We start from the raw sequence: 87629 nt of genomic DNA, 5'->3' as shown, positions 1-87629 counted from the left end.
CCTTTAAATTAATTAGGTGGTTTATGTCGCACTTCAAGTTTTACTCTGCCTTAGATAAATAGATTGAAAGCCTATCCACACAATATCACTTGTATGAAAAAATAATAAGATAAATGATAAATTTATAATAATAAAAACTAAATGTCTTGATAAAAAAGCTAAGACTTGGGAGGTACTAATAAATTTATTTATTAATTTTAAAAAACTTTGATAGTATGAAATTACTACCGCCCCTATTATAGAGCCCAATGCGCCAATTAATATTGTATAGGCTAAAGAATTTTCATCAAAAAAATTCATTTTAGATTCCGTAAAATAATTTCTGACCAACTATCTAAAGAGTTATAGTTAACTTTAAGAAATTCTATATTTTCAATTTTTAAGTTTGAAAATAATTTTTTTTCTTTTGTTGATATACTACCAATATCTTTAAGTAATACTTTATAAACTAAACCAAGATGCTGAGCACCGATTTCTGTACTATCATCATATAATAGTCCAAGTTGAGAGACCTTTATTAATTGGGTACTATCTATATTAACTTCTTCAAATAACTCCCTTAATACAAAGGGAAAATCAGAAGAAGTATCTAAACAATCAAATAATGTAAAGAATTCCTCATATAGAATATGCCCCCCAAAATTTATACATTTTTTATTATAATTAAGCCTTTTTTCAGGTTGATAATTCGTTTTATAAAAGGTAATTATATTATCTTTACAATCTCCTACAACAAAACATGAGACTAGCTGAACTATACTATGATCCTGCTCAGCTACTGATCTCTGCATTGGCTTTATTATTGTTTTAAAATTAGATTCACTAAAATCAATATATTTAAATTTATTTTTGATATTAAAATTTAAGATATTTTCGATTGGAAATACGGAAATTATTTCATCAAGAGGACTAATTTTTGTTGCGCTTGTTGGATAAACCTCGGAGTATCTTTCAGTTTTTAACCACTCTCTTAATCCGAACTTATTTGATGCAGTTTTGAAAACAAAGAATTTTCACCATTGAGTAAAATATTATCTATCAAATAATCATAGATTATTTCTTCTCCTAACATTAAAGATAAAGAGATTTCTGCACTCGTAATCGGTACATTTTTTGACTTTAGGATAGATAAAATTGCTACATCATTCATATTTTCTAGTGTATCAAAAAAGACTAATTTTAAATATATTTATTCAACTATCCAGATTATTTTTATAGCCTTTTAGATAAGTTAAGCTTTTCTATTTAAGTTTAATAAAATAAGGACTGATAAATCAGCCCTTATTTTCAACTACTTAATCAATTAAGACAACTGAGCAGCAGCAATTTTCTTGGTATCTACATTTTCAGCAGCATCTGTATATTCAGACATTTGATCGAAGTTCAAGTACTTGTAAATGTCAGCAGACATGCTGTCGATTTGAGAAGCGTATTGTTGATACTCTTCTGGAGTTGGTAATTTACCAAGAACCGCAGCAACAGATGCAAGCTCAGCAGAAGCCAAGTAAACGTTTGCACCTTGACCTAAACGGTTCGGGAAGTTACGTGTAGAAGTAGATACTACAGTTGTGTTCGGTGCTACACGTGCTTGGTTACCCATACATAATGAACAACCTGGCATTTCAGTACGCGCACCCGCTTTACCATAAATGTTGAAGAAACCTTCTTCCATTAACTGGTGTTCGTCCATACGCGTTGGAGGAGCCAACCATAGACGAGTAGATAAAGAACCGCCAGGAACTTTGTCTAATAACTTACCAGCTGCACGGAAGTGACCGATGTTAGTCATACAAGAACCAATGAATACTTCATCAATCTTGTCGCCTTGAACGTCAGAAAGCAGTTTCGCATCATCTGGATCGTTCGGGCAGCACAGGATAGGTTCGTTGATGTCAGCAAGGTCAATTTCATACACTTTAGTGTATTCAGCATCAGCATCAGCTTTTAGCAGTGATGGGTTCGCTAACCATTTTTCCATGTTCTCAACACGGCGCGCCATAGTACGAGCATCGCCATAACCTTGTGAAATCATCCACTTCAGCATCGTGATGTTAGAACGTAGGTATTCAGCAACTTTCTCTTCAGAAAGCGTGATCGCACAGCCTGCAGCAGAACGTTCAGCAGAAGCATCAGACAATTCGAATGCTTGCTCAACAGTCAGGTCAGTTTCCATTTCTGTTAAGTCGATCTCTAAGATACGACCAGAGAAGATGTTTTTCTTACCTTTCTTCTCTACAGTCAGGTCACCTTCTTTAATTGCGTAGTAAGGAATCGCGTGTACCAGGTCACGTAAAGTGATACCAGGCTGCATTTTACCTTTGAACTTCACAAGTACAGATTCAGGCATATCCAGTGGCATAACACCAGTCGCAGCAGCGAACGCTACAAGACCAGAACCCGCTGGGAAAGAAATACCAATTGGGAAACGAGTATGCGAGTCACCACCAGTACCTACTGTATCTGGAAGCAGCATACGGTTTAACCAAGAGTGGATAATACCGTCACCTGGACGTAAAGAAACACCACCACGGTTCATGATGAAGTCAGGAAGCGTGTGTTGCATTTGAACGTCAACTGGTTTTGGATACGCAGCTGTGTGACAGAAAGATTGCATTACTAAGTCTGCAGAGAAACCTAAGCACGCTAAATCTTTTAATTCGTCACGTGTCATTGGACCTGTTGTATCTTGAGAACCAACAGTAGTCATCTTAGGTTCGCAGTAAGTACCTGGACGAACGCCTTGACCTTCTGGAAGACCACATGCACGACCAACCATCTTCTGCGCTAAAGTGAAGCCTTTGCCAGAGTCAGCAGGTTGTACTGGAGTACGGAATAAAGAAGATGGCTCAAGACCTAAAGCTTCACGTGCTTTACCCGTTAAACCACGACCAATGATCAGGTTAATACGGCCACCAGCACGTACTTCGTCTAGAAGTACTGGAGTTTTCAGTTCAGATTCAGCAATTTGTTCGCCGTTTTTGAACGCAGTTACTTTTGCAGCAGCGTGATCGATTTTCAGAGTGATTTCATCACCCATGTTCATGTTAGAAACATCGATTTCAACTGGTAATGCACCCGCATCTTCCATGGTGTTAAAGAAGATTGGCGCAATTTTACCGCCTAAGCAGTAACCGCCATCTTTTTTGTTTGGAATGTGTGGCAGTTCGTCACCAAAGAACCAAAGCACAGAGTTGGTTGCAGATTTACGAGAAGAACCGGTACCAACAACGTCACCAACGTAAGCAACCTGGTTGCCTTTCGCGATCAGTTCTTTAATTTGGTTTAATGGACCAACTTCACCAGGAACTTCTGGGTTGATACCATCACGAACGTTTTTCAGCATTGCATTTGCGTGCAATGGAATGTCTGGACGGCTCCACGCGTCTTGTGCAGGTGACAAGTCGTCAGTATTCGTTTCGCCTGTTACTTTGAAAACAGTCAGTTTGATTTCTTCTGGAACGTCTGGACGGCTAGTGAACCATTCAGCTTCAGCCCATGATTGAAGTACTGCTTTCGCATTGTCATTGCCCGCTTTTGCTTTTTCAGCAACGTCGTGGAATGCATCAAATACAAGCAGGGTTTTCTTCAGGGCATCAGCCGCTAAACCACCAAGTTCAGCATTTTCCAGAAGCTCAACTAAAGGCGCTACGTTATAACCACCAAGCATAGTACCTAGTAAGTAAACCGCACGTTCTTTAGAAACTAATGGAGAAGTCGCTTCGCCTTTTGCAACAGCAGACAGGAAAGCAGCTTTTACATAAGCAGCTTGGTCTACACCCGCTGGAACACGGTTTTCAAGCAAATCAACCAAGAAAGCTTCTTCACCAGCTGGCGGGTTTTTTAATAATTCAACTAATGCAGCGGTTTGAGCATCATCAAGTGGCTTCGGTGGGACTCCGAGTGCGGCACGTTCTTCAACGTGTTGGCGGTAAGCTTCTAGCACGGTTTATTCCTCTTTTTTAAAAAATTATCTGTGAATTCCTACTTTATAGAGCTTCACAAATAATATGGACTCTCAAATTTTACTAAAATTCCAGTTAAAAGTTAATGCAAGTAAAGTGTTTCTTTGTGATGCTCATTATTTTGTAAATAAATGATGTGCATAATGATTATTTGATAGTCAAAAATCTGTTTTCTTGCATAAATTAAGCTCTAATTGAGCACTTTTAGCTGAATTTCACTTATAAAAAAGGCAACACGAATGTTGCCTGAGTTATAAGAAAAAAGATACTCCACCTTAGTGTACTGTGCTTGTGCTCAAATATTGGTTAAATGCATCACGACAGCCTTCAAATTTGAGTACACACTGGTCTTCGTAGGTGCCGTTATGATTGTTACTGGCAAAGGAAATATCGACCAGATAGAGTTTTTTATTTTGATCAAGAATACGTTTTAAACTGACTTTATCACCAACGCTCAGCACGTAGTTTCCACCACCAATGATCGCCATGCCCTGTTCATCTTCGAGCAACAGGTCTGCATGATGTAAGTATCCCACAACGTTCATAATGCTGCTCCTTTTTAATTATTTTGGAGATATTTTCATTATTCGATATTTAGATAAGTATTGCTATATTTTAGATTTAGAATTTGTCACAAATTGTACAAGCCGCTTAGGCTATTTTTATAAGAAATTAGTATTAGATAAATAACTTCTTCACGCTTGCATAAAATAATTTGAATATGGCAAAGCTATAAAAAAACCGTTCCTTAGAACGGTTTATAATCTGGCAATTCGTCATGCGGTGTTGCAATACATTTTTCAGTATATTCAGCACGGATTTTTTCACGCGATTCTTTCACATCTTTGGTGATTTCATCCAATGGCATTTTATAAACGTCATCAATAATGGTCATGACGAATGCTTTGGTAGTTTCATCTTCAACCTTGCTGGCATGTTCAACAGCTTTTTCTTTCTCAATGCCATTTTGACGGTCCAGCATGATACTGCGTGCAGCATTGCCCACACTACGACAATAACCTTGCCACTGCTCTTCAGGGGTGAGTGGTTTCTTTTCGGCACAGCCAGCCAAAGCCACCAAAACAGATAAAGCAAATAACTTTTTCATGAACTTCTCCTTACGCAGGGCAATATAAAAGATCACAGCGCATTTGTCATTTAATTTGCCAAGTCCGGCTGCAACAAAAAAGCCCTCTACAGGGCTTTGTTGTCAAAATGATTTAGCCGCAGCTGGACTGAACAATTTTTCCAGTTTTTGGATCTACGGTGACCGTAACACGGTCTTCACGGAAATCCATAGTTACTGCTTGTCCCGGTTGTATCATACGCACAATTTTAGCTTTGGTTTTGGCTTTGATTTGCGCTTCACTCAGACCAGACTGACCGATCAGATTATGTGCTGCTTCAGACAGGCAGATGTCCTGATTGCTACGATACAATGCCCACTCCTCCACCACTTTACCATCTGGCAGATGGCAATAGGCCACCTGACCATCCACTTCATTATGGATATCAAGCTTCCCACCTTGATCCACACAATAAGCACTGGCAGGATTCGGCATGCCAATACGCGGTGTTTCTTCTGGTTGCTGTGCTGCACATCCTGTTAATACGGCGATCAACATGCCCAGATACATGATTCTTTTCATTGGCGATCTTCTTCTAAAGGACCATTCCGACTTAATTTAACATAGTCATACTCAAGAAAGTTTATCTAAATGTATGTAAATCAATGCTGAAGCTACTATCAGCGATAAATTATGATGCTTTTATATTGCCCTGCTGCAATTAAGCCACAAGAATACTTAGTAATCTGGTTTGAGTGATATGCAGGTTTAAGCTAAAATTTGCTTGAATTTTAAACTTTTCTGCGGCTATGCAAGATCCCCAATTCTCGCTCAAGGAATATCTCTCTACCGTGCAGGAGGTGATTAAACTCACCTTCGATACACCGGTATGGGTCAAGGCAGAGATACGCAACCTGAATATCAAGGCAGGTCATTACTATCTGGAACTGGCAGAAAAAGATCCTGACAATGATCAGGTGATTGCCAGTTGCCGTGCCACCATCTGGAAATTTGCTGCACAGAAAATTGTGACCCCGTTTGAACGGGAAACTGGGATTGAGTTAAGTCGTGATTTAAATGTTCTGATTAAGGTCAAAGCCAGTTTTGATCCGCAATATGGCTTTTCCCTGAATATCGTTGAAATAGATTCCAGTTATACCCTCGGTGATATCGCCCGACGTTATCAGGAAATCGTACAACGACTCACGGCAGAAGGTTTGATTGAACGCAACCGGCAATTACCAACACCATTCGACCTAAACCGGATTCTGGTGATTGCTCCTGAAAATGCTGCTGGTTTAGGTGACTTTAAAAAGGATGCAGATGCACTAGCGGATGCACAGGTATGCGAGTTTGTTTATCACTCGGCGACTTTTCAGGGAAATACTGCACCACAAAGTATTCGCCAAAGCCTGGCACAAGGGCTGAAACAGTGGGCAGAAGATTACACAACGGCGCCTGATTTAATCGTGATTATCCGCGGTGGTGGTGCAGTCAATGATCTGGCCTACCTGAATGATTATGAACTGGCTGCCCTACTGTGTAAGCGTAGTGTGCCAATCTGGGTTGGTATTGGTCATGAAAAAGACAGGACCATTCTGGATGAAATTGCACATCGTTCCTATGATACCCCGAGTAAAGTCATCGCTGGGATTCGCAATCACATTGTGGAGCGTGTGCAGGATGTCATTACCAATCTGCAAATTATTCAGCGTAGTTCCCGGCAGCAGATTCAGGCCTATCAAAACCAGAATGATCAATTGATGACATTGATTCAAAGTATTGCCAATGCCAAAGTCTCGGATGCTTTCAAAGAAGTTACCCAATTGAAATCCAATATCGGCAATTTGGCTCGTCAGCAAACCCGAATTGCACAACAACAGATTGAAGCCTTGTTACGTGAAACGCTGATCCAGAATCCGAAAACAGTACTTTCCAAAGGCTATGCCATCGTCCGTCAACAAGGTCATGCTGTGCGTTCTGTCCATGAACTTGAAAGTGAGGTGCAGGTCGAAATGCAGGATGGAACTTTTGCAGCCAATATCACACAGGTAAATCCACATGAATAATGACAATACTTTAAGCTTTAAAGAAGGCTATGAAATTCTGAAACGAAATGCGGAATTATTGGATGCCCAGCAGGAACCGGATATTGATAATCTGATGAAGATTGTTGAGGAATCCATGGCAGCCTATAAAGCCTGTAAAACACGTGTCGATGCAGTACAGCAAGCATTAGATGACACTTTTAAGGAATAAAATTTAAGTTTTATCTCCTATTATGTTTATTTTTTAGAGCAAGTAATAAGGTTTAAAATATAACTTAGGCTATTTTTCGAATATAAAAAGCCTTCATGAAGAAGGCTTTTTTAGATGAGAACAGTCTATTTTTGCTCTCTTAGCGGATTTTCAGGCTCTGCATTGGGTTTTTTCTCAGGCTTAACATTCTTATAAGAAGCCTGATTGCCCTTGTCATCGTTGGATTCTTTATGTGGCGTAACATCTTTATCTGATTGCTCTGATAGATTGGTCATATGTGTTCCTTTACTCAATATGCTTAACCCATAGATATGACAGATTGGAACCCAACATCAAGGCTAGAAATGTTATACATCTTTATCATTTTAAAAAGACAAGAGTTGCTTCAACTCCACAATTAAAAAAAGCCCTCACTTGAAGGGCTTTTTTTCTTTTAGAAACGCCAATTATAGAACAAGTCGATGGCTCGTTCGAGAGACTGACTCGCTTCCAGATATAGACGCTGATTCATCTGATAACGCAAAGTCAGTTTATTCACTGGGGTAAAGACACCTACACCATAGCGAATATACAGGTCTGGCGTAATATAACCAGTGACTGATACCTGGGTATCATCGCCTGTACCCTGTGCATCCAATGCCAGGCCGCTCAAACCGAAAGTACGACCAATCTGATTGGTCAATGCCCGTGTACCACCTAGACCCAAACTGATCCCCGCAGCGGCAATGGTATTGTTAACATCAGACCTGAAACTTTCAGACTGGCTTAATGCTGAACTACCTTCATTGATCCGGCCAGTGATCAAGGCATTTAATGCTTCCTGTTCAGACAAGCCGGCATCGTTATACACCTGAATCGCAGGACTTGAGGCTGTACCGGTAACACGTACACCTACGACACTACCCTGAACAGATTTGTTGGCATCAACATCCAGGGTCGGATTAGACAATGGACCGTTAAAACGGGCAATGGCACGGTTCAGATCCAGACTTTGACCATACGCTTCGATTTTTACCCGCTGGGACACACCAATCGCACCATTGGCACGCATCGCTGTTTCCAGACCACGTTGAGACAGGTTGACCCGTCCAATCAATGGAATACGGCTATCAAAGCCCTGGAAGATCACCTGGTTACCCAGTGACACCGCAACATCAGCACGAATATCCCATGGACGTGCTGATTTTAGAATTGCCAGCTGATCCTGACCTTCCTGTACAATACGGACATCTGAAGAAATATTAACAACTGGTTTAGACGCTTCCGGCATAGAAATCAAAGCACGTGGAACTTCTATTGAACCATTCAGACTGAGTTTCTTGTTAAATGGATAAAGGTCCAAAGCCAAATCTGGCGTGACGACAGCTGTAATCAGTGGTGCCTGGCGTATCAGCAGATTTTCACCTTTGAGACGTAACTGAACACGTGGATCGTTTTTCCAGTCCACCAAACCAGTCAAGCGGCCTACACCACGACCACTGTTAAATGCACCATTAATTGTCGCAGAATCCTGACGTACAGATGAATACAGTTGCACATTGGTCAGATTCACTGGCAGGGAAATCATACTGATCGCCCCATCTTTTACGCGAATCTCACCGTTTAATAATGGCTGGGTTAGTGTACCGCCGATCTTACCCGCATAAGATAAGGTGCCTTCCAGCGTACGCACATCCTGAATAAATGGCTTGAATACTTTTAGCTGTACTTCGTTAAAAGCGACTTCACCACGCATCGGTTTACTGTCACGATATGGATCAATAATGACATTGGCATATCCCGTTCCGATATCCGGTGTTTTCACATCCAGACGAATTTGCAAGCCATCTGCAACACTTTTCGCGACCAATCCGACTTCATCATATTTCAGGGTCTGCCCTAGATATTGCGGATCTTCAGCAGCTAGCCCCACCACACCATTTCGGGTGACAAGTCGCGCATCAATCTTCGGTTTCGCACCTTGCGCCCATGTTGCACGCGCGTAGCCATTGACCTTACCGGTAATTGCCAGCCCTTCAGGCATGAACGCACTAAAATCATTAAGATCCAGGTTCTGGGTCTGGAATGAGACACTACCACGTGTCTTGTTGACACGTATTGGCCGGTCAAAGCACAACTGACTTTGCTGGCTCATCCAGCAATGCGCACCGACAAACAGATCTGACTGTGCTGTGTTATAGATTACAGAAGCATTCTGACGCTGTACCAGACGCGTACGCAGAGAATCGAAATCACCATTTTGGATCTGCCCCAGCCAATTGTTTTGTGCATTAAAACCACCGGCCAACTGTACATAAAACTTGGTCAGTTTGTTTTCTGCCTGAACTTTTAAGATATGCGCTGCACGTGTCCCAGCTAGAGATATTTCACCGCGGGTAATCTGACGATTACCACTACGCAGGTTATCCATGGTTGCGGTGAGCAGGGTTGGTGTGCTTTGTGAAGTCGGCAACTGGCCTTGTACCCGGATTTTCTGCACGCTAAACAGATTATTAAAGGCAAAATCATCGACTGCAAGGTTGGTTGAAGCACGCAAACGTGGCTGCGCCTGCATATTGATATAACCATATGCACGACCACGCAGTCCTGGATATAACTCATAGAGCGCTGGCGCATTCACCTTGAGTTGAAGATTCTGTGCATTACCGGTTGCCTGAATCTGGTTACTGGCATAAGACAGGAACAGATTATTGGCTTCAAACTGCTGTGGTACAAATCCGCTCTGTTTGTTATCAATAATCATCGACAGATTACCTCTACCACGTACCGGCTTGTTATTCAGTATTCCGGCAAGATTAAGACGTTCAATCTGAATACGTTTCAACGCATCTGACCATACGCCACGGGTTTTCACATTTCCCGATAGCTCACCTTTGACACTGGACGCAAAATATTGTGGCTTAAAGCGAACCAGTGAAGCATTGATATCCCAGCCAAAACCATTCGCCAGATTCACCAGACCACTGGCATTGATCTTGCCCGCAATACCATCATGCCTGAATTCATTGATTTTCAATAATTCAGGTGTACCGGATACCTTGAATTTGAGTAGACCTTTACTTGCAGCGAACTGGCTGGCATTTAAATTGCCATCATAATTTACTGCATAGCCCTTGAAGCCACCGCCCCGTTTTTCATCATGGAATAACAATGCTGCCGTACTGCTACCGGTCAGTCGCACTGTCTCATTTTGACCAGCAAGGCGTCCTGTCAGATCGATCGCTTTTAAGTTGATAATCTGCTGATTTGGCTTGGCATAACCACTCGCTGTAACGCGACCATTGAGGCGATCGACTGGTGATGCCGCTGCCAGTGCTTGCGTATTCAGATCCTTGGCATTTAGCACAGCGCTCCATTTTAACTGGCGTTTTTTATCCGGCAGCTCTACTACGGCGTTACCGGTGAGGCCACCACTTTGCGCAGCATAATTGAAGCTCGGCACTTTGAGAATGTTATTCTTCAGATTCAGTTTCGCCTGATACATACCTGTTGGCAGCATACCTTGCTCATGGGCAGCCACCTGCGTTGCCACAAAGATGTCCTGCTGACCTTCGGTTAGCGCCAGATTTACATCTCCGGATTCGCTCTTTAACCAGCCTACATAAGGCACTGCACGGTCGATATTCTTCCATGCCACATTCATCAGCATCGGCTGGGCTTTTTTATTTTTCGCTTCGTTCTGATCCAGCTTGATGTTCCAAGTTTCATAACGATCGAAATCAACCAGCGCTGTCAGGTGTAAACCTTTTTCCAATGTGCCTTTAGAAGCGATATTTCCATCCAGACTTGGTGGCAGAAAGTCCTGCACGACCTGTGGAATCACTTTATCTTTAGGATTAAGACGATTCACACGGCCAGACACATCCCAGGTCACTTGATCATGCCAGCCGACCATACCTGCCAGACTGACTGAACCTTTCATTAATTGTCCATTAAAATCAGTAATATTCAGCTGATTGACCAGATCGGTATGCATCATGGCATTGTACTGGCCTTCCGGAATATCCTTGCCGCTCAGGTCTGTATTGAGATTAATATTCAGTTTTTTGATATCACCATTAAATTCCGCCATACCATCTTTGGAGAATAGTTTCTGATCTTCTAATATTGGCCAGTGATACTGCTCAAATTTAAGTTTACCGAACATCGGCACATGTGAATTCATCGGATGAATCACGGCCCAGCCAGTCAGCAAGTCTGGCGTATAGGTAGCAACACCGGCTTCAATAGTCTCTAAGGTACCTCGGGCTGCTATACGAATATCACGAATATTCAGGCTATTGTTTAATGATGGAATATTCAGTACGCCGGTCGCATTCAGTGGATATTTACCATGGAAGTCCATATCACCCGTGGCATCATAAACATACAGATAGCCCATATTCATACGCGAATTTTCGAAGGTCAGCTTAGTTCCCGACCAGAGTCCCTCATTAATCACCACATCATAAAAATCAACTGAGGAACTATGTGTTTTAATCAGCAGGTGATCCAGATCCAGATGATCGACCCGCAACACAAATGGCAAACGAATATCATTATAAGAAAACGGCTTATCACTTGGCGGATTCTTGCTAATGACCTGCAGATTGCGCATATCTGCATTATTTAAATGAATTTCCCGTTTGAGAATTGCTCGCCAGCCTAGAATGACATCGGCACGGTCAATTTTGACATCAACCGATTTGAGCGTCACCAGCACATTGCGCACAATAATCCCGCGCCACAGATTACCGCCTTCATATTCATAATGAATAATCTGCTGACGTTGCAGTACCTGATCCAGTAAAAACTTGCTGCCACGATCCGTCGAGAACATGATCGCCAGTGCCGCGAGTAAAAATAGAATAGAAAACAGCACCGACAGTAAGATGCTTCTTAAAATACGGCGCTTTTTAGGTAAAGGCGTATTTTCCGGCTCTGCTTCTTGTGGTTGCTGGTTCTCGACCATGTTCTTCCCAAATATCTAAAATTTTTAATCAGTTTGTTTTATAGCTGTGAGCCAATAAAGAAATGCACGCGGATTGGATGGTTATCATCCGAAATGCCTGAGGCCACATCAATACGAATCGGACCAATTGGCGATGCCCAACGCACGCCAAGACCTACCCCATATTCAGTCGGATTACTAAAGTCCTTGTCATAGGCATTTCCAGCATCTGCAAATACTGCCCCACGCCAGCCTTCCCTGAATTGATAATTATATTCCAAGGAACCAATGGCCAGGGCCTGTCCACCTACTTTAAAGCCATCGATTTCTGGTGACAGACTCTTATAATCAAAACCACGAATACTTTGGTCACCGCCAGTGAAATATCTTAAGTTATACGGTACTTTGGTAAAATCTTCAGTAAAAATATAGCCTGCATCGGCACGACCGACAAACTGATGATCAGCATTTTCACCCAGTGAATAGATAAAGCGCCAGCCAGCATTGGCAATGACCATATCTGCATCGGATAACAGTGCCTCACTTCCCAGTTCAATCTTGTAGGTCTGTCTAAAGCCTTTGGTTGGGTTTACCCGACGGTCACTGGTGGTACGAGCGATTTCATAACCGAATAATAAAGACTCTTGGGTTTCTGCAGTACTGACCAGGAAAGCATCTGGAATATCATCGGCATTCACAGTACCGTCCTGAGTCAATTGATCCAGACGATAACGCACGCCATAAGTATGCTGCCAGCTTCCTCGTGGATTTTTAATATAACGATCGGCACCAATTACGGCAGATTCGATCAAGAGTCCATCGCCTTGTGCAACATCATCACGTTCTTCACGCTCATAACCACCGACAATACTGATGTAATCATTGAGCGGGTGTTTATACGGAATATTATAGCGGCCATCAATAGACTGACGGATTCCTGAAAGCTCGAGGTTGGCATCAAAAGAATGTCCACGTTTGTTAACGATGGCACGGCGGTACTGACCCCGTAGACGTGTCCCAGTATCGGTTCCATAACCTAGACCGACTTCAGCGCTGTTTTTCTTGTCAGCATTCAAAGTCACAATCACCGGAATCTCTTTCTCTTCACGTGCTTGGGCTTTTAAACGTTCCTGCTCATTGGCCTTGGTTTCCTGCGCAGTACGCATGGCGCGTACATCCAGGTTTTCTTCCTCACGGCTACCAGCAAACTGGCTTTCATCAACCACGTTTTGGGTAACTTCCTTGGAAGAAGCCTCGGCTTTTTTCTCCTGGGCCAAAACCCCTTCAGAGATTTTTTGCTGATCGACCAGCAACTGCAGATCAGGCGCCAGTTCAAGTTCCGCTTCGACTGGGTCCGGTTTCACCGCATCAACCAGGGTATAGTTAAAATATCGTGAGTTGGTCAGATTATTGGCTAGTGTGTTTACCCGCCAGAAACGGTAATCGGCACCATCTTCCCAAGGCACCAGACTTTGCAAGATATCTGGATCTAGCGGGAATTCCTCATCCGGATCACTCATCCGGAAGGTCACCGGTCCAAGTTTATAAGGATCGCCAGTTTCATAACGCAGATTTACTTCTGCCGTATTCTGTGGCTGTGCGACCTTGACATCATGCAGCCGCCAGTGCGCATCGAAGTAGCCGTTATTACTCGCTGCTTCGACAATTCGCTCCTTGGTTTTTTCATATTCACCATGATTAAACACATCACCCACTTCCTGATCTGGCAATACACTAATGACCTGGAACTGTGGTTGCTCAGCACCAGCACCGGTAAATTCCAGGTTCTGGCTTTGAATGATGACTGGCTCATTCGGAGTTACATGCACCCTGACGCGTGATTCAGAAATTTTTTCAAAACGGAATTCGGTATTATAGAAGCCAACTGCCTGAGCAGCCTGGTTAGACAGACTACGTAATTGTGGCAATGCAGATGGAAAATCGCTAAAGGATTCCTGAGTGAAACTCGACAGTTTATTTTCAATATTCTCTGCCAGGTTTTCATAGGCCTGTATACGTGCAGCCGAACTTAATCCATTGCTCGTTTGAGTACTGCTTTCACCATTACGTATAACCACGTCTGCATCAATCCGCGGCACACTAGCTGTCATGATCTGGCGTGGCGGACGGATTTTATAAAAAAGTCGTTTAAAAATATTCGGTTTCTTGTCATCTGCCGGCGTAAGTTGCTGTGGAGAAATTTCCGGCAAGGTATTGCCTATTTCATTTGCCTGCACAATGATCTGGCTGTCAGACTGAATACTTTGCATCAGCTGATCAACATTGACTGGCGCCTGATTGATTTCCACCAGTTCCTGCTGGCTGATATCGGCAACCACGGTTTCTGTCTGCTGGGTCTGGCGATAGCTTTGTGCTTCCTGCTTGGCTTGCTCAGCCACTCGGTAAATTTCATCCGCCATCGCCTGATCAATCGGTTGAACCGGTAATTCTTCTAAATCTTCAAACTCAATCGGCTTAAATACATCCAGCTGTGCGCCTTGCTGTTCCTGCTGTTGCAGCATTTCCAGGCTGTCTATTTCATTTTCTGGCTGCAAAGCCTGTTCAATTTTCCCGGCAGCTTCGTCTTCGGAATTAGCTACACCCTGTTGCACCGCCTGCTTAGACAGTTCATCAATCATTTCCGCCTGTGAAACTGCCACGGGTGTTTCCGTTTCTGGAGTTTGTGCCATGCCATGTTGGGCCAACATCATCAAGAAAATACTCATGCACAGGCAACTGCCTGTAGGTGCAGATATGAGTGGACTCATGCTCTGACTCAGTACCGTTTCTTTAAATTTTATTTTTGCAGGCATAGCAAACTCTAAACAAATACATTCTTTAATTGATTATTTGACCGAAAAATATAAGCTAAGAAACTTGAATCTATAGGATTTTGCCATTTCCGTGGTCAAAGGTATCTTACATGATTTTTCAAGATGTTCACGCATCACTGACATTTCTTAATAAATCTTAATGTAGCACGTCCAATATGAACAATAACGAACATTTGTTAGGCTCTCGTCGCTTTTTACCCATGTTTTTGACGCAATTCTTCGGGGCGTTAAATGATAATGTATTTAAACAGGCATTATTACTGGTCATTACGTATGGATGGATTCAGCAAAGTGCGGGCATTAGCACCTTAAATAATCTTGCTGCATTACTCTTTATTTTGCCTTATTTTATTTTTTCTGCGACTGCCGGACAAATTGCCGATAAATATGAACGTTCCCAATTGATTCGTTATTTAAAGATCTTGGAAATCGTGGTGATGATTCTCGGTACTATCGGTTTCCTGATGGGTAATCTATGGATTCTACTGTTTGCGCTGTTCTTAATGGGGACGCAATCGACTTTCTTTGGTCCGATTAAATATGCAATTTTGCCAGAAGTGCTGAAGAAAGAGGAATTGATGTCAGGTAATGCACTCTTTCAGTCTGGAACTTCCCTGGCGATCCTATTCGGTATGATTCTGGGGGGTGCGGTGATTGCAGCATCGGCTGGCAATTTACTCTGGATCAGCTTAACCGTAGTGGTTATTGCCATCCTCGGTTATTTATCAAGCCGCTTTATTTTAAAGCAAAGCATTCCTGCACCTGATATTCAAATTGACTGGAACTTTTTCCGTACCAGTTTTCAAACCCTGAAATATGCCAAAAGCCTGCCTTTGATCTTTCTGATTCTGCTTGGCAACTCCTGGTACTGGTTCTATGGCGCGACCTATTTAACCCAGATTCCACAACTGACCCTGCAGAACCTGCATGCTTCTGAAAATGTTGCAAGTTTACTGCTGACTTTCTTCTCGATCGGGATTGGCTTGGGATCTTATCTGTGCCGTAGATTAGGTGGGACTGAAGTCAACATTCGTATGGTGCCAATTGGTGCAGTTGGACTGACCGTCTTTGCTATTTATCTGGCTGTCAGCATGGCCTTTATACCTGAGCGTACTGGCGAACTGCTGGGTCTGGCAGATGTATTCCGTCAGGGCTGGAGCTATTACCATGTCATGTTTGCCGTGACCTTATTGGGTATCAGTGGTGGTTTTTATATTGTTCCACTGTACGCCATGATGCAGGCACATTCTCCCCGCTCACATCGTGCACGGGTGGTTGCAGCAAATAACATTCTGAATGCAGTTTTCATGGTATCTTCTGCTATATTTTCGATTATTATTTTAAGTGTCTTAAAGTTTGATCTTAAAATACTTTTCTGTATTACAGCGGTCTTAAGCGGCATATTTACCTTATGGTTATTACTGCGCCTTAAACCGATGATCAACTCTGCACAAGCATCATTGGAGGATTAATGCATGCGTCAATTTACAGGTGTCGATAAGCTCATTCATTCTTTTGACCAGGCATTACGTAGTCTTGTCCCAGGTACGACTTCTGCACAGCGCACTAATCCTGCTGAAAATACTGATAGCCAACTGGCGGTTTCTGATGCTCGTCATGTTGCGGGTCTGATGCGGGTGAATCACAGTGGTGAAGTCTGTGCACAGGCGCTTTATCATGGTCAGGCGATGACCGCCAAACTGCCAAATGTCCGTCGTGAAATGGAACAGGCAGCAATTGAGGAACAGGATCATCTGGCTTGGTGTGAAGATCGTTTAAAAGAATTAGAGAGTCATACCAGCTTGCTGAATCCGGTTTGGTACGGTCTTTCTTTTGGTATGGGTGCCATTGCCGGAATTGCTGGCGACAAATACAGCCTTGGCTTTGTTGCTGAAACAGAACGTCAGGTCAGCCTGCATTTGCAACACCATATCAGCCAGTTACCACCGCATGATGAGCGTTCACGCCGTATTCTGGAACAGATGAATGAAGATGAATTGCATCACCGTGATACAGCATTAGCAGCGGGTGGTGTAGATCTGCCTTTACCGGTCAAAATTGCCATGACCGGCATTTCTAAATTAATGACCAAGACCAGTTATTATATTTAACCATTTAGCTAGAAAAGCCCACATTGACGTGGGCTTTTCTATGAGTATTCAATCCACAAAATACTACAAAGGTTTCAGGCTCCTATACTTAATACTTCTTACTCATCTCGGAAAGCAGATCGAGTTGTATTTCCTGTATCTGGGCCAGTCTTTCCCACTGATGCTGAAGAAGATGATCCAGTTTTTCATGTAAATGCTGGATTTCAAGTTCAGCTTTGAGGTTGATTTGATAATCATTTTGGGAACGCAATCTGTCTTTGGCTTCTTGCCGATTTTGGCTCATCATAATGACCGGCGCCTGAATCGCTGCAATACAGGAAAGTATCAGATTTAAAAGAATAAAGGGATAAGGATCAACCGGTTTGGTTACGATAACCATCGTATTTATTCCGATCCAGAGGGTAATAAAAATAGTAAAACAGATCAGAAATGACCAGTTTCCACCAAAAGAAGCAATTTTATCAGCCAATCTTTCACCAAAAGTCCACTTTTGCTCCAGGGAGGCTTCTACATCTTTGGTAATCAGCTCATGATGGCGCATGCTCTTGATCACTTCATATTCAAGATTAGTGACTTCACCCTTTTCAGACTTTAACAATGCATGAACATACTGTATGCGATATTTGGTCAAGTCTGTCTGGCAAATATAATGGTCAGGTGACCAGTCTGGAATATCTTTAGCAATCTCTTCGGTAATGACTTTTCTCACCGTTCCCATCGGGGTAAGATTTTTTAAGGAATAATATTTTCCACATACCAAGCATGGATAAGTTGCATTTTTTTCTTTCATGATTATTCTCTTTATCGTGACGCCAGCTCAACAATAAATTTGCTCTAAATTATTATTTGTATTGGTAATTTTAGTAACAAATATAAAAAGTTAAGCTCTGTTATTCGTTTATAGGTCATATAGATAAGCGAGTTTCTAGCTCACCTCTTCATAGACCGTCACATTTTCTTAAAGAAGAGGGTTGATAATAGATGTTATAATTTTACTATCTTTAAATATCCTGTTTTTTCCGGGAGTGCTAATAAAATAGATAAGGTTGCTGGTCATTCCCATCCTTTTATGGCTAATTTAAAAGCTTAAATAAAAATATTCATTAAGGTCATGTTATGGAAACAGTTATAATTCTTGTCATATTAGCGATCATTACTGTACTACTGATTATTTTTTATAACAAGAAAAAATAATCGGCGCGCTTTTCTTTAACCAGTTTTAGTCAATTCTTGTTATTTAATATAAAAAATGCGTTGATTAGCCAAGCTTAAATTATAAACCTGCCCGTCTAGGTCTCATGTCATACTAATTGAATTTGATCCGTTCCGGTTTAATTTTCAGTTCATACATATAGCCAATATCACCATCGCACTTCTCTTCGGACAGTTGTTAACCCAGCATATATATCTGACAATTTTCTAATTTATGAAACCATTTATCTTTTGCTTTATAAGGGACTAATCTGATTGCAACTCCGTTTTAGACCGACAAAACATGTGCTACACATCAGCACAACTGCTAAAGGTTTAACCCTAGAAAAAACTTCGTTTAATATACCAGCATATGCTTCCACTCCTCTTTCTAAACCCTATTTTGCACAAGGTTTAGCATCAGGATTTATAGCACTGCGTTAAGTTTAACCTGTGGGTAATGTAGTTGATGGTCATATTCGAATGCCGGATGTGACCAGATCTCATGCATTGGAATTTTGACATCTAAAGCCAACGGTAACTTTTTTGGATTAAACTGCATTTGACTTAAATCACTGCCCCAGGCAATCAGATCGATATCCAAGCTGATCTGATGTGAGGGACGCACTCGTCCTGAATCCACTTCCATCTGTTTAAGCTGCTGAAGCATTTCTTCAACTGTCATTTCAACCTGTAATAGACATGCTGAATTCCAGTAATTCTCACCAATCCCGTCACGACACGGAATAATATAGATGGGAGAGAATTGAACTTCTCCCCAAGTAGAAATGCATTGTTGTGCAGCTTGAAAATGTTGCTGAGGATGACAATTACTCGCCAGTGCTAAGGCGAATATCGTTTCGGTGGCGTTCAAGACGTATCCCTACAGAATTGGCTTGCGCGATAATGGCAGGCTTACGAATAGTAATCTTAATCGATTCAATTGCTGTAAAGGTAGTAAAAAGTGCGTTTAGCACTAACTTTGCTGCATGTTCAATCAATTCTGGCTGTGCCTGCTGAATTACCTGTGCGGAAATTTCACAGATCTCGGCGTAATTTAGTGTATCTGCCAAGGCATCAGAATTGGATGCCTGTTCCAAATCTGTCTGAATAGCCAAGTCCAGCATTAAAGGCTGAATAATCTGACGTTCCCAGTCAAAACAGCCAATTACTGTTTCAACCTTCAAACCTTCAATGATAATTGCGTCCATATTTCTGCTCAGGAGTTTTAAAATCACTTCAATAATCTCCCTAAGTCCCTCTTTATGAAAGAGGGAATTCTACATCTCGAAGTATTTTTATGAGCGTGTAGCTCCTCCCTTTTTCAAAGGGAGGTTGGGAGGAATTCATCTTTTAGAATTAATGCTTCAACAATAAATTCGGGTCAATTGTCTGAATCATCTGTAAGCGCTGATCCGCATAGATATCGGTATATGGCGCAAGGATACGCATGAAACGGTCGAAATACAGCATTTGCTTGAACAGCAAGGCGAAGTCACGCGGGAAGCGAATGCCATGACGTTCACCAACGGCGACCATATCCATCATGACATCATTAAGGTCACTTGGATTGGAACTTAGCAATTCTTGTGGATCTGCCATAATTACACCACTAAATAAACGCTCAAGATCTGCGGCCAATACTTTCGTGTCAATGGCAACTGCAGTCATGCCCATTTTCAGCATGTTTTCTGCCATCAGATCATAATTGGTATTTTGCAGTGCATCCATAAAGGCCATACATGCTGTCCAGACTTCCGGATTCAGCTGACCGACAATACCAAAATCGATAAAACCAACACGGCCATCTTCGAGTAGCATCAGATTACCGGCATGCAAGTCTGCATGGAAACTTTCACACATCATCAGGCTGCCAAACCAAGTATTCATTGCAGTAATCAGCACCTGAGAAGGATCTTTAGCCACTTTCTTCACTACATCAAAATCGGTCAATGACACGCCATACAAACGCTGCATGGTCAGTACACGACGCGTGGAATACTGATGATAGACTTTTGGTGCTGTCGCTGCATGATTATTGGTGACATTCAGATAATTAACGAAGTCATCCAGATTTTTAGCTTCTTCAATAAAGTCAACTTCACGCACCATACGTGTTTTAATTTCTTCAACGATATCTGCCAAAGATGCAAATTTCACTTTTGGCACGGCTTTTTCAAGCAGCTTGGTTGCCCAATGTAGTACGTTCAGATCCGTATAAAGAATGGTTTCTACACCTGGCTTTTGTACCTTAATCACCACATCTTCGCCAGAAACCAGTTTGGCAGCATGTACTTGTGCAATAGATGCTGAAGCCAATGGCGTTTCCTCGATCGAGGCAAAGATTTCATCCAGATTACGGCCTTCAAACTCAGATGCCAGCACCTGCTGTACATAGCTAAATGGCAGGCTTGGGGTTTGATCTAGACAACCCTGAAATTCCTCGACAAATTCACGAGGAAATAAAGAGGGTGTAGAGGCAATAAACTGCCCTAATTTAATATATGTTGAACCTAAGGATTCAAAGGTTTCACGCATCAGTTTAGCATTACTTGGTTTTTCAGTCGCATACTTGATGCCTGCACGTGCAGCAATGACGGCGGTTTCACCGACACGTGCCACAGAACGCAAACCATCCAGGAAGATATTATTTTTCATAATGTCAGCGTAATTTCAAATTTTCTCGAGTGTAACAAATATTCAGGCTGATCTGTTCTATCTTGCCTGACAAATTAGACAATTCGTATCTTTCTCAAATTTGAGAATACGTTGCTGCATACTCTGACCATCCCATAACAGCAGTTTTTGTCGCAATGGCATTTTTCCAAGCCCCAGATAAAGCAAAGCATGATGTGCTTGCAGACTTGCCATGACATTCGGTGTTGTCGCCAGCACACCAGAATCCGCACAGCGCATGGCTGTATCAGTTTGATCTTCTTGCGGGAACAGGCAGTTATAGCAGGCAGAATCACCTTCCACCATAAACAGTTGGCCTTGTAGACCAATCGCAGAGGCGCTGATCAATGCTACATCAAACTGTCGGCAGGTTTGATTCACCAGATAACGGGTTTCAAATTGATCACATCCATCCAAAACCAAATCTTGGTGCTGAATCAGGACTTGTGCATTATCGATAGATATTGCCTGATTATAATATTCAATTTGCACATACGGATTAATCTGTTGCAAACGTTTCGCTAGCGTTTCTGCTTTATAAAAGCCAACATCTTGTGGGGTAAATGCGAGTTGACGCTGCAGATTACTGATCTCAATCGTGTCCGGATCAATCAGGGTAATTTTTCCCACACCTGCACGGGCAAGCAACTCCGCGAGTGCGCAGCCAATTCCCCCACAGCCAATAATACAAATATCGGAAAATTTTAGTTTTTCCTGTGCTTCGATGTCCCAGCCTTCTAACAGGATTTGACGTGCATACAAATGCATTTCCGCATCGGTGAGTTCGAATTCAGTGTTTAAAGCGTCTACCACTATACCGTCCGTGTTCTTTAAAAGATGAATCTATAATTTCAATCCATCTTGTTGATTTAAAATAATGAATAACATTTAATAAAGCATTCAACAAAAATAACTTAGATAAAATGAAATTTAATTTTTCATTAGATGCTGCCTTGATCATTACTGCTTTAACTGCACTACTTTATCTTGTAGCTCAGGTATTTCTTGCAGGTTATATCAGTATATTTGGCGCCGACATTACTGTACTAAATCTTACCGTTCAAGATAAATTGTATTATGGCTTTTTAAAGAGCCTTGTTCATACACTGTATTTTACTTTGGCTTTATTTGTACTTTTTATTGCTGTACCTTCCATCTTTAATAATTTTGGAGGCAATATATGGTTCCATAAAAAATTATAAAATTTAAGGGTCGCTATTCATACGGATACAAAGCATAGACCAGTGATCCATAACAGCTCTTTTAAATTAGAAAATGAAAGACAATTTAATCGTAAGCTTTTTGCCTCCTACTTTATTCTGGTCTTATTGTTAGGCTCAGTAAAATATTTATCTTATATCGAAACTGAAGCAAAGCAACGTGCTCAAAATGATTTAATGAATTACTCAGAAAAATTAAGAAAAGTTCAACTTAAATCTCAAGAAAATCAGGAAGCCTATAAAATTCTCTGTGGTCAAAATCTTTGTGCCGTTCTTATGGTCAATGGAAAACAAAAATCCCTGCACTATATTGACCCCAAAGATATTGCATTCTTCCTAAATTAGGTTTTATATAGGATCGACAGAATTCTTAATCCGGATCTCCTTTTCTGTTTATTTGCTTCAAAAATTCGGTTGATGCTTTCTTAAAGAATGAGTACTTAAACTAGCTAAAAGTCTCTTTTTGAAAAATATAAAATCAGGTATTTGTTTTGAAACACTCAAAAACGTCTACAATTTGTAATTACAATAAAATCTCAAAATTAACTCATTAATTTAACTTACAATAATGTTGCAGAACTTATCATTATTTTTATGCTTTGCTTGCTCCGATTCTCTTGTTAGCTTCTATCTAAAAAATTTATCGGATAATTTTTACTGTGCTGTAACTAAAACCTGTTTAATGGTAATTCGTGTAGTGCTCTTCTCAATTTAAGTATGTAAATGTACGAGTTCAGTGAGAGTTACAGCATCCTGCTATAAATATGATTAAGCTGCTTAACGTTATCCAAATTTAACCTTTAACAAGAATATGGAGCAGCATATGACAGAACAATATTCAGAACACAATGACCGTGAAAAATTATGGGAACTCATTAAAGATGTGCGTTTCACTATGATCAGCCATCAGGCTGAAACTCAAGAAATTCACTCCCAGCCAATGACCATGCTTAATTCAGAAAAAATGCATGAAAGTCAGAATCTGTATTTCATCATGAAAGACACTAATGATATTGTCCAAGCAATTAATGCAGGTCGTCAGCATCTTGGTTTATCCTTTGCCAAACCATCAGATGATATCTATGTCTCTATCAGTGCTCATGGCGAAATCAGTACCGACCGTATCTTGATTGAAGAATTATGGAACCCTTGGGCAGAAAACTGGTTTGAAGGCAAGGATGATCCGAGTGTACGTGTGCTTATTGCCAAAGCAGTCAGCGCAGAGTACTGGAATGTGAAGGACAATAAAGTTACTCATCTACTAAAAGTCTTAAAAGGCAATATTACTGGCAAGCCTGAAGAGCCAGATACTGATCATGCAAAAGTACAATTATAAAAATTAAAGCGAATTTATTTATCATTTAGCCTCTTATCTAAGAGGCTAAATTTTTGCATGTTGAAAGTATATTTTTAGTTTAGTAGAAGCTCATTTCGAAAAAAGTTGAATTCTTTTTAATCCATTACACTTATTTTAGGATCAGCATTAACCGGTAACTTAAGGAATCAATATAGCTTAGGCTATTTTGCTGCCATCCGGATTGCTCCATCTAAACGAATGACTTCACCATTCAGATAGGTATTTTCAAGAATATGCCCGACTAATTTTGCATACTCAGATGGCTTAGCTAAACGTGGAGGAAATGGTACCATCTGCCCAAGAGAATCCTGTACATTCTGCGGCAAACCTTTTAGCATCGGCGTTTCCATAATTCCCGGAGCAATCGTCATGACACGAATCGCATTTTTAGCGAGTTCACGTGCCAGTGGTAAAGTCATGGCAACTACTGCCCCTTTAGATGCGGAATAAGCAGCCTGTCCAATCTGTCCATCGAATGCAGCTACAGAGGCGGTATTGATGATCACACCACGTTCCTCTTCGCCCTGTTTTAATTCATATTTCGAAATTAGCTCAGCAGCATAGCGCAGCATATTAAAGGTGCCCGTGACATTGATATTCAGCACACGCTGGAACATTGCCAAGTCATGCAATCCATCACGACCAAGTACTTTAGCAGACGGCGCAATACCGGCGCAGTTTACCAATCCATTGAGTTGCCCATGCGTCTGTTCTAATGCCTTAAAAAATTCACTGACAGCTGTTTCATCAGTCACATCTAATTGCTGGAATTGCGCCTGTTCCCCAAGTTCTTGTGCGAGACTCTGCCCAAGTTCAAGATTCATATCGACCAGTACGACTTGAGCGCCCTTCTCCACCAGATAGCGTGATGTTTCGGCACCGAGTCCTGAAGCTCCGCCCGTCACTACAAAGACTTTATTTTGAATATCCATAGCTCATCCATGTCATTTTGAATTTTTACTAGACTAATCTTTGCCCAAATAGGAAGCAAATCAAACTATGACCACAGCAGTTTAATTATCAATTAAAAATATTTTATTAGACTTAAAAACGATTAATATCAGCTTTTTATATTTAAGTTTTTAATTTTACAGAACATCTGGTTTTCAAGCTTTATCACCAAATAAAATGAGACTCTACGGTCATCCCAATATCTTTGTATTTATCGTTAATTTAGATTATTTTTCACACAATTTGATGCATCTATTTAGTTGCTCATTCCTCTCCCTACTTAAGGTACTCTTATGTTAAACATGACTGATGTTCTTGGCCAAAACCTGGTTCAAAACTTCTCTAATGCTTTATTTCATTCTGCGGACCTTCTTTCTGAACAGCTCAATCAAGGGATTTTGAACGCATCTGATTCAGCTTTGAAAGATGCAGTGGTGACTTTCCTCAATCGTATCGATGTTCTTGACGCGGCGGCGGCACTTGAAATCTCTGCTGAACGTATTGAAAGCCTGAAGCAAGGGATTGCATTGAAAGATGAACAGTTCATTGCAGATACATTAAAAGTGGTAACCCTATGTCTGGCAATGGAAACCAATACACTAGATCAGGTCGAAGTTTCTGACTGTCTACAAGATTATCCAATGTAAAAATATAAATAAAAAAGCGACCTTAAGTGTCGCTTTTTTATAGAGGTTTATCCTGTGCAGAATCAATGCAATGAGATTTAAAAATATTTGCTTATCAAATCCAGCCATAATCTTGTAGAAATTTCAGCTAAGTCTAAAAAAGTCACCTTCATTACAATTAAATTAATTATAAACAATAACTTATTAAAATTTACACCTTTATATTTTATTTGTTGATTTGATTATCTGTTTTTCTTTTTTGTCTGTTTATTCATTTACCGCTATTTATGTCGAAAATTTCCTAAATAAATTAGAGCTCCTCATGAAAAAAACTTTAGCAACAACAAAATTAGGCTTAATTACTATTTCTATCTCTCTAGTGAGCGGGTTGACAGCAGCAGCAATTCCAAGCGAATTAAAACTGGATTACGCTTATTATGCACCTACCAGCTTGGTGGTTAAGGAGCAAAAACTACTGGAAAAAGCATTGCCTAAAACCAAAATTAAATGGGTATTTAGCCAAGGCAGTAATCGCTCGCTTGAATATCTGAACAGTGGTAGTACAGATTTTGCTTCAACCGCAGGTTTGGCGGCAGTACTTAGCCGTGCCAATGGTAGCCCAATCAAAACGGTTTATGTTCAAAGCCAGCCTGAATGGACTGCGTTGGTCGTTAACAAAGATTCCAATATCAAATCTCTCAAGGATTTAAAAGGCAAGAAAATTGCTGCCACCAAAGCCACCGATCCATTTCTGTTTACGCTACAGGCTTTAGATACCGTCGGCTTGGGTAAACGTGATGTTGAGCTAGTACACCTGCAACACCCAGATGGAAAAATAGCTTTAGAGCGTAAACAGGTCGATGCTTGGGCGGGTCTTGATCCGTTGATGGCTTCTGCGCAGGTGCAGTCGGGTGCGAAATTGCTGTATCGCAATGTCGGCTTTAACTCATATAGTGTACTCAGTATTAAAGAAAACTTCGCCAAGCAAAGTCCTGAAGCCGTTGATGCAGTCATTAAAGTCTATGAACAGGCGCGTAAATGGGCCAAAGCCAATCCGGATAAGCTGGCCGAACTGTTAGCCCGTGAAGCCAAACTACCAATTGAAGTGGCGAAATTACAGCTGAGCCGTACCAATCTGGATCAAAACATTCCAACAGCAAAACATATTGCTGCATTACAAAAAGCAGGTTCTATTCTGACTGAAGAAGATTTGGTACGTAAAGGCACCAATGTCAATCAGGTCGTAACTCAGCTCTTTGATAGCAAATATGCGCAAAAGGTTGTTAAGAAGTAATGTCTGCACCAAACACTATCTCCGAACAACTTGTGAAGGAAGATCAACCTAAATCTGTTGCCCTTCCCCGTGGTATTCGTCTGTTGAAAGGGATCACCATTCCGGTGATCCTGATCTTGTCATGTGAAATTCTGGTTCGCAATGGTGTAATTGAGCCTTATTTACTGCCTGCACCCAGCAGTTTATGGCAGTCTCTGACCGAACTGGCTGAAGGTGATCTATGGCAGCATCTCTGGGCAAGTAGCTGGCGTGTCTTTTTAGGCTTTGGCATTGGGATTGGCTTGGGCTTAGTTTTTGCGATCTTAGTCGGGTTAAATCGTCATGCCGAAGACTTCCTGGAACCAACATTTTCTGCAATCAAATCTATTCCGAGTTTGGCCTGGATTCCACTTTTGTTACTATGGTTAGGTATTGATGAAGGCTCCAAGATTACCTTGATTGCAATTGGTGCCTTCTTCCCTACTTATACCAATACCGTTGCCGCCATTCAGGGTGTGGATCGCAAGCTGATTGAAGTGGCCAGAGTCTACCGGCTGAAATATTGGCAACAGATTCATCAGATTGTGTTACCTGCGGCATCACCGGGAATTCTCACAGGTTTAAGAAACAGCTTAAGCTTGTCCTGGATGTTTATGATTGCAGCAGAACTGATTGCAGCGACTCAAGGGATTGGCTATTTACTCAGTGATGGCCGGGAGACCTCTCGACCGGATATTGTAATTATTGCCATTATTCTACTGGCAGTGTTGGGTAAGATTACTGACAGTATTATGAAGTTGTTTGAACATCGTCTGCTGCGCTGGCGCGATGTCATCAAAAAATCCTGAAACTAAAAAGCGACCTTAAGGGTCGCTTTTTTATTAAAAACAAGATTTGGAAAATCAATGAGGCCACTGAGCTAAGGTCACTCGGTCATTACCACCATAATCTTTAACAGTACGCACCTGTTTATAACCAGCCTGGGTAAATAGATGACGCACTGCATCCCCCTGATCATAACCATGCTCAAGTACTACCCAACCATTTACAGTCAGGTTTTTTTTGCCTTGAGCGATGATCTGTTCTAAATCAGCCAAACCTTTATTGTCTGCTACTAAAGCACGTTTTGGTTCAGTCGCCAGATCCTGCATATGTTCATCGGCTGCATCAATATACGGTGGATTGGAAACAATCACATCAAAGAACTGACGACCCAATGGCTTGAACCATGAACCCAATACGAACTGTACCTGCGACAAGTCATGCTGTTCAGCATTGAACTTGGCCACCTCTAGAGTCGGTTCATAAATATCAGTTGCAGTAACTGACCACGCTGGACGTTCCGAAGCCAAGGATAAGGCAATCGCACCAGTACCTGTCCCCAGATCTACCACACGAGCATCTTCAGGCAAGTCCAGCTTAAGTACAGTTTCAACCAATACTTCTGTATCGGGACGTGGCACCAATGTGTCTTTGGTGACTTTCAGATCCAGTGTCCAGAACGGTTGTGAACCAGTGACATAAGCCAAAGGCTCACCCGCAGCAATACGCGCCAGAGCATCAACATAAGCCTGTTCCTGTTCAAGCGTCAGTTCCTGATTCTTTTTCATCACCAGATCAAAAGAATCAATCTTGGTAATGTGTTCCAGCAACCAGGCATTTTCCTGACGTTCATAGCTCTCTGGTTCACCACGCAAAGCCAGCGCTTGTAAAATATTCATTATCCACCATTCTGCTGTGCGAGCATGGCAAGCTGATCCGCTTGATATTCACGGTGCAGACTATCGAGCAATTCAGTCAAATCACCTTCCATCACCGCATCCAGCTTATATAAAGTCAGGTTAATACGATGATCAGTCATACGACCCTGTGGATAGTTATAAGTCCGGATACGTTCTGAACGGTCACCCGAACCCACCAGGTCACGACGCATTTCAGAAGTTGCCGCATCTGCAGCTGCACGTTTGGCATTTTCCAGACGTGACACCAGAAGCGCCATCGCTTTAGCCTTGTTCTTATGCTGTGAACGCTCATCCTGACATTCCACCACAGTCCCCGTTGGAATGTGGGTAATACGTACCGCAGAGTCGGTTTTGTTAATGTGCTGACCACCGGCACCTGATGCACGATAGGTATCAATACGCAAATCCGAGGGGTTAATGTCAACTGAAGTATCCACATCAACCTCAGGAAGAATCGCGACTGTACATGCTGAAGTATGTACACGGCCCTGGGATTCTGTTGCTGGGACACGTTGTACACGGTGTGCGCCACTTTCGAATTTCAGACGACCATAGACGCCTTCACCATTGACCAGGCAGATCACTTCTTTATAACCGCCGTGTTCACCTTCGTTTTCGGACAGGATTTCGATACGCCAGCCCTGACTCTCTGCATATTTACTATACATACGGAACAAGTCACCCGAGAAGATCGCTGCTTCGTCACCACCGGTTCCGGCACGGATTTCTAGATAAGCCGAGTTCGCATCATTCGGATCTTTCGGAATCATCAAAATGTTCAGATCCGCTTCCAGCTGTTCGATCAGGGCTTTATTTTCCTTAATCTCTTCCTGAGCCATTTCTTTAAAGTCAGGATCGCTCAGCATGGCTTGAGCAGTCTCGATATCTTCTTCAGCCTGTTTATACTTGGTCCATACTTCAGTAATTTCGGTCAGATCATTGTGCTCGCGGGAAAGCTGGCGAAAGCGTTTATTATCTGAAATGACTTCGGCATCTGCCAATAAGGCAGTGAGTTCTTCGTGACGGTCGGAGAGCTGGTCTAATCGTAAACGTAACGATTCTTTCATTTTTTAAAGTATCTCAAACAAAGGCTATAGCTAAATAAAGGTCTTAGCACAGCGAAATCAAAAATTGCGCCTAGTTTAACGATTCTCAGGCATAAAGAACATCTTTATTCAGTACAAGCTTTCTGCGGCTAAAGCATCCAGATAAGCATCTCTCTTAAGATCCAAATTAAGGCTAATGCCTCTTTTTTAATCAATTTAATCCGCATTCTTTACTTATTTTACAAACTCGCAAATAAAGCATCTAAATATGGAGATCTTTCTTCACAATGTAATGACGATTTTTTGTTACATTTTCCGCCATCGAAACACAATATAATCCGATCACGGATATGGAGTTCCAGCATGAAACTGAGCGCAGTTTTATTAAGTACCGCTTTAGCCGCAGGGTCAATGATGACCGTTAATGCTCATGCCGACAGCACTGCTCGTGTTGCTGCTGCAAGTGCATTAGGTAGTGTGGCTGGTACAGCTTTGGGTAAAAACATGGGGGGCAACACAGGTGCAACAATTGGTGCAGCACTTGGCGGTGCTGGTGGTGCAGCTGTAGCAAGTAACAAGAAGAACCGTACTGAGTCTGCCATTGGTGGCGCTTTAGGTGGCGGTGCAGGTTATAGCGTAGGTAAAAGCATGGGTGGCTCTAACGGTGGTTACATCGGTTCTGCGTTAGGGGCAGCAGGTGGTGCAGCTTTAGGCAATAAAATTGCCAAAGACAAAACAGCAGACCGTCGAGCTGAAAAACGTGCGAAACATTGGAAAAAACGTTACCGTTAATTCAGTACTTATAGTCTCTCAATCGCATCTTACATTTGACGTAAAAAGCACCTTCGGGTGCTTTTTTAATTGCTTCTAAATGAGTCTAACTAATTGTAATACTTGAAAAATATTGTTTAGTAATTATGAATAAATTAAGGAGAGAAAAAACACATTTCGTCTACAGACTCTCCATGCTATTTCGCTCTTGCTAGATTAAATTTAACTCATAGACAAATACAGCCATATATATAAAAGGTGTACTCATGAACTACAAATCTCTAATGATCGCGGTTGTTGCTACCTCAGCTATGGGCATGGGTATGACAGCAGCGAATGCGGGTAATACAACGAATACTGCTCTTGCTTCTGCACTTGGTGGCGTAGTTGGTGCTGCAGTAGGTAATAGAGTTGGTGGCACAACTGGTGCAACAATCGGTTCTGCAATCGGTGGTGGTGCAGGTGCAGCCATTTCAGCGAATAAACGTGACCGCAACGGTGCCATTATCGGTGGCGCACTGGGTGGCGGTGCAGGTTATGCCGTAGGTAAAAATATGGGTGGTAACAATGGTGGCCTGATTGGTGCAGCATTGGGTTCTGCGGGTGGTTCTGCTCTTGGCAAGAAAGTAAGTGAAGACCGTCGTTATGATGACCGCTATGACCGCCGTTATAATTCCTCACGTAATTACCGTTATAACGACTATCGCTATAACAACCGTGGCCGTCGTTAAGCGTTCAATACAAAGCTTAATCTCTTTTACAACCTTCCCTCTTTTAAGCATCTTCGGATGCTTATTTTTTTGCCTATACATTTCGTTTACACTTATATCGTTTTTTTTCGATATACAAATCCGGTTGAACATCGTATGCTCTTAGTCATGTCAAATAAAGAGTAATATTATGCGTACGCTTAACGATACTCAGTTCTCCATTCTTGAACTGGTTCCTGTTCGTGACGATAAAACCATTCAATTCTCCCTGCAACATGCTCTGGAACTGGCACAAACTGCAGAAAAGCTGGGTTACCGCCGCATGTGGTTAGCTGAGCATCATAATATGGATGGTATTGCCAGTTCAGCAACCGCTGTCTTGCTTGGCTATTTACTGGCAAATACTAAAACCTTAACTTTAGGCTCAGGTGGCATCATGTTGCCGAATCATGCACCTTTAGTCGTAGCTGAGCAGTTTGGTACTTTAGCGACTTTATATCCTGAGCGCGTTGAACTTGGTCTGGGACGTGCACCCGGCACCGATCAGATGACCATGCGTGCTTTGCGTCGCGGTCGTCAGGAAACTGAAGATCAGTTCCCTCAAGATGTACTAGAAATTTTGCAGTACCTTAAAGATCCGATTCCGGGCCAACGCATTGTAGCTACTCCGGGTCAAAGTACTCATGTTCCGGTTTGGCTGCTTGGTTCTAGCCTGTTTAGTGCTCAGTTGGCAGCGAAACTTGGCCTGCCGTATTCCTTTGCTTCGCATTTTGCCCCACGTATGCTGGGCCAGGCTATTCAATTATATCGTGAAAACTTTGAACCGTCTGAATACCTGGATCGTCCTTATGTTTCTATGGGCGTACCGACCTGTGTCGCAGATACGGATGAAGAAGCTCAATATCTGGCAACCAGCGCCTATCAACGTGTACTTTCCCTGATTCGTGGTCAAAGCCTGAAACTGAAAGCACCTATTGATTCAATGGAAGGACTCTGGTCACCACCCGAAAAAATGTCCGTTGATAATTTCTTTGCCATGGCACAGGTCGGTTCCAAGGAAACAGTCAAGGCAGGACTGGAAGCACTTTTAGCTAAATATGATGTAGATGAGTTTATTTTTACTTGTGACATCTATGACACTGACAAACGTCTATATAACTTCGATTTGTTAATGCAGGTTAAGCAGGACTTATAAAATTTCCCTTTTATAAATATCTTTCAATAAACCGCTGCCAGTCAGCGGTTTCTTTTTAGGAGGTAATCCATTGCTTTATTAAATGCAATCTGCATTCAAATAAAAAAACTAACAATTATACGTTCAGGATAAAAACATCAATCATTATATTAACAAACCGACTGCAACCTTTGTTGCAGCAGGTTGGACACTTTAATTATTGGCGCTATTACTTACGGTATTAAACTGTATGAACACAACCTTTAAAAAGCTCAAGAAAAATTACATCAATATAATTCCGAAAATCCATAACTGAAGTGGATTTTAAAATGTCGAATTATTGATGACTCGAGATTCCATGAAAGTGACTTTACGCCCCTGCCGATATTGTCTATATCTATCACAACAGAATAAAAATTAAATAATTACAGGATATCAATATGGGCGTTAAGCAGGATACAGGTGCCGGTATTTTTCAAAACAACCCTGAGCACTTTAAAAGCTTTAATGGGACTAAAGTCGATTCTGCCGCCCTTAAAGATATGGATTTTCAGGATTTAAATGTGGCAGTAATTGGGCTTGACCAGTTTAGTGTGAGTCATCTTGACCGCATTTGCCAGCAAGCGGCATCTGTTAAAGTCTTTCAGATTGAACCGCAATTTGTGATGCCGAGTACCAGCCGCACGCTTCAACGCGTATTGAATCATCCGCTAATCAGCAAAAATAAAAATCTCATTAGTAACCGGATTAAAGGGTTATTGTCTTTACGCTTTTTAGAACAGCAGGTCAAAAATCCCTGGTTAAGACGCCAGCTCATGCCTAATCTGGCAGCCTCTAATCGTCATTACTTTAAGTCAGATAGCTTCTATATCGCCCTGCAACGTGAAAACTGCCAGCTTATTACTTGGCCAATTTTGAAAATTTCTGATCATGCAATTCATTGCATACATGGTGAAAATTATCCGGTTGATGTCATTATTCAAACCTTTAAATAAAAATCTATTTATTTTTTTTTGATATATATTCCATAAAAAATACTAAAAAAGAATAAAGCCCTAAATTTTATTGATCAATTTTTATACAATTTTAGCATCAAAATACGTCTATATTTTTTCTATGAGGTATTTCGTAGCGAAATAGTACTGATTGATATCAACTATCTTATCATCGTTAATTCCTATCATTAATTATTTTAATATATAAATTTTGATAACCAATGGAGTCAAAAACCAGCTTTGACTCCATGAACTAGGACCTTATCCAATACGACGTTTTAAACCAGTCATTTGCAGTACACGTGTCGAGATTTCTTCAATCGACATCTCGGACACATTCAGATATTTAATACCCTCTGAAATGTAAATTCCTTCAATCGCACGCAGTTCCATCTGGCACTGACTAAAGCTGGCATAACGGCTATTTGCCTTACGTTCAGTACGGATTGCCACAAGGCGATCAGCATCAATCATAAGGCCGAAAAGCTTGTTTTTATGCGGGCGCAGCACAGCTGGCAGACGGTTATCATCCAGATCTTCTTCAGTCAGTGGGTAGTTTGCAACACGAATTCCAAACTGTAGAGAAAGATAAATCGAAGTCGGTGTTTTACCAGAACGTGATACCCCAATCAGGATCAGATCGGCCTTGTCATAATGACGAGTACGCGCGCCATCATCATTATCCAGAGCAAAATGTACAGCATCAATACGCGCTTTATAGGAAGCAGAGTCGGTTACCGCATGAGTTTGTCCTACCAGCGTCGTTGGATCTGTACCTAGCTCTTCGGATAGTTTACTAATAAGCCCTTCAAATACATCAAGATTTACTGCATTAGCCGTATTAATAATATCACGCACATATGGGTCCACCAAAGTATCAAAAACCAGTGGTTTCTGTCCTTCCTCGTGGGCACGTGCATTGATCTCGGCTACGACATTGGTCGCAGCTTCTTCAGAGCTTATATAGGGAATGATATGTATATCAAAATCGACATGAGGGAACTGTGCCAAAAGTGAGTGTCCCAGCGTCTCTGCGGTGATCGCAGTACCATCAGAAATGAAGAAAACACTACGCTTTATCTGTTTACCTTCCGACATTAAAATTCTCCTCAAACATTTGTCTTCGTACTATATAATCTTTATAGTAAACCGATCTTACATGACTGTCGCTTAGTAAAATCATCCACCTAGGTGATTTGCTATACTCTCATGCCAAGATAATGATTAATACTGCAAAAGTGGAGTAACAACTTTGGAAGCGCGCGTAATTGGTCTGGAAAAATTAGGGAAACACGATGTTGAGCTTGTTGGTGGGAAAAACTCATCTTTGGGCGAAATGATCAGCCACCTAGCAAACGCTGGCGTATCTGTACCAGGTGGTTTTGCAACAACTGCTGGTGCATATCGTGAATTTCTCGAGCAAAGCGGCCTAAACGCTAAAATCAATGCAGAGCTTGCCAGCCTAAACGTTGATGACGTAAACGCTCTTGCTGAAACTGGCGCTAAAATTCGCCAATGGATTGTAGAGACTCCGCTTACTGCAGCATTAGAACAAGAAGTTCGTGCAGCATTTGACGCACTTTCTAACGGCAACCCTGACATCGCGGTTGCTGTTCGTTCATCTGCAACTGCAGAAGACTTACCAGACGCGTCTTTTGCTGGTCAGCAAGAAACTTTCTTGAACATCCGTGGCATCGACAATGTATTGATTGCGATCAAAGAAGTTTTCGCATCTTTATACAATGACCGCGCAATCTCTTACCGCGTACACCAAAACTTTGCCCATGACGTGGTTGCCCTTTCTGCTGGCGTACAACGTATGGTTCGCTCTGAAACTGGCGCAGCTGGTGTAATGTTCACACTGGATACTGAATCAGGCTTCCGTGATGCAGTATTCATCACCGCTTCTTACGGTTTGGGTGAAATGGTTGTACAGGGCGCAGTTAACCCTGACGAATTCTATATCTCTAAACCACTTCTAAATGCTGGTAAGCACGCGATCCTGCGTCGTAATCTTGGTTCTAAACACCAGAAAATGATTTATGGTGAAGAAGGCGCTGCTGGTAAATCAGTAGTTGTAGTAGATGTTGAAAAAGCTGAACGTCAACAGTTCGCTTTAAATGACCAGGAACTTCAAGAACTAGCTAAACAAGCACTGATCATTGAAAAACACTACGGTGCGCCAATGGACATCGAGTGGGCAAAAGACGGTGATGACGGCAAACTGTACATCGTTCAGGCGCGCCCTGAAACTGTAAAAAGCCGTGAGAACGTTGGTACGATGGAACGTTACCTGTTGAAACAGAAAGGTTCAGTAGTATGTGAAGGCCGTTCAATCGGTCAACGTATCGGTTCTGGTAAAGTTCGTATTGTTAGCTCTATTAAAGAAATGGACAAAGTACAAGACGGTGACGTACTTGTATCTGACATGACTGACCCGGACTGGGAACCGGTGATGAAACGTGCTGCTGCAATTGTGACCAACCGTGGTGGTCGTACTTGTCACGCTGCAATCATTGCACGTGAACTGGGTGTTCCAGCAATCGTTGGTTGTGGTAATGCAACTGAAGTACTGGTAGACGGTCAGGAAGTGACTGTATCTTGTGCTGAAGGTGATACTGGTTTCATCTACGAAGGCGCGCTTGATTTTGAAGTTCAAACGAACTCAATCGAATCTATGCCTGAACTTCCATTCAAAGTCATGATGAACGTAGGTAACCCGGATCGTGCATTTGACTTCGCACAAATTCCGAACGAAGGTATTGGTCTTGCTCGTCTTGAGTTCATCATTAACCGCATGATCGGTGTACATCCTAAAGCATTGCTGAACATTGACAGTCTGCCTCGTGAAACGCGTGCTGCTGTGATGGCGCGTACTGCGGGTTATGCATCTCCAATCGAATTCTATGTGGAAAAACTGGTTGAAGGTATTTCTACCCTTGCTGCTGCATTCGCTGACAAGCCAGTGATCGTACGTATGTCTGACTTCAAGTCAAACGAATATGCGAACCTGATCGGTGGCAAGTTGTATGAACCAGAAGAAGAAAACCCGATGCTGGGCTTCCGTGGTGCAAGCCGCTACGTTTCTGACAACTTCCGTGACTGCTTCGAACTTGAATGCCGTGCACTGAAAAAAGTTCGTGACGAAATGGGTTTGACCAACGTACAAATCATGATTCCTTTCGTACGTACTGTAAACGAAGCGAAACGTGTCATTGAGCTACTGGCATTAAATGGCCTGAAACGTGGTGAAAATGGTCTTAAAGTTATCATGATGTGTGAATTGCCAACTAACGCGCTGTTAGCTGATCAATTCCTTGAACACTTCGATGGCTTCTCTATCGGTTCTAACGACTTGACTCAGTTAACACTAGGTCTAGATCGTGACTCTGGTATCGTATCTCACCTGTTCGACGAACGTGATGCCGCTGTGAAAGTCCTTCTTTCTATGGCGATCCAGGCTTGCCGTAAAGCAGGTAAATATGTAGGTATCTGTGGTCAAGGCCCTTCAGATCACCCAGATCTTGCAAAATGGTTAATGGAACAAGGTATTGAATCTGTATCTTTAAATCCAGACTCAGTATTGGATACCTGGTTCTTCCTTGCTGATCAAGAAGCTAAATAAGCTGAAATTCAGTAAATAAAAAAGACCCTCAAATGAGGGTCTTTTTTATTTCAGTAATAAATTTTACATGAATTTAAGATATTAGATTTAACTAATCATCCCTTTGATATTTATCAGCAGAAAATTCTTCGTCATTACATTAAAATTACAGTTTTTAAACCATCAATCTTGGATACTTTATTTTTTGTAGATGGCTAAAAATTTGGATTTTTTTAGTTTCCTAAATCAAATTCGTTTTCTTTTGTGTTGTTTTGGTTGTACTTCACCTAAAAATGTCCGACATATGCGCATGTTTAGCTTAAGATTTTGTTTGTGTTATGGCTATAATTCAATAAAATCGAAGCTAAACCTTTTCAACGTACATTTTGAGATTCAGTCTTTATGCAGATTTACCTGGCACGAAATAATCAACAAGCTGGACCATATACGCTTGAACAGCTAAATCAGATGCTTGCAAGCCAGCAAGTATTATTGACTGATTTGGCCTGGCACCAAGGCATGACCGAATGGAAAGCTTTGGGTGAGCTCACGCAGGGTAAATTCGTTTATGAACCTGAAGGTTATATTCCACCTGCACCAGTTGCCGAGCCAGCAGCACCATTTGAGCAGCCTGCAGCACAAACCAATACTTATGCACGTCCTGCACCAAAAGCGAATACATCTGAACTGGCGAGTATTCCTGCACGTATTTTTGCCAAGTTCGTCGACCTGCTGCTCTGGATTCCAGCAACTTTCATTTTGACTGCCTTCTTCACAGCTGAAGAAAAACTGCGTTTTACCCAGCTAAATGAGCAGATCATGACGCAGGCTATGGGTGGCAATGCAGATCAGAACAGCGTGCTGGAATTGCAGTCTCAAATGCTGGATATGTTCTCTACTCAGGCTTGGACAGCAGCAGGTTTATATCTGCTGATCATGCTGGTTATCCAAGGTTACCTGATTGCAAAATCTGGTCAAAGCATTGGTAAAAAACTGACTAAAATTAAGATTGTAGATGCTGAAACTGGTACTCAAACCTCACTCATGCGTGCCTTTACTTTGCGCAGTATCGTGTTCATTTTGCCTACAATTTATTTTATTCCATTGTTCTCGCTTGTGGACTGGATTTTCGGTTTGGGCAAAAACCGTCAGACTTTGCACGATAAACTGGCGAAAACCAAGGTGATCAAGCAATAAAATTAAGTTCTCTTTAAAGGGATGCTCTGCATCCCTTTTTTCGCTCATAACTTTGAAATTAAAATAAAATTACTATAAATATTCGACAATCCCGAGCAGTAAAATCGGTTTTTATTACAGTCATTTAAAGCCTCTTTATATATAGCTTAGTTTGTTGTAATCAGGCATAATGCCCTACAACGTAGCGGTGTCTCATGATTAGGAAGATTTTTTGTTAACAAATGAATCTTTTTAATCATGCGACACTTTAATCGCTATCCCATATTAATTTAGGGAATGGGACTCTTCACCGAGGTTGTAAAATGAGACAAACGATTTTAGCTGTATTGTCTTTATCTGCGATGTCCGCACTTTTAACAGGGTGTGGTGGTGATTTAGTACTTCTGAACTCTAAAGGTCCAGTTGCAGCAGGCCAAAGTAGCCTGATGATGACTGCGATTTACTTAATGCTTCTGGTGGTTATTCCATCAGCAATCATGGCATTATGGTTCGGTTGGAAATATCGCGCATCGAATAAAGACGCAGACTATAAACCTACTTGGGCACACTCTACTGCAATTGAAATTGTAGTTTGGGGTATCCCAGTTATTATTATTGCTATTCTTGCCTGGTTAACTTGGTGGGGTTCCCACAAGTACGACCCGTACCGTCCGCTTGAGGCTGACAAGGCACCATTGACCGTTCAAGTTATTGCTGAACAGTTCAAATGGGTCTTCATCTACCCAGAGCAAGGCATTGCGACTGTTAACGAAATCCGCTTCCCTGAGAAAACTCCGGTTAGCCTTCGTATCACTTCTAACTTCACGATGAACTCATTCTTCATCCCTGCGTTAGGTGGTCAGATCTATGCAATGGCGGGTATGCAAACTCACCTGAACCTGTTGGCAGATGAAACTAGCCCAGCTGAAGGCTACCGCGGTTTCTCTTCTAACTATTCTGGTTATGGCTTCTCACAAATGCGCTTTCGCGCTCACTCTGTGACTGATGCTCAGTTTGCTGAATGGGTTTCTGCTGTTCAAGCAGGTAACGGTACTTCAGTAAATCCAGAAGCAGTTCAAAAAACTGTTCTAGACCAGGCTGAATTCGCATCTCTGCGTGACGGCAACCGTGGTAAACACCAGATTGAAGCGCTGATCGCAAAAGCAAATACTCCTGAAGAGAAGGCTGCTGCTGAAGCTATGAAGCCTTACCCAACTAAGCCACATCCAGTGACTTATTACTCTTCTGTAGAGCAAGGTTTGTTTGAATCTGTGATTAATCACTACATGAGCAACTACCATGGTGCTGACCACTCAGCTCCTGCTGCAGAGCACGGTGTTGCGCACGAAGAAGCTGCTGCTTCTGAAGCACATGTAGCTGATGCACATGCGACTGCTTCTCAAGGGGAATAAGACATGAACTTATTAGGTAAGTTAGGTCCAGATGCAATTCCTTACGATCCAATCGTATTGGTTACTGTTGCAATGATGATCTTAGGCGGTATCGCAGTTGTTGCTGGTATCACCTACTTCAAAAAATGGGGCTACCTGTGGAACGAATGGTTCACATCTGTAGACCATAAAAAAATCGGTATCATGTATATCTTCGTGTCGATTATCATGCTCGTGCGTGGTTTCGCCGATGCGATCATGATGCGTCTTCAGCAGTTCCTTGCAAAAGGTGGTGGTGAAGGTTACTTGCACCCAGAACACTATGACCAGATCTTTACCGCGCACGGCGTGATCATGATCTTCTTCGTAGCAATGGGTCTTGTAGTTGGCTTAATGAACGTAGCTGTACCGCTTCAAATCGGTGCACGTGACGTTGCCTTCCCATTATTGAACTCTCTAAGCTTCTGGCTATTTGCTGGTGCTGCGGGTCTGATGATGGTGTCTCTGGCTCTTGGTGAATTCGCTGCAACTGGTTGGATGGCATACCCTCCATTATCAGGCATTGAATATTCTCCAGGTGTCGGTGTTGACTACTATATCTGGGCACTTCAGGTTTCAGGTCTAGGTACGCTTCTTACTGGTGTTAACTTCTTTGTTACCATCATCAAAATGCGTGCGCCTGGCATGAAGATGATGGATATGCCGATTTTCACTTGGACTTCGCTTGTAACAGTTGTGTTAATCGTTGCAACCTTCCCAGTGTTAACTGCAACACTTGCAATGCTGTCTCTTGACCGTTACTTCGGTTTCCACTTCTTCACAAATGACATGGGTGGTAGCCCAATGTTGTACGTGAACTTGATTTGGACTTGGGGTCACCCAGAAGTTTATATCTTGGTATTACCAGCTTTTGGTATTTACTCAGAAGTGACTTCAGTGTTCTCACGCAAAGCATTGTTCGGCTACAAATCTATGGTGTACGCAACTGTAGCAATTGGTGTTCTTTCACTGGTTGTTTGGGTTCACCACTTCTTTACCATGGGTGCTGGTGCCAACGTTAACGCGTTCTTCGGTATCATGACCATGATTATTGCGATCCCGACTGGTGTAAAAATCTTCTCTTGGTTGTTCACCATGTACAAGGGCCGCATTACTTACACTACTCCAATGCTATGGACACTTGGCTTCCTTGTGACTTTCGGTATCGGTGGTTTAACAGGTGTATTGATGGCAGTTCCACCAGCGGACTTCCTGGTACATAACTCTTTATTCCTGATCGCTCACTTCCATAACGTAATTATTGGTGGTGTAGTATTCGCAATGTTCGCAGGTATCATTTACTACTGGCCAAAAATGTTTGGTTGGAAACTAAATGAAACTTGGGGTAAAGCAGCATTCTGGTTCTGGTTCTTCGGTTTCTACTTTGCATTCATGCCACTTTATATCCTTGGTTTCATGGGTATGACTCGTCGTCTGAATACATTTGACAACCCAGAATGGGACCCATATGTAAATATCGCGATGTTCGGTGCGATTCTTATTGCACTAGGTATTGCCTGCTTCATTATGCAGATCGTTGTTGGTTTCTTGCAACGCGAACAAAATATGGACTATACAGGCGATATCTGGGATGGTCGTACACTTGAGTGGGCTACTTCGTCTCCATCTCCATTCTATAACTTTGCTTACCTTCCAAAGATCAATGGTATTGATACTTTCTGGACTGACAAAGAGAATGGTGTTGCATACGCAAAACCAACCAAGTACGAAGACATCCATATGCCGACTAACCGTGCTGCTGGTTTCGTTATCGCCATGTTCATCACTGTTATGGGCTTCGCGTTAATCTGGCACATCTGGTGGTTAGTAGTTGTTACTTTCGTTGCATCTATCATCAGCTTCATCGTTTCTTCTTTCACCAAGAAAGTGGATTACTATGTTCCAGCTGCTGAAGTTGAGCGTATCGAAAGTGAACGCTATGCGATCCTTGAAAAACACTTGAAGAAGGACTAAGACCATGGCTGAAGTACTTCATCACGACAACCACGGACACGATGAGCATCATCATCACGATGATACTGACATCACTGTCTTTGGTTTCTGGACTTACTTGATGAGTGACCTTGTCCTTTTCGGTACACTCTTCATTGCATTCGCTGTTTTGAGTAGCCACATTCCTGTGGGCACTCCAAGCGCGAAAGATCTGTTTGGCGATTCTTTAGGTTTCGTTCTTACTGAAACCTTCGCCCTTCTGATCTCTTCTGTAACCTTTGGTTTTGCAGTTCTTGCTGCATACAAAAAAGACGTTGCAAAAGTACTGACTTGGTTAGCGATTACTTGGGTATTCGGTGCTATCTTCATCGGCATGGAACTATATGAGTTCAATCACTTAGTTCATGCGGGTCACGGTCCAAGCACAAGTGCGTTCTTATCTGCGTTCTTTACTTTGGTAGGTACGCACGGTATTCACGTAACTTCTGGTCTGGTCTGGATGATCGTGCTTATGATTCAAATCAAGAAATATGGTTTGACTCTTGCAAACACGCGTCGTCTAGCTTGCCTAAGCTTGTTCTGGCACTTCCTTGACATCGTATGGATCTGTGTATTCAGCGTAGTTTACTTGATGGGAGTTCTGTAATGAGTCATGATCATAACGCTGCTGGCGAATCACACGGTAACGTGAAGCAATACACTATCGGCTTCATTCTGTCTGTTATCCTTACTGTAATTCCATTCGGTATGGTTATGGCGGGCGGTTTTGGCCGTGGTATCTTGATTACTGTCATCGCGATCACTGCGGTTGCTCAGATTCTTGTACAGCTGATTTACTTCCTGCACATGAACTCTTCTTCAGAGCAACGCTGGAACGTAATTGCATTTGTGTATACCATCTTAACCATTGCTATTCTTTTAGTAGGTTCTGTATGGATCATGAACTACCTTCACTACAACATGATGATCTAAACTGGTTGTCATGCTGAAAAAGTATTTATTCCTGACTAAGCCAGGAATTCTCTTTGGTAACTTTGTTACCACTTTGGGCGGCTACTTTGTAGCCGCTCAAGGTTCTGTAGATTTCCTTCTCCTGCTCCTTACCCTTTTTGGTACTACATTCGTTGTAGCATCAGGATGTGTGGTCAATAATGTAATTGACCAAGACATCGACCAGAAAATGCAGCGCACACAAAATCGTGCTCTTGTTAAAAAAACCATTTCTGAACCTGTCGCACTTGTCTTTGCTTTTGTATTAGGTCTGGTCGGTTTTAGTGTTCTCTGGCTTTGGGTAAATGCATACGCTTTCCTATTCGCAGTTATTGGTTTTGTCGTATACGTTGGTTTTTACAGCTTATGGACAAAACGAACAACTATTCACCAGACACTGGTAGGCAGTATTTCTGGCGCAGCTCCGCCTGTGATTGGTTATACCGCTGTTGCAAATCAGTTTGACTTAGGTGCCCTGCTGATCTTCGTTGGGTATGCCTTCTGGCAAATGCCTCACTCGTGGGGAATTGCAGTTTACCGTTTTCAAGATTACAAAAATGCAGGTATTCCTATTCTACCTGTAGCACGTTCAATTCACCGCACCAAGGTCGAATCGCTGATTTATGTGATTCTGTTTGGTGTTGTCATGAATGGCCTGTTTTTCTTTGGCTATGCCAACTGGCTCTATATGGCGGTGTTGAACATCTTAACCCTGTACTGGATTTATTTAAGTATTCAGGGCTTTAAGGTTAAAGATGATGAGGCGTGGGCCAAGCAGTATTTTATGTATTCTGTGAAGCTGATTACTGTGATCAGTATTCTGTTCTGCTTTACATCGACTGCTCCAAAGATGCCTTATATCATTTTTTAAAAAGATAGAGTTTTACTCTATCTTTTTTTATTTGAGCCTGTTATTTCCCCGACTCTTTTTTAAATACTTCTGCTCTTATCTTTATAAACCCTGTCTTTCTGAAACCAACTGCAAAAATACACTTCAATCTTTCTAAAGTGCATTTAACGCATAAAATAAGAATTCTACTTGAATAAAAAGATACTCATTATGGCGAGATTAGAATTATCTCATTACCAACCATCATTGAATCACCAATTAATTAATCTCAGTCAATTTTCTCTTCTCTTTTCTGTGCTACTCATTCCAGCCCGTACAAAACTGCTGTTTAATTATGCAATTCTTGCCAATCTGGTTGTATTTCTCCCCAAAACCCACTAAACTTCACGCTTCACAAATATTGCGACACAACCTTGGTTGTGACTCCTTGCTTCAATTGACTTAAAAATTGGGGCTGTTTAAACCGTAAGGAGCTGACAATGCGTCACTACGAAATCGTACTATTGGTACATCCAGACCAAAGCGATCAAGTTGTGGGTATGGTAGAACGTTACCTAACTCACATCAAAGAAGCTGAAGGTCAAATCCACCGTCTTGAAGACTGGGGCCGTCGTCAATTGGCTTACCCAATCAACAAGATCCACAAAGCTCACTACATTCTTATGAATGTTGAGTGTGGTCAAACTACTCTTGATGAGCTTGAAGAATTATTCCGTTATAACGACGCAATCATTCGTAGCCTTATCATCCGTCGTGAAAACGCTATCACTGAAGAGTCACTATTGGCTAAGAGTGCTGAAGAAAAACGTGCGCGTAAAGCTCAACGTGAAGAAGCACAACACGCTCAAGACTCTGCTGAAGCATAAGGAGAACCTAACATGGCACGTTTTTACCGTCGTCGCAAGTTCTGCCGCTTTACAGCTGAGAACGTTACGTACATCGACTACAAAGATATCGACACTTTAAAACAGTACATCACTGAAAACGGCAAGATTGTTCCTAGCCGTATTACAGGTACTAAAGCTCGTTACCAACGTCAATTAGCGCTTGCTATCAAACAAGCTCGCTACTTGTCTTTGATCCCTTACACTGACAATCATAAGTGAGGTTGAGCTGTGGATATTATCTTATTACAACGCATTAAAAACCTTGGTAAACTTGGTGATAAAGTTTCAGTTAAAGCTGGTTACGGCCGTAACTTCTTGATCCCACAAGGTATGGCAGTTGCTGCTACTGAGTCAAACACTGCGGCTTTTGAAGCTCGTCGTGCTGAACTTGAGAAAGCTGAAGCTGATATTTTAGCTGCTGCTCAAGCACGTGCTGACCAATTGAACGAAGTAAATATCGTAATCACTGCGAAAGCTGGTGATGAAGGTAAACTGTTCGGTTCTATCGGTACTCGTGACATCGCTGACGCGTTGACAAATGCTGGTCTTACAGTTGACCGTGCAGAAGTACGTCTTCCAAATGGCGCACTTCGTAACACTGGTGAATTCAACATCGCAATCCAATTGCACCATGATGTTGTTGCAGAAGTTCTAGTTACTATCGTAGCTGAGTAATTTCTCACCAAGAAAAAGAGCATGCTTTGGCATGCTCTTTTTTTATCTAAAATAATTCGAAGATATGGCATATCTCACTTTCATTTTATTATTCGCGTAATTTTAAAAATACACTTCGCATTTTTTAACGGAACGCGTATTATTTCACTTCGTAGTTGATAGTTGCTATCCATCTCCGAGAATATTTAAACCATTGTATTAAAATTCAGGGCTTTATATGTCACAGGCGAATGCCAGCACTAAGCACAACAGCGCTAAACCAGAAATTGTTGCTGATACTCAGCTCAAGGAGTTTCGCACGCCTCCACACAATTTAGCGATTGAACAAGCTGTACTTGCTGCCTTAATGACGGTTGCCGAATCTTTTGAACAAGTCGGTGATGTGCTTACTGAGAACGATTTTTATGCAACCCGTCATAAATATATCTTCCGTGCGATTGATCAGCTGTCCAAGGACAACTCTCCTTACGATGCCGTACTGGTGCATGACTGGCTAATTAAACAGAATCTGCTGGATGCCATTGGTGGTGAAGAATACCTGATGCAGCTCATGGCTGACTCGCCATCAAGTTTCTACAACCTGGAAACTTACGCCAACAAGATCAAGGAATTCTCGACCTTACGTAGCATGATTAAAGTCAGTTCTGAAATCCTGCAAAATGCCTATGACACCAAAGGTCGTAGCGTCAGTGAAATTCTGGATCTGGCAGAAACCAATATTTTTTCGATTGCCGAGCAACATAATAATAATGCCAAGGCACAAGGGCCGAAGGCAATCAATACCGTCGTTGCAGATGTCTTTGATAAGTTGAATGAACTTTCACAAATGGAAGGTTCGATTACTGGTCTCACCACCGGCTTCGTCGAACTCGACAATAAAACCTCCGGCATGCAATCCGGTGACCTGATTATTGTTGCAGCCCGTCCATCGATGGGTAAAACCACGTTTGCCATGAATCTGGTAGAAAGTGTGCTGTTTAACAACAATCTGCCTGCCCTGGTTTACTCGATGGAGATGCCAGCCGACTCGATCGCGATGCGTTTGATTTCATCCTTTGGTCGTGTGCATCAGGGTCATTTACGTGCTGGTAAAATGGACAGTGATGAATGGTCTAAAGTCACCAGCACCATTGTGCATTTGCAGGAAAAGAACCTGTATATCGATGACTCCTCTGCTCTGCCACCAACGGAAGTTCGTGCACGTGCGCGTCGCATTGCCAAAATGCATGGCGGTAAGCTCGGCTGTATCATGGTCGATTACTTGCAGCTCATGAAAGTGCCTGGCATGGGTGATAACCGTGTCGGCGAGATTTCGGAAATTTCCCGTAGCTTAAAAGCGCTCGCTAAAGAAATGCAGTGTCCTGTCATTGCCTTATCGCAGTTGAACCGCTCTCTGGAAAACCGTCCAAACAAACGTCCAGTCATGTCTGACTTGCGTGAATCTGGTGCGATCGAGCAGGATGCCGATTTGATCATGTTTATTTACCGTGATGAAGTCTATAACAAGGAATCTAAAGAAGCCGGGACTGCCGAAATTATTATCGGTAAACAGCGTAATGGTCCAATTGGTACTGTGCGTCTAGCCTTCGAAGGTCAGTACACGCGCTTTAGTAACCTCTCTCCTGAGTTCTATGCGCAGTATGACGATGAAGAATAAACCTTGTGTTTGAAACTGATTAAAAAAAGAGACCCAAATGGTCTCTTTTTTTATTGCTTAAGCATACCTTGGAGGAAATTATATAAATGAGCATGTCCATTTGTGGCAGATAGGACTACAATATTTACAATTTTGAAATGACTGATTTTGTTTTATCAATACAGTTATTTCTCTCCCTCTTTTGTGTATTTCACACAACATCATTTTGTCATCCCGAAGGAGTATCTAGGGTGCGCCAAGCAACAGTTTATATTGACAGTACAGCACTGCAATATAATTTAAACCGTGTCAAACAACTTGCCCCAACCGCTAAAATCGTCAGCATGGTTAAAGCCAATGCTTACGGACATGGAGTTAAAGACTGCTTAGCAGCCTTAAAAGATAGCGATGCCTTCGGTGTCGCCTGCCTTCAGGAAGCACTGGAAATTCGTGAACTCGGCTATCAGCAACCGATTACGCTGATTGAAGGTGTTTTCTCTGCTGATGAAATTCAGATCGTGATCAATCAGAATATTGAAGTTGTGGTACATCATCAGGCACAGCTTGACTGGCTACTGGCTCATAAAGATGCTTATATCACTAAAGGCCTTAAAGTCTGGGTGAAACTGAACAGCGGCATGAACCGTCTGGGCTTTAAAATTGATGTGATTAAACAGGTGATCAATCAACTCAAAGCTGAAGGTTTTACTTGTGTACTTGCGATGCATTTTGCCAATGCAGATGCTGATCACCCATTGAATAAACAGCAAATCCAGCAGTTCCTTGAAGTAAAAAATGACTGTGCCCCACTCATGGGGTCATGCTGTAATTCGGCTGCGATTTATAAATATCCTGAACTGCATTTTGACTTTGTCCGTCCAGGTATCATGCTCTACGGCGCGACCCCATTTGCAGATAAAACGATTCATGATCTGGATTTAAAACCAGTGATGACTTTCACAGCTGAAGTCATTGCGCTAAATCATATTAAAGCGGGTGAACACGTCGGTTATGGTTCGACTTTCACCGCAGATCAGGACATGACATTGGCCATTGTTTCAATTGGCTATGGTGATGGTTATCCACGTGCCTTCCCGAAACAGAATTATGTTGCAATTAATGGACAACAGACTCGCGTGATTGGTCGTGTCGCAATGGATATGATTGCGATAGATGCAACTGATCTTAATCTGCAGCTTGGCACTGAAGTAGAACTGTGGGGTAAAACCCGCCTGGTCGATGATGTCGCTGAAGCAAATGGCACTATCGGCTATGAATTGCTGTGTCGTATGTCTGCACGTCCAGTCCGAAAACTAGTTTAAAATACCGTGCATTAAAAAGCCCAATATTAATTGGGCTTTTTAATTTAATTTTCTGTAGTTTCTTCTTGGTCTTGAGTTTGTAGCTGAGTTAATAGCGCGTCTACATGCACTTGTTCAAAACTATGTGGTGTAAAGTCATTAAAACCCATATTTGTACAAAAGTCCCGGATTTCATCGCGTCGTGAAATATACTTCATCGACCAGCCGGCAAAATTAATCTGCTCAAGCGGGCGCATTTCAAAACGTTTGATATTCTCATGCCGTGGATCTTTACTTAGCTTTTCAAATAATACATTCAGATGTTCCAATTTGCCTTCAAGACATTGAAAAAAATAGCCATCTGCAAAATATAACGCCCCAGTAATATCGTGACGATAATTAAAATCTCGTGCCTCGGCCAGAATATCCGTTAAGTCATCGAGCAAATTCGACTTATCAGAGGTACTCTGACTGGCATAACAAAAATGATGCATGCTAACCTCTGTAATTTAAATTTTCTTAAATTTAGCATGCCACTGTAACCTGATATCAAACAGATAGATAGTTTTATTGAAAATAATCTAAAGTTGGCTTAGGTAATTCCTGCAAACCTTTCTTTAAAGTATCCGACCACTGCTTACTGATTTTGGTGAAATATTCATCATCTTCCTGAATGCGTTTACCTACCGGAATTTCAAATGTGTCTTTATGATAAACCAGCACATCCAACGGCATCCCTACGGAAACATTGGAACGTAAAGTCGAAGCGAAGGAAATCAGTGAACATCGCAGTGCTTCATCTAGTGGCATATCATAGCTGAGTGCCCGATCCAGAATCGGCTTGCCATATTTACTTTCCCCGATCTGGAAATACGGCGTATCACTGGTTGCACAGATAAAGTTGCCTTGCGGATAAATATGATAGAGCTGCATATCTTGTCCGGCAATCTGACCTCCCACCAATAAGCTGCAATAATAGTTGCTTTGCTCCATGGTATCTGTAGTTACACTTTCAATCACATGCTTCAAGGTGCGACCGACCAGTTCCGCGACTTCAAACATGGTATGCAAACTGAGAATATTAGGTTCCTGATTCAGTTCCAGCTGATTTTTAATATGCCCGATCACCGCTTGTGTCGTAGCCAGATTTCCCGATGCCTGAATAACAATGACGCGCTCACCCGGAATACCAAAGGTATATAATTTGCGAAACACCGAGATATGATCCACACCTGCATTTGTGCGAGTGTCACTAATGAACACCATCCCCTGCTCCAAACGAAGCGCACAACAATAAGTCATTTTTTGTCCTTACTAACAACTTAGAACCTGGACGATGGAATGCATGGATTCCACTCCGCCCTTTTCTCTTACCCCACGTACTGGCGCGACGTCCCAATAGTCACGCCCAATGGCAACATAAATATGTGCACTAGGTACAAATAACTGATTACTTACATCAAAGCAATACCAAGCCTGGTCAATAAATACCTCTGCCCAGGCATGACTGGCCAGATGAGAAGTATTTTGAGCATACAGATAACCCGAAACATAACGTGCCGGTAAGCCCAGATATTTGCACATGGCAATGAAAATATGTGCATGATCCTGACAGACACCCTGTTTCGCCTCAAAAGCATCAATGGCGGATCCATGTACCGAGCTACTATTTGTTATATACGGTACATGCTCCAATACCGCCTGAGCCAAGGCGATCAGATTTAGACGTGTTGAAGCTGGCACATACTGTTTTACAAAGTCCTTCATTTCCTCATTACACTGAGTAGTTGAAGTCGGCTGCAAGAACAGGTTTGGATTGATCTGGTCATTCATTCCCTGATCATTATTCAAGGGATTTAAATCGACTATACCTTGCGCCATAATGGTTAAGTACTGATAAGGTGTGCGCTGAGTACTGGTAATCCACAAATTATGAAAGGCATCCCGGCTTAGCTCCCGACTGCCCAGCACGCTGACATCCCAGGAATGCACTTGCTGATGTACATTACTGGAAGGCATCATCTTAATGTACTGAATACTACTGGTGACAGTTTCGGTATAGCTATAATGCGTTTGGTGATTCACCATCAACTTCATACATTAATCTCAAACATATGATGAATATAATCACTGAATTGGTAAAAATTGATCAGGTCAGTATGGTCACGTAGCTGGTTCCAGTATTCATTCAGATCTGACCAGCCCATCTCCACCAAGGATTCAATCACATAATCAATTTTTGCAATTGTAGTGATGGTATCTTCACCTAGACGTAGCTCCTGATCAAGCTTTTCCAGACATTGACCCAGACTAAAAAACAGAAACACATCCGGAGCTTCACCTTCCAGAATATCCTGACAATCTGTCACGACATCACAGATATAACCGGCATTCTGATCAGCAGTACGAATCAGGCGGTTCAGTTCTGCATAAGCTTTGGCAGACAGTACACCACGTAGTTCCTGAATATTGTCACGCGCCACTTTAAACTGTTGATGGAATGAATAAGGTTGAGCCGGATCCAGCACCAGTTCATTTAGCGAACTGGCATCAAAGGCTGGCAGGCAGAATGCATGCGCATACGCGACTGCCGCATCATCTTCTAAAAATGGAAAATGGGTACATAAAAACTGCGTTCTTGATAAGTAGCGACCCAACCAAAAAATATGTTGCGCATTGGAATTAAGTAAAAGCATGACAAATTCCTTCTTTGCTATTTTTATGAATGGAGATTATCGACAATCCAGGTGTCCTTAATGCCACCGCCTTGGGAGGAATTTACGACCAGCGAACCTGCTTGCATTGCTACACGTGTCAGTCCACCCGGTACGATTTCAGTACGATAAGGTGAGCTGAGTACAAATGGACGCAAATCAATATGACGTTCTGCAATGCCATAATTGGTTAAGGTTGGGCTGACGGACAGATCCAGGGTTGGTTGGGCAATATATAAATGTGGCGCAGCCATGATTTTCTCTCTAAAGGTTTCAATCTGCTGTCTAGACGCCTGTGGACCGATCAGCATGCCATAGCCACCTGAACCTTGGGCTTCTTTCACAACCAGCTCATCAAGATGTGCCAATACATAACTGAGATCTTTAGCCTCACGGCATTGGTAAGTTGGAACATTCTTCAGAATGGGTTGTTCACCAAGGTAGAAATTGATCATCTTATCCACATAAGGATAGATCGACTTGTCATCTGCTACACCGGTTCCCGGTGCATTCGCAATAACAACGTTGTGCTGCAAATAGGCAGACATCAGGCCTGGTACGCCAAGGGCGCTATCAGGTTTAAAACAAAGCGGATCGAGATAGGCATCATCGACACGTCTATAAATAACATCTACTTGCTGACGACCACGTATAGTTTTTACATAAACTTTCGCGTTCTCTACATAAAGGTCACGTGATGTCACTAATGGCACATCCATTTCCCTTGCCAGGAAAGCATGTTCATAGTAAGCACTATTGAAACGACCCGGAGTCAGAACCACGATAAAGGGATTATCGACAGCTGAGTTTTCTGCCAGAATTTCTTTGAGTAAATGTGGGTATTGCTCTACACCAGCAATAGGTGTCTGTTCAAACAGGCCTGGCATCAGTTTTTCACTAATCTTGCGGCTTTCCAGCATATAAGACACACCTGAAGGGGTCCTTAGGTTATCTTCAAGTACATAGAATTCACCCTTTGAGTCACGGATAATATCAATGCCACTGATCTGACTATAAATGCTGCCTTTCAGACTATGCTGATACATGTGTGGCTGATAAGCCTCATGGCTCAGTACTTGCAGTTCAGGCACAATCCCTGCTTTCAGGATGTCCTGCTGATGATAGATATCATGCAAAAACAGGTTCAGCGCTTTAACACGTTGTTCACAACCGAGTGCCACCATATTCCATTGCTTGCGCGCAATCACGCGTGGAATAATATCAAAAGGGATAGTACGTTCGGTGCCTTCTTCATCTCCATAAACCGTAAAGGTAATTCCTTCATAAAGAAAATGTTCTTTTGCCAATTTATTCAGGGTGTTAAGCTCATCTAAAGTATGATTTGACAGCCACTCTTCGATTTTTTGCCCAGCCAGACCATTCATATTCTGGTCATCACGCATTTCATTAAAGAATTTAGATGCCATTTGCTGCAGCACTTGTAGAGGTTTGCCTGTGTGAGTTACTACCGTGTCCTTCGCTTCTGTAAAATTAGTGTTAATCGCCGTTGTTGTAAAATTTTCTATAGTCGTTGTGATATTTGTATCCTGGGTTTCTTTTAGCATACAAACCTCGTCGTATTGTAATCAAATTGTATATTTAACAAAGCAATATCCATGCCATGCGGTATTTTTGTACCTACCATTAATCCCTTTATTTCCGAGGGACTCAATGGCATTTTTGCACCAATGTGTATCTATTCTGCTATCCTCGATTACTTAAAATACTTGCGAAAAAAATAGAGATTTTTTATTGTGTTAATGATTTTTTCTCAATTTGCAGATCCTGATTTCAGCTTATGACCGCACAAGAAAAAGAAACTTCGAATAGCCTTTATCGCCAATGGCAAATTTTATCGCGCCTGACGACCGGGAAATGGATGGGCACTCGCGAATTGCAGGAAATCCTGGAACGTGAAGGTGTGGAAATTAGTTTGCGCACTATTCAGCGTGACCTGAATCAGATTGCGCAGCGTTTTCCCATTGAAAGCAGCAAAACTATTCCACAGGGCTGGCGTTGGCGTTCCGATGCACCGATTCAAAGTCTGCCGCACATGACCAGTTCACAAGCAGTGACGTTTATGATGGTTGAGGAACATCTCAAACATCTGTTACCACCCAGTCTGATTGAAGAAATGAATCCCTGGTTTGATCTCGCACGTCGCAGCCTGTCAACCCAGAACAATGTACGACAATGGATTAACCGGGTCCGTATCGTTCCTGCGACTCAGCCGCTGATTCCACCTGTTGTCGACCGTCAGGCACAACAGGCGGTTTATGAAGGTCTGTTACAGGACAAGCAGCTGGAATGTATCTATCAGGGTCGTGGGCAAAATAGTGAAGAAAAAACCTATATTCTTAATCCGCTGGCATTAGTACAGAAAGGTTCGATCATTTATCTGGTATGTACCCGTCATGACAAATCCGATATTCAGACCTTTGCCTTGCACCGCTTTAAGTCTGCGAATGTTTTAAATACGCGTGCCCTGCATCCGGTGAACTTTGATATTGATGAATATATTGAATCCGGTGCTTTGGGCTTCCGGGTCAACTTTGACCAGCCTACTGAAAATGTCATGCTGAAGCTGCACATGCCTGAAGCAGATGCACATTATTTTGAAGAAAGCCAGCTCAGCCGCGACCAACAGATTGAAAAACTTGATCATGGTATGGCTCTTATTAGTGCCACGGTTCCTTTTACTTCACAGCTGGTATGGTGGCTACGCAGCTTTGGTAACAAAATTCAAAAAATTGAACCTGAGCACGTTTTCCGAGCCGTATATCAACAAGACGAAGCATAAAAACTGACATAAAAAAGTCCCATTCCCGGGACTCATAATTTTTTATATTGTTTTTGTTATTGTTCTGGTTAATCGGCTGCTGATCCTGCATATATCTGTCTTGTTCCCCCAGATATATGCAGTAAGGAAGTTTCATAGTTAAGGGCATTACATACATGAGCACGCCAGCTCTGCAGTATTGAACCGGATTGATTTCTTCGTCATACCATCTCCCCCGCTATTGGATAAAATAACTTTAAACCAGCTTTTCCTGCATGTGAAATAAAAAGAAGCGATGCCTTTTGCAGATTTTTTTCATAGGATTTTTCCTGCTAAACATATTATTTTGGTTAATTTTTAATCTAAACCATCTTTCCAAGTTAAACCTATAAAATCGAATAACAATTTTGTTCTTGTATAAAACCGCCAAGCCTTGAAAATCTGAAGGTCTGATAAGAACAACAGGGAATCAAGATTTTATGGCAAATCCAGCTCAACTTGTCCGGCATAAACTGCTGAATACCTTCTTTTCACGCTATTCCATCTGGTTCCTTTGTATCTTTATTGCGTTGGTATTTACCGGCTTTCATATCGGCTATTCGCCCCGCTATATTTACTATTTCATGCCTCAAACGCTGGTCAATACGCTGTGGATTATTAGCGCTGTTCTGAGTGTGGTGGGGCTATATGATGTACTGCAACACCGGCATTCTATTCTCAGGAACTATCCGATTATGGGTCATTTCCGCTTCCTCTTTGAAGAGTTCCGTCCTGAAATTCGCCAGTACTTTATTGAAGCCGATCAGGATGCCCTGCCTTTTTCCCGTATGCAGCGCAGTCTAGTTTATCAACGTGCCAAAAATGAAAATTCTGACAAACCTTTTGGTTCGATTATCGATGTCTATAACCATGACTATAAGTTTGTCACGCATTCGATTATCCCTTGCCCACCCGCAGATCCAGCAACTTTCAGGATTACGATTGGCAATGAACAATGCAAGCAGCCTTATAGTGCTTCAATCATGAATATCTCCGCCATGAGTTTTGGCAGTATGAGTGCCAATGCCATCCGCGCGCTTAATCTGGGTGCCAAAATGGGCAATTTCTACCATGATACGGGTGAAGGCAGTATTAGCCCTTATCATCTGGAAAATGGCGGAGACCTAGTTTGGGAAATTGGTAGTGCTTACTTTGGTTGTCGTACACTGGACGGCCAGTTTGATCCGGTCAAATTTGCGGAGAAAGCCAAAATTCCACAAGTGAAAATGATTGAAATCAAGTTGTCTCAAGGTGCGAAACCAGGACATGGTGGGATTCTTCCAAAAGCCAAGATTTCTGAGGAAATTGCGGAGATTCGCGGAGTTAGCCGCGAACATGACTGTGTTTCACCAGCCAGTCATCCTGCGTTTGGCACACCAATTGAAATGATGGAATTCATTCAGCAATTACGTGAGCTATCTGGTGGCAAACCGGTTGGCTTTAAGCTATGTCTGGGGCAGCCCTGGCAATTTATGAGTATCGTCAAAGCGATGCTGCATACCAAAATCCTGCCGGACTTTATTGTGGTCGATGGTTCAGAAGGCGGTACAGGTGCAGCACCGATTGAGATGATTGATAATATTGGCGTTCCCCTGCGTGAAGGCTTATTGTTCGTTCATAACACATTAGTGGGTGCAGGATTACGCAAACAGATCAAAATTGGTGCAAGCGGCAAGATCATTAGTGCATTCGATATCGCCAGTACGATCGCCATTGGTGCAGACTGGGTCAACTCAGCGCGTGGTTTTATGTTTGCTATTGGCTGTATTCAAGCGCAAAGCTGTCATACTAACCAGTGTCCGGTTGGTGTCACTACTCAGGATAAGAGCCGCCAAAAGGCGCTACATGTGCCAAGCAAGGCAGAACGGGTTTATAATTATCATAAAAGCACCCTTAAAGCCCTCTCCGAAATGATCGCTTCTGCTGGTGTTTGTCATCCATCTGGTATTAAACCTCATCAACTGGCTCAACGCATCAACAGCCATGAGATTAAAAACTATGCACAATTGCACTTCTGGATGAAGGAAAATGAGCTCCTCCATTGTGAAAATCGTGATGAAGAAAACTTTTATTACCGTATGTGGAATATCGCAACTGCAGAAAAATTTTAAGTACTTCTAAATGAAAAAGGCGATTCTTTAGAATCGCCTTATCTACTATTCATCATCTGAACTTAATAATAAGTTCGACCACCCTGCGCATGCAGAAAGGCTGGAATCAGACCGGTCAGTGCCGCACGAATATCAGCGCGCTCATTAATCAACTGATGCGAACCTTCCTCTAACATCAACAAGGTTTGCAGGCGGAATTTACGCCGAATAAATTCGATATTATAACGCCAATCCACCGTCTGATCCTGCGCACCCTGTGCCAGCCATACCGGAATACGGCAAGCTGGCCGGTCTTCCATCTGCTGCATCCAGCGTGACATCGCGAGAATCCAGTCCATGCCCATCATACGGGGTTGTAATGGATCTTTTAAACGTACAAAGCGCAGGAATTCAGGGTTATGGTTATTACGTCTGAAATGGCGTGGTACTTCACGCTTAATCCGGCGAATAATCCCGAGACCTACAGAGTTATGCCACCATGCTGTTTTAGCTGGACGAATCAGTGGTGAAAGTAGCAGTACGCGATCTACAAAGGGATTTTCACGACGTTCTGCAAACTCCAGCAAGTGGTGCATCCAGATTGCACCACCAGTACTTTGTCCGATACCTAACCATGGTTTTGACAACTGCGTTGCATGACGTACATAACGGTGTACTGCATGCAATACCTGCTGATAATGGTCAAAGTTCTGAATATTGGCTGATGAACCATTACTCAAACCGTGCCCCGGCAAATCAAAGGTGAGTACACTAAACCCTTCTTCCAGTAGCTCTTTGACAATTGGCTGATAGATCCCGCTATGTTCTAGATAGCCATGCAATAGAAACACCGTTCCCTGAATTTTATCAAAACGGCTTTCGGTCAGATCCGGCTCAAAGACTTGCACATGCAATTTAAACAATGGCATTTGCACATAACCTTGCCAGTGTTTCGCATTGAGCAGGTCAAAACCATACAGTTTCCGGTAAGCCTGTAATTCCAGCGTAGACTGCATGTCCCGATTCAGATTTAATGGTTGCAACAGCTGTGGTGTAATATCCCGGTTGGGGACTGGTAATTCCAGCTGTTTGAGAATTGTCGGGTTTAAAAATGGGATATCTGACATTAAGGTACCTCCCGACAGTCACTTGATCCAAACCACACATCCCGAAGTGTTGCTAAGAGTTCATAGTTAGCCCGTCGGCTATGATCATAGTTTTTAATACTTGGACGCCATGTAGTAAGTGAATTTGGCATTGGCGCTTCCACCGGAATGGTCTGAATACCGTTAAGTGCGAACAGACGGCGTGTACGCGGCATATGATAGCGGTCCGTGATCAAGATCACCGTAGGGGCTCCACCCTTCTTCTGTAACAGCAATGAGCTGAAACGGGAATTCTCACAGGTATTCATACTACGGTCTTCAAGAAGTTTGGCATCTACGTCATAGGCCTGCAACCAGCGTTGCATATACGGTGCTTCTACACCACTCAAAACAATCGGCAGATCATACTGTTTTTCGGTTTCCAGGGTTTTTTCCAGGCGCAGACGAGTATAGTCATTGACGATAATATCTTTGCCATTTTCATGCAGGGTCAAACCGCCGCCCAAGACCACAATAGCATAAGGTTTGGACATCTCATCCTGCACTGGCTGAGTTTGGTCATGATTTAAAGTCGCGAGGTCTTCGGCAAATTCCACATTGGTCATTTGCGCAATATTTTGCTGATGCTGTTCAACATCATAGCTTTTCAAGAATTCTATAAACTGTCCCATCTGGGCAGCATTTTCATCACTGCTCAAGCTTAACAATTCAGTCAGATCATCTGGTTCTACTACATCAGCTGCTTCTGTTTCAGTCACCAGCAATGGTACCTGAACTTTCTGCTGTTCAGATTTTTCTGCCTCAGCTTCACGTTCATCTTCAAGTAACTGCTGTAAAGCTTTATAGCGTGCCTGAATCAGTGACAGGTTCTGTGACTGATTTTTGGAAATATCTTCTTCCATCACCTTGAGATAGGCCTGACGCGCAATCCATAGCTCAGAACCTGGCTCCAGTGTTTCATTAACACTTAAGGAAGCCTGTTTCTGGCTTTCAGCCGCGATCTGATTGACCTCGACCGGAACAAAATAGTTCAGTCCTTTGACCACCAGATGTGAATAAAACGGCGAATAAAGAAAGACTACGAACAGTGCGCACAGCACAAATAGTACTGAGACTACTTGAACTATTCGAACCATCCAGTGTGCTTTATCCATCTATTTATCCTTTAATCCTGATGTGAGCGGATCATGCCATTTTCAGCAAATAAAACTGGCTCCGGTTCAAGCAGAACCCCAAATTTTTCCTGAACATCCGCCTGTACGGCTTGGTAGGTTGCACGCACGTCCTTGAGCGAGGCATTGGCATAATTCACCAGCACCAGCGCCTGCTTATGGAACATACCGACTGACCCCAGCTGTTTACCTTTCCATCCGCTTTGGTCAATTAACCAGCCGGCTGCCATTTTAACTTGATTATTTGGCTGTGGATAATGAGGTAAATTCGGGAATTGTTGAGCAATTTGGTCAAAGAATTGTAAATCAACTACTGGATTTTTAAAGAAACTACCCACATTTGGATATTCTTTAGGATCAGGCAATTTGCTCTGACGAATCTGAATCACTTGGCGCTCCAGATTTTCTGGCGTCTGTTCCTCACCCACTGCTGTTTTCAGGTCACCATAATTGAGTTTAAGCTCCGGCTGTTTCAACAGACGGAAGATGACATGGGTAATAATGTAACGACCCGGATGATCTTTAAAGATACTATGACGGTAGGCGAAGTCACAATCTGCTGCTTTGATTGAGCTAAAACTGTGATTTTCACGATCATAGACTTCAACGCTTTCAATAAATTCCCCGACCTCTACCCCATAGGCACCAATATTTTGTACTGGCGAAGCACCAACAAGACCTGGAATTAAAGCCAGATTTTGCAGGCCATAAAAGTCTTGCTGTGTGGTCCATAATACAAAATCATGCCAACTCTGGCCTGCTCCAACACGAAGGCGTTGCACCTGATCATCCGCATCCAGCAGTTCAATGCCCTGAATGTCCATATGCAATACCAGTGCATGAATCTGTTCCGGTAAAAGCATATTGCTACCACCAGACAGAATCAGAACATTCAGCTGTTGCTGTTTGGCAAAATCCAGAGCCTGAATCAGATCATCATTTGATTGAATTTTGCAGTAATGTGATGCAATTGCATCCAGACTGAGAGTATTAAAAGGTTTAAGTTGAACCTGTGTTTGGATTTGCATGACTTAAACCTTAAGCTCTTTTTGTTGCATTTTAAAGACATCGATCCACGCAAGACTGCTGGATTCACACTGATTGAGTACACGTTCAAAACCCTCAGCACCGCCATAATAAGGATCGGGTACTGCCTGTTTTGGATAGTCAGAATCATATTCACTCATCAGGGCGACTTCAGCACGTAATTGGCCAAGTTGTTGTTGAGCACGTTTCTGAAGTGCAAGAATATCCCTAAGATTGTCTTCATCCATCGCGAGCATCAGATCAAAACCAAGGAAATCCTGTAGAGTCAGCTGACGGGCACGCAATGCAGACAGATCATAACCCCGCTTTAGGGCATGTTCCTGACTGCGCAGATCAGGCGCTTTACCCGGGTGATAATTACTGGTTCCCGCCGAATCAATCATGATATTGAGATTATGTACATCGCAATAATGTCTGAGGACCACCTCTGCCGTGGGAGAACGACAAATATTTCCCAGACAAACACATAACACCTTAAATGGCGTTCTGGATGACATAAACAACCTCAGCACTACTTTATTTTCAGGATTCTTATGTTAAGTTATTTGTATAGTGAATCCTATATCACAACGCCACAATAATATGAATTTGGATAAAAATTAAGGAAGCAGCCATGCAAAGATTTCAATTTCAGACTGTTCCCAACATCATTGCCGGACTTGGCACGATTCGTGAGCTGCACCAAATTCTACAGAAAGGCAAATATGTCCGCGTGCTACTGGTGACCGATCAAGGCATGATTACGCAGAATCTACATGAGGAAGTTTTATACATTATCAATGAAGCAGGTCTGGATTATGCTATCTATGCCGATGTGCAGGCAGATCCGCCAGAACATATCATAGCGGATGCCATTTCTTTCGCCCGTCAGGAACAGATCGATGTGGTGATTGGTTTTGGTGGTGGCAGTTCACTGGATGTGGCCAAGATTATTGCGGTCTTGAGCCATCCACAGCAAACCCAATGCCTGAATGAACTCTATGGTATCGATCAAATTGAAGGCCCACGTCTACCACTGATCCTGATTCCGACTACGGCAGGAACCGGTTCGGAAGTCACCCCCATTTCAATTGTGACCACAGGTGAAACCACTAAAACCGGAATTGTTTCGCCTTTGCTGTTTGCTGATATTGCAATTCTGGATGCCAGCTTTACCCGTGGTTTACCTAAACATATTACGGCAGCGACCGGCATTGATGCGATGGTGCATGCCATAGAAGCGTATACATCGAAAATCAAGAAAAATCCCTATTCGGATATGCTGGCCAAACAGGCATTAAAGCTTTTGAACAACAACCTGACTCGTGTTCTGGATGATGGAGATGACCTGGAAGCACGCCAGAATATGCTGGTCGGTTCCATGCTGGCTGGTCAGGCTTTTGCCAATGCACCTGTCGGTGCGGTACATGCACTGGCTTATCCACTTGGCGGGCATTTTCATCTGTCCCATGGGCATAGCAATGCGATTGTGCTGACAGAAGTACTGAAGTTTAATGCCCCTGCTGCCAAACAGAAATATGCCGAATTAATGACCTGGCTCGATCCCCACAGTAAAGGCTGTCATGATGGCTTAACTGATCTGTTCATTGATCATTTTAATAATCATCTGCAACGCAGTGGTTTACCTTTAAAACTTGCTCAGCTGGATATTCCTGAGCATATATTGATGATATTGGCTAAAGATGCCATGAAACAGACTCGACTGTTGCAAAACAACCCGCGTGATATGACTGTAGAGGATGCTTTACAGATCTATCAGGCGATTTATGCCTAATGTTTACCAATTAAAAGCTTAAATTAAACTCAATTTTTATAAGAAATGATTCATGAGCAAAGCACCTGTCAAAACCCGTGAGCAATATACTTTTTTCCTCAGCATCCAGACCCGCTGGGCGGACAATGATTTATATGGTCATGTCAATAATGTCACCTATTACAGCTATTTTGATACCGCAGCCAATGCCCTGCTGATCCAGCATGCCGGTTTTGACCCACGAACGTCTCCGAATATCGGTTTGGTGGTGAATTCCTGCTGTCAGTTCAATCAGGAACTGTCTTATCCTGAAGTGATTGAAGTTGGTGTCAATATCGCCAAGCTAGGAGGCTCTTCCCTGACTTATGACCTGGCTATTTTTAAGCAAGGCAACGACCAGGCTGCTGCCCAAGGCAGTTTTGTACATGTTTTTGTCGATCGTCATACACGAAAAAGTACCCCGATTTCAAATAAAATGCGAGATGCCCTATGTCCATTTATGCACAGTAGCTGTGAAATCTAGAACTTATTTCAGCTGAATATTCTTCAATTCTGCATCGAAGTTTTGTACCAGATCTTTCACAGCAGGCTCTGCATGTAGCAACTCCTCAGCGCGTTTAAATGCACGCACTTTACGTTCACGCTGCATGATATAAGGTGTCAGTTCATTGACATCTTCAAACTTCACCTTGAATTGCGTACCTGTCCATTGCTGTTTTAAAGCTTCTTCTAAGGTATGTTGCAACTGACCGAGTAATTGCTGGTAACGCTCCGGAATATGAAAAACTGATTCTCCATCAATCTGCCCGGTCATAATGCCGTACTGTGCCAGCTCCTGTACGGCCGGTGAAAGCTGGCTATTGCGGAACCAGAATTCCCATTTTTCTACAGTCCATTCACCCTGCATGTCCTGTACCGGAATTTGCAGGATATCCTGTGGCATTAGATTACGATCTGTTGAAATATCTGTATTTGTTGTCTGGATATGTACAACTTCTGTCGGAGCTATAGGTTGTTCTTGAGAATTAACTTCAATATTTTCAAAAGTTTCTGTTTCAGGTGTTGCTGCAGACAAACTGAATTCAGGCTCATTCTGTTCTACAGGCGCAGCAGTACGATTTTCAGGAAGATATTCTTCTAACAGGAAATCATCACTACTGGCTTCTGTGCTTGCTATAGATGACTCTGCCGGCACATCATCAAAACCAAACAATCCATCTTCCACACTTGGATCAAACATAATCTGATCCGGACTTGGTTGCTTAACTGTCGTACGTTCTGCTGCCTGTGCTTCGACAGGCGCAGTATGTAAATCTGGTTCATCTTCCACATCGAGAAAATCATCAGAAGATGATTCAGACTGCGCAGTGGCTGAGCTATATTCTGGCTCATCCTCATAACCATCATCTAATGGAAAATCTTCGACCACCGGTGATGCAACTGGAGCACTTTCCTGTTGGGGTACAATACTTGGCTGTGCAGATACAGGTGTCACTTGCTGTACTGGTACAGTATTGGCTGGAATCTCATTTGGCTGTAATGGACGAAAAGCCAGCAAGCGCAGCACCGTCATTTCAAAGCCCTGCTCCTGCGTTACTGCCATTTGCAGATCAGCACGACCCTTACAGGCAATTTGATAATACAGCTGCAGATCTTGTGCCGAAATCAGTCCTGAGAGCTGCATGATTTTCTGGTTAATTTCAGCACTATATTTCAGACTTAAATCTGGCAAATATTGTAAAAGTGCCAGTTCATGCAAGGTCGAAATCAGCTGATCTAATACTAGAGATACATCTAGTGCCTGCTGCCGGAACTGGAGTAAAAGTTCACTGACACGGGCCTTCTGATTCTGGTGAACCGCCAAAATCAGGTCATAGATAATGGTGCGGTCAATCAGGCCCAGCATCTCTTTCACGTCCTGATGCTGAATCGCACCCTGACCATAAGCAATGGCCTGATCGGTCAGCGACAGTGCATCACGCAATGAACCTTGTGCAGATTCAGCAATTTGCCAGATTGCATCTTGGTCAGCCTGAATACTTTCTTTTTGTAAAATATGCCCTAGGTGATCAGTAATTTCATCGACTGCTAATGGACGTAAAGTAAACTGTAAACAACGCGAAATAACCGTAATCGGGAGTTTTTGCGGATCTGTGGTTGCAAACAGGAACTTCACATGTTCAGGAGGTTCTTCCAGCGTCTTTAACAAGGCATTGAAAGAATGGGTGGAGAGCATGTGTACTTCATCGATCAGATAGACCTTGAAGCGCCCTTGAGTGGGTGCATAGGGAACGTTATCTAACAGTTCACGTGTATCTTCAACTTTTGTACGGGAAGCTGCATCGATCTCGATCAGGTCAATAAAACGGCCTTCATTCACGGCAGTACAGGTTGGACAGACCTCACACGGCGTTGAAGTCACCCCTGTTTCACAGTTCAGGCATTTTGCAAGAATACGTGCAATCGTCGTTTTACCCACACCGCGCGTGCCCGTAAACAAATAGGCATGATGCAGACGGCCACGTTCGAGCGCACTGGTTAAGGCACGAGAAACATGGTTTTGACCCACCAATTCATTGAAATTACGAGGACGATATTTTCGTGCAAGTACCTGATACATGTATGCTCCTTTTCACAGGTCTAAGCATACTGTTTTTTTGATAAATAGTGAAATAAATGCAGGAATTGAATAAATAAAAATCCCTTTTTTATTCAGATAAAAAAAGGGATATAAAACAAAAACTTTTATCAAGAATTTAGGCTTTCAGCTAAAATAAAATCACTTTGCATCTGATAGCGTTTGCCTGTTTGATCTTCACGAATTTCGAGTAAACCCTTTTCCAGATCAACAAACAGTAAATTTCGTTTAGCGACGTTGAGCAATTCAATCTTCTGTCGACTGTCATCCTGAAAACGGATTTTACCGCTAATCGTTTCAATCTCATTATGACCGCTCAGACTCTCACGTTCCAGCACAAAGGTTTCATCTTCATTTAGTCGAAGTTTTACAGCCATTCCCGGACAATCTTCACAGCTGGATAAACATCCCATACACGGTGTTGTGCCCTGATATTCACCCGCCCAGGCCGTTTGCATCGCCTGAGCTTCAATTGCGGTTTGGGCTTTATCCTGTTTGGTATCCTGACAACCCCATAGTGCCGCCGTTGCCACGAGTGGAATCAAAACAACTTTCTTCATGATTCTAGATTCAGCATGTTGATTATGCGGCAACATACCATAGTGAATACCGTGAGGTAAATTGCATTAATTTGTCGGGAATCTTAAAACCAGCCCTTACGTCCGGTCTGGATCTGATCAGCGCAACGTAAGGCTTCCTGAGTTAAGCCCCACAGACGGTAATCTCCAGTAATGGAAGCAGTAGGAAAATTATGGGTATAAGCAAAACTCAGTTTACGTTCCGGATCACACCAGGCTCCAGAGCCATTAAAACCGACATGACCAAAACCTTTCGTTGATTTTCCTAAGGTAAGGATGCGGTGATAGCCCAGACGCCAATGCATCGGAAACGGCATAATCCGGTCACGATGGGTATAGTGCACCATACTTAAACGTGTAAAAGTCTGTTGGGAAATAAGGTCTTGTCCCTGCCATTGGCCTTGTTGTGCCAGCATGGCATAGACTTTTGCCAGACTATGAGCAGTAAATACCCCGGTTGCGGCAGGAATAATGGCTTTAAGCCCTTCATCACTAAAGAAGTTAAGATGTTTCATACCTTTAGGAATCATGGCATCCTGAAAATCCTGCGGATTTTGACCACTCAGCTCTAAGGCGCGTTCCATCAGATTAGGCTTCCTTGGTTGATGAGTTTGATCTGCGCGTGACCGAGTCTGTTCTTTTTTCCGGTGAATCGGACGAGCAACACGTAGCAATTCATGCTCAGGCACACCAAAGTAAGCACCATCTAGCTGTAATGGTTGCACCAGATATTGCTCCATCAACTCAGCAAGGGTTTTGCCAGTCGCTTTTTCCAATGCACCACCGACTTGCCAGCCAAAAGTGAGCGGCTGATAAGCTGCATCCGTTCCTAAAGCAAAACGTGGTCTGGCTGCGGCAACGCGTTGCAGTATATGCGGCCAATCTACCATTTCCCGGGCATCCTCGATGATATTGCGAATATCATACAAACCACTTTGATGACTGAGCATATGTGCCAGCGTGATCTGGTCTTTGTCTTGCTGGGCAAACTCTGGCCAGTATTCTGCTACAGGTGTGTCATAGCTGATCAGCCCATGACTGACCAGGATATGTGCCAAGGTCGCTAAGACACCTTTGCCTGTGGAATAACACACTGACAGCGTATCCGGTTGCCACAGTTCTTGTTCAGATTTTTTGCCAGTATAAATATCCAGGACTTTGTCACCCTGATGATAAACCACCAGTGCAGCACCACCCTGTTCGGCACGTGCATCCTGAAAACGACTGAACTGCACGGCCAGATCCTGAAAGCGAGGATCAACATAACCTTGATAGTTTTCGGTACTGGCAGATAGATATTGTTTAATCGGTTTCATGCGTCCTTCCTTGATACATGTTTCAAATGAGATCTAATATTTGTACAGGCTGAAATAAAAAAAGCCTAAATCAAGTTTAGGCTTTTTAGATCATTATAAAGCTTTGATGCTACCTGAAACATGCGGTTTCTGGCTTTTCGCATTACGGATCAGGAATTCAGTATCATTGTCTGATTTCGCAGTCGTGAACTGCACTTTAGATGGCAAGTACATCGGTAGCTTAAACCACACGTCCGCTTCATAGGCATCTGGCAGGGTCAGGCTGGCTAAAGCTCTCGCCTTACTCCACATACCATGGGCAATCGCCTGTTTAAAACCGAAGGCTTTAGCTGTTAGTGCATGAATGTGAATCAGGTTAAAGTCACCTGAAGACATGGCATAGCGACGACCAGTATTTTCAGAAATGTCCCATTCAGCATTCACTTTATAATTCGGTATTTTGCTTTCTGTGGTTTTTGCAGATGCTTTTGCATCAGTTTTTTGACGGGACAAATAAGTGGTTAATGCTTCAACCACGACATCATTACCGACTTTCACTGTAGTAATGAAATCAAACTGTACGCCTTTGTCATGTGGCTGCAACTCACCGAACGTGCAAGATAAAGTCAGCTGTTCATTCACACCCACTTTACGGTATTGCTTGACCTGATTGCGGATATGCACCAATCCTAGAATTGGAAATGGGAAAGCTTCCGAGGTCATCATATGCATTTGCAGGCTTTGTGAAAGTACTGCCAGATAGATCGCCGGGATATAACCATTATTCTTAAAACCACAGACGGCGTTGTAAGCTTTTAAATGCTTTTGATCGACCTTGAATGAATCTACCACGTATTCAACTTGCGGCAGGACCTTTTCACCCTTTGGTTTTTTTGAAATGAGACCCTGAATGATTTTTGGATAAGCAAGATACGGCTTTGGAAGTTGATTAAAATGGCGAGTATGCATACTGAACCTTTGGAATATTTTTATTTCAATTTGGATTGAAAGCCCCTTCTCCCTCTGGGAGAAGGCTGGGATGAGGATAATATCTCATCCTACCTTCTATTTAATTTATTTAACCTTTCCTACGAGGAGAGGGAATTCTTGATCTACTCTACGGGTTAACGTAGAGAGAGAAAAGAACTTTTCAGAAAGAATTAAGCCCCTAACAGGCTCTGACCACAGACACGAACCACATTGCCATTCAAGCCTGTAGATGCAGTTGAAGCGAACATTGCAATCGTTTCAGCGACATCGACTGGTAAACCACCTTGACTCATTGAATTCATACGGCGGCCAGCTTCACGAATTGCGAAAGGAATTGCAGCAGTCATTTGAGTTTCAATAAAACCAGGAGCAACGGCGTTAATGGTAATACCATTGCTTAAAGTTGGAGCTGTATATTTCACAATACCGACTACACCTGCCTTAGAAGCTGCATAGTTAGTTTGCCCCAGATTACCCGCAATACCAGAGATTGAAGATACACAGATAATACGGCCGTTAGCGTTCAGACCATCATTATTCAACAGGTAATCATTAACGCGTTCAATCGCTGACAGGTTGATGTTAATTACCAGATCCCAAAGCTCAGGCTTCATGTTTGCCAAAGTCTTGTCACGGGTAATACCGGCATTATGCACGATAATATCTAAACCGCCCTGCGCAGCTGCCGCAGCTTTAATTTTTTCACCAGCATCAGCTGCAGTAATATCAATTGCCAAGGTAGAACCATCAATCTCACCTGCTACACGGTCAAGATCTGCTTGCTGCTGCGGAACGTCCAGACAAATCACATGTGCACCATCACGTGCCAGTACATGAGCAATCGCTTCACCAATACCACGGCTAGCACCTGTGACTACAGCTGTCTTGCCTGCCAAAGGTTTAGTCCAGTCTACATCTTGAGTCGCTGCTTGAGATACGCGAATCACTTGACCAGACACATAGGCAGAACGTGGAGAAATCGCAAAGCGGAGTGCAGATTCGAGATTTGCTTCAGCCCCATTGTCCACATAGATCAGGTTCGCTGCGATACCTTTTTTGAATTCTTTACCCACTGATTTTACAAAACCTTCAAGCGCACGTTGTGCAATTGCCTGCTTCACTGAAGTTGCTGATTCAGGAGTGGTTCCTACAATCACCACACGACCAGATGCCTGGATTTGACGCGCGATCGGATTAAAGAAATCATATAACGCTTTTAAATCGTCCGAATTCTGAATACCAGACGCATCAAAAATTGCTACTTTAAATTTTGATTCTTTGTCGCCCTGATTAAATGCACCCAGGTTCAGACCCGCTTGTGCAGCTGCCTGTTGCAGTTCAGCATTATTTCCCGCATAGCTATTGGCATGAATATTTGCCAAAACTTGTGCAATTGAACCAGTCAAAGTACTGCCAGGTGCAGCACCTACTAAAACGGCGCCTTTGACTACAGGAGTTGCAGAGTCATAGCGCTCAAGGAAGGTTGGGGATGGAAGACCTAGGTTTTTAATGACAAATTTACCAATAGGAGATTTTGCGAACGCTTGGTACTGGTCAGTCATGATTATTATCTCTCATACAAATTAATTTTTGATCGATCTAAAGTTATGCTTTAACTTCAATATAATGTCAGATACTTATAATTCAATAGATCCATCAGATTCTGGTCAATAATACTTGAGATAATAAACAGATGACTTGACCTAAGCGCACTCTGTAATGTCATTCTAGTCAATTCAGCCTATAGCCTTCTATGTTAATGTAACGACCAAGAAGATGATCAATTTGCCTGGTAAAGCCTTATGAGCAAAACAACTCAAGAAAATCCAGCGGTCGAGAATCCTGTAGCCGAAAGCGTGTCAAAACCATCAACAGCACGCAAGCGCACAAGCAAAACGACGAGCGCAACGTCTGCAGAAAAAAGTCCGACGAAAACCACGCGCCCCCGTGCTGCGTCTAATCGTGCGGAAAATACGACTTCAAGCAATAAAACCTTAACACCAAAAACACAGATTTCTGTTCAACAGGACCAAAACATGAGCCAAAATACAGTTCGCCGCGTTGCTATTATCGGTGGTAACCGCATTCCATTTGCACGTTCTAACGGTGCTTACTTTACGGCATCCAATACTGATATGTTCACCGCAGCCCTGAATGGCCTGATTGAACGTTTTAATTTACAAGGTCAACGCCTGGGTGAAGTCGTAGCTGGTGCAGTATTGAAACACAGCCGTGACTTTAATATGACGCGTGAGTGCGTACTGAACACTGCCCTTGCACCTGAAACTCCGGCTTATGACATTCAGCAGGCATGTGGTACTGGTCTGCAAGCTGCATTCCTGGTTGCCAATAAAATTGCATTAGGTCAAATCGAAGTCGGTGTGGCTGGTGGTGTAGATACTACCTCTGACGCGCCAATCGCATTTGGTGATGGTTTACGTAAAGCTTTACTTGAACTGAACATTGCTAGAACAGCAAAAGATCGTTTGAAAGCTTTAACCAAAATTAATGTGAAAGACCTGATGGATGCACCGAAAAATGGTGAGCCACGTACCGGCCTGTCTATGGGCGACCATCAGGCAATCACAACACTGGAATGGGGCATTTCTCGTGAAGCACAGGATGAACTGGCTGCATCTTCACACCAGAAAATGGCAGCAGCATACGAAGAAGGTTTCTTTGATGACCTGATCACACCATTCCTAGGTCTTGAGCGTGACAATAACCTGCGTCCAGATTCTTCAGTTGAAAAACTGGCAAAATTGAAACCTGCTTTCGGTAAGGGCGATGCACGTACCATGACTGCGGGTAACTCTACTCCGCTGACGGATGGCGCATCTTGTGTACTGCTAGCGTCTGAAGAATGGGCGAAAGCCAATGGTCATGAAGTACTGGCTTACTTAACTTTCCAGGAAACTGCGGCAGTTGATTTTGTAGAGAAGAAAGAAGGCCTGTTGATGGCACCTGCTTATGCCGTTCCACGTATGCTGGAGCGTGCTGGTCTGAAACTTCAAGACTTCGACTACTATGAAATCCACGAAGCATTTGCATCGCAAGTACTTTCAACCTTAAAAGCGTGGGAAGATCCGAAATTCTGTAAAGAGCGTTTAGGTCTAGATGCACCATTGGGCTCAATCGACCGTGCCAAATTGAATGTAAAAGGCTCTTCACTGGCAGCGGGTCACCCATTTGCTGCGACAGGTGGCCGTATCATCGCGACTGCTGCGAAACTATTAAACCAGAAAGGTTCAGGTCGTGTACTGGTGTCGATCTGTGCGGCTGGCGGTCAAGGTGTGACTGCGATTATTGAAAAATAATCTTTACACCTGATTTAAAAAAGCACCTCAAGTGAGGTGCTTTTTTATTAGTCACGCAATGCTTTAAGACAAATCAACTTTTAGCATATTCAGTGCGAATTCCCATTTTGATCTCAATCTGGTCATAGCACCACTGGAAAATAAAGGTATAGACCAGAATACATAGCGTTAAACTCAAATCTGTCAAAATTGCCTGCCACAAGCTCATCTCTAAGGCATATGCCACCATCGGAATGGTCGCCAGCATCAAGCCACCTTCAAAACCGATAGCATGTGCAATACGCACCTTAATGGTTCTTTTTAGCTGATGTTTCGCCTCGATCTTTTCAAAATAATGGTTAAACAGCATATTCCAGACTACGGATGTGACTGCCATGGCAACACCTAAAGTTCCGGTCACTTCCATTGGCAACTGAAAGATATAACTCAGGGCAATGGCAATGATGACCAACAGAATGATCTCATAGCTCAGCGCATGCACTATCCTTCTGCTTGAAATTAACATCTCTGCTTACTCAAATAGCTTAATAATAGTGCCTAGTTTATTTCCTATTATTTGATTATTCGAGTTAGAATCTTTCAAAAATATTGACAGATTAAAATATGAATATTAATCAGGAACAATTACTGCTGTTTAAAGCAGTGATAGAGACTGGCTCCTTCTCGGCAGCCGCACGCAAGCTTGGCAAAGTGCCCTCTGCTGTGAGTATGGCCATTGCCAACATGGAAATTGATCTGGATTTACAGCTTTTTAAACGGATTGGCCGTGAGCCACAGCCTACAACAGCAGCTCAAGTGCTGTATGAAAAGACTGAACAACTGTTAGTAGAAATGAATCAGTGGAAGCAACATGCTCAAGCATTAAGCTCAGGGCTAGAATCTGAACTGAATATTGTCATTGTATCTGAGCTCCTACATACACGCTGGACCGATTATGTAGTCTTACTGGAACAGCAGTTTCCGGATTTACAAATCAATGTATTTTCTGCCCCGCAAGAAGATGCTCACCGACTGCTATTTGAAGGTGCTGCCCAACTTGCATTAATGTTTGAACGAGAGCAACTGGAGACCCGGGAGCAGTTTGTAGAACTGAAAAAAGAAACGCTGGTTGCCGTTGCCGCGAAATCCCATGCTTTAAGTCAGCTTGATCAGGTCAGCTATGAGCAGATTCTGAATAGTCGCCAGATTGTAGTTGCCAGCCGTGATCATCAGATCAAGCCAGAACTGTTATTTTCCAGAAACTATTGGCGTACCGACAACCATCACTCCGCCTATCGATTAATTAAACAGGGTTTAGGCTGGGGGATTTTACCGATGGAAATGCTGCATGAACATCCACATATTCAGGAACAACTGCATATTCTGGATCTGTATGATTTCACCCCAAAGTTTGATTATTTTGTCGATCTGGTCTGGAGTCGTGAAACAAAACTCGGTCAGGCTGCACATTTTTTGATTAATCACATCAGAAATCAACGCAAAATACAGATTAGTTACTGAAAATAGTCGGTGAACACTTGGGAAATAAGCACTTTGTGATATAACAGAATGCATAAGCAATAACCTAAGAACTAGATCCAAATGACACAAAGTGCGTTAAACCAACTAAAACAATTCACCACCATTGTTGCGGACAGCAGCGATTTAGCTGCGATTGAAAAATTCCGTCCACTCGATGCAACCACCAATCCTTCACTGATTACTACTGCAGCCAATCAGGCTGAAAACAAAGCTCTGATTGAAGACGCCTATGCGCAGGCTAAAACCGAAGGTTATGTGGGTAATGAACTGATTGAACGTACTATTGACATTCTTACGGTTAAATTTGGTGTGGAAATTCTTAAACTGATTGAAGGCCGTGTTTCCACTGAAGTAGACGCCTCCCTATCTTATGATACTGAAGCGACGATTGCCAAAGCCAAAGAATTACTGGCACTGTACGCACAGTACGGCGTTGCTTCAGATCGTATCCTGATCAAAATCGCATCGACCTGGGAAGGTATTCAGGCCGCACGTGCGCTGGAAGCCGAAGGCATTCATACCAACCTGACCCTGCTCTTTGGTCAGCATCAGGCACATGCCTGTGCAGATGCCAAAGTTACCCTGATTTCGCCATTTGTTGGCCGTATTCTGGACTGGTACAAAAAGGCTGAAGGTGTAGATCAGTATCCGATTGAAAAAGATCCAGGTGTGTTATCGGTAAAAAGTATTTATAACTTCTACAAATCACACGGTATACAGACTGAAGTGATGGGTGCCAGCTTCCGTAGTATTGATCAGGTGCTGGGTCTGACTGGATGCGACCTGTTAACTATTGCACCCAACCTGCTCGATCAGCTTGAACAGGATAACCGTGTTGTTGAGCCGCAGTTGTCTTCGGATCATGTTCCAAAGCAAGGGACTTTAACTCCAATTAGCCAGGAAGACTTTAAACAGCAATTAGAGCAAGATCCAATGGCTTCCCAGTTACTGGAAGCGGGTATTCAGGGCTTTATTAAAGCACGTGAACAGCTCTCTACCCTGTTAAGCCAAAGTTTTACAACAGATTCAGAAATTAAGGCTTAAATCTTAATTCAGCTCTAAGCCGATGCAGGTATAATGCCGCATCGGCTTTTTTGTATGTGGATTTTGCGTGTTTGGTATCACTGATTTAACGACCTTTATCATTGGAACAGCGTTAATTGTGATGTTACCCGGACCGAATTCCCTCTACGTCATGTCGGTAGCTTCTCGCTACGGGATTAAAACCGGATATCGGGCCGCATTCGGTGTCTATGCTGGAGATATGATTCTAATTTTCCTGACCGCACTCGGTGCAGCATCTTTACTGCATGCTTTTCCGGTCCTGTTTACTATTCTGAAAATTATTGGTGCGGTGTATCTGAGCTATCTGGGTATTAAATTGTTGATTGCGGCTTACCACACCTGGAATACCGTACATAGCAATGCACAGATCCAGCAAGCCGAGCAGAATCTGGAGCAATTACATCCCTTCCGTACGGCGATGACCATCAGCATTTTGAATCCCAAAGCGATTCTGTTTTATCTTTCTTTTTTTGTGCAGTTTGTTGATCCATCCTATTCATACCCTGCACTGACTTTTACGATTCTGGCAATTATTTTGCAGATCATCAGCATGTCTTATCTCAGTATTCTGATTTTTTCAGGTGCTACGCTGGCTCAATTTTTTGGGCATCGTTACCGTCTGACTTCACTTTGTGTAGCCAGTGTGGCAATCCTGTTTTGTGGCTTTGGGCTAAAACTTGCGACTTCAACTTTATGAAATGCATGATGTCCCAACAACTTATAACCCTACGTGATTTAGGTTGTTTTTGTCTTTAACAGCATTACTGAAGCGCGTATCATAAGTGCACTTTTCACTCATACCGATTATCTCTGCAACGGATATGCAAAAATTCCTTCAAGACGTCTCCCTACCCGCAGCATTTGCCGGTTTTATTACTTTTTTAGTTGGGATCAGTGTTTCCTCTGTGCTGGTAATTCAGGCTGCACAGCTCTTAGGCGCGAACACAGCTGAAATTACTTCATGGTTCTGGGCCCTAGGGATCGGGATTGGTCTTTGCGGGCTTATTCTTTCCTGGAAGTTTAAATATCCAGTAGCAACCTCTTGGTCAACCGCAGGTCTGGCCTTAATCCTGGCAACCGGCACAGGCTATAGCCTGCCTGAAGCTTTGGGCGCTTTTCTGGTCTGCGGCCTTGTCACTGCCGTATTGGGGTTTTTAGGTATTTTTGAGAAAGTTCTGCATGCGATTCCGCAAAGTCTAACCAGCGCAATGCTGGCAGGAGTCTTACTTAAATTCGGAATTGGTCTGTTTGCCAGCTTGCAACATGAGTTGGGCTTTATCCTGTGTCTACTCGCTGCCTATATCATTGCCAAGCGGCTATCGCCCCGTTATAGCATTGTGGTTACCGTGATTGCTGGTGTCGCCCTATGTCCCATATTTCTGGACTTTAATCCACCGAGCCTGCATTGGTCACTGGCTCATCCAGTCTGGGTGAGCCCTGAATTTTCCTGGACTGCGATTCTTGGTCTGGCCTTGCCACTCTTTGTTATTAATATGGCATCGCAATATTTACCAGGCTTGGCAATGATTAAAAGTTATGGTTATACGCCACATGTTAATCAGCTGATTGGCTGGACCGGCACTGCTCAGACCTTACTGGCTCCTTTTGGCTGTTTTGCCGTCAATATTGCAGCGATTAGCGCCGCTATCAGCCTGGATGATCAGGCCCATCCAGATAGCAAGAAACGTTATATTGCTGGCATGAGCTGTGGTTTCTTCTATATCCTCATGGGCTTATTTGCAGCCACACTGACCAGTATTCTTTTAGCTTTCCCCGCCGTGTTTATTACTGCACTGGCAGGTATTGCCCTGTTGGGCACCATTGGACATAACATTACACTTGCTTTCAGCCACATGGATGAACGCGAGGCGGCATTATTAACCTTCCTGTTTAGTGCTTCAGGAGTGCAATTCCTAGGCATCGGTTCAGCATTCTGGGGACTATTGTTTGGCCTGATAGTACATCTGTTCTTTAAATGGCGTAAAACTTATTAAGAGTCTTATTTTAATTAAGGTTGGATAACACACCAGTAGGTGATTGCAGAAATTGAAGTGTCTGTTCAAAGGTCTGCTGGCTTTCTTTTTTACCCATATAAAACTGATATTCATGAATCAGCCAGGCTTTTGAATCTGAATAAAAGATTTCCTTTACCGGCACCTGATTCGCTTTCAAAACCTGCACAAATGGATAGGACTGCGTTTCTGTGAGAAAATCCTTGTTTCCGCCACTGATCAGCACAGGGGGATAATTTGGAGTGATGTGCTGAATAGGTGAGATCTTTTTCAGGAACTCCGCATCATGCCGGCGATCGCCTGTATAGGCCTGCACCATATTATGAACTCCCCATTCAATCAGTTTGATTTTTTCTGGTGCCGTATCCACAAACGCGTTCAGGTCATAAATGCCACAGTGTAGAATCAGCCCTTTAAGCTGTGCAGGCTGGATTGATGGCACAAAGTCAGAGTTACGGGCAAAAACCGGATTGGTTAACAAGGCCGCATAATGACTGGCGAGATTGGCACCGGCAGAATCTCCAGCCAGATAAAGCTGATCTGGATCAATCTTGTATTGGGAAGCATGCGTCTGGAGATAAGCCAATGCCATATCAATTTGCTGTAGCTGGCTTGGATAAGTTGACCGAGGAGCAAGCTGATATTGCACAGACACCACGTTATAACCTTTTGATGCCAGCAGTTTAAAATAACCCCGTGCATGTTCCCGAGATCCGGAAATCCAGCCACCGCCATGAATCCAGATCACTGTTGGGCGTTGTTCCAGTTGAGTCATATTTTGTGGCTGGTATAAGTCCAAACCCAACCGCCGATCAGAATCATAGAGAATATTTTGCTGCACAATGACATCATCCGGTGCATAACGATCCATGATTTTCTGCTGTACAGCTGTCGTCATATTAAAAGCAGTGGCAATAATTTTACTGTTCTGTGCCGTACTCTGACAGCCATATAACCCACATAAAAAGATTAAGCCTAATAACCCTTTTCCAGCTTTGACTATATGTGTATTCACCATATCTTGAATATTTCCACTAATAATTTTCCAAGTTTCAACGTTCTATATATTTTAACCCAACCAGCTTAATAGAGATTGAGCAAACTTGCTTAAAATCCGGGTATTCCAGTCTGTTTTATCTGCCAATCAGTCTACAGTTTTTTGTAAATATATCACTGTAATTTAATGAATTTTCAGATTTTTTTATATTTTGCAATTGAACCCCCTCCATCACTGTGCTATCAATAGTTTAAAGCAAGACAAAAACGAAACCGGAGTATAAATAAGATGGCCTATCAACATATTTTAGTCCCTGTGGACGGTTCAGAAATTTCCTTTTCAGCAGTACGTCATGCTGCAAAAATTGCGAAAGCTTTTGGTAGCAGACTGACACTCGTCAGTCTGATTGCAGAAAATCCTTTTACTGAGGCAGATTTCTACTATAGCTCTGCCATTATGAAAGAATATTTTGTTGAAGCACATGCCAATGCCAAAAAAGCATTGAAACAAGCAAGCATCATTGCCCAAGAGGAAGGTGTGGAAGCCGAAACACATATTGTGACTGGTTTGGTCAATGCCGAGCATGTCGCAAATACTGCAGAAGAAACTGGTGCAGATTTGATTGTGATGGGTTCACATGGTCGTAAAGGCTTCCAGAAGATCATTCTGGGCAGCTTTGCACAAGATGTTCTTGGTGTGTCGCAAACTCCAGTGCTGATCATTAAAAAATAATCTGGTTCTGCGCATCCCTTGATGCGCATGACAATAAATCATGCTTTAAAGCACTGCTATTATTCATCACGCCAGCTACAGCTGTAGCCTGTTTCCAAGCGTGCATCATTATCAGGAATTTTTATGAAGCATTATCAACATATCCTGGTCGCAATTGATGAATCGCCTATCTCTTATGCGGCTGCAGAACATGCGCTCGATATTGCAAAAGTTTTTGGCAGCAAAGTGACCTTAATCAGCGTCATTGCGGTTGATCCTTTTTCTGGAGTAGATTTTTACAAGGTTGCCCCAGCTGTTACCGATTATTTTATGCAGGCCGAGCAAAATGCACTGGATAGGCTTAATGATCTAAAACATACCTTTACACGTGAAGGTATAGATCTGGATATTCGGATTCTACACGGCATGTCACCCTCGGAGGGCATTCTGCAAACCAGTCATGAATTACCTGTAGATTTGATTGTGATGGGTTCACATGGGCGTAAAGGATTACAAAAACTGATTTTAGGCAGCGTGGCACAAAATGTACTCGGCTTGGCTGAAACTCCAATACTAATTGTCAAAGAATAAATACCCTTCCTTGCTCATCAAAAAGCCTGTCTTAATGACAGGCTTTTTGATTTTCTAGAAACTAGCGAATTTTCTGGTTCAATTGGTTGAGGAACATTTCCGCTTCCAACTGGGAGCTGAACACTTTGATATATTCACCAGATTTCTGTACCGAATTTGGCGTGTATTCCAGATGAAGTTCGAATACTCCACGCGTACTGTCCTTGATGACTCGCACAGCAATAATGTGTTGAGTATTTAAATAAAATCCATCTTCAATTTTAAATAACATTTCAATTTGCCCAATTATCAGATCATCTTGATCTTTACATTGTGAGCGCCTGAAATTGGCGTCACACATACTTCGATATGTGTTGCTATAGTAAAGCAAAATTTAATACATACTTTCTTTAATAACATATTGAATAAATATTACTGATGTTCTAAATAAAAAAGCCGGATATTAAACCCGGCTTTTTCAACATGGGTTAATTAAACACTGAGCATACTGTTCAAGGTTTCACAAACATTTTTAGATTTTACCAGGGGTTTCAGAGCTTCAAGCTGAGCTTTCACTTCACTACGTTGCGGTTCAGCCAGAGTATACCAACGAGAGAGAACTTGAAGCAGACGTGAACCGACAATCGGATTTTTCTCATCCAGATATTTCGCCAAAGTAATATAGTGCTGTACACCAAAACCCCAGGTATTGACCGGATTTGCATTCAAACCCCCACTTACAGCACGAATACGGTTCGGCACAGCCAGATCATAATCAGGATGCTGTGTCAGATAAGCAATCGTTTCAGCAGTTGCTTGAGGATGCGCCGCCTGAACCATAAACCATTGATCTAAAGATAAAGCTTCATCTTCAAAACGGCTATAGAAGTCTGCTAGAACTTCTTGGGCTTGTGGTGCATCATTCCAGACCAGGACTTTAAGCGCTCCCAGACGTTCAGACATGTTCCCGGTATGATACTGCTCATAAGCCAAATCAAAAGCAGAGTCATCCCCTTGGCGTGCGATCATGGTAAGCATGATATTTCTTAATGCACGGGTACCCATTGCCTGAGAGAAATCAGATTGCAGATCTGGATCAAGTGACAGGTAAATTTCTTTGGCAGTGTCAGCAAAAGCACGTGCCAATTTATTCAGCAAGGCATTACGTTTTTCCTGAATCTTGCTTGGACGATAGTCCACATCAATCCGGCTGCCAAGATAACCCTCAGTTGGCACATCAAACAGACGAGATGCCAATAACGGATCCTGTTCAATCACCCCCGGCAAGGTATTCAACATCGCCTGAACATAAATGTCCGCAGGCTGATCATTCAGGAGAATACGCTCAAGTAAAGTCTGGGTCGCCTGCCAGCGATTAAAACCATTGGTTTCATACTGTAGCAAGAAGGCCAGCTCTTTATCCGAATAGTTAAATTCCAGATTGACTGGTGCCGAGAAGTTACGCAGTAATGACACCACTGGTTTTGCTTTTACCCCAGTAAATTCGATACGTGCCTGCTCCTGATCAAACAGGTACACCCCATCTTTGACACCATTTTCAAACAGCGCTGCTGAATTTAAAGTCAGCTGTTCACCACTCTCTGCATCAAACAGGGCCAATGCCACCGGAATCGGGACAGCTTGCAGATTTGGATATTTCGGATGTGCTTTCAGGCTTTGTTTAAAGTTCAGGCAATAGGTTTGTGCTTCTGCATCATATTCACCATGCACTTCCAGCTTTGGGGTACCTGGCTGGTTATACCAGATCAGGAAGCTGGACAGATCAACACCAGAACCTGCGCTTAATGCTGCAACCCAGTCTTCAACAGTGACTGCTTCACCATCATGACGGCGGAAATATTCATCTGTACCCATACGGAATTTGGCTTTGCCGAGCAAGGTCGCCATCATACGGTTAATTTCCGCACCTTTTTCATACACTGTCGCAGTATAGAAGTTATTAATTTCTACAAAATGGTCTGGACGCGGTGGATGCGACAATGGACCTGAATCTTCAGGGAACTGATGCGCCTTAAGCACTGCAACATCATCAATACGCTGCACTGCTGCAGACTGCAGATTTTCAGAGAAAGACTGGTCACGGAAGACAGTCAAACCTTCTTTTAAACATAACTGGAACCAGTCACGGCAGGTAATACGGTTACCGGTCCAGTTATGAAAATATTCATGTGCAATTACTGACTGTACCCGCATGATTGCAGCATCAGTGGTAAATTCTTCATCTGCCAGTACACATGAAGTATTAAAGATATTCAGACCTTTGTTTTCCATTGCGCCCATATTAAACGCGCTGGTGGCAACAATCATATAATTATCAAGATCATAAGGACGGCCATAGTGTTCTTCATCCCAACGCATAGAGTGCTTTAAGGCTTCCATCGCAATTTTACATTTTGGAATGTCTTTCTCTTCAGCATAAATTTCAAGTGCTACATCACGGCCTTCAGAAGTGGTATAGCGATCTTTCATCACAGCCAGATCACCGATCACACAAGCAAACAGGTAACTTGGTTTCTTGGTTGGATCTTGCCAGATTGCATAGTGACGGCCTTCCCCCGCTTCACCCGTTTCAATCAGGTTACCATTGGCAAGAAGTACCGGGAATTTCTTGTCTGCTTCAACACGTGTAGTAAAAACAGACAGGACATCCGGACGGTCCGGATAGAAGGTAATTTTACGGAAGCCTTCTGGTTCATTCTGAGTCACAAACAGATCCGAACTGGCTTGATACAGGCCTTCTAATTGGGTATTGGATTCAGGATGAATACGAACAACAGTTTCAATCGTAGCCTGATCCGGTGCATTGCCAATCACTAACTGTTCAGTATCAAGCTTGTACTCACTTTCAGAAAGTGGCTTACCATTAACATGAATTGATTGTAATTCCAGATCACGACCGAGTAAAACCAGCTCATCTTCAGTCTGACGCTGCATTACCAGTGTAGCGCTGACCAGCGTATGATCTGCATAAACCTGAATATTGAGCTCAACCGAGTCAACGATATAAGAAGGTTTTTGATAGTCTTTTAAATAAATGGTTTGATCTGCTTCAATCGCTGGATTAGCCGCAATATTCATATTAATGTCCTGATCTTTTTACACCGCTTATGTAAAGCAAAAAATGTTAATCATATTGATCATACGACAACTTATTCTGCCTGTCTGTGCATTTCATTGTGTTTTTATATATGGGACTAAACTGGAGTTATTTCAATTCAGACATTTAAATTACTGAAAGTAATTGACTTATATTTAAACAATAAACAAAAATATGCCGTCTTAAGATATTACTAAAATAAATATGAAAAAAATTCTAATGTTTGCCGGCTTTTCTGTTTTCCATATCGCTTCTGTTCAGGCTGCAAACTATTCAGGGAAAATGCCCTATCAATGTCTGGCTTCCACACAAACCAATACAATTCTAATGATCAGTGTCGCCAATTCTGAACCTGACCAGATTCAGGATGTGATGTATTTTCCACATTTAAAGCAGATTGATTTATCGTACGATTCTGCTATGGGTGTGGGGAACCCACCCTCTCTCATACATTATAATTACTTTGAAATGCTCAGAGAAAAACAAACAGGTGAATATACGTTTGCTGTAAATAAAGACAATAAAATTCTTTTTGCCGTGTATACCAGCCCACAACTGAATATGCCAATCTCGTTTGGAATACAGCTAAATCTGGCAAGAAAGGAAGCATTGAATCGCAAGCTAGCCAATCGGTTGCGTGCATGTATTTAAGCCTATGTACATTTTCATGCACAAGTCTGCATTGAAAAGCACATTAATATGAAATTATGTATCTTCAAGCCAGAAACCATTCATTTCAATAATGATTTTAAATATTTTTAATATTAAATAAATCAATATCCTACATTCAATTTATTCTGTATTTCAAAAGTTCAGCACATAAAAAAACTGTTTTGTGCATACTTCTTGCTTTTATTTAACAGTGCAGATTACACAACTATATCTACAATAAAAAATGAGGTAAACTATGTATCTTAAAGAACATATCGTACGTGTTGAAAACATCAAGACCCTGCAAGCACTCGATCAAGCCAATATTGACCATAAAGTAATTGCACTGTTTATGAGCTGTGAAGGCATCAAGATGCAAGCCTATGAAGTGGGTGCTATTCTGAACAGCCATACTGCACTTGGTTCCAAAAAGGTTCAGCCTAAAAAAGTCCAGGCTTTAATTAATGCCAAACATCTGGGTGAAGAGGACGAAACCCTGCCTTGCCCAGTCTAAAGGCCATTTTCAACAATACATAGAAGGCCACTTAAGTGGTCTTCTTGCATGTCTGATTATCAGCTCATGATGAAAACTTTAGCCTGAACCACACCTGCCCCAAGCTGCACTGTGTATAATGATTTTCCTTCTTCATTTTATGACTGCTAGTTGATATGACGCTTAATGTTTTGCAAAAACAGCTTGATGAAAGTACCGCATGTCCCTTGTGTCAGGCAGCAATGTACTGGGTCGAGGCAGAACAATTTGATCAGGAACTGAATTATCACGAATGCAGTCACTGTCATCATCAGCTTTATCCTGACCAAAAACATAATTGCTTCTGTGAAAAATGTCTGGCCAATCGTAGACGTCAAATGAAGGAAACACGTCTCCAGGAAAATCGCCAGCATCAAAGTAAGAAAGATGTACATCAATATGAATTAGGTCAGCTCAGCTTTTTAAACAAATTATTTCTGCTGGCGATTCTGGATGATCATGTACATGAGCACAGCCAGCACGCTGAATATATAGACTGGGATCAGATCAAATATCACAACATCAGTCCAAATTATCTGATGCAAAATGCTTTGGTTAAACGCCTCAGCAAGGAAAATATTCTGAGTCTGAAAGACTTTAATGCCGATCAGCAGCACTATTATATTAATGTGCGTCTGGATGGTTATTCAGAGCCGAGCCTGTTCAGCATTACCCAGCAATTACGCCATTGGTTCTTTGAGAACTTAAGCAAAGGTGTGCCTTTTAAAAGTGCAGATGAAGTTAAAGAAACCCTATATTTTCTGCTGTATCAGGAAGTGATTCAATTTGCCCAGTTTTATTGTCGTAGCTGGGGCATTCAGATTGCGGGTAATAAAAGTTTTCAGACTTTCTGCTACCGCATGCTGGATGTATTGGCAGTCGGCCAGATTTATTATCTGGTACAAACGGCGCTGGAATACTTATACAAACAGAAAGCCTTGCAAGCCCGCAATGAAAATTTCATCAATACGAATTTACTGAAAAAAACCCTGCAGCAGTACCGTGAACGTGCCATCAACGAAAAATGGGAAACCTCTACCCTGCCGCGCCCACCACAATTGTCTTTAAGCAAAATGAGTGCAATTCTGTTCTTTCATTTTCTTGGCTATGATGAAAATATTTTCTTCCAGCCAATCTGGCGTTCATGGCAGCAGATTGAGCCTCGTTTAAAATTCTATTCCAATAAACGCTGTATGCATTGTGGTTCCGAGGAACTGACCGTGGATTATGATGCCACGGACTATGTCACTCTCTGCTGCCGCAACTGCAACCATCAAGACCATTATTTTACCCGCTGATGGATTCAGCCAGACGCACTGTGAATATCAATATGAATACCAATCTTTCTCAACTGCACCATGACATTCTAGAAGGGGTTTGTGATGCCTGGACAGCATTACAACAACAGCAACCCTTAGTGCATATCATGACCAATGCTGTTGCCAGTAATTATGTAGCGAATGTTCTACTGGCTGCGAATGCTGCACCTGCCATGATTGACAATCCTTTTGAAGCTGAAAATTTTGCCCGTATTGCAGCAGCCATCAGTTTAAATCTGGGAACACCCACATCTGAACAAGTTCAGGCCATGCTGATTGCTGCACAGACTGCGAATGCGATTAAAAAACCCTGGGTGCTGGATCCCGTTGGTTATGGTTCAATTCTGCACTGGCGCTCAGAAGTGACTGACCAATTAATGGCATTTCAGCCAACTATTGTACGTGGCAATGCCTCCGAGATCGGTACTTTGGCAGGCAAACAGGTTACAGGCAAAGGTGTAGGTACGACATTAGACAGCTCAGAAGTCTATCAACAAGCTAAATCATTGCTGGCACAATGCCAGTGCATCGCCATTTCCGGAGAATCAGATTACATTATCTCCCAGGATTATCCTGTGATTAAGGTGATGGGCGGATCAGAATTACAGCCACGTGTGACTGCAACAGGTTGTGCCTTGGGTGCATTGATTGCAGCTTATAGTGCTGTGGCTAACCCAGTAATTGCGGCAACTGCTGCACATCTGCATTTCGCGATTGCCGGTAAAAGGGCTGCTGAAATTACCTCTACACTGGGCAGCTTTAATGTTGCCTTTATCGATCAGATTCATCTGTTGAATCCTGAAATTATTCAACAATATGCTGATTTTGAGCTGCTTTGATTTATTATCATTAAGGAAAGCTGTGTCTAGTGCACAGATTTCCCGAAAGCCAGATTCATAATTGTTTCAGAAATTGTTTTGAAATCTAAGCGGCAAACACACATCAATCCTTTCCCATCAAAATAGTCTGGCACGTGCTGCATAAAGAACTGGTAATGAACATCACTGCGTTTGCGCAGTCGAATCAACTGATCTGGCGTGACTTTAGGCATCAGTGCCGGTGCAACATAAATACCCTGTCCACGTTTATCTACCTGAGACTTGTATCTGTGCATCAGCTCAAGTACGGATTGATGAGCAGTCGGCATGGTGTAACCTTTTCTTGGATAGAAATAACGACTACGTGAGGCAAACAAGGTATAGACCTTCGGTTGCATCAAGGTGGTGACAAACCAAAGTGGAATGGCCGGATAACGTAAACGATAGCGTAAAGCCACACGAATGGCAGTCTTTAAAGTTAGATTACTACGACGATACTGTTCCAGTACTCCGGCACGTGAAGTCACCACAAAAACAGGTTTGTCCTGCAGCTGCAATTTGAGAATTGGCATAATATTCTGGCCAATCAGCTGCTCTCCGACGAAATACTGTATGACTGGTACAGAGACTGCTTCTGGATCATGTACATATTGATATAGCTGTTCAACAGACGCAAAGGGAAAAATGAGTTGATCAAATTCCAGCATCTGTTGAAAAAAATCATGTTTCTACTGGGCTGGCAAAGTTGCAAAATCAATGATGGTTTCTCTGATTTTCATGTATGTCATCCATTGAAGCGGCAGGCAGATCAGTTAATTCATGATACTTTTCTACTGATTCCGAGCTAAAAGCGTGTGATTAGTAAATCTTCTGATTTGGCAGATTAGCATAGGATTTTTAAGTTCTTATACACAATATCAGACTTATCCGTTACCAAATAGTTCACTATAAATTTAAGTTATTGAATTTAATAGTTATTATATATAAATTATGAGACCTGTATCAAGCTTTTATTTAATTATGTATTTTTAACCTCGATTTTTTTGAAGAAAATAAGCAATTTTTATAGTTTTTAGCTGACTGACTAATTTCCAAGCTTAAAATTATTCTACTGTCTGTATCACAGTATTTAGGCATAAAAAAGCCAGCAAGTAACTACTTGCTGGCTTTTCCTAGATAAACCAGTTTAAGTCAGAACATCAAACTTAACCTTGGTAATGGATATTCACCGACTTAATACGATTGTTTTCCATTTCAGTCACTTGGAAAGTAACCTGTTGATGCTCCAGTGTTGTACCAACTTCTACATGACCATTGGTTTTATCCAGAATCAGACCTGCAACACTGATATAACCAGCATCTTCTTCAATCAGATCCAGCATACCTAGCTCTAGTTCCAGCTGATACAGATCCAGCATGCCTGAAGCAATCCAATGCGTATCATCCACACGAACTAAATCCAGCTGTTCGTCTGCATCCGGGAATTCCCCTGCAATCGCTTCAAATACATCTAGTGGTGAAATCAGACCCTGTACATGACCAAACTCATCACTCACCAGAACCAAAGAACCTTTAGAAGTCCGCAAGGTATTAATTGCATCAATAACCTTCATATTTTCAAAGATAAAGATAGGACGATGACGCTTAATCAGTGCTTTTAACGCTTCTGGTTCTTCCAATACATCCAGCAATTCTTTAGCACGAACAACGCTGATCACCTTATCCAGACTGCCACGACAGACTGGAAACAGACTATGCGGTACCGACAAGATTTTTTCACGAATCTGTTCTGGGCTATCATCAAGATTTACCCAAGAAATATGGCCCCGCGGTGTCATAATAGATGCTACAGAGCGTTCCGCTAAAGTGAGCACGCCACCAATCATATAGCGCTCTTCATCTGCAAAGGTTTCTTGTGCTTCAGCATTCATATCTGGACTGCTGGTTTCTACTCGGCCGCCCATCAATTTTAAAATCGAGTCGGCAGTACGATGACGTAATGGAATTTTTGCTTCATGTTTTGCAACATTGCGCTGACCAAACTGGTTAAACGCCTCAATAGCAATAGCAACACCAATACCTGAATAGATATAGCCTTTTGGAATATGGAAGCCAAAACCTTCTGCAATCAAGCTGATACCAATTAACAGTAAGAAGCTTAAACATAAAATTACCACTGTTGGATGACGGTTTACGAAAGCAGTCAATGGCTTAGATGCAAGTAACATCACCAACATTGCGACAACCATTGCCACCATCATCACATAGATGTTGTCGACCATACCAATTGCGGTAATGACTGAGTCTAAAGAAAAAACTGCATCTAAAATAATAATTTGCACTACAACTGCGGTAAAGCTTGCATAAACTACATTTGTCGTGACTTTGACTTCGGGTTTACCTTCCATCTTCTCATGTAGTTCTCCTACTGCCTTATAGACAAGGAATAAACCGCCTCCCAAAAGGATGAGGTCACGTCCTGAGAAGGTTTTTTCAAATATGGTAATTAACGGTTCGGTTAAAGTAACCAACCAAGAGATTGCAAATAACAATCCTAAACGCATAAGTAACGCTAAAGATAAACCAATAACACGGGCTTTATCACGCTGTTCTGGGGGTAATTTTTCTGCAAGAATTGCAATAAAGACTAGGTTATCAATACCTAATACGATTTCTAGAATAATAAGCGTAATCAAACCAACCCATATCCCCGGATCTAATAAAAACTCCATTAGTTCATATCTCCGAGATAGTTAGCTGAAATCGAAATATAAAGTAGACCTGCGCACGGCGACGGATCCATAAAAGTAACCTTTTTGACTTAAGACTCTCTTATTATGCACAAAGCTTTTAATTTGTAATGGTCTTTTTATATTAATTCCGTAAATACTTGTTTATATAGAAGTCTATACAAACTGGTTAATGATTAATAGCCAAGATTGTTCTTCAGTGCTTCACTTAACCCCTGTCGTCGTATTAGTTTAGCTGATATGCGAAAAAAGCGTTGCTTTCCAAGTCACTCATCAGTTTTCGTAAACAATCACCCTATCATCATCAATATCAGTACCAGCTTTTCTCAGATATATCCCTAAATAGAGATAATGCTTAGAGATATTTTCATAAATAGTTTTAGTAACGAATTTCTTCATATCATCGGAATGAAGAATGACTTAATAAAGACGCCACTATCCTCCAATCACTGATCTTTCCCACGCTTTCCTTATTTTATTTTAAAAATTAAAGTGACATTCATCGGGTTAAATACACCTTCAAGTTTAAATCTTACTACTAAATCTTTCTTTCCTATAATTTTATTTATAATTGGATCAAAATTCATAACAAATTTCCCGATGTATGGCAGAAGTGAATAGGTAACAGATGAGTTAAAAATAGGTAAACTTAGGTCTTTCTCGACCAGCCGGTAATTTGTGTCAATTATTAGCATTATTAAAAACATTGATTCACATTTTGTCGCATTTTTTAAAAATAATGGTTGAAACTTATATAAACATTTTCATAGAATGTAACTGCCTTACAAAAATAAATACAAGGAATCTACCATGACTAAAAAGTATGCGAAGTTTTTACCTTCAACAGAAGAATTTACTTTAGAAAATTTTCCCTACTATTGGGTTACTCAAGTCCACGCACAATATGTTTTAAATGTTGACCACGCGCTCAAGAAATATGGCGTTGACAATTCACGTCGCCGTATTCTGCTTGCCTTAAAAGCGAAACCACATGCGAGCGTGTCTGATCTTTCTGAGATGGTGGTTTCTAAAATGTCGACCACCACAAAAATCGTCTATCGTCTTAAAGACGAAGGCCTGGTTAATACTTATTCTTGTGAAGACGATGCACGTATTACGCGTGTGGTTCTTACAGAAAAAGGACATGAGATGTTCCATAAGATTAATGACCTGACTAACATTGTTCTGGAACAGTCATTTGAAGGCCTAACACCACTTCAAATCGAAAAAACCATGGAAAGTTTACGTCACATCTTCAAAAACCTTGCGCGCTGATCTAAAAACTATAAAAAACTGATCAGGCACTAGCGTGACTTAAGCAGAAAGATGAATTCATAGACTAGCTTTATCTTTCTGCTTCTTCAGAAATCATTCAAAAAAATTCATTTGGGGACTGAATTTTTTGATCACCTCCTTGGGTACATGTGAACACTCAAACTCTTCTACGGGAAATCCCTCAACAAAAGACTGTATATTCGATGATTTCAGATTTAGCCATTCATCCATACGCTGATGTGGAATCACAATAACAGAACGCTTGATATTTCCCGGTTCATGGAAATCCTTCATCATAGGATGATCAATTGCGTCCATGGTAATCATAGTGCTTGAACGTACGATCTCATCCTGCACACGTGCAATTTCATATAGGGCAGCAATATAAAATGCTTTCCCATCCTTACGTCTTACACCCCAGCGCTGTGGCTTATTATCAAAATATTTAGACTCATAAAACTCTGTTACCGGGATTACGCCAAATTTACATTTCGCTGTTGCCTCGGCAAAACTAGGCTTCTGCAGCAAGGTTTCGTTACGAGCATTATAGGTGCGAGTTCCGATGGTTTTATCCTCAGCCCATTTTGGAATCAAACCAAAATTCACCGAGCGCCATTCCAAACCAAATTCTGACTTGAATAACAAAGGCAGCTGATAATTGGGATAGACTTCTTCCGGATATTCAAACGGAATTTCAGGAAGATTAAGGTCATGCAGTTGCTGTAAGGTGAGCGGTTTAAAGTTAGCGCACATAAAATCTTTAAAAACAAAAAATCACCGAAATATTATAATACTTCGGTGATCACAGACCTGTGTGTTTTTGCTAACAGGACTATTGTTTTGGCAAGGTCATCCAATGTGTGCGGGTAAATTCCTCAAAGATCCAACGTCCATTAAAACGCCCCAGACCTGAGTTTTTCTCCCCACCAAATGGTGCATTCGGTTGGTCTGCAACCGTAATTCCATTAATGTGCGTCATACCCGCATCTATTTGAGCAGCAAAACGTTCACCACGTTCAATATTTGAGGTACAGATTGCGCTGGAAAGCCCAAAGCGAGAGTTATTTGCCAAATTCAGTGCATGTTCTTCATCATCTGCTTTTAGGATCGGTAGAATCGGACCAAAACTTTCTTCCTGAGCGATTTCAAAGTAAGGATCGACATGAGTAAAGATATGCGGTGCCACTACATTTCCTTCTATACCGCCTTCATAGACCAGCTGTGCATCTAGTTGTTTAGCATGTTCGATAATCTTACAATGCTTTTCAACTTGGCTCTGATTAATAATTGGTCCAATGATGGTTTCTGGCAAATTTGGATCACCAACAGGGATGGTTTTCACGCGCTCTATCAGTTTATCTACATAAGCATCATG

General features: G+C 42.3%; 80 protein-coding genes (1 of these 80 only partly in view). 41 read left to right on the top strand and 39 right to left on the bottom strand.

Features of this window, described 5'->3' with window-relative positions; genetic code table 11:
* Positions 1 to 296 precede the first annotated feature (296 nt).
* From C8322_RS06340 to C8322_RS06320, 5 genes are all read right to left on the bottom strand, one after another.
* Positions 297 to 791, bottom strand: a complete 495-nt coding sequence (locus tag C8322_RS06340; protein ID WP_111810452.1) for a hypothetical protein — start codon at positions 789 to 791, stop codon at positions 297 to 299.
* A gap of 512 nt (positions 792 to 1303) precedes the next feature.
* On the bottom strand, positions 1304 to 3943 hold the full coding sequence (locus C8322_RS06335; protein ID WP_075166863.1) for a bifunctional aconitate hydratase 2/2-methylisocitrate dehydratase: 2640 nt from the start codon (positions 3941 to 3943) through the stop codon (positions 1304 to 1306).
* Between the two features lie 294 nt (positions 3944 to 4237).
* A complete protein-coding gene (locus tag C8322_RS06330; RefSeq protein WP_004815762.1) occupies positions 4238 to 4507 on the bottom strand; it encodes a hypothetical protein in 270 nt (89 codons plus the stop codon).
* A 203-nt stretch (positions 4508 to 4710) separates the two neighbouring features.
* Positions 4711 to 5070, bottom strand: coding sequence for a hypothetical protein (locus C8322_RS06325; RefSeq protein WP_004892990.1), 360 nt, complete (start codon positions 5068 to 5070; stop codon positions 4711 to 4713).
* Between the two features lie 112 nt (positions 5071 to 5182).
* Positions 5183 to 5611, bottom strand: coding sequence for an I78 family peptidase inhibitor (locus C8322_RS06320; protein ID WP_004892989.1), 429 nt, complete (start codon positions 5609 to 5611; stop codon positions 5183 to 5185).
* A 227-nt stretch (positions 5612 to 5838) separates the two neighbouring features.
* On the opposite strand from C8322_RS06320, the gene xseA reads away from it, so the two are divergent.
* Together xseA and xseB are read left to right on the top strand one after the other, a co-directional pair.
* On the top strand, positions 5839 to 7098 hold the full coding sequence (gene xseA, locus C8322_RS06315; RefSeq protein WP_004892988.1) for an exodeoxyribonuclease VII large subunit: 1260 nt from the start codon (positions 5839 to 5841) through the stop codon (positions 7096 to 7098).
* Positions 7091 to 7288, top strand: a complete 198-nt coding sequence (gene xseB / locus C8322_RS06310) for an exodeoxyribonuclease VII small subunit (protein WP_004892985.1) — start codon at positions 7091 to 7093, stop codon at positions 7286 to 7288. The genes xseA and xseB overlap by 8 nt, the downstream gene beginning before the upstream one ends.
* A gap of 125 nt (positions 7289 to 7413) precedes the next feature.
* On the opposite strand, the gene C8322_RS14380 is transcribed toward xseB, so the two are convergent.
* From C8322_RS14380 to C8322_RS06300, 3 genes are all read right to left on the bottom strand, one after another.
* The gene (locus tag C8322_RS14380) at positions 7414 to 7563 is read right to left on the bottom strand and encodes a hypothetical protein (RefSeq protein ID WP_004892982.1); all 150 of its coding nucleotides are present in this window, start codon (positions 7561 to 7563) and stop codon (positions 7414 to 7416) included.
* 158 nt (positions 7564 to 7721) lie between these two features.
* Positions 7722 to 12239, bottom strand: a complete 4518-nt coding sequence (locus C8322_RS06305) for a translocation/assembly module TamB domain-containing protein (protein WP_004892977.1) — start codon at positions 12237 to 12239, stop codon at positions 7722 to 7724.
* Between the two features lie 38 nt (positions 12240 to 12277).
* The gene (locus tag C8322_RS06300; protein ID WP_004892972.1) at positions 12278 to 15031 is read right to left on the bottom strand and encodes an autotransporter assembly complex protein TamA; all 2754 of its coding nucleotides are present in this window, start codon (positions 15029 to 15031) and stop codon (positions 12278 to 12280) included.
* Between the two features lie 176 nt (positions 15032 to 15207).
* Here C8322_RS06300 and C8322_RS06295 point away from each other — a divergent pair, with 176 nt between their 5' ends.
* Together C8322_RS06295 and coq7 are read left to right on the top strand one after the other, a co-directional pair.
* On the top strand, positions 15208 to 16524 hold the full coding sequence (locus C8322_RS06295) for an MFS transporter (protein WP_004892970.1): 1317 nt from the start codon (positions 15208 to 15210) through the stop codon (positions 16522 to 16524).
* A gap of 3 nt (positions 16525 to 16527) precedes the next feature.
* Positions 16528 to 17163, top strand: a complete 636-nt coding sequence (gene coq7 / locus C8322_RS06290) for a 2-polyprenyl-3-methyl-6-methoxy-1,4-benzoquinone monooxygenase (protein ID WP_004815744.1) — start codon at positions 16528 to 16530, stop codon at positions 17161 to 17163.
* 88 nt (positions 17164 to 17251) lie between these two features.
* On the opposite strand, the gene C8322_RS06285 is transcribed toward coq7, so the two are convergent.
* The 5 genes from C8322_RS06285 to C8322_RS06265 all read right to left on the bottom strand — a co-directional run bounded on the left by C8322_RS06285 (position 17252) and on the right by C8322_RS06265 (position 21798).
* Positions 17252 to 17953 (bottom strand): DUF1003 domain-containing protein, encoded by a 702-nt coding sequence (locus C8322_RS06285; protein ID WP_004892968.1) that lies wholly within the window; start codon positions 17951 to 17953, stop codon positions 17252 to 17254.
* An 828-nt stretch (positions 17954 to 18781) separates the two neighbouring features.
* The gene (locus tag C8322_RS06280) at positions 18782 to 19228 is read right to left on the bottom strand and encodes a 2-amino-4-hydroxy-6-hydroxymethyldihydropteridine diphosphokinase (RefSeq protein WP_004892965.1); all 447 of its coding nucleotides are present in this window, start codon (positions 19226 to 19228) and stop codon (positions 18782 to 18784) included.
* Positions 19185 to 19565, bottom strand: coding sequence for a dihydroneopterin aldolase (gene folB / locus C8322_RS06275; protein ID WP_004892964.1), 381 nt, complete (start codon positions 19563 to 19565; stop codon positions 19185 to 19187). Before folB ends, C8322_RS06280 begins: the two co-directional genes overlap by 44 nt.
* Positions 19566 to 19713: 148 nt before the next feature.
* Positions 19714 to 21012, bottom strand: coding sequence for an ABC1 kinase family protein (locus C8322_RS06270; RefSeq protein ID WP_004892962.1), 1299 nt, complete (start codon positions 21010 to 21012; stop codon positions 19714 to 19716).
* Positions 21013 to 21069: 57 nt separating this feature from the next.
* Positions 21070 to 21798 carry a HesA/MoeB/ThiF family protein gene (locus C8322_RS06265; protein ID WP_171058611.1) on the bottom strand — a complete coding sequence of 243 codons (729 nt, stop codon included), beginning with the start codon at positions 21796 to 21798 and terminating at the stop codon, positions 21070 to 21072.
* Positions 21799 to 22274: 476 nt separating this feature from the next.
* Between C8322_RS06265 and C8322_RS06255 the strand changes: the two genes are divergently transcribed.
* Positions 22275 to 22595, top strand: a complete 321-nt coding sequence (locus C8322_RS06255; RefSeq protein ID WP_004892952.1) for a hypothetical protein — start codon at positions 22275 to 22277, stop codon at positions 22593 to 22595.
* A 478-nt stretch (positions 22596 to 23073) separates the two neighbouring features.
* Positions 23074 to 23586 carry a pyridoxamine 5'-phosphate oxidase family protein gene (locus tag C8322_RS06250; protein ID WP_004815728.1) on the top strand — a complete coding sequence of 171 codons (513 nt, stop codon included), beginning with the start codon at positions 23074 to 23076 and terminating at the stop codon, positions 23584 to 23586.
* A gap of 182 nt (positions 23587 to 23768) precedes the next feature.
* Here C8322_RS06250 and C8322_RS06245 read toward each other — a convergent pair whose 3' ends face one another.
* A complete protein-coding gene (locus C8322_RS06245) occupies positions 23769 to 24539 on the bottom strand; it encodes a 3-hydroxyacyl-CoA dehydrogenase (protein ID WP_004815727.1) in 771 nt (256 codons plus the stop codon).
* Between the two features lie 312 nt (positions 24540 to 24851).
* Between C8322_RS06245 and C8322_RS06240 the strand changes: the two genes are divergently transcribed.
* The 3 genes from C8322_RS06240 (at position 24852) to C8322_RS06230 (ending at position 27305) form a co-directional block, all read left to right on the top strand.
* Entirely contained in the window at positions 24852 to 25205 is a 354-nt protein-coding gene (locus C8322_RS06240) for a hypothetical protein (RefSeq protein ID WP_004815725.1), read from the top strand.
* Between the two features lie 301 nt (positions 25206 to 25506).
* Positions 25507 to 26478: an aliphatic sulfonate ABC transporter substrate-binding protein gene (locus tag C8322_RS06235; RefSeq protein ID WP_004815724.1), complete on the top strand. Its 972-nt coding sequence runs from the start codon at positions 25507 to 25509 to the stop codon at positions 26476 to 26478.
* On the top strand, positions 26478 to 27305 hold the full coding sequence (locus C8322_RS06230) for an ABC transporter permease (RefSeq protein WP_004815722.1): 828 nt from the start codon (positions 26478 to 26480) through the stop codon (positions 27303 to 27305). Before C8322_RS06235 ends, C8322_RS06230 begins: the two co-directional genes overlap by 1 nt.
* Positions 27306 to 27359: 54 nt before the next feature.
* Here C8322_RS06230 and prmC read toward each other — a convergent pair whose 3' ends face one another.
* Both prmC and prfA read right to left on the bottom strand, forming a co-directional pair.
* On the bottom strand, positions 27360 to 28178 hold the full coding sequence (prmC, locus tag C8322_RS06225; RefSeq protein ID WP_004815721.1) for a peptide chain release factor N(5)-glutamine methyltransferase: 819 nt from the start codon (positions 28176 to 28178) through the stop codon (positions 27360 to 27362).
* Positions 28178 to 29266, bottom strand: a complete 1089-nt coding sequence (prfA, locus tag C8322_RS06220; RefSeq protein ID WP_004815719.1) for a peptide chain release factor 1 — start codon at positions 29264 to 29266, stop codon at positions 28178 to 28180. Before prfA ends, prmC begins: the two co-directional genes overlap by 1 nt.
* Positions 29267 to 29608: 342 nt before the next feature.
* On the opposite strand from prfA, the gene C8322_RS06215 reads away from it, so the two are divergent.
* The 4 genes from C8322_RS06215 to C8322_RS06200 all read left to right on the top strand — a co-directional run bounded on the left by C8322_RS06215 (position 29609) and on the right by C8322_RS06200 (position 32895).
* Positions 29609 to 30037, top strand: coding sequence for a glycine zipper domain-containing protein (locus C8322_RS06215; RefSeq protein WP_004815717.1), 429 nt, complete (start codon positions 29609 to 29611; stop codon positions 30035 to 30037).
* A gap of 245 nt (positions 30038 to 30282) precedes the next feature.
* Positions 30283 to 30747, top strand: a complete 465-nt coding sequence (locus tag C8322_RS06210; RefSeq protein WP_004815715.1) for a hypothetical protein — start codon at positions 30283 to 30285, stop codon at positions 30745 to 30747.
* A gap of 169 nt (positions 30748 to 30916) precedes the next feature.
* Positions 30917 to 31921 (top strand): LLM class flavin-dependent oxidoreductase, encoded by a 1005-nt coding sequence (locus C8322_RS06205; RefSeq protein ID WP_008304119.1) that lies wholly within the window; start codon positions 30917 to 30919, stop codon positions 31919 to 31921.
* A gap of 419 nt (positions 31922 to 32340) precedes the next feature.
* A complete protein-coding gene (locus tag C8322_RS06200; protein ID WP_004815711.1) occupies positions 32341 to 32895 on the top strand; it encodes a hypothetical protein in 555 nt (184 codons plus the stop codon).
* 261 nt (positions 32896 to 33156) lie between these two features.
* On the opposite strand, the gene C8322_RS06195 is transcribed toward C8322_RS06200, so the two are convergent.
* Positions 33157 to 33993 (bottom strand): pyruvate, water dikinase regulatory protein, encoded by an 837-nt coding sequence (locus C8322_RS06195; RefSeq protein ID WP_004815709.1) that lies wholly within the window; start codon positions 33991 to 33993, stop codon positions 33157 to 33159.
* Between the two features lie 154 nt (positions 33994 to 34147).
* On the opposite strand from C8322_RS06195, the gene ppsA reads away from it, so the two are divergent.
* From ppsA to alr, 12 genes are all read left to right on the top strand, one after another.
* Complete coding sequence (gene ppsA / locus C8322_RS06190) at positions 34148 to 36520, top strand: phosphoenolpyruvate synthase (protein WP_004815708.1); 2373 nt, start codon at positions 34148 to 34150, stop codon at positions 36518 to 36520.
* A gap of 381 nt (positions 36521 to 36901) precedes the next feature.
* The gene (locus C8322_RS06185; RefSeq protein WP_004815705.1) at positions 36902 to 37696 is read left to right on the top strand and encodes an RDD family protein; all 795 of its coding nucleotides are present in this window, start codon (positions 36902 to 36904) and stop codon (positions 37694 to 37696) included.
* Between the two features lie 302 nt (positions 37697 to 37998).
* Positions 37999 to 39087 (top strand): ubiquinol oxidase subunit II, encoded by a 1089-nt coding sequence (cyoA, locus tag C8322_RS06180; protein WP_004815702.1) that lies wholly within the window; start codon positions 37999 to 38001, stop codon positions 39085 to 39087.
* 3 nt (positions 39088 to 39090) lie between these two features.
* Positions 39091 to 41079 (top strand): cytochrome o ubiquinol oxidase subunit I, encoded by a 1989-nt coding sequence (cyoB, locus tag C8322_RS06175; RefSeq protein ID WP_004815701.1) that lies wholly within the window; start codon positions 39091 to 39093, stop codon positions 41077 to 41079.
* A 4-nt stretch (positions 41080 to 41083) separates the two neighbouring features.
* Positions 41084 to 41704: a cytochrome o ubiquinol oxidase subunit III gene (gene cyoC, locus C8322_RS06170; protein WP_004815698.1), complete on the top strand. Its 621-nt coding sequence runs from the start codon at positions 41084 to 41086 to the stop codon at positions 41702 to 41704.
* Positions 41704 to 42030, top strand: coding sequence for a cytochrome o ubiquinol oxidase subunit IV (locus tag C8322_RS06165; RefSeq protein WP_004815696.1), 327 nt, complete (start codon positions 41704 to 41706; stop codon positions 42028 to 42030). The genes cyoC and C8322_RS06165 overlap by 1 nt, the downstream gene beginning before the upstream one ends.
* Positions 42031 to 42040: 10 nt before the next feature.
* Entirely contained in the window at positions 42041 to 42919 is an 879-nt protein-coding gene (gene cyoE, locus C8322_RS06160; RefSeq protein WP_004815695.1) for a heme o synthase, read from the top strand.
* A 458-nt stretch (positions 42920 to 43377) separates the two neighbouring features.
* Complete coding sequence (gene rpsF, locus C8322_RS06155; RefSeq protein ID WP_004278789.1) at positions 43378 to 43764, top strand: 30S ribosomal protein S6; 387 nt, start codon at positions 43378 to 43380, stop codon at positions 43762 to 43764.
* A 12-nt stretch (positions 43765 to 43776) separates the two neighbouring features.
* Positions 43777 to 44004 carry a 30S ribosomal protein S18 gene (rpsR, locus tag C8322_RS06150; RefSeq protein WP_004278792.1) on the top strand — a complete coding sequence of 76 codons (228 nt, stop codon included), beginning with the start codon at positions 43777 to 43779 and terminating at the stop codon, positions 44002 to 44004.
* A gap of 9 nt (positions 44005 to 44013) precedes the next feature.
* Entirely contained in the window at positions 44014 to 44460 is a 447-nt protein-coding gene (gene rplI, locus C8322_RS06145; protein WP_004815692.1) for a 50S ribosomal protein L9, read from the top strand.
* Between the two features lie 217 nt (positions 44461 to 44677).
* On the top strand, positions 44678 to 46117 hold the full coding sequence (gene dnaB, locus C8322_RS06140; RefSeq protein WP_004815691.1) for a replicative DNA helicase: 1440 nt from the start codon (positions 44678 to 44680) through the stop codon (positions 46115 to 46117).
* Between the two features lie 230 nt (positions 46118 to 46347).
* Positions 46348 to 47418 carry an alanine racemase gene (alr, locus tag C8322_RS06135; RefSeq protein ID WP_004815688.1) on the top strand — a complete coding sequence of 357 codons (1071 nt, stop codon included), beginning with the start codon at positions 46348 to 46350 and terminating at the stop codon, positions 47416 to 47418.
* 44 nt (positions 47419 to 47462) lie between these two features.
* On the opposite strand, the gene C8322_RS06130 is transcribed toward alr, so the two are convergent.
* The 5 genes from C8322_RS06130 to C8322_RS06110 form a co-directional block, all read right to left on the bottom strand.
* A complete protein-coding gene (locus C8322_RS06130; RefSeq protein ID WP_004815687.1) occupies positions 47463 to 47891 on the bottom strand; it encodes a BLUF domain-containing protein in 429 nt (142 codons plus the stop codon).
* Between the two features lie 73 nt (positions 47892 to 47964).
* Entirely contained in the window at positions 47965 to 48699 is a 735-nt protein-coding gene (locus C8322_RS06125) for a proteasome-type protease (RefSeq protein ID WP_004815684.1), read from the bottom strand.
* A 12-nt stretch (positions 48700 to 48711) separates the two neighbouring features.
* A complete protein-coding gene (locus C8322_RS06120; RefSeq protein WP_004815683.1) occupies positions 48712 to 49494 on the bottom strand; it encodes a transglutaminase family protein in 783 nt (260 codons plus the stop codon).
* Positions 49491 to 50093, bottom strand: coding sequence for an alpha-E domain-containing protein (locus C8322_RS06115; RefSeq protein WP_004815680.1), 603 nt, complete (start codon positions 50091 to 50093; stop codon positions 49491 to 49493). Before C8322_RS06115 ends, C8322_RS06120 begins: the two co-directional genes overlap by 4 nt.
* 23 nt (positions 50094 to 50116) lie before the next feature.
* A complete protein-coding gene (locus C8322_RS06110) occupies positions 50117 to 51676 on the bottom strand; it encodes a circularly permuted type 2 ATP-grasp protein (RefSeq protein ID WP_004815679.1) in 1560 nt (519 codons plus the stop codon).
* A 233-nt stretch (positions 51677 to 51909) separates the two neighbouring features.
* Between C8322_RS06110 and C8322_RS06105 the strand changes: the two genes are divergently transcribed.
* Positions 51910 to 52911: a helix-turn-helix transcriptional regulator gene (locus C8322_RS06105; RefSeq protein ID WP_004815677.1), complete on the top strand. Its 1002-nt coding sequence runs from the start codon at positions 51910 to 51912 to the stop codon at positions 52909 to 52911.
* A 458-nt stretch (positions 52912 to 53369) separates the two neighbouring features.
* A complete protein-coding gene (locus C8322_RS06100) occupies positions 53370 to 55040 on the top strand; it encodes an FMN-binding glutamate synthase family protein (protein ID WP_004815676.1) in 1671 nt (556 codons plus the stop codon).
* A 62-nt stretch (positions 55041 to 55102) separates the two neighbouring features.
* Here the strand turns inward: C8322_RS06100 and C8322_RS06095 are convergent, their stop codons facing one another.
* The 4 genes from C8322_RS06095 to C8322_RS06080 are packed head-to-tail and all read right to left on the bottom strand — an operon-like array spanning position 55103 to position 58841.
* A complete protein-coding gene (locus C8322_RS06095) occupies positions 55103 to 56146 on the bottom strand; it encodes an alpha/beta hydrolase (protein WP_004815675.1) in 1044 nt (347 codons plus the stop codon).
* On the bottom strand, positions 56146 to 57279 hold the full coding sequence (locus C8322_RS06090) for a YdcF family protein (RefSeq protein ID WP_004815674.1): 1134 nt from the start codon (positions 57277 to 57279) through the stop codon (positions 56146 to 56148). The genes C8322_RS06095 and C8322_RS06090 overlap by 1 nt, the downstream gene beginning before the upstream one ends.
* An 11-nt stretch (positions 57280 to 57290) precedes the next feature.
* Positions 57291 to 58325, bottom strand: a complete 1035-nt coding sequence (gene murB / locus C8322_RS06085; RefSeq protein WP_004815672.1) for a UDP-N-acetylmuramate dehydrogenase — start codon at positions 58323 to 58325, stop codon at positions 57291 to 57293.
* Positions 58326 to 58328: 3 nt separating this feature from the next.
* Positions 58329 to 58841 (bottom strand): low molecular weight protein-tyrosine-phosphatase, encoded by a 513-nt coding sequence (locus C8322_RS06080; protein WP_004815669.1) that lies wholly within the window; start codon positions 58839 to 58841, stop codon positions 58329 to 58331.
* 116 nt (positions 58842 to 58957) lie between these two features.
* Between C8322_RS06080 and C8322_RS06075 the strand changes: the two genes are divergently transcribed.
* Positions 58958 to 60118 carry an iron-containing alcohol dehydrogenase gene (locus tag C8322_RS06075; protein WP_004815667.1) on the top strand — a complete coding sequence of 387 codons (1161 nt, stop codon included), beginning with the start codon at positions 58958 to 58960 and terminating at the stop codon, positions 60116 to 60118.
* A 52-nt stretch (positions 60119 to 60170) separates the two neighbouring features.
* A complete protein-coding gene (locus tag C8322_RS06070) occupies positions 60171 to 60620 on the top strand; it encodes an acyl-CoA thioesterase (RefSeq protein ID WP_004815666.1) in 450 nt (149 codons plus the stop codon).
* Positions 60621 to 60623: 3 nt separating this feature from the next.
* Here the strand turns inward: C8322_RS06070 and dnaX are convergent, their stop codons facing one another.
* The 5 genes from dnaX to C8322_RS06045 all read right to left on the bottom strand — a co-directional run bounded on the left by dnaX (position 60624) and on the right by C8322_RS06045 (position 67160).
* A complete protein-coding gene (gene dnaX / locus C8322_RS06065) occupies positions 60624 to 62717 on the bottom strand; it encodes a DNA polymerase III subunit gamma/tau (RefSeq protein WP_111810451.1) in 2094 nt (697 codons plus the stop codon).
* A 128-nt stretch (positions 62718 to 62845) separates the two neighbouring features.
* On the bottom strand, positions 62846 to 63295 hold the full coding sequence (locus tag C8322_RS06060) for a copper resistance protein NlpE N-terminal domain-containing protein (RefSeq protein WP_034425046.1): 450 nt from the start codon (positions 63293 to 63295) through the stop codon (positions 62846 to 62848).
* 83 nt (positions 63296 to 63378) lie between these two features.
* Positions 63379 to 64629, bottom strand: coding sequence for a serine hydrolase domain-containing protein (locus C8322_RS06055; RefSeq protein WP_004815663.1), 1251 nt, complete (start codon positions 64627 to 64629; stop codon positions 63379 to 63381).
* A 93-nt stretch (positions 64630 to 64722) separates the two neighbouring features.
* Positions 64723 to 65577 (bottom strand): MaoC family dehydratase, encoded by an 855-nt coding sequence (locus C8322_RS06050; RefSeq protein WP_004815662.1) that lies wholly within the window; start codon positions 65575 to 65577, stop codon positions 64723 to 64725.
* Positions 65578 to 65768: 191 nt separating this feature from the next.
* A complete protein-coding gene (locus C8322_RS06045; protein WP_004815661.1) occupies positions 65769 to 67160 on the bottom strand; it encodes a 3-oxoacyl-ACP reductase in 1392 nt (463 codons plus the stop codon).
* 240 nt (positions 67161 to 67400) lie between these two features.
* On the opposite strand from C8322_RS06045, the gene C8322_RS06040 reads away from it, so the two are divergent.
* On the top strand, positions 67401 to 68915 hold the full coding sequence (locus C8322_RS06040; RefSeq protein ID WP_004815659.1) for an acetyl-CoA C-acetyltransferase: 1515 nt from the start codon (positions 67401 to 67403) through the stop codon (positions 68913 to 68915).
* A 73-nt stretch (positions 68916 to 68988) separates the two neighbouring features.
* On the opposite strand, the gene aceI is transcribed toward C8322_RS06040, so the two are convergent.
* Positions 68989 to 69420, bottom strand: coding sequence for a chlorhexidine efflux PACE transporter AceI (gene aceI / locus C8322_RS06035; protein ID WP_004815658.1), 432 nt, complete (start codon positions 69418 to 69420; stop codon positions 68989 to 68991).
* 98 nt (positions 69421 to 69518) lie between these two features.
* Between aceI and C8322_RS06030 the strand changes: the two genes are divergently transcribed.
* The 4 genes from C8322_RS06030 to C8322_RS06015 all read left to right on the top strand — a co-directional run bounded on the left by C8322_RS06030 (position 69519) and on the right by C8322_RS06015 (position 73495).
* Positions 69519 to 70415 carry a LysR family transcriptional regulator gene (locus C8322_RS06030; protein WP_004815656.1) on the top strand — a complete coding sequence of 299 codons (897 nt, stop codon included), beginning with the start codon at positions 69519 to 69521 and terminating at the stop codon, positions 70413 to 70415.
* Between the two features lie 81 nt (positions 70416 to 70496).
* The gene (tal, locus tag C8322_RS06025) at positions 70497 to 71480 is read left to right on the top strand and encodes a transaldolase (protein ID WP_004815655.1); all 984 of its coding nucleotides are present in this window, start codon (positions 70497 to 70499) and stop codon (positions 71478 to 71480) included.
* A gap of 67 nt (positions 71481 to 71547) precedes the next feature.
* The gene (gene leuE, locus C8322_RS06020; RefSeq protein ID WP_004815654.1) at positions 71548 to 72198 is read left to right on the top strand and encodes a leucine efflux protein LeuE; all 651 of its coding nucleotides are present in this window, start codon (positions 71548 to 71550) and stop codon (positions 72196 to 72198) included.
* 124 nt (positions 72199 to 72322) lie between these two features.
* Positions 72323 to 73495, top strand: a complete 1173-nt coding sequence (locus C8322_RS06015) for a benzoate/H(+) symporter BenE family transporter (RefSeq protein WP_004815653.1) — start codon at positions 72323 to 72325, stop codon at positions 73493 to 73495.
* Positions 73496 to 73505: 10 nt separating this feature from the next.
* On the opposite strand, the gene C8322_RS06010 is transcribed toward C8322_RS06015, so the two are convergent.
* Positions 73506 to 74531: an alpha/beta hydrolase gene (locus C8322_RS06010; protein ID WP_004815652.1), complete on the bottom strand. Its 1026-nt coding sequence runs from the start codon at positions 74529 to 74531 to the stop codon at positions 73506 to 73508.
* 267 nt (positions 74532 to 74798) lie between these two features.
* Here C8322_RS06010 and C8322_RS06005 point away from each other — a divergent pair, with 267 nt between their 5' ends.
* Entirely contained in the window at positions 74799 to 75242 is a 444-nt protein-coding gene (locus tag C8322_RS06005; RefSeq protein ID WP_004815651.1) for a universal stress protein, read from the top strand.
* Positions 75243 to 75365: 123 nt separating this feature from the next.
* Positions 75366 to 75812, top strand: a complete 447-nt coding sequence (locus C8322_RS06000) for a universal stress protein (RefSeq protein WP_004815649.1) — start codon at positions 75366 to 75368, stop codon at positions 75810 to 75812.
* Between the two features lie 61 nt (positions 75813 to 75873).
* Here the strand turns inward: C8322_RS06000 and C8322_RS05995 are convergent, their stop codons facing one another.
* Both C8322_RS05995 and pepN read right to left on the bottom strand, forming a co-directional pair.
* Positions 75874 to 76083 carry a hypothetical protein gene (locus C8322_RS05995; RefSeq protein WP_026056698.1) on the bottom strand — a complete coding sequence of 70 codons (210 nt, stop codon included), beginning with the start codon at positions 76081 to 76083 and terminating at the stop codon, positions 75874 to 75876.
* Between the two features lie 200 nt (positions 76084 to 76283).
* A complete protein-coding gene (gene pepN / locus C8322_RS05990) occupies positions 76284 to 78890 on the bottom strand; it encodes an aminopeptidase N (protein ID WP_004815645.1) in 2607 nt (868 codons plus the stop codon).
* A 223-nt stretch (positions 78891 to 79113) separates the two neighbouring features.
* Here pepN and C8322_RS05985 point away from each other — a divergent pair, with 223 nt between their 5' ends.
* The 4 genes from C8322_RS05985 to thiM all read left to right on the top strand — a co-directional run bounded on the left by C8322_RS05985 (position 79114) and on the right by thiM (position 82250).
* Positions 79114 to 79560 carry a hypothetical protein gene (locus C8322_RS05985; RefSeq protein WP_004815643.1) on the top strand — a complete coding sequence of 149 codons (447 nt, stop codon included), beginning with the start codon at positions 79114 to 79116 and terminating at the stop codon, positions 79558 to 79560.
* Between the two features lie 256 nt (positions 79561 to 79816).
* The gene (locus C8322_RS05980; RefSeq protein WP_111810450.1) at positions 79817 to 80074 is read left to right on the top strand and encodes a hypothetical protein; all 258 of its coding nucleotides are present in this window, start codon (positions 79817 to 79819) and stop codon (positions 80072 to 80074) included.
* A 155-nt stretch (positions 80075 to 80229) separates the two neighbouring features.
* Positions 80230 to 81390, top strand: coding sequence for a hypothetical protein (locus C8322_RS05975; protein WP_004815639.1), 1161 nt, complete (start codon positions 80230 to 80232; stop codon positions 81388 to 81390).
* A gap of 32 nt (positions 81391 to 81422) precedes the next feature.
* Positions 81423 to 82250: a hydroxyethylthiazole kinase gene (gene thiM, locus C8322_RS05970; protein WP_034425043.1), complete on the top strand. Its 828-nt coding sequence runs from the start codon at positions 81423 to 81425 to the stop codon at positions 82248 to 82250.
* 26 nt (positions 82251 to 82276) lie between these two features.
* Here thiM and C8322_RS05965 read toward each other — a convergent pair whose 3' ends face one another.
* Complete coding sequence (locus tag C8322_RS05965; protein ID WP_228156494.1) at positions 82277 to 82936, bottom strand: hypothetical protein; 660 nt, start codon at positions 82934 to 82936, stop codon at positions 82277 to 82279.
* A gap of 498 nt (positions 82937 to 83434) precedes the next feature.
* On the bottom strand, positions 83435 to 84961 hold the full coding sequence (locus C8322_RS05960) for a TerC family protein (protein ID WP_004815632.1): 1527 nt from the start codon (positions 84959 to 84961) through the stop codon (positions 83435 to 83437).
* A gap of 828 nt (positions 84962 to 85789) precedes the next feature.
* On the opposite strand from C8322_RS05960, the gene C8322_RS05950 reads away from it, so the two are divergent.
* Positions 85790 to 86254, top strand: a complete 465-nt coding sequence (locus C8322_RS05950) for a MarR family winged helix-turn-helix transcriptional regulator (protein WP_004815629.1) — start codon at positions 85790 to 85792, stop codon at positions 86252 to 86254.
* A gap of 93 nt (positions 86255 to 86347) precedes the next feature.
* Here the strand turns inward: C8322_RS05950 and C8322_RS05945 are convergent, their stop codons facing one another.
* The gene (locus C8322_RS05945) at positions 86348 to 87007 is read right to left on the bottom strand and encodes an SOS response-associated peptidase (protein WP_004815626.1); all 660 of its coding nucleotides are present in this window, start codon (positions 87005 to 87007) and stop codon (positions 86348 to 86350) included.
* A gap of 79 nt (positions 87008 to 87086) precedes the next feature.
* Positions 87087 to 87629: the end of an aldehyde dehydrogenase family protein gene (locus C8322_RS05940; RefSeq protein WP_004815625.1), read on the bottom strand. Its footprint extends 903 nt past the window's final position; the window shows 543 of its 1446 coding nt (coding positions 904–1446); its start codon lies off the right edge, out of view; it ends in the stop codon at positions 87087 to 87089.

The organism is Acinetobacter sp. SM1B, from assembly GCF_003289665.1.
Lineage (GTDB): Bacteria > Pseudomonadota > Gammaproteobacteria > Pseudomonadales > Moraxellaceae > Acinetobacter > Acinetobacter schindleri.
Note: the sequence above shows the minus strand (reverse complement) of the source record. Positions and strands in the feature narration are given on the sequence as shown.

Bases quoted from the DNA above. Each gene is read 5' to 3' on its own strand.
- C8322_RS06340 (WP_111810452.1), bottom strand. From the start codon at position 791: ATGCAGAGATCAGTAGCTGAGCAGGATCATAGTATAGTTCAGCTAGTC.
- C8322_RS06330 (WP_004815762.1), bottom strand. From the start codon at position 4,507: ATGAACGTTGTGGGATACTTACATCATGCAGACCTGTTGCTCGAAGAT.
- C8322_RS06325 (WP_004892990.1), bottom strand. From the start codon at position 5,070: ATGAAAAAGTTATTTGCTTTATCTGTTTTGGTGGCTTTGGCTGGCTGT.
- C8322_RS06320 (WP_004892989.1), bottom strand. From the start codon at position 5,611: ATGAAAAGAATCATGTATCTGGGCATGTTGATCGCCGTATTAACAGGA.
- xseA (WP_004892988.1), top strand. From the start codon at position 5,839: ATGCAAGATCCCCAATTCTCGCTCAAGGAATATCTCTCTACCGTGCAG.
- xseB (WP_004892985.1), top strand. From the start codon at position 7,091: ATGAATAATGACAATACTTTAAGCTTTAAAGAAGGCTATGAAATTCTG.
- C8322_RS14380 (WP_004892982.1), bottom strand. From the start codon at position 7,563: ATGACCAATCTATCAGAGCAATCAGATAAAGATGTTACGCCACATAAA.
- C8322_RS06305 (WP_004892977.1), bottom strand. From the start codon at position 12,239: ATGGTCGAGAACCAGCAACCACAAGAAGCAGAGCCGGAAAATACGCCT.
- C8322_RS06300 (WP_004892972.1), bottom strand. From the start codon at position 15,031: ATGCCTGCAAAAATAAAATTTAAAGAAACGGTACTGAGTCAGAGCATG.
- C8322_RS06295 (WP_004892970.1), top strand. From the start codon at position 15,208: ATGAACAATAACGAACATTTGTTAGGCTCTCGTCGCTTTTTACCCATG.
- coq7 (WP_004815744.1), top strand. From the start codon at position 16,528: ATGCGTCAATTTACAGGTGTCGATAAGCTCATTCATTCTTTTGACCAG.
- C8322_RS06285 (WP_004892968.1), bottom strand. From the start codon at position 17,953: ATGAAAGAAAAAAATGCAACTTATCCATGCTTGGTATGTGGAAAATAT.
- folB (WP_004892964.1), bottom strand. From the start codon at position 19,565: ATGGACGCAATTATCATTGAAGGTTTGAAGGTTGAAACAGTAATTGGC.
- C8322_RS06270 (WP_004892962.1), bottom strand. From the start codon at position 21,012: ATGAAAAATAATATCTTCCTGGATGGTTTGCGTTCTGTGGCACGTGTC.
- C8322_RS06265 (WP_171058611.1), bottom strand. From the start codon at position 21,798: ATGCATTTGTATGCACGTCAAATCCTGTTAGAAGGCTGGGACATCGAA.
- C8322_RS06250 (WP_004815728.1), top strand. From the start codon at position 23,074: ATGACAGAACAATATTCAGAACACAATGACCGTGAAAAATTATGGGAA.
- C8322_RS06245 (WP_004815727.1), bottom strand. From the start codon at position 24,539: ATGGATATTCAAAATAAAGTCTTTGTAGTGACGGGCGGAGCTTCAGGA.
- C8322_RS06240 (WP_004815725.1), top strand. From the start codon at position 24,852: ATGTTAAACATGACTGATGTTCTTGGCCAAAACCTGGTTCAAAACTTC.
- C8322_RS06235 (WP_004815724.1), top strand. From the start codon at position 25,507: ATGAAAAAAACTTTAGCAACAACAAAATTAGGCTTAATTACTATTTCT.
- C8322_RS06230 (WP_004815722.1), top strand. From the start codon at position 26,478: ATGTCTGCACCAAACACTATCTCCGAACAACTTGTGAAGGAAGATCAA.
- prmC (WP_004815721.1), bottom strand. From the start codon at position 28,178: ATGAATATTTTACAAGCGCTGGCTTTGCGTGGTGAACCAGAGAGCTAT.
- prfA (WP_004815719.1), bottom strand. From the start codon at position 29,266: ATGAAAGAATCGTTACGTTTACGATTAGACCAGCTCTCCGACCGTCAC.
- C8322_RS06215 (WP_004815717.1), top strand. From the start codon at position 29,609: ATGAAACTGAGCGCAGTTTTATTAAGTACCGCTTTAGCCGCAGGGTCA.
- C8322_RS06210 (WP_004815715.1), top strand. From the start codon at position 30,283: ATGAACTACAAATCTCTAATGATCGCGGTTGTTGCTACCTCAGCTATG.
- C8322_RS06205 (WP_008304119.1), top strand. From the start codon at position 30,917: ATGCGTACGCTTAACGATACTCAGTTCTCCATTCTTGAACTGGTTCCT.
- C8322_RS06200 (WP_004815711.1), top strand. From the start codon at position 32,341: ATGGGCGTTAAGCAGGATACAGGTGCCGGTATTTTTCAAAACAACCCT.
- C8322_RS06195 (WP_004815709.1), bottom strand. From the start codon at position 33,993: ATGTCGGAAGGTAAACAGATAAAGCGTAGTGTTTTCTTCATTTCTGAT.
- C8322_RS06185 (WP_004815705.1), top strand. From the start codon at position 36,902: ATGCAGATTTACCTGGCACGAAATAATCAACAAGCTGGACCATATACG.
- cyoA (WP_004815702.1), top strand. From the start codon at position 37,999: ATGAGACAAACGATTTTAGCTGTATTGTCTTTATCTGCGATGTCCGCA.
- cyoB (WP_004815701.1), top strand. From the start codon at position 39,091: ATGAACTTATTAGGTAAGTTAGGTCCAGATGCAATTCCTTACGATCCA.
- cyoC (WP_004815698.1), top strand. From the start codon at position 41,084: ATGGCTGAAGTACTTCATCACGACAACCACGGACACGATGAGCATCAT.
- C8322_RS06165 (WP_004815696.1), top strand. From the start codon at position 41,704: ATGAGTCATGATCATAACGCTGCTGGCGAATCACACGGTAACGTGAAG.
- cyoE (WP_004815695.1), top strand. From the start codon at position 42,041: ATGCTGAAAAAGTATTTATTCCTGACTAAGCCAGGAATTCTCTTTGGT.
- rpsF (WP_004278789.1), top strand. From the start codon at position 43,378: ATGCGTCACTACGAAATCGTACTATTGGTACATCCAGACCAAAGCGAT.
- rpsR (WP_004278792.1), top strand. From the start codon at position 43,777: ATGGCACGTTTTTACCGTCGTCGCAAGTTCTGCCGCTTTACAGCTGAG.
- dnaB (WP_004815691.1), top strand. From the start codon at position 44,678: ATGTCACAGGCGAATGCCAGCACTAAGCACAACAGCGCTAAACCAGAA.
- C8322_RS06130 (WP_004815687.1), bottom strand. From the start codon at position 47,891: ATGCATCATTTTTGTTATGCCAGTCAGAGTACCTCTGATAAGTCGAAT.
- C8322_RS06125 (WP_004815684.1), bottom strand. From the start codon at position 48,699: ATGACTTATTGTTGTGCGCTTCGTTTGGAGCAGGGGATGGTGTTCATT.
- C8322_RS06120 (WP_004815683.1), bottom strand. From the start codon at position 49,494: ATGAAGTTGATGGTGAATCACCAAACGCATTATAGCTATACCGAAACT.
- C8322_RS06115 (WP_004815680.1), bottom strand. From the start codon at position 50,093: ATGCTTTTACTTAATTCCAATGCGCAACATATTTTTTGGTTGGGTCGC.
- C8322_RS06110 (WP_004815679.1), bottom strand. From the start codon at position 51,676: ATGCTAAAAGAAACCCAGGATACAAATATCACAACGACTATAGAAAAT.
- C8322_RS06105 (WP_004815677.1), top strand. From the start codon at position 51,910: ATGACCGCACAAGAAAAAGAAACTTCGAATAGCCTTTATCGCCAATGG.
- C8322_RS06100 (WP_004815676.1), top strand. From the start codon at position 53,370: ATGGCAAATCCAGCTCAACTTGTCCGGCATAAACTGCTGAATACCTTC.
- C8322_RS06095 (WP_004815675.1), bottom strand. From the start codon at position 56,146: ATGTCAGATATCCCATTTTTAAACCCGACAATTCTCAAACAGCTGGAA.
- C8322_RS06090 (WP_004815674.1), bottom strand. From the start codon at position 57,279: ATGGATAAAGCACACTGGATGGTTCGAATAGTTCAAGTAGTCTCAGTA.
- murB (WP_004815672.1), bottom strand. From the start codon at position 58,325: ATGCAAATCCAAACACAGGTTCAACTTAAACCTTTTAATACTCTCAGT.
- C8322_RS06080 (WP_004815669.1), bottom strand. From the start codon at position 58,841: ATGTCATCCAGAACGCCATTTAAGGTGTTATGTGTTTGTCTGGGAAAT.
- C8322_RS06075 (WP_004815667.1), top strand. From the start codon at position 58,958: ATGCAAAGATTTCAATTTCAGACTGTTCCCAACATCATTGCCGGACTT.
- C8322_RS06070 (WP_004815666.1), top strand. From the start codon at position 60,171: ATGAGCAAAGCACCTGTCAAAACCCGTGAGCAATATACTTTTTTCCTC.
- dnaX (WP_111810451.1), bottom strand. From the start codon at position 62,717: ATGTATCAGGTACTTGCACGAAAATATCGTCCTCGTAATTTCAATGAA.
- C8322_RS06060 (WP_034425046.1), bottom strand. From the start codon at position 63,295: ATGAAGAAAGTTGTTTTGATTCCACTCGTGGCAACGGCGGCACTATGG.
- C8322_RS06055 (WP_004815663.1), bottom strand. From the start codon at position 64,629: ATGAAACCGATTAAACAATATCTATCTGCCAGTACCGAAAACTATCAA.
- C8322_RS06050 (WP_004815662.1), bottom strand. From the start codon at position 65,577: ATGCATACTCGCCATTTTAATCAACTTCCAAAGCCGTATCTTGCTTAT.
- C8322_RS06045 (WP_004815661.1), bottom strand. From the start codon at position 67,160: ATGACTGACCAGTACCAAGCGTTCGCAAAATCTCCTATTGGTAAATTT.
- C8322_RS06040 (WP_004815659.1), top strand. From the start codon at position 67,401: ATGAGCAAAACAACTCAAGAAAATCCAGCGGTCGAGAATCCTGTAGCC.
- aceI (WP_004815658.1), bottom strand. From the start codon at position 69,420: ATGTTAATTTCAAGCAGAAGGATAGTGCATGCGCTGAGCTATGAGATC.
- C8322_RS06030 (WP_004815656.1), top strand. From the start codon at position 69,519: ATGAATATTAATCAGGAACAATTACTGCTGTTTAAAGCAGTGATAGAG.
- tal (WP_004815655.1), top strand. From the start codon at position 70,497: ATGACACAAAGTGCGTTAAACCAACTAAAACAATTCACCACCATTGTT.
- C8322_RS06015 (WP_004815653.1), top strand. From the start codon at position 72,323: ATGCAAAAATTCCTTCAAGACGTCTCCCTACCCGCAGCATTTGCCGGT.
- C8322_RS06010 (WP_004815652.1), bottom strand. From the start codon at position 74,531: ATGGTGAATACACATATAGTCAAAGCTGGAAAAGGGTTATTAGGCTTA.
- C8322_RS06005 (WP_004815651.1), top strand. From the start codon at position 74,799: ATGGCCTATCAACATATTTTAGTCCCTGTGGACGGTTCAGAAATTTCC.
- C8322_RS06000 (WP_004815649.1), top strand. From the start codon at position 75,366: ATGAAGCATTATCAACATATCCTGGTCGCAATTGATGAATCGCCTATC.
- C8322_RS05995 (WP_026056698.1), bottom strand. From the start codon at position 76,083: ATGTTATTTAAAATTGAAGATGGATTTTATTTAAATACTCAACACATT.
- pepN (WP_004815645.1), bottom strand. From the start codon at position 78,890: ATGAATATTGCGGCTAATCCAGCGATTGAAGCAGATCAAACCATTTAT.
- C8322_RS05985 (WP_004815643.1), top strand. From the start codon at position 79,114: ATGAAAAAAATTCTAATGTTTGCCGGCTTTTCTGTTTTCCATATCGCT.
- C8322_RS05980 (WP_111810450.1), top strand. From the start codon at position 79,817: ATGTATCTTAAAGAACATATCGTACGTGTTGAAAACATCAAGACCCTG.
- C8322_RS05975 (WP_004815639.1), top strand. From the start codon at position 80,230: ATGACGCTTAATGTTTTGCAAAAACAGCTTGATGAAAGTACCGCATGT.
- thiM (WP_034425043.1), top strand. From the start codon at position 81,423: ATGAATACCAATCTTTCTCAACTGCACCATGACATTCTAGAAGGGGTT.
- C8322_RS05965 (WP_228156494.1), bottom strand. From the start codon at position 82,936: ATGCTGGAATTTGATCAACTCATTTTTCCCTTTGCGTCTGTTGAACAG.
- C8322_RS05960 (WP_004815632.1), bottom strand. From the start codon at position 84,961: ATGGAGTTTTTATTAGATCCGGGGATATGGGTTGGTTTGATTACGCTT.
- C8322_RS05950 (WP_004815629.1), top strand. From the start codon at position 85,790: ATGACTAAAAAGTATGCGAAGTTTTTACCTTCAACAGAAGAATTTACT.
- C8322_RS05945 (WP_004815626.1), bottom strand. From the start codon at position 87,007: ATGTGCGCTAACTTTAAACCGCTCACCTTACAGCAACTGCATGACCTT.